This window comes from Actinacidiphila sp. bgisy160, assembly GCF_965342435.1.
Taxonomy (GTDB): Bacteria; Actinomycetota; Actinomycetes; order Streptomycetales; family Streptomycetaceae; genus Actinacidiphila.
The window spans coordinates 1-84,257 of sequence record NZ_CBDRCM010000034.1 but is presented as its reverse complement, the minus strand read 5'-3'; the positions used below and the strand labels follow the sequence as shown (position 1 = coordinate 84,257).

57 protein-coding genes and 5 pseudogenes are annotated in these 84,257 nt (G+C 70.1%); 33 read left to right on the top strand and 29 right to left on the bottom strand.

The window, feature by feature from the left end:
- Positions 1–15: 15 nt before the first annotated feature.
- The 3 genes from ACRWNP_RS24605 to ACRWNP_RS24595 form a co-directional block, all read right to left on the bottom strand.
- Entirely contained in the window at positions 16–384 is a 369-nt protein-coding gene (locus ACRWNP_RS24605) for an SH3 domain-containing protein (RefSeq protein ID WP_431964850.1), read from the bottom strand.
- Between the two features lie 61 nt (positions 385–445).
- Positions 446–925, bottom strand: coding sequence for a hypothetical protein (locus tag ACRWNP_RS24600; protein ID WP_431964848.1), 480 nt, complete (start codon positions 923–925; stop codon positions 446–448).
- 218 nt (positions 926–1,143) lie between these two features.
- The gene (locus ACRWNP_RS24595; RefSeq protein ID WP_431964846.1) at positions 1,144–2,394 is read right to left on the bottom strand and encodes an MFS transporter; all 1,251 of its coding nucleotides are present in this window, start codon (positions 2,392–2,394) and stop codon (positions 1,144–1,146) included.
- Positions 2,395–2,528: 134 nt separating this feature from the next.
- On the opposite strand from ACRWNP_RS24595, the gene ACRWNP_RS24590 reads away from it, so the two are divergent.
- Positions 2,529–3,491 carry a LysR family transcriptional regulator gene (locus ACRWNP_RS24590; protein WP_431964844.1) on the top strand — a complete coding sequence of 321 codons (963 nt, stop codon included), beginning with the start codon at positions 2,529–2,531 and terminating at the stop codon, positions 3,489–3,491.
- A gap of 162 nt (positions 3,492–3,653) precedes the next feature.
- Here ACRWNP_RS24590 and ACRWNP_RS24585 read toward each other — a convergent pair whose 3' ends face one another.
- The gene (locus tag ACRWNP_RS24585) at positions 3,654–4,091 is read right to left on the bottom strand and encodes a GNAT family N-acetyltransferase (RefSeq protein ID WP_431964842.1); all 438 of its coding nucleotides are present in this window, start codon (positions 4,089–4,091) and stop codon (positions 3,654–3,656) included.
- 301 nt (positions 4,092–4,392) lie between these two features.
- On the opposite strand from ACRWNP_RS24585, the gene ACRWNP_RS24580 reads away from it, so the two are divergent.
- Positions 4,393–5,850 carry a glycoside hydrolase family 47 protein gene (locus tag ACRWNP_RS24580; RefSeq protein WP_431964840.1) on the top strand — a complete coding sequence of 486 codons (1,458 nt, stop codon included), beginning with the start codon at positions 4,393–4,395 and terminating at the stop codon, positions 5,848–5,850.
- 107 nt (positions 5,851–5,957) lie between these two features.
- Here ACRWNP_RS24580 and ACRWNP_RS24575 read toward each other — a convergent pair whose 3' ends face one another.
- Entirely contained in the window at positions 5,958–6,560 is a 603-nt protein-coding gene (locus tag ACRWNP_RS24575; protein WP_431964838.1) for a hypothetical protein, read from the bottom strand.
- Positions 6,561–7,188: 628 nt separating this feature from the next.
- A complete protein-coding gene (locus tag ACRWNP_RS24570) occupies positions 7,189–8,082 on the bottom strand; it encodes an aminoglycoside phosphotransferase family protein (RefSeq protein WP_431964836.1) in 894 nt (297 codons plus the stop codon).
- Between the two features lie 106 nt (positions 8,083–8,188).
- Between ACRWNP_RS24570 and ACRWNP_RS24565 the strand changes: the two genes are divergently transcribed.
- From ACRWNP_RS24565 to ACRWNP_RS24555, 3 genes are all read left to right on the top strand, one after another.
- Complete coding sequence (locus ACRWNP_RS24565) at positions 8,189–9,181, top strand: phosphotransferase (protein ID WP_431964834.1); 993 nt, start codon at positions 8,189–8,191, stop codon at positions 9,179–9,181.
- Positions 9,182–9,772: 591 nt separating this feature from the next.
- Positions 9,773–13,837, top strand: coding sequence for a carboxypeptidase regulatory-like domain-containing protein (locus tag ACRWNP_RS24560; protein WP_431964856.1), 4,065 nt, complete (start codon positions 9,773–9,775; stop codon positions 13,835–13,837).
- Positions 13,838–14,626: 789 nt separating this feature from the next.
- Positions 14,627–16,273, top strand: a complete 1,647-nt coding sequence (locus ACRWNP_RS24555; RefSeq protein WP_431964832.1) for an alkaline phosphatase D family protein — start codon at positions 14,627–14,629, stop codon at positions 16,271–16,273.
- A gap of 311 nt (positions 16,274–16,584) precedes the next feature.
- On the opposite strand, the gene ACRWNP_RS24550 is transcribed toward ACRWNP_RS24555, so the two are convergent.
- The gene (locus ACRWNP_RS24550) at positions 16,585–20,799 is read right to left on the bottom strand and encodes a carboxypeptidase regulatory-like domain-containing protein (RefSeq protein WP_431964830.1); all 4,215 of its coding nucleotides are present in this window, start codon (positions 20,797–20,799) and stop codon (positions 16,585–16,587) included.
- A gap of 757 nt (positions 20,800–21,556) precedes the next feature.
- On the opposite strand from ACRWNP_RS24550, the gene ACRWNP_RS24545 reads away from it, so the two are divergent.
- The 6 genes from ACRWNP_RS24545 (at position 21,557) to ACRWNP_RS24520 (ending at position 34,731) form a co-directional block, all read left to right on the top strand.
- Positions 21,557–28,522, top strand: coding sequence for a glycoside hydrolase domain-containing protein (locus tag ACRWNP_RS24545; RefSeq protein ID WP_431964828.1), 6,966 nt, complete (start codon positions 21,557–21,559; stop codon positions 28,520–28,522).
- A 419-nt stretch (positions 28,523–28,941) separates the two neighbouring features.
- Entirely contained in the window at positions 28,942–29,793 is an 852-nt protein-coding gene (locus tag ACRWNP_RS24540; protein ID WP_431964854.1) for a D-alanyl-D-alanine carboxypeptidase family protein, read from the top strand.
- Between the two features lie 119 nt (positions 29,794–29,912).
- Complete coding sequence (locus tag ACRWNP_RS24535; protein ID WP_431964826.1) at positions 29,913–30,125, top strand: hypothetical protein; 213 nt, start codon at positions 29,913–29,915, stop codon at positions 30,123–30,125.
- 559 nt (positions 30,126–30,684) lie between these two features.
- The gene (locus tag ACRWNP_RS24530) at positions 30,685–32,730 is read left to right on the top strand and encodes an ATP-binding SpoIIE family protein phosphatase (protein WP_431964824.1); all 2,046 of its coding nucleotides are present in this window, start codon (positions 30,685–30,687) and stop codon (positions 32,728–32,730) included.
- A gap of 386 nt (positions 32,731–33,116) precedes the next feature.
- Positions 33,117–33,776, top strand: a complete 660-nt coding sequence (locus ACRWNP_RS24525) for a uridine monophosphate kinase (RefSeq protein ID WP_431964822.1) — start codon at positions 33,117–33,119, stop codon at positions 33,774–33,776.
- A gap of 154 nt (positions 33,777–33,930) precedes the next feature.
- On the top strand, positions 33,931–34,731 hold the full coding sequence (locus ACRWNP_RS24520) for a sigma 54 modulation/S30EA ribosomal C-terminal domain-containing protein (RefSeq protein WP_431964820.1): 801 nt from the start codon (positions 33,931–33,933) through the stop codon (positions 34,729–34,731).
- Between the two features lie 105 nt (positions 34,732–34,836).
- Here the strand turns inward: ACRWNP_RS24520 and ACRWNP_RS24515 are convergent, their stop codons facing one another.
- Together ACRWNP_RS24515 and ACRWNP_RS24510 are read right to left on the bottom strand one after the other, a co-directional pair.
- Positions 34,837–36,171, bottom strand: coding sequence for a phosphoribosyltransferase family protein (locus tag ACRWNP_RS24515; RefSeq protein WP_431964818.1), 1,335 nt, complete (start codon positions 36,169–36,171; stop codon positions 34,837–34,839).
- 494 nt (positions 36,172–36,665) lie between these two features.
- Positions 36,666–36,893, bottom strand: a complete 228-nt coding sequence (locus ACRWNP_RS24510) for a DUF1918 domain-containing protein (protein ID WP_431964816.1) — start codon at positions 36,891–36,893, stop codon at positions 36,666–36,668.
- Positions 36,894–37,179: 286 nt separating this feature from the next.
- On the opposite strand from ACRWNP_RS24510, the gene ACRWNP_RS24505 reads away from it, so the two are divergent.
- The gene (locus ACRWNP_RS24505) at positions 37,180–38,283 is read left to right on the top strand and encodes a hypothetical protein (RefSeq protein WP_431964814.1); all 1,104 of its coding nucleotides are present in this window, start codon (positions 37,180–37,182) and stop codon (positions 38,281–38,283) included.
- 398 nt (positions 38,284–38,681) lie between these two features.
- Here the strand turns inward: ACRWNP_RS24505 and ACRWNP_RS24500 are convergent, their stop codons facing one another.
- A complete protein-coding gene (locus ACRWNP_RS24500) occupies positions 38,682–39,458 on the bottom strand; it encodes a slipin family protein (RefSeq protein ID WP_431964812.1) in 777 nt (258 codons plus the stop codon).
- Between the two features lie 143 nt (positions 39,459–39,601).
- Here ACRWNP_RS24500 and ACRWNP_RS24495 point away from each other — a divergent pair, with 143 nt between their 5' ends.
- Positions 39,602–40,537, top strand: coding sequence for a ribose-phosphate diphosphokinase (locus tag ACRWNP_RS24495; protein WP_431964810.1), 936 nt, complete (start codon positions 39,602–39,604; stop codon positions 40,535–40,537).
- Between the two features lie 38 nt (positions 40,538–40,575).
- On the opposite strand, the gene ACRWNP_RS24490 is transcribed toward ACRWNP_RS24495, so the two are convergent.
- From ACRWNP_RS24490 to ACRWNP_RS24480, 3 genes are all read right to left on the bottom strand, one after another.
- Entirely contained in the window at positions 40,576–42,003 is a 1,428-nt protein-coding gene (locus ACRWNP_RS24490; RefSeq protein ID WP_431964808.1) for an RtcB family protein, read from the bottom strand.
- A gap of 53 nt (positions 42,004–42,056) precedes the next feature.
- The gene (locus tag ACRWNP_RS24485; protein WP_431964806.1) at positions 42,057–42,494 is read right to left on the bottom strand and encodes an archease; all 438 of its coding nucleotides are present in this window, start codon (positions 42,492–42,494) and stop codon (positions 42,057–42,059) included.
- Positions 42,495–42,639: 145 nt separating this feature from the next.
- Positions 42,640–43,107 carry an Hsp20/alpha crystallin family protein gene (locus ACRWNP_RS24480; protein WP_431964804.1) on the bottom strand — a complete coding sequence of 156 codons (468 nt, stop codon included), beginning with the start codon at positions 43,105–43,107 and terminating at the stop codon, positions 42,640–42,642.
- An 843-nt stretch (positions 43,108–43,950) separates the two neighbouring features.
- On the opposite strand from ACRWNP_RS24480, the pseudogene ACRWNP_RS24475 reads away from it, so the two are divergent.
- Positions 43,951–45,188 (top strand): annotated as a pseudogene (locus tag ACRWNP_RS24475) (IS256 family transposase).
- A 133-nt stretch (positions 45,189–45,321) separates the two neighbouring features.
- Here ACRWNP_RS24475 and ACRWNP_RS24470 read toward each other — a convergent pair.
- Positions 45,322–45,612, bottom strand: coding sequence for a hypothetical protein (locus tag ACRWNP_RS24470; protein ID WP_431964802.1), 291 nt, complete (start codon positions 45,610–45,612; stop codon positions 45,322–45,324).
- A gap of 498 nt (positions 45,613–46,110) precedes the next feature.
- Between ACRWNP_RS24470 and ACRWNP_RS24465 the strand changes: the two genes are divergently transcribed.
- Entirely contained in the window at positions 46,111–46,650 is a 540-nt protein-coding gene (locus ACRWNP_RS24465) for a GAF domain-containing protein (RefSeq protein ID WP_431964800.1), read from the top strand.
- A 23-nt stretch (positions 46,651–46,673) separates the two neighbouring features.
- Here ACRWNP_RS24465 and ACRWNP_RS24460 read toward each other — a convergent pair whose 3' ends face one another.
- The 4 genes from ACRWNP_RS24460 to ACRWNP_RS24445 all read right to left on the bottom strand — a co-directional run bounded on the left by ACRWNP_RS24460 (position 46,674) and on the right by ACRWNP_RS24445 (position 51,617).
- The gene (locus ACRWNP_RS24460; protein WP_431964798.1) at positions 46,674–47,225 is read right to left on the bottom strand and encodes a TetR/AcrR family transcriptional regulator; all 552 of its coding nucleotides are present in this window, start codon (positions 47,223–47,225) and stop codon (positions 46,674–46,676) included.
- Positions 47,226–47,654: 429 nt separating this feature from the next.
- Entirely contained in the window at positions 47,655–50,201 is a 2,547-nt protein-coding gene (locus ACRWNP_RS24455) for an NACHT domain-containing protein (RefSeq protein WP_431964796.1), read from the bottom strand.
- Between the two features lie 181 nt (positions 50,202–50,382).
- Positions 50,383–50,802 carry a hypothetical protein gene (locus tag ACRWNP_RS24450; RefSeq protein ID WP_431964794.1) on the bottom strand — a complete coding sequence of 140 codons (420 nt, stop codon included), beginning with the start codon at positions 50,800–50,802 and terminating at the stop codon, positions 50,383–50,385.
- Between the two features lie 134 nt (positions 50,803–50,936).
- Positions 50,937–51,617, bottom strand: coding sequence for a TetR/AcrR family transcriptional regulator (locus tag ACRWNP_RS24445; RefSeq protein WP_431964792.1), 681 nt, complete (start codon positions 51,615–51,617; stop codon positions 50,937–50,939).
- Between the two features lie 73 nt (positions 51,618–51,690).
- Here ACRWNP_RS24445 and ACRWNP_RS24440 point away from each other — a divergent pair, with 73 nt between their 5' ends.
- Positions 51,691–52,800 carry an FAD-dependent oxidoreductase gene (locus tag ACRWNP_RS24440; RefSeq protein WP_431964852.1) on the top strand — a complete coding sequence of 370 codons (1,110 nt, stop codon included), beginning with the start codon at positions 51,691–51,693 and terminating at the stop codon, positions 52,798–52,800.
- A gap of 274 nt (positions 52,801–53,074) precedes the next feature.
- Positions 53,075–53,182: pseudogene (locus ACRWNP_RS24435) on the top strand (SAM-dependent methyltransferase); the annotation flags it as partial.
- 194 nt (positions 53,183–53,376) lie between these two features.
- Here the strand turns inward: ACRWNP_RS24435 and ACRWNP_RS24430 are convergent.
- The 3 genes from ACRWNP_RS24430 to ACRWNP_RS24420 all read right to left on the bottom strand — a co-directional run bounded on the left by ACRWNP_RS24430 (position 53,377) and on the right by ACRWNP_RS24420 (position 57,127).
- A complete protein-coding gene (locus ACRWNP_RS24430; protein WP_431964790.1) occupies positions 53,377–54,168 on the bottom strand; it encodes a hypothetical protein in 792 nt (263 codons plus the stop codon).
- Between the two features lie 7 nt (positions 54,169–54,175).
- Positions 54,176–54,568 carry a hypothetical protein gene (locus ACRWNP_RS24425; protein WP_431964788.1) on the bottom strand — a complete coding sequence of 131 codons (393 nt, stop codon included), beginning with the start codon at positions 54,566–54,568 and terminating at the stop codon, positions 54,176–54,178.
- Between the two features lie 477 nt (positions 54,569–55,045).
- Complete coding sequence (locus ACRWNP_RS24420) at positions 55,046–57,127, bottom strand: NPCBM/NEW2 domain-containing protein (protein WP_431964786.1); 2,082 nt, start codon at positions 57,125–57,127, stop codon at positions 55,046–55,048.
- A gap of 499 nt (positions 57,128–57,626) precedes the next feature.
- On the opposite strand from ACRWNP_RS24420, the gene ACRWNP_RS24415 reads away from it, so the two are divergent.
- Entirely contained in the window at positions 57,627–58,271 is a 645-nt protein-coding gene (locus ACRWNP_RS24415; RefSeq protein ID WP_431964784.1) for a dihydrofolate reductase family protein, read from the top strand.
- A 180-nt stretch (positions 58,272–58,451) separates the two neighbouring features.
- Here ACRWNP_RS24415 and ACRWNP_RS24410 read toward each other — a convergent pair.
- A pseudogene (locus ACRWNP_RS24410) lies at positions 58,452–58,778 on the bottom strand (helix-turn-helix transcriptional regulator); the annotation flags it as partial.
- 83 nt (positions 58,779–58,861) lie between these two features.
- Here ACRWNP_RS24410 and ACRWNP_RS24405 point away from each other — a divergent pair.
- Positions 58,862–59,725 (top strand): LLM class flavin-dependent oxidoreductase, encoded by an 864-nt coding sequence (locus ACRWNP_RS24405; RefSeq protein ID WP_431964782.1) that lies wholly within the window; start codon positions 58,862–58,864, stop codon positions 59,723–59,725.
- Between the two features lie 333 nt (positions 59,726–60,058).
- The gene (locus ACRWNP_RS24400) at positions 60,059–61,081 is read left to right on the top strand and encodes a serine protein kinase RIO (protein ID WP_431964780.1); all 1,023 of its coding nucleotides are present in this window, start codon (positions 60,059–60,061) and stop codon (positions 61,079–61,081) included.
- Positions 61,082–61,345: 264 nt separating this feature from the next.
- Here ACRWNP_RS24400 and ACRWNP_RS24395 read toward each other — a convergent pair whose 3' ends face one another.
- Complete coding sequence (locus tag ACRWNP_RS24395) at positions 61,346–62,026, bottom strand: hypothetical protein (RefSeq protein WP_431964778.1); 681 nt, start codon at positions 62,024–62,026, stop codon at positions 61,346–61,348.
- A 489-nt stretch (positions 62,027–62,515) separates the two neighbouring features.
- Here ACRWNP_RS24395 and ACRWNP_RS24390 point away from each other — a divergent pair, with 489 nt between their 5' ends.
- Positions 62,516–62,953, top strand: a complete 438-nt coding sequence (locus tag ACRWNP_RS24390) for a restriction endonuclease (protein ID WP_431964776.1) — start codon at positions 62,516–62,518, stop codon at positions 62,951–62,953.
- 139 nt (positions 62,954–63,092) lie between these two features.
- Here ACRWNP_RS24390 and ACRWNP_RS24385 read toward each other — a convergent pair whose 3' ends face one another.
- From ACRWNP_RS24385 to ACRWNP_RS24370, 4 genes are all read right to left on the bottom strand, one after another.
- Entirely contained in the window at positions 63,093–63,641 is a 549-nt protein-coding gene (locus tag ACRWNP_RS24385) for a hypothetical protein (RefSeq protein ID WP_431964775.1), read from the bottom strand.
- Positions 63,642–64,048: 407 nt separating this feature from the next.
- Positions 64,049–64,876: a universal stress protein gene (locus ACRWNP_RS24380; protein WP_431964773.1), complete on the bottom strand. Its 828-nt coding sequence runs from the start codon at positions 64,874–64,876 to the stop codon at positions 64,049–64,051.
- Positions 64,877–65,354: 478 nt separating this feature from the next.
- A complete protein-coding gene (locus ACRWNP_RS24375; protein WP_431964771.1) occupies positions 65,355–66,038 on the bottom strand; it encodes a hypothetical protein in 684 nt (227 codons plus the stop codon).
- A gap of 49 nt (positions 66,039–66,087) precedes the next feature.
- The gene (locus ACRWNP_RS24370; RefSeq protein ID WP_431964769.1) at positions 66,088–66,897 is read right to left on the bottom strand and encodes a universal stress protein; all 810 of its coding nucleotides are present in this window, start codon (positions 66,895–66,897) and stop codon (positions 66,088–66,090) included.
- Positions 66,898–67,258: 361 nt separating this feature from the next.
- Here ACRWNP_RS24370 and ACRWNP_RS24365 point away from each other — a divergent pair, with 361 nt between their 5' ends.
- Entirely contained in the window at positions 67,259–67,456 is a 198-nt protein-coding gene (locus ACRWNP_RS24365) for a hypothetical protein (RefSeq protein ID WP_431964767.1), read from the top strand.
- A gap of 145 nt (positions 67,457–67,601) precedes the next feature.
- Here ACRWNP_RS24365 and ACRWNP_RS24360 read toward each other — a convergent pair whose 3' ends face one another.
- The gene (locus ACRWNP_RS24360; protein ID WP_431964765.1) at positions 67,602–68,333 is read right to left on the bottom strand and encodes a phosphotransferase family protein; all 732 of its coding nucleotides are present in this window, start codon (positions 68,331–68,333) and stop codon (positions 67,602–67,604) included.
- Positions 68,334–68,980: 647 nt separating this feature from the next.
- On the opposite strand from ACRWNP_RS24360, the gene ACRWNP_RS24355 reads away from it, so the two are divergent.
- From ACRWNP_RS24355 to ACRWNP_RS24340, 4 genes and pseudogenes are all read left to right on the top strand, one after another.
- Positions 68,981–73,624 (top strand): family 78 glycoside hydrolase catalytic domain, encoded by a 4,644-nt coding sequence (locus tag ACRWNP_RS24355; protein WP_431964763.1) that lies wholly within the window; start codon positions 68,981–68,983, stop codon positions 73,622–73,624.
- Positions 73,625–74,298: 674 nt separating this feature from the next.
- Positions 74,299–75,096: a thymidylate synthase gene (locus ACRWNP_RS24350; protein WP_431964761.1), complete on the top strand. Its 798-nt coding sequence runs from the start codon at positions 74,299–74,301 to the stop codon at positions 75,094–75,096.
- Positions 75,093–75,230, top strand: a pseudogene (locus tag ACRWNP_RS24345) (dihydrofolate reductase); the annotation flags it as partial. The gene ACRWNP_RS24350 and the pseudogene ACRWNP_RS24345, both read left to right, overlap by 4 nt.
- Positions 75,231–75,987: 757 nt before the next feature.
- Positions 75,988–76,293 (top strand): GNAT family N-acetyltransferase, encoded by a 306-nt coding sequence (locus tag ACRWNP_RS24340; protein ID WP_431964759.1) that lies wholly within the window; start codon positions 75,988–75,990, stop codon positions 76,291–76,293.
- 9 nt (positions 76,294–76,302) lie between these two features.
- Here the strand turns inward: ACRWNP_RS24340 and ACRWNP_RS24335 are convergent, their stop codons facing one another.
- Positions 76,303–76,932, bottom strand: a complete 630-nt coding sequence (locus ACRWNP_RS24335) for a TetR/AcrR family transcriptional regulator (RefSeq protein ID WP_431964757.1) — start codon at positions 76,930–76,932, stop codon at positions 76,303–76,305.
- A 653-nt stretch (positions 76,933–77,585) separates the two neighbouring features.
- Between ACRWNP_RS24335 and ACRWNP_RS24330 the strand changes: the two genes are divergently transcribed.
- The 7 genes and pseudogenes from ACRWNP_RS24330 to ACRWNP_RS24300 all read left to right on the top strand — a co-directional run.
- Positions 77,586–78,629, top strand: coding sequence for a zinc-binding dehydrogenase (locus ACRWNP_RS24330; protein WP_431964755.1), 1,044 nt, complete (start codon positions 77,586–77,588; stop codon positions 78,627–78,629).
- A gap of 430 nt (positions 78,630–79,059) precedes the next feature.
- On the top strand, positions 79,060–79,977 hold the full coding sequence (locus ACRWNP_RS24325; protein ID WP_431964753.1) for an NADP-dependent oxidoreductase: 918 nt from the start codon (positions 79,060–79,062) through the stop codon (positions 79,975–79,977).
- Between the two features lie 97 nt (positions 79,978–80,074).
- Complete coding sequence (locus ACRWNP_RS24320; RefSeq protein WP_431964751.1) at positions 80,075–80,416, top strand: GNAT family N-acetyltransferase; 342 nt, start codon at positions 80,075–80,077, stop codon at positions 80,414–80,416.
- 94 nt (positions 80,417–80,510) lie between these two features.
- A complete protein-coding gene (locus ACRWNP_RS24315) occupies positions 80,511–81,107 on the top strand; it encodes a TetR/AcrR family transcriptional regulator (protein ID WP_431964749.1) in 597 nt (198 codons plus the stop codon).
- Between the two features lie 74 nt (positions 81,108–81,181).
- A complete protein-coding gene (locus ACRWNP_RS24310; RefSeq protein WP_431964747.1) occupies positions 81,182–82,624 on the top strand; it encodes an MFS transporter in 1,443 nt (480 codons plus the stop codon).
- Between the two features lie 268 nt (positions 82,625–82,892).
- Positions 82,893–83,837, top strand: a complete 945-nt coding sequence (locus ACRWNP_RS24305; RefSeq protein WP_431964745.1) for an NADP-dependent oxidoreductase — start codon at positions 82,893–82,895, stop codon at positions 83,835–83,837.
- Between the two features lie 165 nt (positions 83,838–84,002).
- A pseudogene (locus ACRWNP_RS24300) lies at positions 84,003–84,128 on the top strand (IS630 family transposase); the annotation flags it as partial.
- Positions 84,129–84,257: the final 129 nt, after the last annotated feature.

Sequence of the window (84,257 nt, the reverse complement as noted above, 5' to 3'; positions counted from 1 at the left end):
CCGGGTGCCGCGCTGTCAGAAGCCGCAGTACTGGTTGGACCCGTTGTAGGGCAGCAGCGAGTCCTTCACCCATCCGGTGCGGTCGTCGTGCTGGTTGTAGAGGTACGTCCAGGTGCCGTTCTGGCCGCTCGTCCAGCAGTAGTAGATCAGGACGTCCTGGTTGTCGGCCCAGCCGACTACCCCGCAGACCGTGCTCGAGCCGCTGCGCATGTTGGCGCTGACGCCCGGTGTCATCCGCACGTCCCTGCCGTCCGTGCCCCAGGCCCCCTGACCGCAGGACGCGTTCGCCGTCGCCGGTCCCGCGGTGCCCACGACCAGGGCCGCGGGCACGGCGAGCAATCCCGCTGCCAGTGCCGCCCACTTCGCCTTGCGTGCCGATCGCATGCCGATCCCCTCCCGTTGGTGCCGGCGCGGGTCGCGGTGGCGAACCCACGGGTCGCGGTTGTCAGAAACCGGACGGCGGTGCGACGTTCGTGCTGATCTTTCCGTAGGTCGAGTTGGAGCCGTAGGCGATCCTGATGAAGATGTTGGTGGCCCGGCCGCTGAAGGTCGCCGACTTCGCGGTGTAGACGCCGTTGCACTCGCTCGCCTGCGAGCTGGCCCCGGAGGGCGACACGATCACGTTCGACTTGGCGCAGACTCCGTCGGTGCGGGCGTCGTACAGTTCGAACTTCACCGTCTGCCAGTAGACGCCGTCGATGATGTTCTTGCCCCAGGTGACGGAGCAGTTCCGGAGCCTGGCGTGCGTCGTGCCGCCCGAGTCGTTGACGTACAGGGACGCGCAGGCCACGGTCGACGTGCGGTCGCCGTCGTCGGCGGCGGCGGTGGCCGGCGCGACGGCGGCGCCCGCGAGCGTCGAGCCCAGGGCCAGGGCGAAAGCGCCGGCTGCGCTGGTCAGCGACCGGCGTGACGGACGTACGGACATGGTTCCCCCTTGGTGGTCGGCACGTACGGCGAACAGCCACCGGCGTGGCCGTTCGGGCGCTCGGGCGCGATCGCGCCATCGCGAGCCGCTCGTGCGTACGAATCGACGTCAGTCTGTTCCAAGCAGCATGTCCACAACAAGCACTCGTGTACGACACACTGACGTTACGTCAGAAATGGATCACTGCGCACGGAATGCCGGGGAGACCGCGCCATCCGTCAGGTGCGGCTCGCTGCCGGCTCCGCCTCCGGCTCCCGGACCGGCGCCGCCGCGCGGCGTGGGAGCAGCAGCGGGGTCGCGAGAAGGAGCACGCCGGCCAGGCCGATGGCCGTTCGCGGGCCGAGCAGGCCGCCCAGCACGCCCCAGAGGGCGGTCAGGAGCGCGGTCGAGGCCTTGGCCGTCACTGCCCAGGCGGACAGCGTGCGGGCGACACGGTCGTTCGCGGTGCGTTCGAGGCGGTAGGTGGTGTACACGGGGTTGAAGATCCCGCAGCAGAAGATCAGCCCGAGTTCGACGCCGATCACCAGCAGCAGGCCTCCGGTGCCGGGCTCCACAAAGGCCAGGCCGACGGGCCACAGCGCGCGCAGCGCCCCGGTCGCGATGAGGACCTGGTGCTGTCCGAACCGGGTGACGAGCGGTCGGGCCAGCCGCGAACCGAGCAGCCCGCCGATCGAGGGCGCGGCGAAGGCGAGGCCGTACTGCCACGGCGCGAAGCCGAGGCGGCCGAGCATCAGGACGGCCAGCAGCGGCTGGACGGCCATCACCAGGGCGTTGAACAGGGCGGTGTTGAAGAACAGCGGTCGCAGCGCCCGGTCGGCGAGGATGTACCGCCAACCGCCGAGCAGGTCCCGGGCCCGCATGCGTGCGGGCCGTGCACGCCCGGGCGGCGGCTCGTGCCCGCCCGTCGCGCGGATGCCCAGAGCCGAGAGCAGGTAGCTGACCGCGTCGGCCACCACCGTCGCCACCGGACCGAGGAGCCCGATCGCCGCGCCACCCAGCGGTGGACCGATGATCGTGGTCGTCCATGCCGTGGACTCGAATCGGGCGTTGGCCACGAGGAGGTCCTCGGCCGGCAGGAGCGTCTTGAGGTACGCGCCGGAGGCGGCCCGGAAGGTGATGTCGGCCGCCGCGACGACGACCGAGACCAGCAGGAGCTGCACGAAGGTGAGGACGCCGAGCGCGAACGCGGCGGGGATCGTCAGCAGAGCCGCGAACCGTACCAGGTCCATCGCGATCAGCACGGGCCGCTTGTGCCGGAACTCCACCCACGGTCCCAGCGGCACCGCCACGGCGGCGCCCACCGCGGCCCCCACGGACGACAGCGCCGCGACCTCGGCCGGTCCGGAGCGCAGCACCTGGATGGCGATCAGCGGGAACGCGCCGAAGGCGAGCCACGTGCCGAGCGCGCTGGCCCCGTACGCCCCCCAAAGCCACCCGAACCGCCGCCCCAGCCGGTGCCCGCTCCTCATGCCCGACGCCCCTCGTCACTCACCCTGCACAACCCGTCCGCGACCGGAGGCATCAAAGCGGGCGGCTCAGCCCGGGATCAAACAACCGCAGGGTCATAAGCCACAACCAATGGTTGTACGGCTATGGTGGCGGCATGGATCTCGAGACCGTCCGGACCTTCGTCGCCGTCACCGACGCGGGGCAGTTCCAGGAGGCCGCCGCCGAGCTGGCCGTGACCCAGCAGGCCGTCTCCAAGCGCATCGCCGCCCTGGAGCGCAACCTCGGCGTGCGGCTGTTCACCCGCACCACGCGCGGCGCCGGGCTCACCATCGACGGGCAGGCGTTCCTGCCCCACGCGCGGGAGCTGCTGCGCGTCGCCGAACGCGCGGTCGCGTCCGTGCGCACCGGCAGCCGTCCGCTACGTGTCGACGTGATCGCGTCGCGCGGCGCGGCGTCGGGCCTGATGCGCGGCTTCCACCGCGCGCACCCGGAGACCGAGCTCGACGTGGTCTGGCTGTTCGACATCGAGACGGCCGTCGCCGCCATCCGGTCCGGTGAGATCGACGCCTCCTTCCGCGCCGTCGCCGTGCCCGGCCGGCCTCTTCCCGAGGACATCGAGTTCATGCGGGTGCTCGACGAGCCGCTCCAGCTCCTCACGGGCCCGGGCCACGCACTGGCCGGAGCCCGCTCCGTGACCGTCGCCCAGCTCGCCGGGCACCGGATCTGGATGCCCGGCATCGTCCCCGGCACCGAGTGGGCCGCGTACTACGACGACCTCGTCGCCGAGTTCGGCCTCACCATCGAGGCGACCGGCCCCAACTTCGGCTCCGACGCGCTCCTGGACACCATCGCCGACACCCCGGCCCTGGCCACCTTCATGGGCGAGCACACCCTCCCCCAGCTACCGCTGGGAGGTGCCCCCGACGTGTGGCCCGCCGACCACGGCCTGCGCCGCATCCCGGTGACCGACCCGACGCCCGTCTACCCGCACTCGCTGCTCTGGCACCGCGACAACCCCCACCCGGCGCTGGCCGAACTCCGCGCCCACCTCGCCGCCACCGCGGCCGGCCATGGCGCCGCCGGCACCTGGGCCCCGGGCTGGGTGCTTCCGGGCTGAACGCCGCCGCGTCCATGGGGGACGGATCCCGGGGACGCCTGCCTGAGGCGGACGTCCTCGGGACGGCCCCGCATCGAGCGGTGCCGGGTCGCCCGCAGGTGGCGAAGGCAGCGCGCGTCCGCTCCGCACGTATCCGCACCACGTTCGAGCGGCCCGCCGTCGCTATTGCTGCAGGGTGTAGCGGAAGACACGGGAGTCCCGTACCAGGAAGCCGAGACGCTCGTACAGCCGGTTCGCCGCCTGCCGCGAGGGGCGCGAGGTGAGATCCACCGTGCGGGCTCCCGCCGCGTCGGCCAGGCGCACCGCCTCCTCGGTGAGGGCGGCACCGACGCCGTAACCGCGGGCGGCCTCATCGACCACCACGTCCTCGATCCAGGCCCGCAGCCCGGTGGGCAGGGGAAACAGCACCAGCGTGAGCGTCCCGACGACGCGACCGTCGACCCGCGCCACCAGCACCGTGTTCGCCTCGGCGGCCAGGAGGCGTCGCAGCGACTCGTGGGTCAGCGGGGCGGCGCTGCGGGACAGTTGGGGCAGCAGGCGGGTGAACGCCTCGACCATCTCGTCATCCGCTTCGCGAACGACCGCAACCTCAAGACTCATGATGCGGTTCCTTGTCCAGGGTGTCATGGCACCGGGCGGCCTCGGTGGTGCCCGGGGGCGCGGCCGCGCGTGGCCGCCGCCACCAGTCTTCCCACGAACCCGCCGGCAAGCCATTCGTGCTCATCCACACGTGGGCGGGCGGTCGGCGCGAGCCCTCAGCGGCGCCCCCATCGCCCTCGGTTCCCCACCTCACCGCCTGCGGCTTCGTCCTCGCGTCGGCCACCGGGAGGACGTCCCGTCAATAAGGTGATGTCCCGCCTCGCCCGGAAGGTGGGCCCGGCATTCAGGGCATGTCTCGGGCATGAGAAAAAGCGCGCGTCCCGGCGGACTCTCACGACGCAGACTGATCGGTGCCCTCACCGCCCTCGCACCCGTCGCCGCCGTCCCGGCGGTGTCCCTGCCCGGTACGGCCGTCGCGGCGCCCGAGTCGTACGCCGGCCTCGGGAAGGAGGCCGTCACCGCGTTCCGCAGCGCCTGGGACGCCTACCGGCGGCTGGCCTGGGGACGCGACGAACTGCGGCCGCTGAGCGGCTCCGGCTCGGACTTCTTCGCCCCGGGGCACACGTTCGGACTGACGATCGTCGAGGCGCTCGACACGCTCTACCTGATGGAACTGGACGAGGAACTGGTGACGGCCGTCCAATGGGTGAAGCACGAACTCGCCCTAGACCAGGACGTCTCCGTCCAGGTCTTCGAGTCGGTCATCCGGCTGGTCGGCGGGTTGCTGTCGGGACACCTCGCGACCAAGGACCCCGCGCTGCTCGACCTCGCCCGCGACCTCGCGGACCGGCTGATGCCCGCTTTCACCGAATCACCCACGGGCGCCCCCTACCGCTACGTCAACCTCTCCACGGGCGCGGTCAGCGGACGCCACAACTACGTGGCCGAGATCGGCAGCTGCGTCACCGAGTTCGGCGAGCTTTCCCGGCTCACCGGCGACCGCTCCTACTACGGCGCGGCCAAGAAGGCGCTGCGCGCCGTCTGCGAACGCCGCTCACAGCTGGACCTGGTGGGTACCGCCCTCGACATCGAGACCGGCACGTGGACCGGAACCACCGCCACCCTCGGCCCGCCGGTCGACTCCTTCTTCGAGAACCTGTGGTACGGCTGGGAGCTGTACGGCGACGAGGAACTGCACGCCTGGTACACCACGCTCACCGTCGGCGTCTTCAAGTACCTCGCCGACCGGCGCACCGGACGGCTGTGGTTCCGGCAGGCGGAGATGAGCACGGGCCGCGCCACCGGCCACGCCCAGTCCGAGCTGACCGCCTTCTATCCCGGGCTGTTGGCCCAGAGCGGCCGCGTCACCGCCGGCCGGCGCTACCACGACAGCTGGACGGCCCTGCTCGACGCCTTCCGCCTGCCGCCGGACCTCATCGACTACCGGACCATGCGTGCGAGGGACCCGTCCTATCCGCTGCGCCCGGAGTACGTCGACTCCTGCCTGTTCCTGTGGCTGGCGACCGGGAACCAGCTCTACTGCGAACGCGCCCGCGAGATGTTCGGGCGTCAGAAGCGCTACTGCCAGGTCCCCAACGGCTACACGGTCGTCCGCGATGTGACGGCGTCGCCCATGAAGCTGGGGGACCTCACTCCGGCGTACTGGTTCAGCGAGAACGCCAAATACTACTTCCTGCTGTTCGCCGACGCGCGCCGCTTCGACTACCGCTCCAGTCATCTGACCACGGAGGGCAATGTCCTGCGCGGGCTGCTGCACCCCGATGCCGCGTCAGGTGGCATGGGGCCGGCCGGAAAGTGACGCGAAGCGAAACCGGGACACGTGCCTGGCGTGTCGTACGCGACGGGGCCCCCTCCGGCACGGAGGGGGCGTTGTGCCGACGGCATGCCAAGGGGGCTGCCGCGGGCTCAGATCGTCGGTGTGTCGTCGACGTGCTCCTGGTGCAGTTCGAGGACGAACTTCCAGCCGGCGCTGGCCTCCATGAACCGGACGCGAGTGGGGTAGATGTCCAAGGCGCGGCGGTCGCGGTTCTGGCTGCCGCCCGCACCCTTCCGCCCGCGGCTCGGCTCCTCGAACAGGTCGACCTTGACGTCCGGCACCGCGACGACTTCCTCGTTCCAACGCTGAACGATTCCCGCCCCGAACGCCTCCCTTGCGGCGGCGTAGAGCGAGTTCAGAGCCTCCGTGTTCCCGTCCGGGACGAAGAGAGCGAGGTTCAGCAGGACGCCCGCGGTCTGGAGAACCTCGATTTCCTCCCCGGCCTCGTCGGCAACCCATATGCCGGACTCTTCCGCATTGTCCGGGAGGACGTGCATCTCGTTGCCGAAGATCGTCCTCGCGGTGAAGGATCCGCCCTCGAAGTTCTTGCCCGACTTCGTGAGGGACGCCGGTGCGTAGCAGTCGAGTGGAAGATCATCCATTTCCGCCGAGACGAAGATTTCGTCCTGGAGGCCCAGCTCCGAGACCTCCTCAGCCGTAAGACGGCGGGCCGTGATCTTCTTGGTGTTCACGCTGTTTCCCTTCTCCATGGAGCCACGGACAGTTCGGCGACCCGCTGGCCGCGGCTTGGCCACGGCCCAGCGGGCGCTTGGTGGTGACTTCCGGTCAGACAACACAAGTGGTAGCGCGCGTCGTCCTGCGACGTCGCCGCCCCCGGACAAGGTCCCGGGGCTGTCCGGCTCCGCCTGCCGGGGCGTGCGGCCTGTTCAGGAAGTGCGTCGCCTTCCGCGGCGGCACGGTATGCAGGAGGAGCCATGTGCGGTGAGTTTAGTGCGGGTGTCTGACAGCGCAGCGCCACGCCGTGGGCGTGCGGCCGAGTGAGCCAAGACGGCCCACACCCCGTCAGTTGCCCGACCCGCAGCCGCTGTCGGGTGGCAGGTCAGTCCTGCCGAGGTCGTTCCTGGCCGGATGCCGCCGCCTCGTTCCGCACCCTGAGCCGGTCAATGGACCACGCGCCCAGTCCCGCCAGGAGGGCCGCTCCGACCGCGTAGACCGGCAGCCACAGGGTGGTGGTGGCGGACAGGCGGTCGGCAACGGCGTCATGGCTCTGGACCGCCTGTGCGTGGGCCAGGGCGGCACCAGCGCGGTCGGCCAGGCGTCTCCGCCGTGGCGAGGCCGTGCTGGGCCGGTTGCCACCGATCAGTGAGGGGCAGGGAGGAGGGCCTCGGAGACGGCCAGACACATCTGGGGATCCTCGGTCAGACCGAACCCCAAGGCCCACAGCCAGTAGTCCACCGTGCGCACCAGGGTCCAGGCACGTGCCCGGTCGGCATCGAGGCCGGCGGCCGCGACGAGGGCGGCCAGGCGGCTTCGGATGCCGGCGGCCCCGTCCATGTCCTCCAACCGCCTCCAGACCAGTGGCGCCACCGCGTACTCGGGATCGCCGGTGAGCGGCTTGGGGTCGATGGCCAGCCACGGCTCGCGGACACCCGCCAGCACGTTCTCGTAGTGCAGGTCGCCGTTGACCAGCTGCCCACCTGCCGAGGGACCGTATTCGGCGGCGAGGCCCGCTGCCGCGTCGATCAGTCGCCGGGGGAGGGGGCGACCGAGCTGTTCCCACTGGGCGTTCAAGCGCTCGGGGAGCCCGGCGGCGAGATCCGCCAGGCGGGTGAAGCCCTCAGGGGCCGGGACCGAAAGGCGCCGGAGCAGGCGCCCGGCGACGGTGACCGCCTCGTCAACGTCGACGGCGGTGAGGGTGCGGCCGGCGTCGAGTCGCTCCAACAGCATGGCTCCCGCGGCCGGCTCGTGGTCGAGCAACAGCACGGCCCCCCGGCCCTCCCAGGCGGCGAGCGCCGGCGCCTCCTGCGACGTCGTGGCGTCCTGCCATGAGACCTTGAGCGCGCAGGGCTCGTCGCCGCGCCGCACGGGGATGACCAGGCCCAGGTGGCCGTGGAGCGGCGCGCCGTCCACCGCCAAGACCCACCGTGCGCACAGGCTCTGCACCAGCCCGGGCAAGGAGTCGGCCCAGTCCTTGCCGCTCTGGCCCGCACGGTTGACAGCGGCGGCTGCGAAATCTGCGGGAACGTCGATCACGACACCGATCCTGCCAGGAGGTGGCTGATCCGTCGCCCTGCGATGCGACACCGGCCAGGTGCTCGCGGGGGACGTCGGTGCGCCCGGCTCCGGGTAGGTTCTGCGGATGCGCGGATTTGTCGAAGCCGAGGAACTGTCGGGCGCGGTGCGCCACGCCGTGGGGGCGGACTGCCGAGTCGTCGGGGTGGATCGCCTGCGTGGGGGGAGCAAGAAGGGTGTGTACCGGGTCCGGCTCAAGGGTGGTGGGACCGCGAGCGTGATCGTCTACAGATGGGCGGACGAGGAGAACTTCTGGCCCGGCGACGGCGCTGACGGTGACGACGCGACGGACCCGTTGGCGCCTGCCTCCGGGCTGGTGCCGTTCCTGGCCGCACATCGCGGACTGCGGGAGATCGGGGCACGCGTGCCGCGGCTGCTCTGGGCGGTTGACGCCGCAGATCGGCACGCGACCGGCATCGCCGTGGTCGAGGACATCGCCGGTGGCACGCTGGAGGCACTCTTCACCACCGACCCCGGCCGCGCGGAGGCGGTCTTGAAGGACTTGGCCCGGACTCTCGATCTGATGCAGCGTCACATTGCCCCTCGCTTCGGCAGGGTGGACGTGCTGGAGCGGGGCGGCGTGGCTCTCGGGAAGTCCTGCGAAGAACTCGTGCTCGACCGGGCCCTGCGCGACCTCGCGGAGGCGGCGGGACGCGACAGCAGGATCATGGCGGCGCGCAGCCGGCTCGACGACCGGCTCAAGGCGTTGCGGGCGCTGGTCACCCCGCGCACCGAGTACGGGCTGATTCATGGGGAACTCGGACCCGACCATGTCCTGGTCGGTGCCGAAGCGGGTGCCGTCCTCATCGACATCGAGGGCCTGATGTACTTCGACGTCGAGTGGGAGCACGTCTTCCTGCGTCTGCGTTTCGGGAACCACTACGCGGCCCTCGTCCGGCCCGGCCTCGACCCGCGGCGCCTCGACCTCTACATGCTCGCCATGCGCCTGTCCCTGGTGGCCGGCCCGCTGCGACTCCTCGACGGCGACTTCCCGGACCGGGGATTCATGCGGGGGATCGCCGAGCACAATCTGCGGGAAGCGCTGGCCCTGCTCCCGTGAGGCCGGCGCTGCGACCCTCGCGGCTCGCGGGAAGCCCCCGGGCGGCCCGCCGCCGCCGGCGCGAGGGGCATCCCAGGCAGGCGCCAGGCCGGCGGGTGGGATTTTCGCGAGCGGGCCTACGGCGCCGCCAAGTTGTCGCCGACAGGCAAGTCGACCAGCACAAAAGGCCGGCCGGACGGTCTCGTTGACACCCCGGGGCCCTGGCGTCTTTCCGTCGCGTGTCGTATTCACGCCCTCGATACGTGCAGTGAGCAGTCATGAGCAACGGAGGTCCAGCCTTCACTCAACGAACACGCAGAAACGGGCATTCCTGTCAGAACACCTGAAAAACACAGCAGGTTGCGCACGTGCAGCATTCACGTGATGACCTTGTGTAATCGGAGACCTTGATTCGTCCTTGTTGACATGAACAGAGCGGGACTCGCCTAATGGGCTCCGGTGAACGCGCGGACGTTCACCGTCGCCAGGAGCCGTACAACGGCTCGATCCCTGCAAGCACGCATGGGAGTCACGTTGCACAGACCAGCGATATCCCCCCACCCCTTCCGCCGGACGGTGACCAGAGGCCTGGCAGTCCTCGGGGCCGCCGCGATGGCCGTGCTCGGAATACAGGCACCGGCGTTGGCCTCAGGTGCCACCGGCGCGAGATCCGCTGCCGCTGCCACCGGCGTCCGCCGCTCCTTCGAACCCACCTGTGACACGGCCGGGCCCGGCCAGTTCAGCTGCTTCGCCCTGCGCCGCACCGACGTGAAGCCGGTCAAGGGCCTGCTGCCGGCGGCGGTCACGCCGGCCGGTTACGGTGCGGCCGATCTGCGCAGCGCCTATGACCTGCCGGCCGACGGCGGTGCCGGACAGACCGTCGCGATCGTGGACGCCTTCGACGACCCGACCGCCGAGGCCGACCTCGCCGTGTACCGGGCGCAGTTCGGGCTGCCGGCCTGCACCACGGACAACGGCTGCTTCCGCAAGGTCGACCAGCGCGGCGGCACCGACTACCCCGCGCCGGACCCCGGCTGGGCCGGTGAGATCTCGCTCGACGTCGACATGGTCTCGGCGATCGCGCCGAACGCGCACATCCTGCTGGTCGAGGCCGACGACAACAGCTTCGAGAGCCTGTCCGCCGCCGTGGACCAGGCGGTTGCGATGGGCGCGAAGTACGTGTCGAACTCCTACGGCACCGACTACCGCGGCGGCAACGGCGAGGACCCGTCCGAGACCACGGAGCTGGACGCCCACTACAACCACCCCGGGGTCGCGATCACCGCGTCCACGGGTGACTACGGTTACGGCGTGAGCTACCCGGCGGCCTCGCAGTACGTGACCGCGGTCGGCGGCACCACGCTGACCCGCGATTCGTCCACGCCGCGCGGATGGACCGAGGCCGCCTGGAGCCTTGCCGGTTCCGGCTGCTCGCTGTACGAGCCCAAGCCCGCCTTCCAGCACGACACCGGCTGTGACAACCGGGCACTGGCCGACGTGTCGGCCGTCGCGGAGGACGTGGCGGTCTACCAGACCTACGGCCACAACGGCTGGGCGGTCTACGGCGGAACCAGCGTCTCGGCGCCCATCATCGCCTCGGTGTACGCCGCCGCCGGCACCCCCGTCGCCGGCTCGTACCCGAACGCGTACCCGTACGAGGCCGGTACCGGCCTCAACGACATCACCACGGGCAGCAACGGCAGTTGCTCCCCGTCGTACCTGTGCAACGGGGCCGAGGGCTTCGACGGACCGACCGGCCTGGGCACCCCCGCCGGCCTGACCGCGTTCCGCACCGGCGCGCACGGCGTGATCTCCGGAACCGTGACCGACAGCGCCACCGGAAAGCCGGTCAGCGGCGCCACGGTCACAGCGGGCACCGGCATCGCCCACACCGACGCCTCCGGCACGTACTCCCTGACCATGCCCACCGGCACGTATGACGTCTCCGTCGAGGCGTTCGGCTACGCCAAGGGCTCGGCCGACGGGGTCGTGGTCGACGAGGACGCGACGGTCACCAGGAACTTCACCCTCACGGCGGTGCCGAGCCAGACGGTCGCCGGCAAGGTCACCGACGGCTCCGGCCACGGCTGGCCGCTCTACGCCAAGATCACCGCGGACGGCGTACCCGGCGTGGTGTGGACGGACCCCGCGACCGGTGCGTACAGCCTGGACCTGCCCGAGGGGCACTCCTACACCCTGCACGTCGCGGCGGCCACACCCGGCTACAAGACCGTCAGCAAGACGATCACCGTCGGCGACTCCGCGCAGACGGTGGGCATCGCGGTCCCGGCGGACTCCTGGACGGCGGACACGCCCGGATACCGGGTCGACGTGACCGGCACCACCGAGCCGTTCGACGCCACCGACGCCCCGCCCGCCGAATGGAAGGTGGACAACGCCGAGGACACCACCGGCGGCTGGGAGTTCGACGACCCCGGCGACCGCGGCAACCACACCGGCGGTGACGGCGCGTTCGCCATCGTCGACAGCGACCACTTCGGCGGTGGCGCCACCCAGGACACCTCGCTCGTCAGCCCGGTCTACGACTTCACCGGGAAGAACGACCCCGAGGTGGCCTTCAACACCGAGTACAAGCAGTACGGCGGCCAGTCCGCGGCCCTGGAGGCGACCGCGGACGGCGGCAGGAACTGGACCCGGATCTGGTCCCCCGGCTCGGACGTCACCGGCGACCGCATCGAGGCGTCGCTGTCCGACTTCGCCGGCAAGCCCGAGGTGCAGCTGCGCTTCCACTTCACCGGCAGCTTCGGCTGGTGGTGGGCCGTCGACAACGTTTTCGTCGGCGACCGTCAGCTCACCGCCATCCCCGCCGGCCTGGTCGTGGGCACCGTGACCGACGCCAACACCGGTACCGGCCTCGTGGGTGCCACCGTCACCAGCCAGGACAAGCCGGCGGAGAAGACCACCACGGCGGCCACCCCCGAGGACCCGAACCTGCCCGACGGCTACTACTCGTTCGTCTCGACCGCCTTCGGCAGCCACCCCTTCATCGCGGCCAAGGCGAAGTACACCTCGCTGACCAAGAACGCCAAGGTCGGGGCCGACAGCGCCGTCCAGGCGAACTTCAAGCTCAAGGCCGGGAAGATCACGATCACTCCGGCCTCGGTCGCCGCCTCCGTCGCCTGGGGCGGGTCCAAGACGCAGAACCTGACCGTCAAGAACACCGGCGGCGCCGCCGCCACGGTCAAACTCGGCGAACAGTCCGGCGGCTTCACCCAACAGGGCAAGGGCGCCGCCCTGCAGACCGTCAAGGGTGACTTCAACCCGCTGTCCAGCAAGGCCCACACGGCCGCCAAGGCCGGGCCGTCCGCGGCGGCCCCGGCCGACGACACGTGGCAGACGGCCCCGGACCTGCCGGGCGCCCTCATGGACAACGCTGTCGACACGCTGGACGGCAAGGTCTACTCGGCCTTCGGCTACAACGGATCGAGCGATGTCAAGGACCTGTACGTCCTCGACCCGGTAGCCGGCAGCTGGACGAAGCTGGCGAGCGCGTCCGACACCCGTGAGGACCCCGCGCACGGGTTCATCGACGGCAAGCTCTACGCCGTCGGCGGCTGGGGCCCCTCGGGCTCCCCGGACGCGAAGCTGGAGATCTACGACCCGCAGTCGGACAGCTGGACCACCGGCGCGTCCGCGCCCAAGCCGTACGCCGGCTCCGGCACGGCCGTCCTGGACGGCAAGCTGTACATGATCGGCGGCTGCGGCGCCGACTTCTGCGGCACGACCGATGCCGGCGTCTATGACGCGGGCACCGACAGCTGGTCCCAGATCGCCGCCTACCCCGAGCCCATCTCGTGGGAGGCGTGCGGCGCCATCGACGGCCAGATCTACTGCGCCGGCGGTCTCGGCGCGAGCGAGAACGACGTCGTCCACTCCTACGTCTACGACCCGGATGCCGACAGCTGGTCACAGCTCGCCGACGTCCCGGCCCCGCAGTGGGGTACCTCCTACGCCGCGGCCAACGGCCGTCTGCTGATGGTCGGCGGCGTCGGGAACAACGCCCTCACCAACCGCGGCCAGGCCTTCGACCCGCAGTCCGGCACCTGGGGCACCCTGCCCAACGCCAACGTCGCCACCTACCGCGGCGGCGGCGCGCCCGGCTTCTACAAGGTCGGCGGCGGCAACGCCCCCGGCAGGCCGATCAGCAAGGTCGAGGTGCTGCCCGGCTACGACCAGGGCGGGGCGAGCGACGTCGACTGGATGAGCGAGAGCGTCCAGGAGCTCACCCTGCAGCCCGGGGCCAGTGCGACCGTCGCGCTCTCGCTGGACGCCTCGGCCGCCTCGGTGACCCAGCCCGGTGACCTGACCGCCGGCCTGAACGTGGGTACCGACACGCCGTACTCGGTACCGCGCATCCCGGTCAGCCTGCATGTCAACCCGCCCAAGACCTGGGGCAAGATCACCGGCCTCGTCCTGGGCAACAAGGCCACCGGCGGCACCGCACCGCTGGCCGGAGCCACCGTGCAGATCGACAGCTGGGCCGCGAGCTACACGCTCACCACGTCGGCCGACGGCACGTACGGTCTGTGGCTCGACGTCCGCAACAACCCGCTCACCGTCATCGTCGCCAAGGACGGTTACCAGCCGACCGTCACGACGGTGAAGCTGAAGAAGGGAGCCACGGTCACCGCGAACTTCACCCTGAAGCGCAAGTAACCGGGGCACGCGCCGGGAACGGCGCCGACGGTCCGGGAACGGACCGTCGGCGCACCCCCGGACGCGAACTCGCGCACGCCAACGGCCGTTCCCCTCGGGGGCCGGCCCTCCCTGGCCTTCGGTGATCCTCACCAGCGCCCGCAGCGCCCGCCGCTCGCGCAGGCGCGGTACGAGGGCGTCGATGGCCTCGTCCACCCGTCCGGCCCCCACCAGCACCTCGGCGTAGTCGGGCCACGCGTCGTGCGGTTCGGTGCCCCGGCCCTGGGGGTGCGCCAGTTCCAGCGCCTGGTCGACCCGGCCCCATCGCAGCAGGACGTCGGCGCCGGCGCCGACGGCGGGCTGCCATCCGGTGGCCGTGAACGGTTCGATGACCGCCCAGGCCCGCGCGAACTCCTCTGCCGCGCACAGCCGGCGCACCGCACCCTCCGCGCAGAACCAGTCGCCGCGCTCCTGCGCCGCCTCCATCACCGCTTCCAGGCCGCCGCGTTCGAGTACCGCCTCCACGAGCCGCGGCGGAACGCCGCCGAGCCGGTCCCGCTGCCACTCGAGATCATCGATGTGCACGTGGGGCACCCCAGGCCCCGTCACCGACACCGCGGGCGGCCGCTCCGAACAGCCCCCACGGGCTGCGGGCCGTGGAACGAACTGCCTACGGGAGGTGGCGGGTTCGTGCCGGATTCGTGAAGGACGGGTTTCGCGTCGGCGGCATGCCAACGGTCACCGTCCATCCATGTTCGCGCCAACCTTTCGGCGCCTGTACGCCGCTCTGGGCCACTGCAATGCACAATCATGCAGCCTTCCGCATCGCCTTCTCCGTCCGGACACTCCACCGAACTGCGCGACGCCGCACGCCACATGGACAGGCGTCGTTTCCTCACCGTCACCGGGGCGGCGGCGACGCTGGCCCTCGCCGTGAACATCCCGCTCGGCGGCACCGCCGCGGCGGCCGAGGCGAGCGCCGCGCAGATCACCGAGAACCCCTTCACGCTGGGCGTGGCCTCGGGCGACCCGATGCCCGGCTCGGTGCTGTTGTGGACCCGGTTGGCCCCCCGTCCCTACGAGAGCGGCGGCGGCCTGCCCTCAAAGCGCTTCAAGGTGCGCTGGGAACTCGCCCACGACGAGCGCTTCACCCGCGTCACCAGGCGTGGCACCGTCGACGCGCACCCGGAGTACAACCACGCCGTGCACGTGGAGGTGGGCGGCCTCGACTCCGACCGCGTCCTGTACTACCGGTTCCGCGCGGGCCAGTGGATCAGCCCCGTGGGCCGTACCCGCACCGCCCCGTCGAAGGGCGCCCGCCTGACCGAGCTGCGCCTCGCGGCGGTGTCCTGCCAGGCCTACCACGACGGCTACTTCACCGCCTACCGCCACCTGGCCGACGAGGACCTCGACGCGGTCTTCCACCTCGGCGACTACCTCTACGAGTACGCGGTGACCGCGACCGGGGGCGCCCGCGCCTACACGGACCGTTTCCTGCCCTCGCACTTCAACCGCGAGACCCTCACGCTGGAGGACTACCGGCTCCGGTACGCCCTCTACAAGTCGGACCCCGACCTGATGGCGGCCCACGCGGCGCACCCCTTCGTGGTCACCTGGGACGACCACGAGACGGAGAACAACTACGCGGACGGCACCCCCGAGAGCGACGTGCCCCCGGAGGAGTTCCTGCTGCGGCGGGCCTCCGCCTACCGCGCGTACTGGGAGAACCAGCCACTGCGGCGCCGGCAGCTCCCGCAGGGTCCCGACGCGCAGCTCTACCGCCGTCTGCAGTTCGGGCGGCTCGCCCAGTTCGACATCCTCGACACCCGCCAGTACCGCTCGGACCAGGCGTACGGCGACGGCTGGCAGGTCCCGGGACCGCAGTCGCAGGACCCGGCCCGCACCATGACGGGCGCGACCCAGGAGCGCTGGCTCGTCGACGGCTGGCGTACCTCGAAGGCGACCTGGAACGTCGTTCCTCAGCAGGTCACCTTTGCCCAGCGCAAGGACCGCACGACGCCGGACTTCAAGGTCTCCATGGACTCCTGGGACGGCTACCCCGCCTCCCGGCAGCGCCTGCTCGACGGCTGGGAGTCCGCCGGCCGGGACAACCTCGTCGTTCTCACCGGCGACGTCCACGTCCACTACGGCTTCGACATCAAGAAGGACTTCGACGACCCGGCCTCGAAGACCCTCGGCACCGAGATCGTCACCAGCTCGATCAGCAGCGGCAAGGACGGTTCCGACAAGCCGTCCAACTGGGCGACCTACATGCAGGCCAACCCGCACCTGAAGTTCTACAACGGCCGCCGCGGCTATGCCGTGCTGACCCTTGGCAGGGACTCGGCGCGCGCCGACTTCAGGACGGTGTCCGCGGTGACCACGCCCGGCGCACCCGTCACCACGGCCGCCTCCTTCGTCACCGAGGCCGGCAATCCGGGGCTCACGCCCGCCTGACCTCCGGCAGGGCGCGGCATGCGAGCGGGACCCCGGGGTGGCCCACCCCGGGGTCCCGCTCGCGTACCGTCCGGCCGGTGCTTCGCGGGTCCCGGGCCTACGCCGGGATGCCGTCCCTCATCGTGCGGGGAAAGTGCCCCTGGTCAGTTCCTCGGACAGCAGCGTCGCCGCCACCGGTCGGCGCCGGCCTCCAGCGCGGACCCCACTGAGCAGCCGGCGGCGTTCGCGGCCGCCTACGTGCGCTTCGCCGCCGAGGAGCGCGCCCTGGGGCCGGCCCGGCGGCCCGGCCCCAGGCTGTCATGCGCTGCCGCCTAACGTTTGGTCAGGACCACGTCGGCGGTGACGGCGTCGCAACCGCGCGGTCGCACGGTGCGCTCGGCCGTCAGGTAACCCTCGGCGCTGACCGTCAGGGAGACGGCGCGTCCGGCCCGCGGGAGCCACAGCTGGTACGTGCCGTCGACCGCGGTGCTCAGCGTGTGCGCGCCCGTCCCGGTCCCGACCCGGACCGTGGCTCCGGGCAGCGGCGTGGTGCCGCCGTGCCGCCCGGCACCGCTGACGGTGCCGCTGAGGTGCGTCCAACCGGACGGCGCCACCACGGTCATGGTGACGGGCACGGTGACGGACGCGTACGGCCCGTCGCTGTCGATGACCAGCCGCGCCTGGTGCACTCCCGCGTCGGCAGGCCCCATGGAGCCGGCGTCGACGGTGACGGTCAGCTCGGCCGTCCTGCCCGCGGCGACGGAGGACGCGCTCGCCTTCCCCGCCAGCCATGCCACGTCCCCGTGGGGCGCGTCGTAGCCGGGCAGTTCGAGGGCCGACGTCTGCATCACCCTGTCGGCGCTGAGGCCGCCCAGGACGGACCAGCCGGGTGCCCCGGCCGCCCCGTACAGCGGCTGCGGCAGGTTCGGCAGCGCGCTCCACGTGTCCGTACCGGGGTCGTAGGCGTAGGCCTCGTTGGTCACCGCGCCGGCCCCGGCCAGCACGCCGCCGGCGGCCATCAGCCGGCCGGACGCGGCGGCCGTCGCGGCGCCCCAGAAGTCGACCGGCGGATCGGCGATGGCGGTCCAGCGGCCGGCGGCGCGGTCCAGGGCGTAGCCGACGGCCGTGGCGTGCGGAGGCTGACCGTCGCCCTGGTGGACACCGCCCGCGCAGTACAGCGTCCCGTCGACGGTCCCGCAGCTCTGCCAGGAGGACGGTACGGGGTAGGCCGGGCCCAAGGACCACGTGTCGGCCGCCGGGTCGTATACCTGGACGTCACGGGTGCCGCAGGAGAAGCTGGTGCAGCCGCCGATCACGTAGAGCCGGTCGCCGACCGCCGCCGCGGCGGAACTGCCGTACGCCTTGGGCGCGTCGGCGATCCGCGACCACGTGTCGCTCGCCGGGTCGTAGACCTCGCCGCCGGCGATCGGCGCGCCCGCGCGGTTCTTGCCGCCGACGACGTACAGCTTGCCCCGGACGAAGGCGTAGGCCGCGCCGCTGCGCTTGGTGACGGCCGGGGCGAGGTCCTTCCAGCTCGCCGTGGCCGGGTCGTAGGAGCGCAGTGCGGTGGTCCACTGCCCGTCGGGTGTCTGGCCGAGACCGGTGTACAGGACACCGTCGTACGCGGCCGCGATACCCCCGGTCATGGGCTGCGGAAGGTCCGCGAGGGGCTGCCACGCCTGCCCGGCGGTCGCCGCGGTGGCCCGGCCGGAGGCCGTGGTGGCGGCCGTCGCGCTGTCGAGCGGGTCGGGCCTGGCCGCCGTCCGCTGCCTGACGGCGCCGGGCAGGCGCGCCGAGGTGTCCGCGACGGCCTGCTCGCCGACGGCAAGAGAGGCCGGGGCGCCACCGGTGTTGCGCACCTTCACGGTGACGGTCTTCTTCTCACCCCAGGGGACGGTGACGCCCACCGCTTCGGGGGTGGCCTTCAGCCGGGACGGCCGGAGGGCGAAGTCCGCGGTGGTGACCGCCTCGTCCTTGACCTTCACGGTGGACGTACCGGCCGGATAGCCGAAGCCGGGCAGCCCGGCGGTGAATTCCCGGCGGCCGGTCCGGGAGGAGAAGGCCCAGTACAGCCCGTCGCCGACGGCCGGGTCGTCCGGCGTGGCGATGCTGCGGCCGCTGTCCTGCGGTGCCTTCGCGGCGGAGACGGTCGCCCCGACGACGCCGGCGCCGGTGTTGGCGTCCGTCACCCGGCCCGTGAGCAGCCCGCCGGGCACGGTGACCAGCGAGCGGGTGCCGACGGCGACGTTGTCCAGCTGCCAGATGCCGGTCAGGGAACCGGCGAAGTGGAAGCGCAGCCGCACCGAGGGCTTCCCGGCGTAGGCGGCGAGCGGAACCGTCTGGTGGGAGGGTCCCTCCACGACGTCCGTGTGGTGCCAGAGGTTCTCCCAGTGGTCACCGCCGTCGGTGCTCACGTCGATGTCGGCCGTGGGGTCGTTGAAGCGCCACAGACTCGGCAGCGCGGTGTCGAACTCCAGCGTCGGCCGGGTCTGCGCCGAAAGGTCGTAGTCGGGGCTGATCAGCTCAGTGTCGACCTCGCCCCAGCCGAGGGCGTAGTCGTCCACCTGGGCGAAGCCGCCGTCACCACCGGTCTGGTTGCCGCGGGTCAGCGGGTCGTCGAATCCCCATCCACCGGAGTCGGTGTGGTTGACGATGCTCCACCCGGCCGGCTTCGAGGCGGTGTCGAAGGACTGGAAGCCGCCGCCGGCGTAGTCGAAGGCGTAGCCGGGCGGGAGGGTGCCCGTGCTGACCAGGGGCAGCGTGAGGTCGGCGGTCTTGGCGGACGAGCCGAGCACGACCTTCGTCTCGGCCGGCCGGTAGCCGGGGTAGAGGCCGGTGGCGCGCAGGGCGTAGGTCTTTCCGCGCTCGAGGCGGACGGAGTAGCGGCCGGTCCTGGGGTCGGTGTGGACGGCGCCGGGTACGCCGTCGACCGTGAGCCGGGCGTACAGGCCCCAGCCGTGTCCGCCGCCGTCCCGGACCGTCCCGGAGACCGTGGCGGTCGGCACCGCCGCGAGCGCGGCGTCGCGGACCAGCTCCGCGCCGTCGGCGAGGGTGACCTCGCCCAGGTTCCTCTGCGCGTAGCCGAAGGCGTCGACCGTCAGCGGGTACGTGCCGGTGGGCGCCGCCAGCGACCACCTGCCGTCGGCGGCGGTGACCGCCGTGTGCGTGCCCAGCCGCACCGTCGCGCCGGACACCGCCTTGCCCGTGGCCTTGTCGGTGACCTTGCCGGTCACGGTGCCGTGCGGGCCGGGCCGGAAGGCGCCGACGCCCTTCGGGGTTCCCAGACCCGTCGGTCCGTCGTAGCCGGGTCCCGCGGTGCAGCTGTTGGCGGGCTCGCACGCGGGCGGGTCGTCCGGGCCGCAGGGCGCGCCGTTGGAGCAGTGGCCGTTGCTGCCGGCGGTCACGTCGTTGAGCGCACCGGGGGTGCGGTAGGGGTACGCGGCCGGGTAGGTGCCCTCGACGGGCGTCCCGGCCAGCGCGTACAGGCCGGCGATGATCGGCGCGGAGGCGCTGGTGCCGCCGTAGACCCCCCAGCCACCGCCGGAGTAGGTGTTGTAGACCGCCACGCCGGTGTCGGGGTCGGCGACCGCGCTGACGTCCGCCACCGACCGCCGGTCACAGCCGGTGCCGGTCTGGAAGGCCGGCTTGGGCTGGTACGCGGAGCAGCCGGAGCCGCTGCCGCTCCACACCGTCTCCGTCCAGCCGCGCGCACCGCTGTCGCTCCTGCTGAGCGAGGTGCCGCCGACCGACGTCACGTACGGGGAGGAAGCCGGGTAGCTCAGCCCGTGGCCGTAGTCGCCGGAGGCGAACACCAGGGCCGTCCCGGGGTGGTCGAAGTACGCCCCGTCCAGGGCGGCGAGGTCGGGGCCGTCGTAGTAGGAGCCGTAGGAGTTGGACACGTAGCGGGCGCCCATCGCCACCGCGGTGTTGACGGCGGTGCCCAGGTCGTCCGTGGAGTTGCTGTCGGCCTCGACGAGCAGGATGTGCGCCTTCGGCGCGACGGCCGAGACCATGTCCAGGTCCAGGGAGATCTCGCCGGCCCAGCCGTCGTTGGGCTGCGGGTAGTCCGTGCCCCCACGCTGGTCGACCTTGCGGAAGCAGCCGTCGTCCGACGTGCAGGGCGGCAGCCCGTACTGGGCACGGTAGGCGGCGAGGTCCTGTTCGGCATAGGGATTGTCGAACGCGGCCACGACCGCGATGGTGGCCCCGGCGCCGCCTTCTTCGGGCAGGTCGTACGCCGAACGCAGGTCGGCCGGGCCGAAGCCGTCAGGCGCGGCGGAGCGTGCGCCGCGGGTGCCGGCGGAGTCCGCCTGCCGCACCGCGAAGCAGCCGAAGTGCCCGGGCTGGGGCGTGCCGCACAGCGACTGCGTCGCGGGCGCGGAGTCGTCGGCGACGGCGGACCCCTGCTGCGACAGTTGGACGGCGAGTGCGGTCAGCAGCAGGGCCGCGGCCGTGCCGGTGACACGCTGCCACCGCGACCCCGTTGGCCGGGCAGGGGCACCCCTCGATGACCTGAAGAGGGCGCGTGAAGGACGGGGAACGGGCACAAGGCGACTCCGATGTCCGGCGGAGTGGGCAGGGCGGTACTCCGATAACGTTGTCGGACGACGGGGCGGTCGCCCGAAGAAAGATCGCGCGCCCTCGACTGCCGGGTCAATGGCTGGAGTTGGCGTCTTGGCGCCGCGTGTCGTGTTCCCGACGCCGCCCCGGCCGGTGCTATGCGGCGGCCCCCCGCGAACCCCGACGTTCCTCCCGGCGCCGCTACGCCCGGGCCCGTGGGCTGGCCCCTTCGGTGGCCGCCGTCTGGCACGGGTGGCCGGGGTCCACATAGGCGCCTCGCGCGGCGGCGTCACTGCGTCGTCAGGTGCGGTGAGCAGTTGTCAGGGCCGACCGCCATGCGCTGCTCACGGCCATCGGACGTCGACCGGCACCTTCCTGCCGTCAGGTCCAAGCGGTGGAGGCGCCGTGGAGGCGCACGGCTCGAACGGGGCCGGCCCCTGTGCCCTGCGACGAAGTCCCGGGCAGGCCCGCCGGATACGCGCCGGAAGCCACGGGAGACATGGCCCTTGCCCGGACTTGGCATCCGGCACGCCCCTGCTGTGCTGATTCCGTTCGCGTTCCGTACGACTTCTGCGTGTTTCATGGCTGACGGCCGTGAACACGGCGGGTACGATCCCGCGTGTCCACTGCCGTATCGCTCTGGGTGCACGCCCGGTATCCGGACTGACAACGTTGTCATCCAGAAACGGCGCGTGCGTATCGCGACGCTGGAGAGGTTACGTGTCCATCAGATCCCATCCCCCCTTGCCTCGTGTCACTCCGCCGAGGGCCGCCGGTCGGCGCCGCAGGCCACTGCGCGCGACGGTCGCGGCGCTGCTGACCGGGGCGCTCGGCCTCGGCGCGCTGGCGGGTGGCGGCGCGGCCGCGGCAGTGCCCGTCGCATCCGCGGGGACGTTTGGGGGCACGGACTACACGAAACTGGTCGACCCGTTCGTGTCGACCGCCGGCGACGACGGCAACGACCTGCCGGGCGCCCAGGCGCCCCACGGCCTGGCCAAGGTCAACCCGATGACCACGCCGAACCGCAACCACACCGGGTACGACTACAACGAGGACCAGATCGCCGGCTTCACCGCGACGAACCTCGACGGTGTCGGCGGCTCGGGCGGCGGCGGCGACCTGCTGGTCGTCCCGACCTCCGTGCAGTACGACAAGCGCCCGGCCCCCAGCACCTACGCGCACGCGTACAGCCACACCGACGAGACCGCGACACCCGGCTCCTACCAGGTGGGGCTCGGAGCCATATCCGGAACCGGGTCGTCGGTGAAGCGGGACTCCGGCACCATCAAGGCCGAGATGACCGCGACGACGCGCACGGCGCTGGAACGGTACAGCTTCCCGGCCGGGTCGGAGCCCGGGCTCGTCATCGACCTCGCGAACAACTTCACCAGCCGCACCCGCTCGACCATGAAGGCGACGACGCTCCCGGACGGGACCACGTCGATCAGCGGGCTCGTCGCGGGATCGTTCAACGGCGCCTCGTACAAGCTGTACTACAACGCCACCACGAACGCCCCCGTCACCTCCCTGAAGAGCTGGGGCAGCGACGGCAAGCTGAGCGAGGCGACCACGCAGGACGGCGCCGACACCGGCGCCGTGCTCGGGTTCGACAAGTCCCACGGGGACGACATCGAACTGCGCATCACGCTGTCGCCCATCAGCGCCGAACAGGCCGCGACCGACCAGCGCAGCGAGCTGGGCGACCTCACCTTCGACCAGGCGCGGGCGCGGACGAAGGCGGAGTGGAACACCGCGCTCGGCGCCGTCGACGTACGCGCCTCGGCGAAGTCCGACCCCGGGTCGGTGCTCACCAAGGAGTTCTACACGCACCTGTACCGCATGTACGCGCTGCCGGTGAACGCCACCAGCACCAGCGGCACGTACCGCGGCGCCGACGGCGCGGTGCACAAGGCCAATGGTTTCACCTACTACGACGGCTGGTCCACCTGGGACGACTTCCGCAAGTACTCCGTCGAGGCCTACATCGACCCGGCCACCTACCGGGACATGATCCAGTCGCTGATCGAGCTCTTCGCCGACCAGCGCACCTCCGGCAAGAGCCTCGGCAGCCTCACCCATTCGGTCCCGACCGTGCGCTGGGAGCGCTCGGCCGTGCTGGTCGCCGACGCGCTGTCGAAGGGCTTCAAGAACTTCGACCGGCTCGACGAGGCGTATCCGGCGCTGCTGTCGTACTCCGGCTACTACACGGGGACCCAGTTGCGGCAGGGCTACGTCACCGGTGACCCCGGCACGACCGTCCAGCGCGGCTACGACCAGTGGGCACTGTCCGTCATCGCCGACGCGCTCGGCCAGAAGGACGACGCGAAGAAGCTGCGCGCCCAGTCGACCATGGCGATCGACAACCTCGTGAAGTCCGGCGCCTGGACCGCGGCCGACGGCACCAAGGTCGGTCTGCTCACCCCGCGCGCCGCGAACGGCGACTGGCAGAGCGCCGACTACGAGAAGTTCGAGGCGGCCGGCCTCTACCAGGGAACGCTCTGGCAGTACCACTGGTACGACGCGTACGACATGGGCGGCCTCATCGAGGCCATGGGCGGCGAGAAGGCCGGCAAGGCGGCGGTCAAGCACATGTTCGGCGAGGACTCCGACGTCGACGACGGCTCGACCATGCTGCACTCCAACGCGAACGAGATCGACCTGCAGGCCCCGTACCTCTTCAACTACGTGGGCGAGCCGAGCCTGACGCAGAAGTGGGTGCGGGCCATCTACACCGGCACGACCTGGAACCGCTACATCGCGACCGGATCCACGAACGAAGCCCCCAGTTCCGGAGGGCAGTTCACCCCGCCGGTCAAGACCCAGGTCTACAAGCTGTCCCCGAACGGCTTCCTGCCGACCATGGACAACGACGCCGGCACCATGTCGACCATGTTCGTCGGCGCCGCCCTGGGCCTTTTCCCGGTGACCGCCGGCTCCAGCCAGTTCCAGATCGGCAGCCCGTTCTTCGACTCCACGACGATCACCTACGCCAACGGCTCGAAGTTCACGGTGAAGGCCGACGGCGTGTCGCCGGGCAACTACTACGTGCAGAGCGCGACTCTGGGCGGAAAGCGGTTCGACAACACGTGGCTGGACTACTCGCAGATCATCTCCGGCGGAACGCTGGAGTTCACCATGGGCTCCAAGCCCTCACCGTGGGGGGCCGAGACCAAGCCCGCGTACTCGCTGAACACCGACGGGGGCGCCACCGGTGACGGCGGCACGGGCACGGGCACGGGCGACACCGTCGTCTCCGCCCGTCCCGGCACCGTCGCCACCGCCGAGGACGGCACCGTCGACGGCAGCGTGAAGCTCACCCTGTCCGGCCCGGTGACCTTCGCCGCCCACAAGGGCACCAGTCTCACCACGACCGGCGCGGCGAGCATGACCGGCCTGCCGAAGGGTGTCACCGGGGACCTCCGCGTCAGCGACAGGCGGACGGCGACGCTGTCCCTCACCGGCACCACGGACGTCGACGCCCGCTTCGGCATCACCTTCCACGACGCGGCCTTCGCCCACGGCGTACCGGCCTCCACGGTGAACGGCACCGGGATATCCCCGGCCGACCCGCTGCTCATCTCCGCTGCCGCGGTGCACCGCAAGGCCCTTGGCGCACTCGTCGACCAAGCCTCGCTGGTGCGCAGCGGCAGCTACTCCGACGGCTCCTGGAACCTGTTCCGGTCGGCACTCGAACGCGCGCGGACCGTCCTCGCGGACGCCGCCTCCGCGACGGGCACGATCATGGCCGCGGACGACGCGCTGCACTCGGCCATCGACGCGCTCACCATTGACGAGGGCGGCTACGCCGTCCTGCAGGCCGAGGACCCCGACGAGAAGCAGGGCCCCAGCCTGGTCAGCGAGCGGAACAACTCCGACGGCAACCTCGGTGGCGTCACCGAGGGATCGTGGGAGCGGTTCACCAAGCTGGACTTCGGCGGGGTCGCGCCGCGCAGCGTCTCGGTCCGCTACGCCAACTCGCAGCCGACGACCGCCAAGCCGAGCAGCGTCGACATCCACGCCGGCACCGCCGACGGCCCCGTCGTCGCCACCGTCTCGCTCCCCGGGACCGGAGGCTGGCAGTACTGGAGCACCGTACAGGCGGCCGTCACCGACCCGGACGCACTGCTGGGCGCGAGGAGCGCGACGTTCGTGTTCCACGCTCCGGCCGGCCGGCAGTGGGTGTCGAACTTCGACTGGTACCGGTTCTCGCCGTACGAGGTCCAGGCGTCCCCCACGACCACGCTCGCCACGCTGACCGCGGTGAACAGCACCACGACCGGTAACGGCTCGCTCCCGCTCAACCTCGGCAACGGCATCTTCGAGAACGTGACGAACGGCGCGTGGGCGCAGTGGAAGGACACCGACCTGGCGAGCGGCGCCGACACCGTGACCGTCCGCTATGACAAGCCCCAGTCGCGGGCGGCGTCGGACTCGCACATCGAGCTGCACCTCGGCGCGAAGGACGGTGCGAAGAGCGTCGCCATCCCCCTCGACTACAGCGGTTCGGGCTGGGGAACCATCGCCACCACGAGCGTGGACCTGGACCCGGGCGTCTTCACGGGCGTCCAGGACGTGTACGCGGCGTTCGTCTCCAGCACGCAGACCTCCGCCCAGCCCTATGTGGCCAACATCCACTCGCTGGCCCTGACGCGGACCGCCGGCGCCCCCGTGGGCTTCGACGCCACCGCGTTCGGCTCCCACAGCGGCGGCGGCCTCAAGAGCGAACCCGTCGGCTGGACCGGCTCGGGTTCCACCACCGACCTCGGCGGCACCTACAACGGAGCCTGGCTGAACTACGGGGACATCGACTTCGGCGGCTCCCCGAAGAACACCGTCACGATCACCTACGTCAACAACTCCGCCCGCTGCGGTACCGGTTCCGCCGTCCAGCTCCACCTGGACTCCTTCGACGCGGCCAACCCCGGTACGCCGTACGCGACCGTGCCGCTGCCGGTCACGGGAACCGCGTGGTCGTCCGGCGGGACGACGAGCCTGACACTGCCCAAGGCGATCACCGGCACGCACAGCGTCCACCTGCGACTGGCGACCACCCCCGACGCCTCGCACCCGTACGTGGCGAACCTGGGCCGGATCACCTTCGACCACGTCGAGACTCCCGCCGCCACGGACAAGTCCGCGCTGCGGAAGGCGATCGATCAGTACGAGGGGCTGTCCGACGACGCCGAGCGCTACAACATGATCGACTTCGGTGTGTACCGGCGCGAACTCGCGGCCGCACGCGCCCTCCTCGACGCCGACGACGCGACGCAGCTCGAAGTCGACACGCGGACGCGCAGCCTCACCCTGGCCGCGGGCCAGCTGGTCCCGCTTCCGCGGCTGAGGCTGGAGGACCTGGTCACCACCGCGTCGGCCCTCGACAACGACCGCTACACGGACGCGTCATGGAAGGCGTTCACCGCGGCACTGACCGCGGCGCAGACCGCGGTCGCCGACGAATCGGCGACGGACGCGACGCTCACCGCCCGGTACGACACCCTCCGTCATGCCCGGTTCGCGCTCACCACGAAGCCGAAGACGGTACCGGCCGCGCCCGACGCGGTGTCGGCGACCTCGTCCGGCACGAGCGTGACCGTCGCCTGGTCCGCGCCCGAGGACACCGGCGGCTCACCGGTCACCGGCTACCGGATCACCCTCAGCGACGGCCACCAGATCGAGATCAACGATCCGGACGGCCGGAGCGCGGCCTTCACCTGGTTGCGGTCCGGCAGGTCGTACACGGCACGCGTCCAGGCGGTGAACGCCGTCGGCACCTCGCAGCCGAGCGCCGCCACGGCACGGGTGGTCACCGGCGGCGGCAAGCCGCAGAAACCGGCCGTGACGGGTGTGGTCACCCACGGCAAGCAGGTCCGTGTGACCTGGCAGGCGGCCGGCGACGGCGGGTTCCCGATCACCGGCTACACCGTGGCCCTCGACGACGGAACCACCACGCACCTGCCCGCCACGACGGACACGGCGCTGCTCACGACCACGGGCAAGGCCAAGGCGCACTCCGCCACCGTCACCGCGGTCACCCTGGCCGGAACCTCGGACGGGTCCGCCGCGACCGTGCCGGTGACCACTCCGGCGACCGCTGAGACCAACGCCGCCGACCCGGCGTACGAGCCGTCGCCGTTCCCGGACGACACGCTCAACGCCACCTACGCGTCGGACAAGTGGCCGGGCACCGGCGACGGGACCGGCTACTTCCTCGGCCTGCTCAACGGATTCGACGACCTCGGCTCCGGCATCCTGGCCGCCAACACCAAGGTGCCGGGCGGCACCCCCCTCACCGCTGAGAACGACCGGATCGCCGTGCGCATCAACAACGCGGCGACGCAGAAGGAGGTGAACCGGGCCGAGGTCGACGCGACCAACAGCTCCACGGTCACGATGGCCGACGGCCTCGGCTCCCGGCTCGGCCAGATCTACCTCGACGCCCTGAACGGGGGCCGGCTGCCGAAGACCAGCGCGCTGTTCTCGCGCGTCACCAAGGGCCTCGACAAGGGCGGAGCGGCGAAGGACCACTTCGGCTACCAGCGCCCTTACGTCCGGCTCGGGTTCGTCGGCGACGGCGGCGCCGTCTACGAGTCGCAGGACGGCTCCTACAGCAGCCTCACCACCAGCGGTTCGTACCCCAGCGGCCACGCCTACGGCGGCTACGAGGCGGGGACGATCCTGGCCACGCTCCTGCCGGAACTGGCACCGTCGATCCTGGCCCGCACCTCGGAGTACGGGGACAACCGCATCGTCCTCGGGTTCCACTACCCGCTCGACGTCATGGGCGGGCGGATCTCCGGACAGGCCACCGTCGCGCACCGCTGGGCGGACCCCGGCTTCGCCAAGCTGCTGCTGCAGGCCCACACCGAGATGGAGAACGTACTGCTCGCGCTGTGCGCGAAGGAGGGCTACGGCGACACGCTCGCGGCCTGCGCGGGCGATTCCTACGGCGGCCTGACCGCGGCGCAGCAGGTCGACCTGTACACGCGGCGCCTGGACTACGGGTTCTCCCAGGTGGGGAAGTCCGGGCAGGCCCTCAAGGCGCCGTCCGACGCGGCGGCCCTGCTGATCACGGCCTTTCCGGACCTGTCGGCCGAGCAGCGCACCCAGATCCTGGAGCAGACCGCGACGGACTCCGGTTTCCCGCTGGACCTCACCGCGGACGGCGGAGCGAGCTGGGAGCGGATCAACCTGTCGGCCGCGATGGCGGCGAAGGTCGTCGTCAACGCCGACGGGTCGGTCAAGGTCACGAACCACACCGACGCCACCAAGGCCAGTGTCGCCGACGCCAAGGCGATCACCGTCGCAGGCGTCGCGATCGACGGCGTCGACCCGGCCGTGTCGACGTACGTCGTCGACTGGCCGAACAACAGGAAGATCCCGGCCCTCTCCGCCGTACCGGCCGAGTCCGGCGCTCAGGTGAAGGTCACCGACGGCAGCTCGGTCCTGTCCTCGACCGGGCACCGGTTCACCACCCGCACCATCCAGGTGACCTCGGCCAACGGTTCGGTCACCCGGACCTACACGGTCGGGTTCCAGCTCACGGACCGCGACGACCGACCGGTCGCGGCCGGCGGCAACGGTGGTGACCGCATCACCGGGGCATCCGACCCGCTGAGCCGCGGAGGCAACGGAACCGGCTCCGCGGGCGGCGCCGGATTCTGGGCCCCGGCGACGGAGTGGGCGAATCCCCTGTGGATCCCCCAGGCGTAAGGCACGACCCGGCCACGGGACCCGCCGTGCCCCGTGAGGGCGCGGCGGGATCCCGCTGACCCGCGGGAAGGGCCACGCCGCCGACGACCCCGGGGCTGTTCACCGCGGGCCCCATGGGACATCGCTTCTCCCGGCGGGTGGCTGATCGAGTATCACGCTGGCGGACGGTGGTCTGTGGTGGCGAGGGTGCGACCGACAGCGCTGCCCGATAAGCCGAAATGTCCCATACGAGAAAGATTCGACACTTCTGTCCGTGCGAGTCGCGGAAGAACTCGAAAAAATTCCGGTCCGGATGTGCATCCCCTTGCCCCTCCCGGAAGTCCTACGGTCTGGCGGCCATGTCATGCCGTCAACCCATAGGAACATTTGGGGTACTCACTTTGAGAAACGGTATAAAAATCACATCCCGCGTGTCCGCGGTGAGCGTCACCCTGGGAGCGGTGTTGTCCGCCGGGGCGCTCACCGCGCCGGCCCACGCCGCGACGCTCGCGGTGCCCACGATCACCGCCAAGGGCGGTTTCGTGATGAACAACGGGACCGGCAAGGCCCTCTACTCCAAGGCCGCCGACACCCGTCGCTCCACCGGCTCCACCACCAAGATCATGACGGCTCGCGTCGTGCTCGCCCAGCCGAATCTGAACCTTGACGCCAAGGTGACGATCCAGAAGGCGTACAGCGACTACATCGTCTCCAAGGGCGCCTCCTCGGCGCGCCTGATCGTCGGCGACAAGGTGACCGTCCGTCAGCTGCTGTACGGATTGATGCTTCCGTCCGGCTGCGACGCGGCCTACGCCCTCGCCGACAAGTTCGGCACCGGCTCCACGCGGGCCGCACGGGTCAAGTCGTTCATCGGCAAGATGAACTCGACGGCCAAGACCCTGGGTCTGAAGAACACCCACTTCGACTCGTTCGACGGCATCGGGAACGGGGCGAACTACTCGACCCCCCGCGACCTGACCAAGCTCGCCAGCAGCGCGATGAAGTACTCCACCTTCCGTACGGTCGTGAAGACGAAGTCGACCAAGCAGAAGGTGACCACGAAGAGCGGTGGCTACCGCTACATGTCGTGGACCAACACCAACACGCTGCTCAAGAGCTACTCCGGGACCATCGGGGTCAAGACCGGCTCCGGCTCGGTCTCCAAGTACTGCCTGGTCTTCGCCGCGACGCGGAACGGCAAGACGGTCATCGGCACCGTCCTCGCATCCTCTTCGGCGACCAGCCGTGCGACGGACGCGACGAAGCTGATGAACTACGGGTTCAAGAAGTAGGCCAGCGCACGCACCATGTGAAGGGTGTGCTCACGACCGCGCGGTCGTGAGCACACCCTTCGTCGTGTGGCCGTGACTCGGGACCCCGTCGGGGCCACCCTCGAGGCGCGCCCGTCACCGTGACGCTGGGCGAACGGGCCGGCGGCCTCCAGTCCGAGGCTCTCCGCGGCGGCGTACCCCTCCAGACCGGCTCGGCCCCGGCCGGGGCGAAGCGCACCGCCGCGCCGTCCGGGGACGCCTGGCAGGCCGCCCCCGACCTCCCGGAGACCGTGCGGCCGCGGAGCCGGCACGGGTCCGGGGTGTGCCGGCCGGTGGCGCGCACGGACGTCTGACCCGGTCCCCGGGGAACCGCCGGCACGCGCAGGCGAACGACGCCTGATCACCGAGGCGGCCGCGATCCTGGCCGCGGTCGACCTCCGGGTCCGGGAGCGGAAGCGCGATCCGCGGACTCGACCGTAAGCCGTCACTCGATCGGTGGCTCCGGAGGCGGCTCACCCGTTCGCCCCTGCCCCTCGGCGCCCCGCAAAGCCTGCGGGACGGGAATCGGCGGCGCCACAAGGCCGGCCGTCGTTCCCACGGCCAGGGCCAAGGACGACGGGTCGGCGCGCCCTCGACGAGGCGGCCCCCGCGCGGCCCGGGGTGTCCCGTGCGAACCATGGTGAGGCGAATGCCGGCCGGCATTCGCTTTCCACCTTCCCTCAGTCGGTTCGTACCGAGGGCGAAAGGGTGTACGGCCGCGTCGCTGCGGCATCGCGTCATCTGTGGCGGGCGGTTTCGTTACCACTGGTCAGGCTGGCAATGGGACAATTCGTCTTGGGGTGAGTCGCCTGCCAGGGGAACCGATGACGAGGGTTGCCGCAAGTGCCGCTCCCGGTTTTGGAGGTGTGCTGCGTGCATCCAGGCCGACCGGGCAAGAGTTTCGTTTTCCTGCTCCTCAGCGTTGTGCTGGTCTCGGGGGTGCGGTTGGCGCTGGCCGCTGCGGACGTTCACGTCATGGGCATGGCGGAGTACGCCGTCCTGATCCCGGTCGTGGCCAGTGCCCTGCTGTCGGTACGGCAGACCATGATCGTCGGATTGTTCAACCTGGTTGCTGCCGTCGCGCTCTACGGAGTCCTCCTCCACGGCATGGGGCGCACCAACCAGATCACGATCATCTCGGCATTGGCGTTGGCTTTGGGTATCAGCCTGGCCGTCTGCCGAATCCGTATCGCGGGCGAGAGGCGGTTCAGCCGGCTCATGATCGCCCGCGAGCGGCTTTCGCTCCTCAGCGAGGCCAGCAGCCGCGTCGGAAGTACTCTCGACGCGGCTCGAACCGCCGAGGAGCTGGCCGAGGTCGCCGTGCACCGCTTCGCGGACCACGCCACTGTTGATCTCTTCGAGAGCGTCCTGCGGGGTGACGAACCCTCCTTGCGCCCCGGTACCGGCGATCTCAGGCTGCGCCGCACCGCCGAGGCGGGCTCGTCGGCACCCCGGGAGGGCATGGGGCCGGGTGAGACCGTCGTCTACCGGGAAGGGGCGCAACCGACTCTTGGGCTCTTCACCGGCAGGCCGATCATGCTGAACATCAGGGGCGCCGCCCCCTCGCCCGCCGATGCCGGCGACGCCGGTACGAGCGGCGTGCACTCGGCGCTGGCCATTCCCCTTCGCGCCAGGGGGGTGACCCTGGGTGCGGCACTGTTCACGCGTTCCCCGGCCAGGGACCCCTTCGACGCCGACGATTTGCTCCTGGCGCAGGAGATCGGAGCGCGCGCCGCGGTGTGCGTGGACAACGCCCGCCGCTACACCCGTGAGCGCAACACCTCCCTGGCGTTGCAGCGGAGCCTCCTGCCTCCGACGACGCCGAGGCAACCGGCGGTGGAGGCGGCCACGCGCTACCTGCCCGCGGGCCTTTTCGCAGGAGTGGGCGGTGACTGGTACGACGTGATCCCGCTCTCGGGCGCACGCGTCGCCCTGGTGGTCGGTGACGTGGTCGGCCACGGGGTGCACGCCTCGGCGACGATGGGGCGGCTGCGTGCCGCCGTACGGACACTCGCCGACATCGACCTGCCCCCCGACGAACTGCTCACCCACCTCGATGACGTCATCACCCGGCACCCGGACGCCGGCGATGCCACGAGGGCGAGCCATGATGCCGGACCGGTCGCCGACGAGATCGTGGCGACCTGTCTGTACATGATCTACGACCCGGTCTCACGCTGCTGCACGGCCGCCCGGGCCGGCCACCCGCCGCCCGCCGTCATGCGTCCCGGATCGGGCGTCGAATACCTCGACATCCCCGCCGGTCCTCCCTTGGGAGTGGGTGGACTTCCCTTCGAGACGGCGGAAGTGGAACTGCCGGCCGGCACGCGGCTCGCGTTGTACACCGACGGCCTCATCGAGTCCCCCGGCCACAGCCTCGACGAAGGACTCGAGAATCTCCAGAAGGCGCTCGCCGAACCGCTTTCCTCCCTGGAGGACATGTGCGACCACGTCCTGCGCACGGTGGCCGGCGAAGCGTCCCGGGACGACGTCGCCCTCGTCGTCGCCCGCACCCGGGAGCTCGACCGCACGCACGCCGCGGCGTGGAACCTCTCCGAGGACCTCACCGAGGTCGCCCACGCCCGGGACCTCGCCTCGTCCCTACTGGAGGGCTGGGACCTGGAGGAACTGGCGTTCACCACGGAACTGGTCATCAGTGAGCTGGTCACCAATGCCATCCGTCACGGCTCGGGTCCGGTACAACTGCGGCTCATCCGTGAGGACACCCTGATCTGCGAGGTGTCCGACGCCAGCAACACCGCTCCCCACCTGCGTCGCGCCCGCATGCTCGACGAGGGCGGGCGGGGGCTGTTCATCGTGGCGCAGATCGCCGAGCGCTGGGGCACGAGGCAGCGGTATGACGGCAAGACCATCTGGGCCGAGATCGCCCTTCCCGCATTGACGCCGCAACGAGCCTGAGGCCGCTACGCGCACGAGACCCCCAGCGGTGTGGTCCAGGGGAGGTCTAGGGGCGTCTAGGGCGGGCCGAGCCGGTTGGCAGCCGCACGACCACACACCACCGCGAGGCCGTGCGTCGAGGCCACAGGGGTCTTCGTCGCGACGCGTGAGGTGCGTCGACGCGGTAGCCATCCGACCCTGGGCTTGTACCTGTCTCCAGGGACGGGGCGATTCCACACGGCCCACGCGGGGTCCGGGTCGCACGTGCTGAGGTCTCGGGAGGCGGAAGGGAGCGAGGGCCGTGGGCCGGTATGCAAGGGTCGCGGCCTCGGCGGGGTCCTAAGCTCAGCGGCGCGGCGTTCGCCGGGCCGGCCGCAGCAGGCACCGATCCGGTCTGACTGGGGCAGATGGCGGACGAGGTCGCCTCGGTGCACGACCTGGGTGTGCAGATCGCCGTGGTCGTCGGCGGGGGCAACTACTTCCGGGGAACGCTGGCCGGAAGCTGGGGACTCGGGAGGGGCGAGGCGGACGAGATCGGCATGCTCGGCACAGTGATGAACGCTCTGATGCTGCGGGGCGCCCTGACCGCGCGGGGTGAGCCCGACGTAGGAGTGATGACCGCCGTAGCCATGCAGAGCATCGCCGAACCGTTCATCCGGCTGCGGGCGGACCGGCAGCTGCGCCGCGGCCGGATCGTGCTGCTGGCCGGTGGCACCGGGCAGCCCTTTGTGACCGCCGACTACGCCGCGGTGCAGCGGGCCCTGGAACTGTCCGCCGATGCGCTGCTGGGGGCCAAGCGCGGCGTCGACGGCGTCTATGACAGCGATCCGAAGACGCATCCGGACGCGAAACGGTACGCGCACCTCACCTACCGGGAGGCGATCGAGCGGAAGGGTGAAGGGGATGGACACCGCCGCTTTCGTGCTGGCCGAGGAACAGAACCTGGTCATGCACGTCTTCGACGTCGCGGCAGCGGGCGCCATGCCGGCGATCTGCGAAGGGCGCGACATTCGGCCCCCGGATCGCCGCTGCCTGACGTCCGGCGGGGCCCGGCCGGTTTCTCTTGAAAACGGGCTCGCGAGCCCGCCGCTGCCGGGCCGTTCCGCAATGTCCGCTCAGGGGCAAGGAGGCTGACCGACCGGGGACGGCCACGCCGGCCGTGCGGACAGGCCCGATGAGCGCAAGTGTGGAGAGGGGCACATATCGCGCAAGGAGGCTGCCATGAAGCGATCGGCACCACAGCAGGCTCCCGAGATCCAAGTGGAGACCCAGGGGCAGATGCCGCCGGGAGCCGTCGAGTACGCGCAGGAGAAGGTACGGGCACTCACCGGCCGGACACGGGAACCGGTTCTGTACGCCCGCGTGAAACTGACCCACATGGCCAACCCCGCCATGGAGCAGCCGGCGATCGCCCAGGCCAACCTGGACGTCAACGGTCGTCCGGTCCGCGCGCACGTCGCGGCCACGGCGGTGAACGAGGCCGTCGACCGGTTGCAGGACCGGTTGGCCGTGCGGCTGGAGCGGCTGGAGGAGCACTGGGAGGCCCGGCGAGGCAAGACGCCGGTACCGGGCCCGCACGAGTGGCGGCACGGCAGTGAGCCGACCCACCGTCCCGACTACTTCCCGCGCCCGGCCGAGGAGCGGCAGGTCGTACGGCACAAGTCCTACTCGCTGGCCTGGGAGTCGCCCGACGAGGCGGCCTTTGAACTGGAATCGATGGACTACGATTTCCACCTTTTCGCCGACATGGGTACCGGAGAGGACAGCGTCCTGTACCGGGCGGGCCCGACGGGCTACCGTCTCGCCCAGGTGCACCCACATCCACAGCCGGCCGGTCCCGCGGCCGCGCCGCTGACCGTGAGCGAGCTTCCCGCTCCCCGGATGAGCGTGGCCGAGGCGAAACAGCGGCTGGATCTCGCTGGCTTCCCGTTCGTGTTCTTCGCCGACGCCACCACCGGGCGGGGAAACGTCCTGTATCACCGCTACGACGGCCATTACGGGTTGATCTCTCCCGTCGAATAGTGGTCCGTCGCATGGAACCGCCGTGCCCATGCGGAAGCTCGGCCGAGCAGAGACAGAGGTGTGGTCCTCGAACACTCGGAAGCGGTTCGTGGCCGCCTCCCGCGCTCAGAATCGGGCGACTGTGTGGGCGGCCGGGGCCATGTGGTCGGTGAACCAGTCGCGAGCGAGGCGGGTGACCTGCTCCAGGGTGCCGGGTTCCTCGAAGAGGTGGGTGGCGCCGGGGACGACCGCGAGCTTGTTCTCGCAGCGCAGCCGGGCCTGAGCGTCGCGGTTCAGACCGAGCACCAACTCGTCGTGGCCTCCGACGATCAGCAGCGTGGGCGCCGTCACCTCCGGCAGCCGCGGTCCCGCGAGATCGGGCCTGCCACCGCGGGAGACGACTGCGGCGATCCGGGCGCCGGGCTCGGCGGCTGCCCATAGCGCGGCGGCCGCGCCGGTGCTCGCGCCGAAGTATCCGATGGCCAGTTCCCGGGCCTCGGGCTGCTCGCGCAGCCAGCCGGTGGCGTCCGTGAGCCGACGGGCGAGCAGGTCCGTGTCGAACACGTTGGCTCGATCCATCTCCTCCGCCTCGGTGAGGAGGTCGAACAGCAGGGTGCCCAGCCCGGCCCGGTTCAGGCCGGCCGCGACGAACCGGTTGCGCGGGCTGTGGCGGCTGCTGCCGCTGCCGTGCGCGAACACCACGATCCCGAGCGCGCCCTCGGGGACCGTGAGCTGTCCCCGCAGTACCAGCGGCCCCGCGCGCACATCTGCTTCCCGGTCCTCGGGCAGGGCATGCCCCGGCGGAGCCCGGTGGGTGCTCATCGGGCGGGCGAAAGCCTCCTCCAGGCAGGCGACGACCTCGTCGTCGTCGGTCTGGGAGAAGTCGGCGTAGAACTGCCCGATGGCGTAGAAGTCCCAGGGAGTGTGCAGGCACACCAGGTCGTCGGCGTCCGCGCCCAGCCGCGCGGTCCAGTCATGCGGTGCCACGGGAACCGCGAGCACGACCCGGGCGGCCCCGCGGCCGCGGGCGATCCGGCAGGCCGCGCGCGCCGTCGACCCCGTGGCCACCCCGTCATCCACCACCAGCACCGTGCGGCCTTCGAGCCCGAGCGGCTCCCGGCCGCCTCGGTAGCGTCGGGCACGGCTCTCCAGCACCTCCCGCTCACGCGCTTCGACCTCGGCCAGCTCATCGGAGGTCACACGGGTGGTGCGGACCACCTCGTCGTTGATCACCCGGACGCCGCCTTCGCCGATGGCGCCCATGCCCAGCTCCGGCTGGAACGGCACGCCGAGTTTGCGTACCAGGCAGACGTCCAGCGGCGCCCCCAGGGCCTGGGCGACCTCAGCAGCGACCGGAACCCCTCCCCGGGGCAGCCCCAGCACCACGACGCCGGAACCTTTGAGGTGCCTCAGCCGGGCGGCCAGCTGCCGGCCGGCATCCCGACGATCCAGGAAATACATGATCCGGCCTCCTTGCCCCGGCGGAACACGGCGGAGTATGGCGAGCAGCGCGATGTGCCCTGCACCTCCATCCTCACCCCGGCGAGGAACGGTCGCGCGCCGCTGCGGGGCACGCTCCTCGGTCAGTTGATCCGTTAACAACTTTCGTTGTCGCACCGTGCCGGCGTGCTCAGGCATGCGGTGCTGCACACTGACGCACCAGGCACTTCACACCTGCGGGGTCAAGGCCGCCACTCAGAAGGGCCAGTCCACCACAGAACGCCTGGCCTGCCGGGGCAGCGGGCCGGACCGCCCGTGTCAAACAAACGGACAGCGTACACGTATCGTGTCGACGCGTTTCCAGCCCGGCTTGGGCTCCAGCGACGACCCGTACCCGTTCTCGCAGTCGCGGGTGCTCGATCGTGTCGTGGCTCCGCCTCGCGCCGCCCGACGCAGCGGCAGCTCGGCGCCGCACATGGGCCGCACGGGCTCGGTCCCGCCTTCGGCGAGTCCGGTCACCGCCTGTCCCGGTGTAGTTGTCCGAACGAAGCGTCGTGTGCCGGACGGGTTTCGATCACGCATCCTGGGCCGGGAAAGATCTCTGTCTCGTGACCGTCTTCGTAGCGCACCCGATAGGGCGGTTCGCCGTTCTGGCCGAGCACTTTCAAGACGGTGGCGTGGTGTTCGGGGGATCCCACGGCCCTGCTGGTGAACCGCAGCACGTCACCTTCGTGCGCCTTCATGGTGGCTCACCTCGCTCCCTGCCATCGTTCCCTGTCTTCGTTCAGGATGCCTCGGGGAGGTGCTTGGCGCAGAAGGGGCAGCTCGGGCACCTCCGGCTGGCCATCGGGCCCGTGGCCAGGCCGGTGCCCGACGCCCCACGGCTCATGCGGCGAGCGGCACGGTTCGTGAGGCAGGCGCATCCTGGAGTTGGAAATGCCGCGGCACGCCACCCCGAACGTGTCTTGATACGGCGGCATCCCGGGTGAGTGGTGGCACGTGGCGCCGACAGCCCACTCGGGAGTGGCCATGAAACTTTCCTTCCTGGAACCGCTCTACAAGCAGTCCGGTCCTTTCGCGTCTGTCTACCTGGACACGTCCCGCGACTCCGCCATCGAGGATCCCGACGCCGCCATACAACTGCGCTGGCGGCACCTGCGGGACGCGCTGATGTCCGAGGGAGCGGACCGGGACTCCGTCACCGCGGTGGCGGGCACCGTGGGCAGCGACGCGGACGTTCCCGGCACCCACGGTCAGGCCGTGTTCACCGCCCACGGACACGTGGCCCTGCTGGACGAGTTGCCCGCACCGCCCGCACGGGACACCGCGCACTTCGGAACGCTGCCGGACACCATGCCGCTGATCGTCCAGCACGCGCCCGGGATCCCGTACCTGGCGGTGCACGTGCATTACGGCGGCCGTCACTCGACGGACGCCACCGGCACTGTACGGATCGAGGCCGAGGCGGGCATCTGGCCGCTGACCAAGGTCACGCCGGGTCACCGGCTGGACGAGGAGATCCCGGTGGCCGACTGGCCCCGCGCTGCCGGCGAGGTGGGCCGGGAGCTGGAAGGTCACGCACGGCGCCTCGACGTCGAGACGGTGGTCGTCGCCGGAGACGTCTGGGCCCGCGGCATCCTCGTCAACCGGCTTCCCGCCTCCCTGCGCGGGCAGGTCACCACCGTGGAGGGCGCCGACGAGCCCGAGCCGGGGCGGGCATTGCTGGAGCAGCGGCTGGAAAGCCTCTTTACGGGGCGTATGGCCGCGCACGACCGAGCACTGCTGGACGCCTTTCTCACCGAGCGGGCCCGCGAGGGAGCGTTCGCGGAAGGCCTGGCGTCCGCCGTGTCGGCGCTGCAACGCGGCAGGGTGAAGGCCCTCTTCCTCAACGACCACCCCGAGTCGCCGTTCCGCCTGTGGGTCGGCCCGGAGCCCGGCCAGCTCGCCCTAGCCGAACAGGAACTGCGCTCCTACGGGGTACGGGAGATCAGCGAGGAACGGGCCGACACGGCCCTGGCCCGTGCCCTAGTCGGCACGGGGGCCGAACTGGTCGTGGTGCCCGAGCAGGAGCTGCGGTTGAGCGAGGGCGTGGGTGTACTGCTGCGCTACGCCGACCCCGCATCCCGCGAGTGAGCAGGCATGCCGGAATGCGGTTCTACGTCGGTTCCGGCCGGTGCTCAAGGGCGTACTCACAGCTGGTCGTGCCGTGGAACGGGGGTGCCGCCGCCGGCCCGAACCGCTTCCACCACAGCTTGGTGCAGGTTTCAGCTGTCCTGCTGAGAGGGACAGAACACCGGGCTTCCGGTCAGCGTGAACCACTGGGAGGTGCCGCTGTACTGGACCTTGACAACGGCCTGCCTGCCATCCCAAGTCGTGTGCACGGTTAGGTCCCCGGTCACGATTCCAGCCTCGTCGGTATGAACACGCCTGTCGTCGTCCATGATGTCATGGCGCCTTCAGCCTTCTTTCGTAAATGTGGGGTCTCTGTCTTCAGGCAGCTCCGCTTCCTGGTGCTTTGGGGCCCGCCCGGCTCAGACCGGGACGGAGCTGCCCGTTCCCATCGGTTCCCTGCGTGTCCGCAGTCCCGGTGGAGACGCCGCGGCGCTCCGGCCGGCTTCCTCTTCGACGAACCGGGTCAGGGCCCGGGCGCTTTCGAGGAACTGGGCGGGGAAGACGATGGTGGAGTTCTTCTCCGCGGCGATCTCGGCGAGGATCTGCAGATTGCGCAGTTGCAGGGCGATCGGGTGGTCGCTGATCACGTCGGCGGCCTCGGCGAGGCGGTCGGCGCTCAGGGCCTCTCCCTCCGCCGCGATGATCTTGGCGCGCTTCTCGCGCTCGGCCTCGGCCTGGCGCGCCATGGCCCGCTGCATGCCGGCCGGCAGCTCGATGTCCTTCAGTTCCACCAGCAGGACGTAGATGCCCCATTGTTGGGTGAGGCCGTCGAGGATGTCCTTGATCTGCGTGTTGAGGGTCTCGGTGTCGGTGAGGACCTGGTCGAGCAGGGAGCGTCCGACGACGTTGCGGACGGTGGTCTGGGCGATCTGGCTGACCGCGGACGACACGTCCTCGATCTCGACGATCGACTTCACCGGGTCGACGCGGCGGAAGTAGGCGACCGCGGCCACGCCGATGGAGACGTTGTCCCGGGTGATGACCTGCTGGGACGGGATCGGCATGGTGACCGTCCGCAGGGTCACCTTCCACATCCGGTCCACCAGGGGGATCATGAACCGGATGCCCGGGTCCCGGACGTTGTGCAGTTTGCCGAATCGGAATACGAACGTGTACGACGCACGCGATACGGCCATGACCTGTGGCGAGGCTCCTGAAGGTCTTGGAGCATGGAAGCTGGGAGATTCGCGACGGGGCGGTCTGGTCGGCCAACATCCGCGTCGGCTGATCTCGGTCGGCCAGGTCGGGCAGGTCGGCCGGTCGGTTCGGGAGGATCACGATGGGCGTTCGTGTTGTGGCGGGTACGGCTCACAGGGCACTGGCCGACGCCATCGCGACAGCCCTGGGCACCGTGCCGGTGGAGTGTGAGTCGGCGCGCTTCCCCGACGGAGAGGTACGGCCCGTCGTCGGGCATGTGCGCGGCGGCGACGTGTACGTGGTCCAGCCGACCGGGCCTCACGTGAGCGAGCACTTGATCGAGCTGTTCCTGCTCCTCGACGCGTGCCGCAGGGGCGGTGCGGACCGGATCACCGCAGTGGTGCCCTACTTCGGCTACGCCCGGCAGGACCGCCGTACCCGGGAGGGGCAGCCCGTGGGGGCACGGGTGGTCGCCGAGGCCTTGGCGACGGCCGGTGCGCACCGGCTGCTTGTCGTCGACCCGCACACGACCGCGCTAGAGGCGATGTGCGGGATCCCGGTGGACATGCTGACGGCGGTGCCGGTGATCGCCGAGGCACTCGCACGGGAGATCCCCGATACCGCTGTGGTGGTGTCACCGGATCTGGGAGCGGTCAAGCTGGCCGAGCACTATGCCGGACGCTTGCGGCGACCGGTCGTCGTGGTGCGCAAGACCCGCGTGTCAGGCACGAGTGTGCAAGCCGAGGAACTGGTCGGTGACGTCGTCGGACGACCCGCGGTTGTCGTGGACGACATGATCAGCACGGGCGGAACGGTCGAGGCGGCCGTGCAGGTCCTGCTCGACCGCGGGGCCGCTCCCGACATCACCGTGGCTGCAACCCACGGCCTCCTGGTGGGACCCGTGCAGGACAGACTGGGGCACCCTGCCATCCGGCGCCTGCTCATCACCGACACCCTCGCTGCCGAACAACTGCGAGGACTTTCGCTCCAGATACGGTCGGTGGCCCCATTGCTCGCCGACGCCATCAACCGCCTGCACAACAGCGAGCCCCTGGACACCCTGCTGACGCGCGCCTGAGTGTGCGCGGGGCCGGTTCGGGTCGGTTCCAGCCCGTTCTAGCCTTTGAGGACGCCCAGCGGCACCAGACGGGCGACAAGGCGGCCCAGGTCGTTGTGTTCGCTTGCCCGGACCACGGCGTCGACGTCCTTGTACGCCTCGGGCGCCTCCTCGGTCACGCTGCGCCAGGAGGCGGGGCGCACCGCGACCCCCGCACCGGCCAGTTCCTGGCGCAGCTGTCGGGAGGACATTTCGCGGTGCGCTCGGTGTCGGCTCCAGACACGGCCCGCGCCGTGGCAGCAGGAGTCGAACGCGCGGTTGCCGGTGCTGCCGGTCATGACGTAGGAGGCGGTGCCCATCGTGCCAGGCACGAACACTGGCTGGCCGAAGGGGCGGAGCGGATCTGGCAGGTCGGGGTGGCCCGGCGGCAGGGCACGGGTGGCGCCCTTGCGGTGGACGCACAGCAGCGGCCGGGCGGCTCGGTCGTCGATATGGCGTTCCAGTTTGGCGAGGTTGTGCGAGACGTCGTAGAGCAGGTCCAGGCCCGTGCCGGTGGCCTCGCGGAAGACACTGCGGGCGGCATCAGCGAGCAGCTGGCGGTTGGCGCGTGCGAAGTTCGCGGCGGCGGCCATCGCGCCCAGGTAGGCGCGGCCCTCGGGCGAGTAGACGGGTGCACAGGCGAGTTGCGGGTCGGGTACGTCGATGCCGTAACGCCGCATCACGCTGTCCATGGCCCGCACGTGGTCGGAGCAGATCTGGTGGCCCAGCCCCCGCGATCCACAGTGGATCATGACGCACACCAGGTCGGGGTGCAGGCCGAACGCCTGCGCGCAGGTCTCGTCGTAGATTGCGTCGACCGCCTGGACCTCCAGGAAGTGGTTGGCCGACCCCAGGCTGCCGACCTGCCCGGCGCCGCGCTCCAGCGCGCGTTCGCCGACCTGGGTGACGTCGGCGTTGCCGACGGCTCCGCAGTCCTCGCACCGGTCCAGGTCGCGCGGCACCCCGTGGCCCTGCTCGACCGCGTAGCGGGCGCCGCCGCGCAGGATCTCGTGCAGTTGCGTCCGGTCCGCCAGGTACCACAGACCGCCGCGACCGAGCCCGCGCGGTATCAGTGTGTCCAGCCGGTCCATCAGTACGGGCAGCTTCGGCAGCAGGGCGGCGCGGTCCACGTGCGCGGTGAGCAGCCGCACCCCGCAGGAGATGTCGAAGCCCACCCCTCCGGGCGAGATGACCCCGCCGTGGGCGATGTCGGTCGCGGCCACGCCGCCGATCGGGAAGCCGTATCCCCAGTGGATGTCGGGCATGGCGTACGAGGCACGGACGATGCCCGGGAGCGTGGCCACGTTGGCCACCTGCTGAAGAGCCTGGTCACCCGGCTCGTCCGGCAGCAACTCCCATGGGGCCAGGACGATTCCGGGTACGCGCATGGCGCCGGTCGGTTCGATACGAAACCGCCAGGGTCCTTCGGCCACCAGCCGGATGTCCATGTCGGTTCGGCCTCCTCGGCCAGCCGTGCCGGCGCCGGACGCCGGGGCAGGCATCACACGTCCAGCGTCACCCGGCAGGCCCACCCGTGCGCGTCCCGGGCCAGCCGCAGCCCGTGCAGTGCGACGGCCTTGGGCACGGCCCCGGTCTGCGTCGCCGTCGAGCTGTCGGTCATCCTGAAGCTCACGCGTACCCCTCCCGGCTCCGGTGTCACTGCGACGTCCACAGGCAGCTCGTCCGCAGCGTCCATGCGGTAGATGATTTCCTCGAGTACAGCGGCCAGGAGCCGGCCGTCGTCGTCGGCCGGCACCGCGCACTCCCGGGCAACCCAGGAGACATCCGGAGGCACGTCGGCGAAGCTGCCGAGCATGCCCCGCGCCGCTTCGGCGATGCACTCCTCGCGCGTTGGTGCCCACGCCTCGATACACAGATCACCGGTGTGCGGAACACTGCGATGACCGCGCGGCGACTGTCCGGACCCGACCTCGGTCACGACGCCTGGACACCTTGTCCCAAGCGCGGCAGAGGTCGCATCATCTCGTGCCACCTTCCTCTGGTGACTTCACGTGGTCACTCGGGTGCGGAGCGAGGGGGCAGTCGTCCGCACCCGTCGATCGTGCCCCTGTGGGAATGGTGGTTCAGCCCTCGATCTCGATGTGGTGGGGCTTGGCTGCCTGAGTCTTGGGGACGGTGATGGTGAGGACGCCGTCGGCGAGAGTGGCGTGAACGTCCTCGGCCTTCACCTCGGTGGGCAGCAGCGCCCGGTACTCGAATCGTCCGGTGCGGCGAGTGGCGCGGCGCAGGACACCTTCGCGCTCGCGTTCCTTCAGCTCCCCGGTGACGTGGAGCTCTCGTCCACTTACCTCGACGTCGATGTCCTCGCTCTTGATGCCCGGCAGTTCGCACTCGACCTTGTACGCCTCGTCGGTCTCGCTCAGGTCGGCCAGCGGTGCCCAGGCCATGGGCTCGGCCCAGGACGGTGCGGCGGACTCCAGGAACCGGTGCATCCGTTCGAAGAATTGATCGAACTCGGCGGCGATCGGCTCATTCCAGGGGTAGGCCCGCTCCGGCAGGCTGCCAGGCCTGTGTCGTACGGGCAGAGTCATGTGGCTCACCTCCGCGGATGCAAAGTCCAAAAGCCATGCGGCTCCCTCCTCTCCATCATGGGCGCTGGCTGCCCGGTCTGCGACTCGCACCGCCAGGGTGGGGAAGTGAGAGGAGAACGCGCGTCTCGGCAGCCGAAGACGAGTGCGGAGTGCCGTGCTTTCAGGACGAGATGGCAGAGGCCATGGGCTCGCACCGTCCTCGTACTTCTGAAGTCGGCTACCACTGGCCCAGGAAAACCTCCAGGGCGACGGCCGGCAGGAGCGGCGAGAGTAACAGCCGGGCACGGCGCACACCATCACGGCCTTTACCAGTTCGGGCGGCGTGGGCCCGAACCGGCTTCGTGAGAAGCTGAGATCAGCCGTCTCATGGACTGGGGCAGACACCGGGTGCACTCATCATGCTGGGCCGGTCTGACAGACTGTCCGTCTGCCGTCCGAGCCGTTCCGGTCCATGGTGCGAGGGGCCGCGTCGTTGCCGTGACCACCGGGACGCGTGTATGCCGGTGCCAACCGTGGCCAGGTGCGATGCGTGGCCGACGCCTTCTGCGTAGTCCAAGCGCCCAACTCTGACTGGGAGTTAGCCGACATCACCTCGCTGTCCACAGGCCTCAGATCCGGTCCAGGGATGGCGCTGCGATGCACGTAACGGCCGGTGAACCCCCTCCCGGACGCAACGCATGTCACGCCCGGGAGGGCCCTATCCCTCAAGGTTGCGTTTTTGGAAGTGGTGTAACGGGTTGGACCTGATGCGGGGGTTTGCTCCGGTGTCTGGGTTGGTGCCCGCATAGACAGACGGCTGCCCGCTGATCTTCGAAGTGTCGAACCTCGAAGGAGATCAGCACGATGACCGCACCTGACAGTCTGCCCCTGCACGCCCTCGCCGAGGAGAACCTTGCTGCGGCGAGTCCCGATCTGCTGTGCGCGATGGTGAAAACGTTCGCTGACGCGCTGATGTCCGCGGAGGCAGATGCCCTCTGCAACGCGGAATACGGGCAGGTCAGCGGCGAACGGGTCAACCATCGCAACGGCTATCGCCCACGCGAGTGGGACACGATGGCCGGCACCGTCGAGCTGGCCATCCCCAAGCTCCGCAGCGGCAGCTACTTCCCGCACTGGCTGCTGGAACGCCGCCGCAGGGCCGAACAGGCCCTGATCTCGGTCGTGGCCACCGCCTACCTGCTGGGCGTGTCCACCTGCCGGGTCGAGAAGCTCGCCGAGTCCCTCGGCGTCACCCAACTGAGCAAGTCCCGGGTCAGCGCAATGTCCAAGCGCCTGGACGAACAGGCCACCGCATTCCGCAACCGGCCACTGGACGCCGGCCCATACGCCCTCGTCTGGGTCGACGCCCTGACCCAGAAGGTCCGCGAGGACGGCCGGACCATCAACGTCCACGCCCTGGTCGCGGTCGGGGTCAACGCCGACGGACACCGCGAGATCCTCGGCCTGGACGTCGCCACCGCCGAGGACGGCGCCGGCTGGCTGGCCTTCCTGCGCTCGCTCATCGCCCGCGGCCTGAGCGGGGTCCAGCTCGTCGTCTCCGACGCCCACGCAGGCCTCGTCGACGCCGTCGGAGCCGTGCTACCCGGCGCCTCGTGGCAGCGTGCCGCACGCACTATGCCCGCAACCTGCTCTCGCAAGTCCTGAAGTCGGCCCAGCCGTGGGTTGCCACGCTGCTGCGGACGGTCTTCGAACAGCCCGATGCCGACGCCGTCCACGCCCAAATGAAGCAGGTCCTGGACGCCCTGGAGAAGAAGTTCCCCAAGGCCGCCGAGCATCTGGATGCCGCCCAGCATGACCTACTGGCCTTCACCGCCTTCCCGCGCCAGATCTGGCGGCAGATCTGGTCGAACAACCCCCAAGAACGACCGAACAAGGAAATCCGGCGCCGCACCGACGTCGTCGGGATCTTCCCCGACCGCACGGCCGTGATCCGCCTGGTCGGCGCGGTCCTGGCCGAGCAGAACGACAAGTGGACCGAGGCCCGCCGCTACATGGGCCGCGACCTCCTCGCCAAGACCCGCCTCCACCCGATCGAGTCAGGAAACGACGACACCGTCCTGCCCACCGAACTCACCGCATAGCCTCAAAGCAGAGATCACCGAGTGGCCGTCGATACACCACTCCAACGGACGTGACCTCCCTCAACTGTGGCTTGTGAATCGAGCCTGATCTGAAACGACCGTTCAGAACTCGGGCAGGAGCCGTCTCGATCGGTCAGTCCGGGGCGTCCAGGCACTGGGCTGCCAACTCCTTCAACCGAACACCCTTGGCTCGCAGGAGCCGGCCCTCGGAACGCCAACAGCGGTGAGCTTGGAGGTGCCAGCGCGTTGGTTCACTACGCTGCCAGTCTTCGCGCGCGATCTGGGCGCAGGTGTCTTCGATCACGAGCATCATCACGCTCGGCAGCTTCAATGCAGCCTCCACGCCGACGGTGCGCTCTGCGCACGGCAGGTCCAGTACGGATATCGGGCGCTTGCGTGATTGGCGCCAGCGAGCCGTGCTCACGGCGACCACCTCCCAGATCTCCTCCTCGCGGCCCGCTGTGGAGCGCCGTGCCTTGGCACTGCTGGGTCGTATGGTCATGATGCGCGTGCGGCGTGCGCGACGACAGGGGCCGAACGGTCCTTCGTAGGACTGGCCGGTCCGACCGGTGACGGTGGGGTACCGCTTCCTGCGGTCTACGTACTCCTGGAATCTTTTGCGGCCGGTGAGCCGGGACCGCCCTGACCAGTGGCGGGCTGCTCGTCTGGTTCGGTGCGCTGCTCAGTCCTACCGTGGAAACAAGAGCTGGACCGTCAAGCAAAGACGAGGCGGAGGGCGTGGGCACGGGCTGCACGCACGGGAATGAGCCGTGGAGACTCCATCTGGATCAGGTGCTGGACGAGGTGCAGCTGCGAGTCAACGCGATCCGTGGGGCCCAGGATCGGGTACGCACTCTGCTGGAGGCGATGTTGACCATGGGCCCGGAGCTGGATTTGCCCCACCCAGGTCCGGCGGCAGGTCGTGGAGGCGACGCTCGCGCTGGTGGATGCCCGGTGCGGGGCACCCGGTGTGATCGGCGAAGACCGTAGGCTGGCGGAGTTCGTGCCCGTCGGAGTCCCTGACGAGGTCCGGGAGCGTATCGGCGCGCTGCCGCAGGGCCACGGGATCCTCGGCCTGCTGATCCGGCACCCGGCGCCGGTACGGATCGCGGAGATCTCCGAGCACCCGGATTTCTGCGGCTTCCCCGAGCACCATCCGCCCATGCACTCGTTCCTGGGGGTTCCCGTGCGGGTGCGGGGCGAGATCTTCGGCAACCTGTACCTTACCGACAACCGGTCGGCGAAGGAGTTCGACGCGGAGGACGAGTCTGCCGTCAGCGTGCTCGCCGTCGTGGCCGGGGTGGCCATAGACAACGCCCGGCTGCTCGCCGAGGGGCGACTCGGGAGGCCTGGCCAGCCGCTGCCAGAGAGGTCACGAACAGTCTGCTGTCGGGCCGGCCACAGAAGGAGGTGCTACGGCTCGTCGTCGAGCACGCCCGGCGGAACCTCTCCGCCGACCTAGGCCCAATACTGGCGGTATTGCGTCTAGGGGCGGAAGCCGTCGATCGCCAGTTCCAGCAGGCGGTCGGCTTGGGCTGCGCCTTCGGGGTTGTCGGGCGTGCGCCACAGGCAGCTCATGAGCATGATCACGTCGACGGGATCGATGCCGGGACGTACGTCGCCCGCGTGTTCGCACGCTTCGAGGAGCCGGCCCACGGCGGCGGGGACCGCGGGCCATGAAGCACTGACGACTTCTTGTACGGCGGCCGCATGCAGGGCTTCTCCGAGTCCGTGCTTGATGCGCACGTAGCCGGCGAGGACGGTGAACCAGTGCCGCAGTGCGTCCAGTGGGGCGTGGGTGGCGAGAATGCCCGGCACGCAGTCCACCATGCGGTCGACATCGCGGCGATGGACCTCCAGGATCAGCGCCTCACGGCTGGGGAAGTGCCGGTAGAGCGTGCCGGGGCCGACACCCGCGCGCTTGGCGATCGAGTTGAGCGAGGCGTCCGGGGAGTCGGCCAGCGCGTCATGGGCGACCTGGAGGATCGTTTCCCGGTTCTTCAGCGCGTCGGAGCGCTGCCGTGTGGCGTCGGGCATGGGTCCTCCTGGCGTGCGGACGGCCGGCCATTGCAAATCGGAGAGCTCTCCGCTTGTTGTCGTCCTCCATTGTAGGAGTCCTCTCGTGCGCTGCATCAAGCTCGGCTCGGGTCGTACCGGCCTGGGCCTCTCCCCGGTGGCGGTCCGATCGGCGGCATGACCGAGGGCGAATCCGAGCCCGGCCACCCCGTCCGGGCAACGCCACGCGGCACGAGAGTCCGCTGATCGAGCTGGACGTGGCCGAACTCGGTCACCTGCCGGCCGGTGTCGAGCGTGACCTGGCCGGCTTCCCCACGCCGTCCACCGTGTGGTCCCCGGGGTACCTGCGTGGCCACCGCGATCCCGTCACAGCCGCCCTGGCCCGCGTTCTCGGCCATCCCGCGCCGGCCCCACCTGGATCGGCGCGGGACCTGGGCACCGGGTAGGCGATCAGTTACGCGGAGGCCGCCATCGTTCGCCCGCGAAGCGTGCGAGCGCGTCCTGCAATTCGGGTGGGATCGTCGCCTCGTCCGGGTCCCCGGTGAGGCTGTCGAGCGGCCACAGGGCCACCCACCCCGCGCTGTTGACACGGATCCGCGGCCCCGGCGTGGCCTCGGGCGTGAGCCGCAGGTGGAGCATGACGGTGCCGTCGTCGTTCTTGCCGATCGGCGGTTCGAACAGGCGCGGTGCGATCTCCGCGACGTCCCGCCACTCGAAGCGGAGTGTCCGCTTGCCCAACGCGAACCCGACCCCGTCCTCGTCCAGGCGCAACTCGGCCCGCCGCCAGGTGAGGGGCGGGATCAGCAGGTCGATGACCAGGGGAAGCGCCACGAAGAAGCCCACGGTCTTCCCCGCGCCGGGGTCGCGCCAGCCGTTCTCGAAGGTGATGATGCCGGTCCACAGCAGCGCGAGTGTCCACATCGCCACGTAGAGGGCGGGCTGCCCTCTGCGGCGCCGCAGCCCGACGTAGCCGGGGACGCGCGCGGACTGCGGGGTGCTGCCGGCCGCAGGAAGCGGGCGGACCGGCCAGGGCGCGCGGGTGGCGCCGGGCCGTCGGCGGCGCGCCGGGGCGCCGCCTCGCCGATTCGCTGCGAGGCGTGCTTGGAGTTGGGCGTGGCGGAACTGGTATACCCCGCCGACCTGTCGCAGCAGGCCCACCCGGCGCGCGTCCTCGAGGAACGCCATGATCGACCACGGCAGCGTCCCCAGGCCCGCGAGCGTCAGCTTCGCGAGCAGCCACTGCGTCCAGGGACTGAGCGCCACGATCACCGCGGCCACACCCACGGTCCCCGAGAGCCAACTGCCGAGCAGCACGGCGTGGTCGGGGACCTGGACGACCCCCAGGCTGCCGATCGCCCCGACGACGGGTGCGACCCCCAGCACCATCAGTACGGTGCTGGCCCGCTCGCCGCTGAGCAGTGCCCGCGGTCCGGCGGCCTGCGCGGTGTCGGCAGGCGCGCCGACGACCATCATGAGCAGAGGCGGAACGGTGAAGCCCAGCGCCAGAAAAGGTTCGTCCCGGGTCAGGAGGAGGGTGATGGGAGCCAGGAACAGCAGAAGCCAGAACAGGCCCGGGATGCGGGAGCGGTGTCTGCCGAACCCGGCGGGCCGGCGGGGGAGAGGCCCCTTCCACACGTGCGAGACCAGCAGGAGCATGCCTCCGATGACGCCGCACAGCATGGAGACCGTGGCTCCGGCAGCCACCTGGAACGCCAGAAACGGATCGCCTCCGGTGACCCAGCCCTGGAACCAGGAGGAGACTGACATCACCAGGACGTAGCCGGCCACCAGTGCCGGCGCCTTGAGCACTGTCGGCGGCTTCGCCCGATGCAGTTCCCACCAGGCGAACTCCTTTGTCTTCGCGGCCGTGAGATGGGCCGCGAGGAAGCCGAGGGCCCGCTGTGCCCGCGCGTGACCCCACTGGCGTATCGGATGGGGCTGGTGCGGCGAGGCCGGCCCGGAGGGGAACGCCGCGGGAACAATGGCGTCCAGCAGATGCCGCTCGATGGCCAGGACGTCGGGAAAGACGGACTCGTCGGCGAGTTCGCCCGGATCGGCGCCCGGGCGGGCGTACACCGTGCGGGCCAGCCACAGCATGAGCGGGGACGAGAGGGCTCTGGCCGACGCGGCTTCGGGGTGGGATGCGAGGCGGTCGAGGAGTACCTGCCACTGCCGGGTGTGCAGCGGGTGAGAAGAGCCGCGCAGGTACTCCGCAGCCGCGGCCCCGTCCACGGGCTGTGCCGCGATCACGGCAGCGGCCTGCAACACGCCGTCTTCTTCGACGAGTTCGCTGTACTCCGCCGTGCGGGCAGTGAGGATGAGCGGCGCGTTGCCGGCTCCCGCCTTGTTGAGCCCGGCCAGCGCCGCGGACCGGAGCAGCGGCGGTAGTTCGTCCAGGCCGTCGAGAACCGGAAGTACGCGCCGGTCGCGTACCAGTTCGCGAATCCGGGCCCGGTCGAGGTCCTTGGTCAGGCCGACGTATTCCTCGTGGATGCGGCGCGCGAGCCAGACGTCGAAGTGTTCCTTGTTCGCGTTCCAGGACGAGATCAGCAGCGGTACCGGGACGGGCTTCGTCGCATCGTGCAAGGACAGCAGCTGCAGGGTGAGCAGGATCGCCAGAGACGTCTTGCCCGTGCCGGGGCCGCCGATGATCACCAGGCGCCGGGCGGGCAGAGCCTCGAAGCCGGCGGCGAGTTCGGCAAGGCCGGCGGTACTGCCGGTCACGTCCGCGCCGATGTGCTCGCGGTGGTCGGCGACCGTCCAGTCGGCCCGCCAGCCGACCGCGAGCCTGGCGCTTCCTGCCAGACCCAGGGCCCCTGCCTCGTCCCGCCACTGGGCGAGCACCACGCGCGCCAACTCGACGGCGGCGCGCTCCCGCGATGACGGGGGCAACGGCAGATGCAGGTGCACGTCACCGAAGTCCCGGCCCTGGATCACGTACGTCGCACTGCCACCGGAGAACACGTTGTGCACATCGCCCTGTGCCCGCTCCGACATGCCGTTCAGCCGGCCCTTCTGCGCGGCCTGCGCGAAAACTCCACCTCGTCCACCCCCGTCATCCCCGCGCTGCGGCCTCTCCTACCCCGAAACCGGTGGCCCGCCCGGGACGGGCGAGCACATGGAGGCGGGCCGGTGCTGTCGTCTCAGGATGTCACAGCACGGATCAACGGGCGCTGCGTCATGGCCGGTTGAAAGTGATGGGACCGTGAAAGTCCCGCCCCATGATGACGGTGCCCTGGCGGCCGCCCGTGACACTGTTGTCGGTGTTTCCCGAGCCGGTTCGCGCCGCCGCGGCGTCCTCCGCGGCACCGCGCCAGGCCGCGAAACGCTCGCGGAAGGTGTCGTCGTACGTGGCCCGCAGCGCCAGCGCGCGGGCGAGTGCTCGCGCACGCTCCACACTCCCGGCGTCCTCGTCGAGGGCCGTGAACTCTTCCTCCCCTGACGGGACTTCCTGGACTTCCCCGGGTGCTTCGCGCCCCGCGTCCGCCGTGGTGCGGCGCCGCACGAGGTCGCGCAGTGACGTCCACGCCTGCTGTCCCGCCGCGCCCGCCGTGCCGCTGGCCAGCGCCATGAGAAGATCGGCCGCGATCGCTTCCACAGCGTCCTCCGTCCCTCGTTCCGCCTTCCGGATGGCCCCGCTTGCGCCGGAGTTGAGCCTGGTGCAGGGGACGCTGCTCAAACGGTACCGGCCCGGCTACGCCACTTCACGGCCCCACGACCGCGACGGTCGCGTCACCTGGCGATGCGGGCTTCGATGCCGTCGAGCAGGAAGTCCAGGCCGATCCGGAAGGTGTGATCGGCGTCCGAGTGAGCGGCGTCGCGCACCACCGTGGCCAGCGCGGGGAATCGCCCGGTGGCGAAGGTGCGCTCCAGATAGGGCCCGAGTGAGGCCTGCCAACGCCTCTCGTCCATCCCGGTGGCCCGCTCGGCACGCCGCTCGGCGACCTCCCGGCGCACCGCGCCGATCGTGTACGCGTTGACTGCGGCGACCACCGGCATGACGGCGTCCACGTCGATGCCGTCCAGTGCGGCCACCACGGTCTCCCCACTGGCCAGCGCGTGCGGGCCGAGCTGGGGCCGGCCACCCAGGAGGTCGGCGAGCCATTCGTGCTCGTGGGCGGCGTGCCGGGTGGCTTCGGCAAGAGACCGGAGCACCTGCCGCCAGCCGTCTCCGGCCGGCCGGATCTCGGCGTGGACGGCGTCGACCATGAGGTCGAGCAACTCCTCCTTACTGGCGATGTAGCCGTACAGCCGCATCGGACGGACCTCCAGCGCGGTGGCGACCCTGCGCAGCGACACCGCCTCCAGCCCGTCCTCGTCGGCCAGCCGGATCGCCGCTCGCACGATCCGCTCCCGGCTCAACGGGGCCGGCACGGGTCGATTCGGCGGCTCCGGCCTCTCCCACACCAACATGGCGGCAACAATACATCGCATCGGACCGATACAGTGTATTGATCGGTACGCTGTATCAAGGGGAGAGGCGATCATGACTATTGCCATCGTCGGAGCCGGCCTCGGCGGCCTGGCTCTCGCCCGTGTGCTGCACGTGAACGGCATGGATTCCGTGGTGTACGAACGGGAATCGTCACGTGCCGCGCGCGGTCAGGGCGGCATGCTCGACATCCACTCCGGCCAGCGGGCGCTGCACGAGGCCGGTCTGAGCGATCAGTTCAACGCGATCGCCCGTGGAGAGGGCCAGGACATGCGTCTTCTCGAGCCGGATGGCACCCTGCTGCTCCAGGAGGACACGCCCGACGACGCCCCGCTCGAGCGACCCGAGGTCGACCGCGCCGATCTGCGCAACCTGCTGCTGGATTCCCTCCCCGAAGACGCGGTGCGCTGGGGGCATGCGTTCACCTCCGCGGGCAACGGCCTGCTGCACTTCGCCGACGGCAGCAGTGCGACGTACGACCTGCTGGTCGGCGCGGACGGCGCGCAGTCCCGGGTCCGCGCGCTGCTCACCGACGCCCGCCCGGTGCACATCGGCCAGAACATTGTCGAGGTCGGCATTCCCGACATCGATCGCACGCACCCCGACCTCGCGGCGATGGTCGGGCGCGGCAACTACTGGGTGCTCGGGAACGGACTGTCCATGGCGGCGCAGCGCAACGGCGACGGCCGCGTGCGCATCGGCCTCAGTTTCTACAACACAGCCGAGGACTGGTTCACCACCAGCGGGATCCCGTTCGACGACCCGGCCGCCGCCCGGGCACGGTTGATCGAGTTGCTCCCCGGCTGGGACTCACGGTTCACCGCACTGATCGCGGCCTGCGACGACACGATCGTGCCGCGGTCCATCACGACCCTCCCGGTCGGTCTGACCTGGCCGTCGAGGCCAGGGGTCACGCTGCTCGGCGATGCCGCGCACCTGATGCCGCCGGTGGGAGAGGGCGCCAACATGGCGCTGCTCGACGGCGCCCTGCTCGGTCTCGCGCTGGCCGCGCGCCCGGACGACTTTCCCGCCGCCGTCGAAGAATACGAACGCGAGATGTTCGAGCGCACCGGCGCGGCCGCCCGGATGTCCGCGGACATCCACGAACTGCTGACGTCGCCGGACGCCGCCAAGAAGATGCTCGCGTTCTTCCAACCCGGATGAATGCAGCCGAGTACGACCGGGCGCCCGGCCGCCAGGCCCACCCCGGGTGGGTGGTGTGCCGGTGGCGGTCTTTCGACGGCGAATCATGGCCGGGGAACACGTCACACGGCTCTCCGGAGCGGTCGGGTGGCGCAGGAGGGCATCGCGAGGACCACCCCGGCGTCTGGGCCCGCGCCGAGGCCGACCACGGCGGGTCGGACTGTCCCACGGCCTCGTCCCACGGTTGGTCGCCGTCCGTGGCGACCCCGAGGATCCCCCTCGTCGCCGTTGCCGGGAGCTGCGCAAGCAGCCGGACCACGTGGCCACCGGCATCGAGGACACGTTCCTGACCGCCTACCGCAACGGCAGCTTCCCGTACCTGCTCATCGCGGCCGACCGGGTCCGACCCCTCGTACGTCGATCGCCTGTGGCCCGTGGACGCCGCCCACGGGCAACCGCCCCTGTCCGGCGCGGGGACGTGCGGGACGAAGCGTTCCACCCGAGCGCTGGGACTGCGAGCGCTCGGTGTGGTCGCCGTTCGGTCATGTCGGCGCTCGGCGGCCACACCCTCACGGCCGGCCGCCGGCGTGCATCACCTCAGTTGCCGGCCGGATTCCAGACCACGGCTCCACTTTGCGTGCCTTTATAGGACGAGCCCCAGATCGCCGGCTGTGAACGGGAGCCGTCCTCGGCGGTGACCGCGGCTCCCCATTGCCCTGCCTTTGGAGGGGTGATGTTGCGAAGGGAGCATCCTTGTGTCTGGCCGATACTTTTGAAAGTCACCGGGCAGGCGCGCATGTATTCGCGGATAGGCGCGCCAGTGCCGTCGATGAGCCAGATGAACACGGTGACCTGACCTGTCTTCTGAGCGGTGAAGTCACTGTAGATGTAGATCGTGTTGTTGCTCTCGATCCTGATGCAGGGGTTGGCGGTGGCAATCTCTCCGATCTTTGTTGGAGTGTGGTTTCGGCATTGCGTGATGGAGCGGTCCGCTGCCGGAGTGGGAGCGGCGCCTGCCGCGCCACCGGACGGAGGGGCCTGCGCAGGCTCCGACGATTGCCGTGGCACGGGCGCGGCAAGGGACGCCGGTGGCGTGCTGGGGGAGGGAGAAGGAGTCAGAGAGGCGGGAGGGGACGATGCGCTGATGGAGGCGGTCGCGGACGTCGTCGCGCCTGCCGCAGTCGTTGAGGAATCGTCGGACGGCCCGGAACGGGCCATGGTGAAGCCAAGGAAGGTCAGCCCTGCGACGCCGGCGAAAGCGATGAGGGTGATCCCCGTCGAACGCGAACCGAACCGCATGATCTTGGCCTGGTAGGCGTTGCCGCTGACCTGCGAACCATCATTGATGGCGTTGCTGGTGCGATCGGATGAGGAGGAGTCGATGCTCACTTGCTTGCTACTCCCCCCGGCCGCGGAGGCCACGAAAACCGAACCGGCCTTTGATGTCCCGGCCCTGGATCACGTGACCGTGGACAGTACCCGAAACCGTGTTCTGCGTGCTGTGCCGCAGCATGGCAGTGGGTACAGAACCCTGATCGGCTCTGGCGTCCCTGAGCCAGTCACGTAGATCCTCGGCGAAGTCTGGGTCACGCTCGATGTGCCGCGTCAGCGCCGCGATCAAGGGCTCCGCGTCCGCCGTGGCCGTGTCGAGCGCGGACAGCGCGTCGCCATCGCGGCGAAACCTTTGCCGGATCATGTCAAGCAGGCCGTCCAGGGCACGGGAACTCGCAGCCCCCAGCGCGCCCTCTGCCACTCTGGTCGCCACCGCTTGGGCAAGTGTTAAGTCCATGCGTTCCTCCGTGATGACACCATCAGGACCGGCGACGGCCCGAGTATCACCGCCGCCTGAGCCGACGTGGGGTCAGATCATGGCAGAGACTGCTTCGTCACGCGAAACGGAAGGCTCCATCCTCAGCGGAGAACGGCACAGACCGGAGCGAGAGGACGGGGGCCTATCGTGGCTGGCGGGCCGGTGACCGTTCCAGCGCCCAGAGCCGGCGGGCCAGGCTTCCCAGGGGAGCCCGCTGTGCCTCGTCGCGCTGCGACTGGTTGATCACCCCCGCGTCGGCTTCGCCGTCGGCGTGGGCGGTGGCGGACGAGAAGGATCCCGAAGTGTGGGCCTTCCGCGGGTGCTCTCCAGGCTTGGTCGTTCGTCGGTGCGAGGACGCGCACAGTAGCCGCACGTCGCCAGCCGTGCGGCCGTGGACGGCGCCTTGGCGAATCGGCCGCACCCAGGTAGGCGTCACCTGGGTGCGGCCGACCCGGATCAGCAGGTGGCGTTCAGGCCGGACCAGTTGGCGCGGTCGTTGTAACCGCCGTCGCCGGCGTCGCCGACCACGAGGTCGAGCACTCGGACGCCGGTCAGGTCGACGTCGGCCGGACGGATGTCGTCGCGGGTCAGCACACCGCTGTCGAACAGCACCTTGCCGTCACCGATCACCTGGAAGGTCGACGTGCCGCCCTCGGGGCCGACGTTGCGCACCGCGTCGTCGATGCCGACCGTCGCGGTGAGCCGACTGCACTGGTCGCCGAGGTAGTAGCGGATCGTGGAGGGCGAGGCGACCCCGATACCGGTCGGGTAGACCTGGCCGAGCATGCTGATCGGCGACCAGCCGCCGACGCTCAGGTCGACCGTCGGGCTCATCCACCCGCTGGTGGCGCTGATCCACTGGTGATGTGACAGCGCGACGTCGCCGTGCGGCGCCGCCGGTGCGACGACCACCGCCGTGGCCGTCTCCTGCTGCAGCCGCTTCTTGCCGGTCACCTCGTACGACGTGGTGGCGGTCAGCGTGGTGCTGCCCGGCGCGGCGGTGTCCGGCAAGGTCACCGTGAAGGCGAAGGTCACGGAGCGGTTGGAGCCGAGCAGCTTCGGCGCCTTGCCCAGTGGACGGGCCGTCCAGCCGGCGGGCACCTTCACCTCGACGCGCGGAGTGAAGACCGGCTGCGCACCGTCGTTGCGGACGTCGACCTCGACCCGGGCCTGGTCGCCGCCGGCGACCAGGGGGGCGGTCCCGGCCGGCACCGCGTCGTCACCGACCTGGGTTATCTGCGGCAGGCCGGCGACGACGTGGGGAACACCGGGCTTGCCGGTGGCCCGGCCCACCCGGATCAGGGCAGCGCCGTGGGCGGGGACGGCGGCACTGATGGTGCCGGCGCTCTCGGTGACCTGGTCGGTCCAGGCGTTCTTCAAGGTGAACCGGTCCCCCGACAGCCCGGCCGACGATGCCTTCGTGGTCAGGGTCGCGGGGCTGTCGCCCCGGTTCAGCAGCACCACGGCGCGGTCACCGCCTGCGAGCCGCTTCACCCAGGTCTCCGTCGTGCCCGCGGGGCCGACGCGGACGGCCTGGACGCCGGCGGGGTCCTGGTTGATCGCGATGACATCGGGGTCCGAGAGAATCCCGAGCGAGGTCTTGCTGAGCTTACGGATGTCGCTGCCGATCATCAGCGGCGCGGCCGCCGCCGACCAGAGCGTCATCTGGGTACGGAACTCCTCGTCGGTCATCCCCAGCTCGGGTCCGAGGTAGTCCGGGTCGTTGAAGTGCCCGGGACCCGCGGCCTCGGGGTGACGCGCGTTCGCGTCGTAGTTCCGCAGCACGTCCTTGTACTTGATCTCGCCGACGAACCCCACATCCGTGTACGTCCGCCAGGACTGCGCGATCGCCGGCGCGTAGGACCAGGAGTACGTCGACTGCTGCTCCTCCGGGTAGTTGCCCCAGTCCGGGGAGGTCACCGGGTTGCAGAGGTTGAAGATCATGGGGCGCTGGGCGGCGTTGTTCCGCAATGCCTGCGCGAACTCGGTGTACACGGTCTTCGGGTCGAGGTCCGCGGCGATCCCGCAGAGGTAGTCCGCCTTGACCGCGTCGAACTCCCAGGCGGCGAACTGGTCCGCGTCGCGCTGGTAGTAGCCGTGGCTGCCGAGCCCGCACTTGCCCGGGATGTACGGGCCGGCGTCGGTGTAGATGCCGGCCTTGAGGCCCTTGGCGTGGATGTAGTCGACCAGCGGCTTCAGCCCGTTCGGGAACTGGTCGGGGTTGGGCACCAGGTCGCCGGCCGAGCTGCGCGGTGTCGGCGCCGCCCAGTTGCCGTCGATCCAGACGTACTTGTAGCCGGCGTCGCGCAGGCCGCTGCTGACCAGGAAGTCGGCTGTCGACCTGATCTCGGCATCGGTCGGATCGCCACCGAGGGCGTAGTAGGTGTTCCAGCCCATGTACGGCGTCGGGCTCAGCACCTGCCCGGATGCCGGCGTCGTGACGGCGGCGGGGGCGGCCGCCGGGTCCGCGTGGGCGGTCGCCGGAACGGCCACCAAGCCGGTCAGGAGGGCGAGGAGGGCGGTGAGATGTCGTTTCACATCGGATCCTTCGCTGTCCGATCGAGCAGCCGTGCCGGCCCGTCCCGGTGGTGAGTCCGGGCTGCCGCTCCCTCGTGGAGGGTGCGGGCGGCCGGTCCTCCGACCAGTCCGTGCGAACGCGCCTGCGATCTTGTTTCCAGGATCGTGCAGCGGTTACCGGCTCGCGTCAATAATAATTCCTAAATTAGGAGTTGCTGTTGGGGCTTTGCCGGGTACCCAGCCGTTCTGCCCCCTGGTGGGACGTGTCCGCGGCAGAGACGTCCGGCCCTGGCCGCCGACGTCTTCATCCCTGACGAACCCCCTCCCGCCGACGCCGCCCGCCACGGACCACAGGGCACCTGAGCGTCACGACCAGCACCGCCCCCTACGCGGGGCGGCGTCGCGACGTGTCACTGAAAAAAAGTCGCGAGCCGCTGTCGATCCGGCCGCGTCCTGTTCGACGTCATGGTGTGCGGCGCTCCGTCGCGCGACCATGCCACAGGACCTGTCGAGGAGAATCGTGGATCAACTGCTGAGAGTCATGAACTTCAACATCTCGACTGACGGGATCGGTGCCGGTGAGCACCAGAGTCTGGACAGGCCGTTCGGCTGTGACCGTCCCGAGAGGCTGTTCGGCTGGGCCGGCGCCACGGCCGGCTGGCCCATGCGCACGGACTCCGGAGGCACCCGGGGCCTGGACGACTACTTCACCCGGGACTTCGCGCGCAACATCGGTGCCGAGATCATGGGCCGCAACAAGTTCGGGCCCCAGCGCGGGCCCTGGACCGACCATGAGTGGCGCGGCTGGTGGGGAGACGAGCCTCCGTTCCGCACGCCGGTGTTCGTCATGACCCACCATTGGCGCCCTTCGTTCACGCTCTCCGACACCACGTTCCACTTCGTCGACGGCGACCCGGCCACGGTTCTGGAACAGGCGCGTGAAGCGGCGCAGGGCATGGACGTCCGGCTCGGCGGCGGGGTCACCACCATCCGGCAGTTCCTTGACGCCGACCTGGTCGACACCATGCATGTGGCGGTCGCACCGGTGAAGCTGGGGTCGGGACTGCGGCTGTGGGAGTCGCCCGATGAGCTGCTCGACCGGTTCCATCTGGAGGTCGTGCCCAGTCCGAGTGGTGTGACGCACCACCTGTTCTGGCGAAGGTGACGCGAGGGCGGCCGGGAAGCCTGCGGTAGTCCGCCGGCCCGCCGGTCGTGGTGGGGAAGGCGCCCGGCCGCCCGGGGCGATCAGACGGCTGCGGTGGCGGCGTCCGCCGGGGCCGGGCCGCCTTCGGCACGAGCGGTGGCCCTTAACCGGCCCGGTGCTGCGAGCGGGCCGGCTGAAGGCGTAGCCGGAGGAGTAGCCGACCGGGGCGGCGGTCGTGTCGAGGCTGTCGTCGGTGTCCCGCAGGCGCCGGGCGGCGAGGTCCATGCGCCGGCGGGTGAGGTACGTGCCTGCCGACTCGCCGGTGGCGGCGGCGAAGCGCCGGTCGAGTGCGGCACGCGAGACACCGACCTCACGGGCGAGGGCGGCGGGCGTCCATGGTCTGGCGGGCTCCTCGTGGAGCCTGGTCACGGTGGCTCCCGTCACCGGGTCCCCCGGGGCACCGAGCCGGGAGGGCACGGACGCTCCACCGGAGGCGAGCCAGGCCCGGAGACCTGGACGAGTCGTCATCGGAGATGCGGGCGCGTACCGGCCCGGGCCGCCCGTGCCCGAATTCGGTTGCCGCAGCGTGGTCGGCTGTGGATCCTGCTGGAATGCGCTTCTCGATCAACCTCCCGAACTTCGGTGACTTCGCCGACCCCCGCAACGTCGCGGCCGTTGCGGCCGCCGCCGAAGACGCCGGCTGGGACGGGCTCTTCGTCTGGGACCACGTATTGCACCGGAGGCATCAGGGGCGCCCCTTCGGGGACCCCTGGATGCTGCTGACCGCGGCCGCGCTGGCGACGTCCCGGATCCGGCTGGGCACCCTTCTGACGCCGGTCCCTCGGTATCGTCCGCAGCAACTGGCGCGCCAAGTGGCCACCTTGGACAACCTCAGCGGTGGCCGGGTGACCTTCGCCGCCGGCCTGGGCGGCCCGGTCGAGGACGAGTACCGCAGCTTCGGTGACGCCGCCGAGCCACGCCTCCTGGCCGAGCGACTGGACGAAGGACTGGAGCTGCTGGGCCGCTTCTGGTCCGGCGGCGCGGTGAACCACCACGGCCGGCACTACGAGGTCCGGGATGTGACGCTGCTGCCTGCCACCGTGCAACGGCCAGGCCCGCCGGTGTGGATCGGCGGGTTCTGGCCGCGTCGTGCGCCCATGCGGCGGGCAGCGCGCTGGGACGGCGCGGTGCCGCTCTTCGAGACGGCGCGGCACGGGCAGGTGCCCGATGTCGCGGAGGTACGCGAACTGGTCGCCTACGTAAGCAAGCACCGTGCGGCAGAGGCCGAGCGCCCCTTCGAGCTCGTGCTGGGCGGCGCGACGCCCCCTGACCCGGCCAAGGCCAGGGACGTGATCGGCCCGCTGCACGACGCCGGCGCCACCTGGTGGGACGAGCGACAGGTGCAGACCGGCCCCGACCTGGACCGTCTCGCTGCGGTGCTGCGTCGCATCGAGGCGGGTCCGCCGGCGGTGTGATCCTCCCGCGAGGATGTCAAGGATGCGGGTGATTGGGCCGGCCTAGTCGGCAGCGCGTGGCGGGCCAAGACCGGGTAGCCGCTGCTTGCGCGGGCCCGGCGAAAATCGGTTGCGTGGTGTGTGGGGCTCGCTAGGATCATGCCGATCTGGAGTGCCGGGCGTGATCGAGAGCCCGGCGTAGTGGGAGAGGAGGTGCGTAGTAATGGACGCCGCCATGATGCGGCGCGCTCGTGCGTGCGCGCCAGACGCCTCTTCTCGCTACCTTCCCACCGGCTGACGGCACGCGTCCGCTGACGCTCCCTCCGGTGGGTTCTTCCACTGGAGATCATCACCATGCGTGAGCGCTTTACCGACGGCGAGTCCTTCGCCCGTATCCGCCCCAAGGGCAGCCGACGACGCGGCCACCGAGACGGTGAGCAGGCCTTCGAGGAGGCCTTCACCGAGTATGCGGTGCGACGGCCGTTGGCGGCCCGGGATGCCACCGATTCCTCGGTTCTCGAGACCTCCGCCGAGGACGACCAGGACACTCGCTGGGAAGACCTGACAGCGGTCGGTCACACCGCCGACGGGCCTGCCGAGGGTGATCGCTGGTCGACCTGGGATCGGTCGACCCCGACCGAGAAGGGCCCCGAGCCGCGCCCCGCATGGGTGGTGACGGACCTGGCGGCTGTCGACTTCGAACTCGGCATCGTCAAGACCGGCAAAGAGGCCGACGTCTTCCTGATCGAACGGGCGGTGCCCGGAACCGACCGCCGTACCCTCATGGCCGCCAAACGCTACCGCGACGGGCAGCACCGCATGTTCCACCGCGACTCCGGATACCTGGAGGGGCGTACCCACAAGGAGTCCCGCGTCAGCCGGGCCATGGCTAAGCGCACGGCCTTCGGCAAGGAAGCCATCGCCGGCCAGTGGGCCGGTGCCGAGTTCGCGGCGCTGTCGCGGCTGTGGTCGTCGGGGGTCGCTGTGCCCTACCCCGTGCAGATCCTCGGAACCGAGATCCTGATGGAGTTCATCGGGGACCGGTTGGGGACTGCCGCGCCACGCCTGGCGCAGCTCCGTCCGGAAGAAGCGGATCTGGACGACCTGTGGGAGCAGCTGGGCCGCAGCCTGTCGCTGCTCGCGCGCGACGGCTATGCGCACGGCGACCTGTCGGCCTACAACATCCTTGTCCACGAAGGCCGCCTCGTCGTCATCGACGTGCCTCAGATCGTGGACGTCGTCGCCAACCCGCGGGGCCGCTCCTTCCTCGAGCGCGATGTCCGCAACGTGGGCGCCTGGTTCGTCTCCCGGGGCCTCGCGCAACGACGTGTCGAGGAGCTGGCCCGGGCGCTGGCCTTCGACGCACGGCTCGGCTGAGGAGCCGTCCTTCGAATGGGCGCGTCGTCCGCTGCCGTGCACGCCGACACTGAACGCGGGCCCGGGCGCTCCTCCCGGGCCAGCGTGGGCGGCGGTTGTGCGCCCCGTCCTGGGTGAACTCCACCGGTGGGACCTTACGGGACCACCTCGGCGGTGTCTTCGAGGGCCGCGCTTGTGTCACCGTGCCGGTTCAGGCGTGGGTGGGGCAGGTTGAAGCTCGCTTGTGGCAGGAGACGCGCCGACTCCTGCCACAGGCGCTCGATGTCAGGACGTTGCCGGGACGGGCTCTCCCGTCTCGGACGTCTTCGCCTCCACCGTGTTGCCGGCGTCGGGGGCCGGCACTGAGGCGGGGGTGTAGAAGACGCTGCCCTGCTGGCGGGAGCGCTCGGCGAGACCCTTGGCCACCAGCGCCTCCAACGTGTTGCGCACCACGGGAGCGCTCGGCGTGGCGCGACTGGGGTGCTGCTTGGCCAGGGTGTCGACGAACTCGCTGACCATGCGCGGTTCGCTGCTCGCGGCCAGGATGTCCGCGACCAGGCTGCGCAGCGTGGGTTCGCTGGATCGTGAGGTAGCGCGCTTGGGCTTCCTGACGTCCTCGGGGGCCGCCGTCCTCTTCCGGGCCTTGTGGGCCGTCGGCTCGCCTGCCGGCTTCTTCCGCCCACGCGGACGGGGCACGGGCTGGGCCGCAGGTGTCACCTCCGGCTGGCCGGTCTCGTCGCCGGCGGTCGCTTCACCTGCAGGTTGCGCCGGCATCGCGACGCTCGGCGCACCGGCCACGGTTCCCTGCAGGTGGGTCAACCACTCCCGCTCCTGCTCGAGCTGTGCCAGCCGGTTTTGGAGTTCCGCCAACTGCACGCGGACCTTTTCCCGCTCGTTGGCGTTGTTGTCCAGGTCCTCTGCGAGACGCGTCGCATACCGGTCCTGAATGGTGTTGTTGTTGGACACGACAGCCGCTCCTCGTGTATCGGGTGTTGCTCCCGGATAGTACCCACCCGAGAGCCAATGCGAGTTGTCGCCGTGTGCGAACCACCCCTATCGAGTCGCGCATGGCAGTCGTGTTGAGCCCGGGTAGAGCCGGTAGAGAAGCCGTCGTCCAGAGAGGGCAGATTCCTCGCCGAGGCGTGATGGCACGAAGACAGCGGGGAATGACGGTAGTTGACGTGAGGCATCACAGGAAGTGGAACGTCCCGGTGAAGACCTGAGCTGATTTCCGGTACTCGCATCCGAACGGGGATCGCTCCCGATGAAAGCGGGCACCGAAGAGGTGCGAGGTCGGCCGGCCGTGCTGGGGAGGGGGACGGGGCGTGGTTGTCGTCTGGGGCGTGGCGTTGGCCGTTGTGGCTGCGGCCGCGGTGGTGGCAGGGCTGGTGCGGGCGGGCCGCCGGGGGGCTGCCGCCGAAAGGGTCCGGCTGGTGAAGCTCGCCCGTGTAGACGTTGTTCGATCGCTGGACGAGGTCGAGTGAGCGGGAATTCGAGGAGTATGTGGCAGCCTCGTGCCGCAGAGACGGCTGCGCCAAAGTCCGCCGCGTAGGTGGAGCCGGCGACCTTGGTGCCGATGTCATCTGCTGTCTGCCCGATGGCCGGAAACTCGTGATCCAGTCCAAGCGCTACGCGCGGCACCGGTCGGTGGGCAGTCGCGACATTCAGACGTTCAACGGAACCGCTCGAGCAGAACACGGGGCAGATGTGCCGCTCGTCGTCGCTTCCTGCAAGTACACCCAGCAGGCTCGAACGTTCGCAGCCAAGCAGCAGTTGACGCTGATCGACATCGACCTCCTGGGCTTCTGGAACAGCGGTACCCCCTTGATGTCGTTCCTCGGTCCGGACATCAATCGCTCCGGTACCAACCGAAAGCTTCATCCGGAGATGTGACCGTGCCGGCGCGCCGACGCGGGCGGACAAATCCTTTCCCGGGCGCTCGCCGAGCAGCGCCAAGTGCTGCCGCCAGGCGCTCCGCACGCGAAAGGCCCGGCACGCCGTTGCGACGTCCGCCGGGCCTTCGGTACGTGGGTCAGTTGGCGGGGGTGGACTCCACCGGAGCCGGAGCCGGAGCCGGAGCCGGAGCCGGAGCCGGAGCGACGGCGGCGGGGACCTCCTCGACTGCAGCGGCAGGAGCGGGGGCCTGCGCCGGAACCGCGGGGGCCGCGACGGGCGCCGCGACGGGCGCCGCGGGGGCCGCCACAGGCGCGGTGGGAGTCACGGCGGCAGCGGCGGCGGCAGCGGCGGCCACGGCCTCCTCGGCGGCCTTGGCCTCTGCGGCCTCCGTCGCCTCGATCTCCGCGGTGTGCTTGGCCACGAACGCCTCGCCCAGGACCTCGCGGGCCTCCTTGAGGTGGTCGAGCTCCACCTCGCCGTTCTCGGCGACGTGGCCCTCCAGGGCCTCGAACATCCGCTCCACCGGCTCGTGCGAGCCGCCAAGACGCTGCTCGGCGTAGACCGCCACACCCAGCTTCAGGAAGAGCTCGGCCGTGCGGCGGTTGACCGTGAAGTCGTGGATGGCGTCACCCCCCGCGTCAAAGCCCTTCTCGATGACTTCGAATGCCTTCTTGATGAGACTCACGCTGTGCTCCCCTGCACGTGCCCGTCGGACGACTGCCTGACTGTGACCTGATCTGACCTGAACTGCCCTGTGCCGCAACTGACCCAGCGAGCCGATCAAGGTCGAACCCTATGACAGTTTCCCGGCCGATGCGCACCCACCCCGCTGCCGATCCGTACACATTGGGCGGCTTGACCGGGCCCCGGGCATCGCACCCGTCGACGGCGCTGCCGCATACCGCTTCCGTGTGATCACGGGGCCCGTACGGACGCCGGTGCCGGCGGAACGGTTTCACCGGGCACCGCGGGCTGCGTGACCCCGGATGAGCCGAGGCCATCCGCAGCCGTGGGCGAACGTCGGGTCCTCCGCTGCCTCCTCGAACCGCCGGGGGGCAGGCGCGGGCCGTCCCCGCCGTGCGCGTCAGCGGTTCACCCCTTTCCGCGGACCACGGCGACGGGGGAGTGCGCGTGATGGAGCAGAGCCTGACTCACCGAACCCAGGAGCAGCCCGGTGAATCCGCCGCGTCCCCGTGCGCCGACCACCGTGAGCTGGGCGGTCTTGCTTGCCTCGATCAGTGCCTCACGGGGGCCGTCGTCCACCACTGCCTGGCTCACCGCGACGTCGGGATGCCTTTCCTGGTGACCTGCGAGTACCTTCGTCAGATCCACGCTCTCGTCTGTCGCACCGGGCCGATTCCTGTGCGCGTGGAGGGCGATGATCTCAGCTCTGCGCAACGCCGCTTCGGCGAAGGCGAATTCGAGCGCTTTGGCCCCGGCGGTGGAACCGTCGACGCCCAGCAGGACAGGGCCGGACGTGTCCGGCTGTTCCCGCACCACCATGACGGGGCACTGTCCGTGAGCGGTCAAGAACACCGCGGTCGACCCCAGCAGCATCCCGATGAAACCGCCCATGCCCCGGGATCCGACGACCACCAGGTCCGCGGTTCGCGACTGCAGCTCAAGGGCCGTCAACGCGTCCCCGTTCAGCACGGCTTGGCTGACCCGCACTGGCGGCGCCACGCGCCTCGCGCGCTCTGCTGCTTCCCGGACCAGGCGTTCGGCCACCTTCCGCAGGCTGTCCTCGGGTGGGCCCAGTGGTGAGGGATCCATCGGAACATGCATCGGCATGACAGGCAGAGCGAGCCCATGGACGATCCGCAGCTCCGCATCGCGCCACAGGGCTTCCCGGGCGGCTTCCTCCACCGCCGCCAGACTGGACGCCGAGCCGTCCACGCCCGCTACGACCACATTGCTCACCGGGACTCCTTGCCTGCGCGATTTCAAGCGATCACGTGGACGACTCCGGCTGCCGGTGCCGGAGGGTGTATCGCACGCCGCACCCTCTACTCGGACACACTGCCTTCGCTCTTGTCCGGGCGCATCCCGGGTGTGCGGGATGCGGAGCCGTCGGGTGCCGGCCTCCGTCCCGCCGAGGGCCCTCCGGGGAGCGCTTCGAAACTTGACGGCCCGATCGGCGCCCTCCCCGTCCCGGCGCCAACGTGCGCCGGGGTAGCAGGGTGTCCCGGTGCCGCCGCTTGAGTGCGGGACCTGCGACCACCGCACCGGGGCCGGTGGTCGGTGTCGTCGAGCGGCGTGACGGCCGACATCGCGGCCGTGCCAGTCGGGAGCGGAAGTCGTCGCCGTCCGCGAAGGGCGTCCAGCCGCTGCGCCAACAGGAGTGCCACCGCGGACGGGCCGGTCGACGCTCGTGACCACGACGCACGCGGATCCACGCTCAGTGCGGCCCATCGGATTCGTCGACCGGAAGCGCTTCGGGATGCAGCAGGCCGCTGCGCCGCCGTTGCGCGGCCTCGTGCGGCCGCGGAGGCGGTCCGTCGGAACCAGCCGGATACTCCTCCATCGGAACGAGATTGTTCTCCCACGCGCTCAGGACGGGGGTCAGTACCCGCCATGCCTCTTCGGCCTCGTCGCCAGGGATGGACAGGGCCGGATCACCCTTCATGACGTCCAGCAGGAGCCGGCCGTAGGCAGCCAGGCCGGGCGGCTCCATCCGTGCGGTCAGCGAGAGCTGGGAGAGCGTCTGGGCGTGTGCGCCGATGCCCGTCATGTCGAGGGTCAGCCCGTCCGGCTCCAGCCCGAAGCGGAGCACGTTTGGCAGGGCCTCTCCCTCATGGCCGAAGGGCAGGTGGGGTACGGAGCGGAAGCGCACCGCGACCTCTTTGCGGTCCTGGCCGAGCAATTTGCCGCTGCGCAGCCGGAAGGTCGTCCCGGACCAGCGCCAGCTGTCCAGTTCCAGTTCGACCTCGGCGAAGGTCTCCGTGCACCGCCCGGGATCCACGCCCTGCTCGTCGACGTACGCGGGAATGGGGTGGTCGCAGATCCGCCCGGACAGGTAACGCGCGCGACGCGTGCGGTGCACGACGTCGTGGTCGGTGAGGAGCCTGACGGACCGCAGCACGTCGGTCTCCAGTGGTGGGGTCGATCCGTTCCGGCCGCGGCCCGAGCGGTCACGCCCTCCCGCGGACGACCGCGACCGGGCAGTGCGCGTGGTGCAGCAGCGCCTGGCTCACCGAACCCAGCAGCATCCCGGAAAAGCCACCGCGCCCCCTGGCTCCGGCAACCATCAACTGGGCGTTCCTGCTGGCCTCGATGAGGACCTCGCGGGTTTCACCGCTCAGCACCTCCTGCCGGACCGTGACGTCCGGATACCGCTCCCCGCGACCGGCGACCGCCTGGGCCAGCAGACGTTCCGCACTCTCCGCGCCCGTACCGGGGGGCGCGTGATCCGGCAGCCAGGCGTGCACGGCTCTGATCTCGCTTCTCCGCGACGATGCTTCTTCGAAGGCGAATTCGACCGCTCTCTCGCCCTGAGGGGAGCCGTCGACGGCCAGCACGATCGGCCCGGTGTCGTTCGGTTCCTCGCGAACCACCATCACCGGGCACTCGCCGTGGGCGGCCAGGGACACCGCCGTCGAACCCAGCAGCATGCCGACGAAGCCTCCGGTGCCGCGGCCGCCCACGACCACCAGGTCCGCGGCACGCGACTCAGCCGTCAGCACCGATACCGCATCGCCGAGCATCACGGCAGCGGCGACCTCCACATCGGGCGCCGCTCTCCGGGCACGCTGTGCGGCGTCGTGCGCCAAGCGGTTGAAAGGCGAGGGGTCCAGCGGCGCGTACATGGGCCTGACCGGCCAACTGAGGGCGTACACCACACGGAGCCTCGCCCGGCGTCGCTGCGCTTCCCGAGCGGCCTGTACCACCGCGGCGTCACCTGACGACGAGCCATCCACTCCTACGACGATCAGGCCGCCCACTGTGCCTCCACCAATCGGCTTCCAGTCTCCCCATCAGCTGCTGCAGCTCCCAGCTTCACTCCGGCCGGTTGACGTCGCCAGCCGGCCGGCGGGTCGGTGGCCGCTGGACCAAGAGGTGGGCTGCTTCCCGGGGTGGTCGCGGCTTGCGCGCACCCGGATCCTCGGTGGCGCCCTGACCGGTGGTAACGCTGTGCGGTGTGGCCTGCTGTGACGGCGTTCCGGGCCCAGCGCGGTTACCGGCCCCGGGGTATGGCCGCCCTTGAACGCCGAGTCGCGCATGTGATCGCAATCCGGTCATACTTACACGTAAATCCCGATCCGGGTCATGATTGCCCGGCGTCACCGAGGCACGGTCATTCGTATGAACGCCAAGACCAAGTACACGCTTGCCGCCGCCGCCGTCGGCTGGACGTTCCTCGCGTCCCAGTGGTCCGGCAGGGGCTGCGACTTCGTCCCGCAGGCCTACGCCCTCGTGCTCTCCCACGGCATGCCCGCCAGCAGTGAGGGATGCAAGGCCGAGCAGGACGGGCCGCAGTACACCGACAAGTACCAGCGGTGACGCACATGTGAGCTTCGGCGTGGATGTCACTGCGATGTGCGGCTTGGGTGCCACTCGTACTCGGCGGGCCGCACATGGCCGCCGCCCTTGTCCCGGCGGCCCGGTTACGGGTCCCCTTCGCTTCGGGCCCCTGGCCGGGCTGACGTCAGGCGGTGTTGTGTTCGAGCCAGGGCACGATGTGGTCGACGTAGCTGTCCACGTTGGACAACGGTTTGCCGGGCAGGACCGCGATCAGGTGTCCGATACCGAAGGTCTGGTCCCACACCCGTGCGCGTCGGTAGGTGTCGTGGTCGACGGCGCGGCGGACGGTGTCCCAGCCGTGCCAGGCCATGCAGGCCGCATCGATGGCGGGATCGAAGGGCAGCGCGAGGTCCCAGTCCAGGACGCCGATCAGCTTCCCGTCGGAGCTCCAGTGCACGTTGGAACCGGCGAGATCACCGTGGACGAGTGCGTCAGGCACCGGGTCCAGGGCCATGGCGTTGTCCAGGCGACGCCGGCCTTCGTCGCGCCATCGTACGGGCAGGCGGGGGATGACGTCCTCGGCCAGGATGCCGGCCCAGCCCCGTGGGGACGGTTCCCGGGTCGTGGCCAGGGCCTGGCGGAGCCCGGCAGCAAGGGGGACTTCCCGCAGGTCCCGTAGAAGTTTCCCGATGTGCTCGGGGTCGCCTTCGCCTTCGGGCAGTGCGGCGCCGTCGATCCAGGACACGGCGACCGCGGCACGGCCGTCGAAGACCGCGACCGGCGTGAGCGGCTCCGGTACGGCGAACGGCAGACCGGCGGCCCCGACGGCCCGCAGCAACTCCATCCTTCGCGGCAGCGCCTCCGCTGCCGACGGACGCTTGCTGATGCGCACGGCCGCGACCTGCGGCAGCAGCACGACGTGATGGATGTTGCCGTCCTCTGCCAGGCGCGCCCGATCCAGTGGGGCGCCCGGCAGAAGCGCATCGACAATGTCCAGCAAGTCCGCAGGTACATCGTGGCCCACGGTTCCGTCCTTCCGGTTTCCTGCTCCGTCTGCAGGATCGAACTCGGGCACGCCGCGGCGGTGACCGAGGATTCGGCGCTCTCATGGTGCCGCAGAGTCCGAAACCGAAGAGATCCGCACCCCGCAGCCTGGGTGGCCGGACGCGGTACGAGGTCCCGGGCCATGCCGGCCCCGGGTCCGTGCCGTGTGGCCCGCAGTCGTCTGCTCAACGACGAACGCCGCTTGCTGTGGCCTCCCTTCGAGTCCCGTCCGCGTGAGGGACTGAGGAACAAGGCGGCGCTCGCGTGCGGGCCCGGTCCGGACCGGGTTGCCTCCCGGGCAGCAGGACTTCGCAGACCCGCCTCAGCGCGGGCGATGGGGCTCGTGGCCGGGCCGCCGGGTCAACCCGCCACCACGTGGATTCGATGACCCGCACAGTTAAACCGTTTCACTGATCTCTCGAATCTGTTTCATCAAGTCTGCGCAACCCGTTGCCATGGTGGTGTGATGGCCTTCAGAGTGTGATTGAAGCGATTCAACACGCCTCGTGAGGAGCACCCGTGCGTCAGCAGATCGCCGCCGTGGTCGCTGCATCAGTCTTCGTCGTGGTGGCAACCGCGACGGCGACGGCAGCGAGTCCACCCGCCGCCCCCGCCCCCGCCGCTGCAACGAGCGTCGGCCATTTGACGGTCAACGCCCTTGACGCCCCGCTCGGTATCCCGCCCGCGGCGCCCGCCCTCGGCTGGCGGCTCGCCTCCGAGCGCCGCGGCGTCACACAGCGGGCCTACGAGATACACGTCGCCTCTTCGGCCGACCGCCTCGGCGACCCCGACGTCTGGGACAGCGGCAAGGTCTCCTCCCGTCAGTCGACCGACGTCCGCTACGGCGGCCCCGCGCTGCAGCCGCATACGGATTACGTCTGGTCCGTCCGGGTCTGGGACGACCGGGGTGTCGCCTCGCGATGGAGCGACCCCGCCACGTTCGGCACCGCTCTGGGCGGCCAGTCGTGGACGGCCTCGTGGATCGGTGCGGACACACCGGCGCTCGGTGCCAAGTGGACCGACTACACCGTCAAGTTCACGGCTTCCGGCATCAACGGGGCGCTCGGCGTCTACTTCCGCGGTCAGGACACCGAGAACGCCTACATGTGGCAGATCAGCGACACCGACGACGCGCTGCGCCCGCACGTCAAACGCGACAGCGGCTACTCCGTCCTCAAAGCGACACCGTTCCCGGCCGGCTTCGACTTCGCCGCCGAGCACGACTACGCGATCGCCGTCGACGGCGACACGATCACCACCACCGTCGACGGCGAGCGGCTGGACCGGCGCACCGACGCGACGTTCGGCGGCCCCGGCACGATGGGCTTCCGTACCAGCGGCGCGGAGCGCGGCCTGGTCCGCGACGTCACGGTCACCAGCGCCGACGGCACCGTCCTGGTCGACACCGCCTTCCCGGCGGGCGACCGTACCTTCGCCTCCGGCACCGTCACCGCCGGCGGCCTGCGCGTCGACAGCGCGGGCGGCGAGGCCTGGCTGCGCCGCGACGAGCCGGTCCCGCTGCTGCGCAAGGAGTTCGATCTCGGCGGCAAGAAGGTCGCCCGGGCACGCGTCTACGCATCGGCACGAGGGGTGTACGAACTGCGGCTCAACGGGGAGCGGGTCGGCAGCGCGGAACTCGCGCCCGGCTTGACGGCGTACGACAAACGCATCGACTACCAGACCTACGACGTGGCCCGGCAGGTCCGCGGTGGCGCCAACGTACTGGGCGCCGAGGTGGCACCGGGCTGGTACAGCGGCAAGGTCGCCATGTTCGGCACCGACGTCTACGGCAAGGACACCTCGGTGATCGCCGAGATGCTGGTCGAGTTCACCGACGGCACCAGTACCACCGTCCGTACCGACGGCACCTGGACCACCACCGGCGGTCCGACCCGCGAGGCCGACCTGCTCGACGGCGAGTCCTACGACGCACGGGTGGCGAAGCAGGTCGCCGGCTGGGACAGGCCCGGCTTCGACGACGCGAACTGGGCCGCGGCGGACGTCCGCGACGAGCCGGTGAACGTGCTCGAACCACAGACCGCGGTCGACGTACGGGTCACCCAGGAACTCAGGACCGCGAAGCGCATCGACTCGCCGACCGCCGGCACCTACCTCTACGACCTCGGGCAGAACATGGTCGGCCACGTACGCCTGACCCTCGAGGGCGAGCCGGGCCGGACGGTGAGGGTCCGGCACGGCGAGGTGCTCAACCCCGACGGAACGCTCTACACCGCGAACCTGCGCAGCGCGAAAGCGACCGACCACTACACCTTCGCCACCGACCAGCCGGAGACCTTCGAGCCGTCGTTCACCTTCCACGGCTTCCGGTACGTCGAGATATCCGGCGTCGACGAGGCCCCGGCGGCCAAGGACCTGGTCGGTGTCGTCGTCGGCACCGACGGGGACCTCACCAGCAGCCTGGACACCAACTCCGACCTGGTCGACCAGCTGCACAGCAACATCGTCTGGGGCATGCGCGGCAACTTCCTGTCGATCCCCACGGACACCCCCGCGCGCGACGAACGGATGGGCTGGACGGGCGACATCAACGTCTTCGCCCGCACCGCCGTCTACAACATGGACGCACGGTCCTTCCTGAGCAAGTGGCTGCAGGACCTGCGCGACACCCAGCGGACCAACGGCTCGCTGCCCGGCGTCGCCCCCGTGGTCCCCGGCCGCTTCGACGGCGGCTACGAGTCGGCCGGCTGGATGGACGCCGGCGTACACGTGCCGTGGACGCTGTGGCAGGCGTACGGCGACACCGACGTCATCCGCGACAACTACGACATGATGAAGCGGTACGTCGACTTCCTCGACTCCGACTCCACCGGCCACATCCGCTCCGCCGGCGGCTATCTCGACTGGCTCAACCTCGACGACGCGACCCCGGCCGACGTACTCGACACCGCGTTCGTCGCCAAGAGCACACGAGAGTTCGCGCAAATGGCGGCCGCCATCGGCCGGGACGGCGACGCGGCGGCCTACCAACAGCGCTATGAGGCGGTCAGGTCGGCGTACCAGGCGGCGTTCATCGGCGCCGACGGCACCGTGAAGGGCGACAGCCAGACCTCGTACGTACTGACACTGACGGGCGACCTCGCCCCCGCCGACCGGCGCGACGCGATCGTCGCCAAGTTCGTCAAGACCCTCGAGCGCCGCGACTACCACCTGTCGACCGGCTTCCTCGGCGTCGACGGACTGCTGCCGGCACTCACCGAGGCGGGCCGCTCCGACATCGCCTACCGGTTGCTGCAGCACAAGGACTACCCGTCGTGGGGCTACGAGATCGGGAAGGGCGCGACCACGGTCTGGGAACGGTGGAACTCCATCAACCCCGACGGCACCTTCAACGACATGGGGATGAACTCGTTCAACCACTACGCGTACGGCGCGGTCGGCGAGTGGATGTACCGCACCATGGCGGGCGTCTCGGCGGCGGAACCGGGCTACCGCAAGGTGCTCATCGCCCCCGAGCCCGGTGAGGGCATCGACCACGTCGACTTCAGCCACGAGACCCCGTACGGCACGGTCCGCAGCGCATGGGACACGACCAGCGGGGCGATGATGCTCGACGTCACCGTGCCGGCGAACACCACCGCCCAGGTGCGCATCCCGGCGCCGAACCGCTGGGCGGTCACCGAGGGCGGCAGGCCGATCGGCGAAGTCGCCGACGTGACGTACGTCGAGCGGGCGGACGGGGCGGTGGTGCTGGAAGTCGGCTCGGGGCGCTATGCGTTCGCGGTCGACCCGGTGCTCGGGGACCTGGGGGCGGCCCAAGCACAAGCGGCGTCGTTCGCCGACGACGTCGACGCGCTGCCGGCACGTGGTCCCGGCAAGATCGCCAAGGGTCACCTGCAGACGCGCACCGCTGCGATGCGCAAGGAGCTCGACGCCGCGTGGCACCTGCAGGACCAGGGCGCGGACGCGCGGCTGACCGCCGCCGCGGTGCACCGTGCGCTCGCCGCCGTGGCGGACCTCGACCGATGGACGCGGACGTACGCCGATCAGGGCACCATCGACAAGACGGCGGCCACGGTGCTGCGTGATGCGCTGACCGGCATCGAGCGGACCCTGTCGCGGGCATCGTCGCGGCTGGTCGGCGCGGTGGCCACGCTGGACGTGCCGGCCGACGAGATCCTCCCGGGCGACGTCGTCCGCGTGACGGTGGCGTTGGCGAGCACCGGCAAGCGGCAGCTGACCGGCCTCGATTCGTCACTGCGGGCGCCCGGCGGATGGACGGTGAGGTCCGTGGGCCGGCACGCGTCCACCGCTGGTGCGGGCGGTACGGTCGAGCACGCCTACGACGTCACGGTCGCGCCGGACGCGCAGGCGTCCGTGGCCGACCTCACCGGATCGGTGTCCTACCGGTACGGGGGAGGAACGGCGACGCTACCGGTGTCGGCGGGCCTGGTGGTCGCCCCCGGCGTCGCCATCGACAGTGTGTCCAGTACGCCTGATCCGGTGGGCCCGGGTGAGGAGGCCACCGTCGCCGCGGTGCTGACCAACCGCACCGAGGTGGTGCAGTCCGGCAAGCTCACGCTCGACCTCCCCGACGGCTGGGCGACGCCGAACCCGGTCGGCTACCACCTGGACCCGGGGGAGCGGACAAGGGTCGATGCCGTCGTGACGGTGCCGCTCACCGTCGTGGAGGGCGCGGCCACGGTCACCGCGGCGACCGGCGCGACGACGGCGGAGCAGGCGACCGGCACGATCGCGGTCTCGCTGCCCACCCCACCCGCGCGGACGAGCGACCATGTCGACCTCGGTGACGGGCCGTCGGAGTCCGCCCACCGGCTGACGGCGTCGGAGCACTCGGGGACGAACATCGAGGCCGGGCTGACACGGCGCTACAGCCACTCTTCCTACCCGGGTGGCTGGTTCGAGTTCGACGCCGCCGTACCGGCCAGTGGTCGCTTCGTGGTCCGCATCGTCGAGACCTTCGACGGTGCCCGGCGCAAGACCTATGACGTCCGGGCCGACGGCGAGGTGGTGCACAGCGTCGACCTGAGGCGAAGCGAGGGCGGCCAGGGCACCGTCACCCACCAGTTCGTGGTCGAACCCTCCGCCGGCACGTCGGACGGCACCGTCCGGCTCCGCTTCCAGGACACCGGCGGCGACTACGACCCCTCGATCGCCGACGTGTGGGTGGTGCCGGTCGGCTGATGCCGCCGGTCACGGTCGTGTGCCTGAGGACCCCCGGCGCGGGTTCTCAGGCACACGACTGGGCTCCCCTGTCTCGACTCGTCAGGATGCTGTCGCAGTAAATGCCGGATCTACTGCGGCGAGTCTCTACCGTGATCTGCGCGACCTGCGGCGGGACGTTCCGGCCGCCGAGGTGAGGTGTAAGCATTTACTGCGGCAGGGCAGGGGAGCAAGGCGGGTGTGACGATCGAACCAGCGACCGGACTCGGGAGCGGGGGTGCTCTCCGGCTGCCGCGCGCCCGGGTGGTGCCTCCGTCCTCCCCGCCCTCGTCGTGCACCGCGGCGGTCGAGCGATACCTCACCGGCGCGGGAATCGCCAAGTACTCCGCGCGGATCCACCGGATCTCGCTGACGACGTGGGGGTGGATGCTCGCCGGCGAACCGGCGCCCACCGGTCCCGCCCGTCTTCCCCATCGCCGCCATCGACGACCCTGCGCTGCCGGAGGTGCTGGCCGAGCTGGCGGCGGCGCGTGCGGAGTGGTGTGCCCGCGCCGGCGTCGACGCCGTCGCCCGGCAGGTTGTGAAGGCGACTCCGCAGCCCGCCGCCGGGGCTGAGCCTCACGCCGGTGCCTCGGTGTACGGGGAGACGTGACCGTCGAGTGCGTGCCTGTCGGCGGCCAGTAGACTCGACCGCCGTGGCGGACACCCAGTACGAAGACCTGTTGCGGCTGGTGCTCACCTCCGGGACGGCCAAAGCCGACCGGACGGGCACCGGCACCCGAAGTGTCTTCGGGCACCAACTACGCTACGACCTCTCACAGGGGTTCCCGCTTGTCACCACCAAAAAGGTGCATCTCAGGTCCATCGTGTACGAGCTGCTCTGGTTCCTGCGTGGCGACTCGAACGTCGGCTGGTTGCAGGAGCACGGCGTCACCATCTGGGACGAATGGGCCGACGCGAACGGCGAGCTCGGTCCGGTTTACGGCGCGCAGTGGCGGTCCTGGCCCGCCCCGGACGGCAGGCACATCGACCAGGTCAGCGAGGTTCTCGACACTCTGCGCCGGGACCCGGACTCCCGCCGGATGATCGTCTCCGCCTGGAACGTCGCCGAGGTCGACAAGATGGCTCTCGCGCCCTGTCACGCCTTCTTCCAGTTTTACGTCGCCGACGGCAAGCTCTCCTGCCAGCTGTACCAGCGCAGCGCGGACCTGTTCCTCGGCGTCCCGTTCAACATCGCCAGCTATGCCCTGCTCACGCACATGGTGGCTCAGCAGGCCGGCCTCAAGGTCGGCGACTTCATCTGGACCGGCGGCGACTGCCACATCTACGACAATCACGTCGAGCAGGTGACCGAGCAGCTCTCGCGCACTCCGTTTGAGTTTCCCGCGTTGCATCTGCGCCGAGCCAACTCGCTTTTCGACTATGCCTACGCCGATGTGGAGGTGCTCGACTACCAGCACCACCCAGCCATCAAGGCCCCGGTCGCGGTATGAACGTCGGGCTGATCTGGGCGCAGACCCTTGATGGGCGTGATCGGTGCGGCAATGCGATTCCGTGGCGCCTGCCTGAGGACATGGCACATATCAAGGCAACCGCCCTCGGCCATCCCGTGGTGATGGGGCGCAAGACGTGGAATTCCCGGCCCTTCGACCAGGCCGTCGGTGACCATGACCAGCGCGGCGACCTTTTCCAAAGTGAAGGTCTCCTCGGGGTAGTCGATGTCGGGCAGGACTCCCGGGACTGGCCCTCCGGGCAGTGATCACCGAAGTCGCAGCCTATGCACTGGTCCCTGGGCCTGCCCTGCGCTGCGGCCATTGCGGCGTTGAGGCCACGGATGACACCGTTCAGGTTCAAAAGAGCCGACGGTGCAGCCCTCTGGAGTAGTTCGTCCGAGGCGTCCATCTGCCGCTCCCTGACCATCATCGAGCGATATGACCCGGATGGGATCAATAATCCTATCTGCGGCAGAGCAGGGCGCGTCGACGGGAAGCGGAGCGCGAAGCTGACGGAGGGTGATCTGCGATCCCCTGGGGCGTCTGCCAAGAGGCGCATGGCCGCGGCCTGCGTACCCGCGAAAGCCGGTGCCCCGTAGGGCGGCCTCTGCGTGCGGGCAAGCGTGCGGCCCTCCCTTGTGAGTCGCAGCGTGCGCCGACGGGATGCCCCCAAAGCCAGACTGGACTGTTTCGTCCTCTTTGCTTAGGCTGGGACGCGCTGCGCCAGAGCCGGAGCAGGCGGTCCCCTCCCACCGGCTCGGCCGGAGACCGAAGGCCTTCACGGCGGCCGCCGAGCGACTTCCGGCAACTCTCCCATCACGGGCTTTCGCGATCGACTGGAGGGCCGAGATGCCTCACGTTCTGTTTTCAGCCGCGGAATCGTCCGTGGAGGTGAGGAACAACGAGAAGGACCATCGCTACGAGATCTCCGTAGCCGGTGAGACGGCCGGCCACATGGGTTATCGCGAAATCGGCAATCGACGCGTTCTGATGCATACGGTCATCAACGAACCATTCCGCGGGCGAGGTCTCTCCAATGTGCTCATCAAGTGCACCCTGGACTTCTTGCGCATCCACGGAAACACAATTTCAAATTACTGTCCGGTTGTCGACAGGTTCATACGCAAGAATCCCGAATACACCAGCCTGGTCGACACGAGACATTCAGGCACCTGGGTCTCGCCTTCGTCGAGCTGAGGATCCGGTTCAGTCCACGACGTAGGAGCGTACGTGGTTCAACGCCATATGCATGGCGACGCGCATCGGCTCGACGTCCTGGGCGGTCTGAGCCAGCAGATAGCCACCCTGCAAGGCGGCCATGACAGCGGTGGCGAGCTGCTCCGGGTCCGCCCCTTCACGCAGCGAGCCGTTCTCCTGCATGCGCTTCAAGCCTGCCGAGATGAGCCGTTGCCACTCGGCGAAGGTCTCGGCGAGCTTGCTCCTCGACGTCGGGTCCTGTGCCGCCCGGGCGCTGACGAGCGAGCCCAGCGCGCACCCGTAGGCGCCGTGCTGCAGAGAGTTGAGATGGATGAGCTTGTCGCTCCATCGCTCGAGCGCGCGAATGGAATTCATCCGCTCCAGCATTTGGCGATCACGGTTCAGGACCTGATCGGTCCGCAGCTCGATGACACTGTGGACAAGCTGGTCTTTGTCCGCGAAGTGGCGATAAAGCTGCGATTTGCTCGTCCCGCTTGTCGCTCGTACGTCGTCGAGTGAGACCGCGTTGACGCCCCGCACATAGAAAAGGTCGGCAGCGGCCTGAACAATGCGGTCGCGTGTGACAGCCCCACGCGAGGTCAGGCGCCGCTCTTGCCGAGGAGCATCATCTACGGACATGTGCCCGATATTACTACGCGCGATCACCGGTCTACGGAAGAGTCCGGGAGTCCTGCCGACGCGCACTGGGGGGTGACCAGTCGGCTGCTCCGTGCCCACCGGGGCGTCGGGTGCGTGAGTTGCGGCCTTCGCAGGTGCGCGCGACCTGCTGTCAGATGGACCACCTCTGCCTCGTACCGGATGCGAATCGTGGGAACGCGCGAATACGGATCCGACCCGACTGCCCCGCGCTGACCAGGCAGCAGCCCGCGTCGACACGCATCAGGTCCCTGCGAGCACGGTGGGGACTCCGAGAACGGCGACATCCCGGGGCGTCCACTCCACGGACTACATGGTCCTCTCGTTTGCGTTATAACGGAAGAGGACGGCGGGCTCCCAATCTTATGGAGCTGATAACCGACGACTATCGCCGGCGGGACGAGTGCACGACCAGACGGCCCGGCCACGGCGCCTACCGGGAGGGTAAACGACTCCGTTCCGCAATCAACGCCAGCGCTGTGGTCACCGGAAAAGGTGCGACGGCGGAGCAGGGCGAACTCGGTTCGACATGGGACAACGGCCGCCGCCAGCCCAGCAGCGACATTCTCCGCTCAGCGGCCGGCCGGAAACGCACCACCACTCCCGCCGGCACCACGTGGAAAAGGAGCATAACGATGCGCGCAGCACTTATGTACGGCGCTGGTGACGTCCGCGTCGAGAACGTGCCCGACTCCGTCATCAAGCGCCCGACCGACGCCCTGGTGCGGATCACCGCATCCTGCGTCTGCGGCACGGACCTGTGGCCGTACGCCTCGATGAAGCCCGAGGACGGTCCGGCCCGGATGGGCCACGAGTTCATAGGCATCGTCGAGGACACCGGCTCGGAGGTGTCCACCCTCAAGCGCGGCGACCTGGTCGTCTCACCCTGGAGTATCTCCGACAACACATGTGAGTTCTGCCGTGAGGGTCTGACCAGCTCCTGTATCCACCCACAGGCGAACTTCTGGGACGGCGAGGCGGAAGAGGGCGCCCAGGCCGAAGCCATCCGCGTCCCCCTGGCCGACGGCACCCTCGTCGCACTCCCCGTCGCAGCGGATTCGGCCCTCATTCCCTCCCTGCTGACGCTCTCCGACGTCTTCTGCACCGGCTACCACGCTGCCGTGTCAGGCGGAGTCGACGAACGCACCCGCGTCACGGTGATCGGCGACGGTGCCGTCGGGCTGATGGCGGTGCTGTCCGCCAGGCGCCTGGGTGCCGAGCAGATCGTCCTCATGGGCCGCCATCCGTCGCGCACCGACCTGGGCCGCGAGTTCGGCGCGACCGATGTCGTCTCCGCCCGCGGCGAAGAAGGGGTCCAAACCGTCCGCGAGCTCACTGGCGGGTACGGCGCGCACGTGGTCCTGGAGGCCGTCGGCACCAGGCCCGCCTATGATCAGGCCCTTGGCGACGTCCGGCCAGGCGGGGTCATCAGCCGGGTCGGCGCCCCTCAGTACGAGGAGGCGCCCATTGGCGTCGGCAGCCTCTTCCGCCACAACATCCGCCTGGCCGGCGGCCCCTCACCGGCCCGCGCCTACATCGAGGACTTGTTGCCCGACGTCCTGAGCGGCACGGTCGAGCCCGGAAAGGTCTTCGACGCCACCACCGACCTGGACGGCGTTCCAGCCGGCTACCAGGACATGGCCGGCCGCAAGAGCCTGAAGGTGTTCATCAAGCCCTGACCCCGGACACGGTCGGGGTGCGGCGCAGTCCCCACCCCACCGGCTGCGGTCGGGCCCCGCGAGGTCGCCTGCTCGTCGCCGCCACGGCGCCGTGACGGCCAACCGCGGCGGGCCGGCCGCCGAGAGCGGTGGCGTGCAGGCGCGATCAGCCGGCCGCCTGAGGCACCTTCGGCATGGGCGGCAGGTCGGTCCCCAGGTCTGTCCGTCGTCACCATCGCCTGGAGATCCGACCCCAGGCACCGGCGCGTCCGGCCGGGTCCTGCGATGAGGCACTGAGCCTCAAATGGGACTATCTCGACCAGTCAGCGACTTGAGTATGCTGCTAGAGTCCAAGTTCAGGCGAGTTTGTGGACTCTTTAGTTCACTTTTGAGGCGCTTGCAGCTGCCGCGCGTGGCGCAGGGGAGACGACGGGACAGAGGGAGACACCCGATGAGGGCGATTGTTGTGACCGATCAGGACGCGGGAACGGCCGGAATGAGGCTGGCGGAGCGTCCCAAGCCCGAGCCGGCGGGGAACGATGTGCTTGTTGAGGTGCATGCGTCCGGATTCACCCCGGGGGAGCTGACGTGGCCCTCGAACTGGACGGACCGCCTCGGCCGCGACCGGACGCCATCGATCCCTGGCCATGAGCTCGCTGGAGTGGTCAGTGCCCTCGGCTATGGCACGACGGGGTTGTCTGTGGGACAGCGGGTCTTCGGCCTCACGGACTGGACTCGCGACGGCACGCTGGCGGAGTACGCGGCCGTCGAAGCGCGTAACCTCGCGCCGCTGCCCGGGGATGTCGCCTTCACGGTAGGCGCGAGTCTGCCGATCTCGGGCCTGACGGCGTGGCAGGGGCTGTTCGAGCACGGCCGGCTTCAGCCGGGGCAGAGCGTCCTCGTGCACGGCGCGGCCGGCGGAGTCGGATCGATGGTGACGCAGCTCGCGCGCGAGGCGGGTGCTTACGTCATCGGCACCGGACGTGCCGCCGATCGTCAGGCGGTGCTTGACTTCGGCGCGGCCGAGTTCGTCGACCTGGACAACGACACGCTGGAGGACGCCGGCGGAGTTGATCTGGTGTTCGACGTCATCGGTGGCGACACTGGGAAACGGTCCGCGCGCCTGATTCGCGCCGGAGGAACGCTGGTGACCATCGCCGGCCCGCCAGGGGCGCGACCTGTGGACGGTCTGGCCATCGACTTCGTTGTGGAGCCCGATCGGGTTCAGCTGGGTGAGGTGGTCCAGCGGGTGCGGGACGGACGGCTGCGTACGGTCATCGGCACCGTCGCGACGCTCGATGATGCCGTCGCGGCTTTCAATCCGTCCGAGCGGGTCAGGGGAAAGACCATCATCCGCGTTCGTTCATAACGGCCCACAAACCCTACAATGGACGATTCAGTCCACTTGTTGACCGATAGGACTGCCCCGTCAGCCAGGCGGAGCCGGCACAGACACAGGAACGGCGATGGCAAAGGTGCTGTGGACCGACGCGAGCGGCTCGGTCAGAGTCGCCAAGGACGAAGACAACAGATTTTACGAGGTTCAAGAGGACGGCAACTACGCGGGGCTGCTCGCCTACGAGCGCAAGGGCACTCACTACAGCCTGACGCACACGTACGTCCAGGAGGGTTACCGTGGCCGCGGCCTGGGGACCGCGTTGATCCGCGAGGCGCTGTCCGACCTGCTGCGGGAGCACGCGGCAGTCACCAACCGGTGCCCCGTCGTGGATCGCTTCATCGAGAAGCACCCCCAGTTCCACGAGATTCTCGATCTCGGGTCGCAGGCCGCCGACGACGCCCACGACTGAGGCGCCCGCCGCCGCCTGCGGCGGAACGAGGCGCCGCGGGGTTCTCGTGGCTGCGCGTCGCCATCGATTTCACATCTCTCAGAAGGGGCAGAGAATGGCGAGCACCAGCGGAGCCACGGCACGTGTTCGCATGATCCAGGCCGCTGCAGAGCTCTTTTACGTCAAAGGTGTCAACGCGGTGACCTTGGATGACGTGCGCGCGGCGAGCAGGACCAGCGCGTCGCAGTTCCATCGCCATTTTGCGGACAAAGACGAACTTGTACTCACGGTGATCGAGTTGCGCGCTCAGCAGATTCTCGATCGCGACCGACAGCACTTGGAACGGATGAGCTCCTTCCGAGCCCTGGAGCGCTGGACCGAATCGATCATCCGCCTCAACTCTCTCCAGGACGGGGCTTACGGGTGCGCTCTGGGTGCACTCGTCGGATCCCGCGCGGCTCAGGATCCCACGGCCCGAGACCTGCTCGCTGAGAAGTTCGGCGAATGGCAGGAGCTGATCACCGCCGGCCTGATCCGGATGCGGGAGAACGGCTCGCTCAAGGAGGAGGCCGATCCCGCCAAGCTCGCTGTGTCCGTGATGGCCGCACTGCAGGGAAGCTACTTGCTCGCCCAGATGACACGCGACGTCGAACCGATGCGCATCGCCATGAATATGGCGCTGGCCCACGTGAAGACGTACACCGTGGACTGATACGCGGTGCACGAGGCGGCACGAGAGGTCCATGGCGAACGCGAGGCATTTCCCCATGTGCGGTGGTCTCCCTGATGGCCTCGTTCGCCGCGCCGCCCAGCACCGGATCGACGGACCACAACCATGGGCGCCGGCACCGCGTACACGACACCGATCACTCACCCGAGTCGGCGCAGCTTACGGGCATGACGCGCCGCGCCGCGCCGCGCTCGCGCAGGCCGAAGCGTCCAGACCGATCTCAGGACATGACTTACCGACTCTTGGAAAGGCACCGCTCGATGCAGGACGTGGCACCAGTGATCGACCTGACTCGCCGGGGAAGAACGCTCCAACTCGCATTCTCCTCCGGGGTGGTCTCCCTGGTGGCCGCGTTCGCCGCGTCGGCCGCACCCATCCCCTTGTTCAACACCTACCGGGCCGAGGACGGGTTCACCAACGCCGGGGTCTCACTGGCCGTCGTCAGCAACTCCGTCGGCACCATCGCCGGACTGTTGGTGCTGGGACGACTGTCCAATCACCTGGGCCGACGGCCCACTGCGATCGTCAGTCTCGGTCTGCTCCTGCTGGGCTGTCTACTGCTGCTGACCGTGCACGACATCGGGACCCTGCTGTCCGGTCGGCTACTGATGGGTGTCGGTACGGGGGTGGCCAGTAGCGGCCTGGCCTCCTACATCGTCGACGCCGCACCCACCAGGCCGGAGTGGTTGGCATCCGTCTCCTCCAGCCAGGGACCCATGCTCGGCCTCACGCTCGGCGCCATCGCCTCCGGCGGCCTGGTCCAGTTCGGCCCCTGGCCACGCCATCTCGTCTACCTGGTTTGCGCCGGTTTCCTCGTACTGTCCGCCGCACTCATCGTCATCAGCCCGGAAACCGCGCAGCCGACGCCGGGCGCTTGGCGATCACTGCTGCCCCGGGTCCGCATACCGGCCCGGGCCAGGCATCTGCTCCCTGCCGCGGCCGCGGTGTTCCTGGCCACCTGGGCGACCGGCGCTTTCTACCAGGCCTTCATGCCCGCACTGGTCGCGGATCAATTCCACACCCACAGTTCGCTCACCCTCGGACTTTTGTTCGCCCTTTACCTGGCCCCCAGCGTTCTCGGCGCGCCCATCGGCGGCCGGTTCACATCCGCGGCGGGCCAACGCATCGGCATGATCATCTTCCTGACCGGATGGATCGGCCTCATGGCAGCGATCACCGTAGGCACACTGGCGTTGCTCATCGCCGCAACCATCATCGCCGGCACCGGCCAAGGCATCGCCATCAGCTCCGCCACCCGCGGCCTACTGCACGGCAGCACCCTCGCCGACCGGGCACCGGTCTTCAGCGCCATCTACCTCCTCTGCTACAGCGGAGCCGCCTTCCCCAGCCTCATCTCCGGCCAACTCTCGAACACTTTCTCGCTGCCTCAGATCGCCCTCGGATACGCCGCACTCGCCATCGTCGCCACCCTCTTCAGTGTTCTCGCCGCACGCGACCCGCACACCGAAAGGGCAGGTAACGCTCGGCGCGGTGAGTGATCAGGACGAACCTCGCCGTCATCGCGAGGCCCCTGACACGCCGGTCCAGCCTGCATACGCGGTTCGCGTCGGCCGGCAAGTCCGGGAGCGCCGGCCGCGGACAGACAACGGCGCCGTGGCTCAGCCGGCGAAATCGTCACCGCCTTCGACCCGTCCGAAGTGGCGAGGCAAGGCGGTCAAGCGGTTTCGCTAATGTCGTGAATACGGCGAAGCCCCCTCATGGCGTCACAACGGGGTAATCGAGAACTGCCACAGGAGAGATGTCCAGATGAAAGCGATTGTGGTGACGGACCGGGCCGCGGGAACGGCGGGGATGGAGCTGGTGGAGCGGCCCGACCCGGATGCGGTGAGGCTCGCCAGTCTCGAGGGGGCGAACTACGGCGATGTCGTCGTTGAAGTCCATGCCTCAGGGTTCACCGGGAATGAGCTTGAGTGGCCCTCTACCTGGATCGATCGGCTCGGCCGAGACCGGACGCCGTCAATCCCGGGCCACGAGGTGGCTGGGGTGGTCACCTCTCTCAGCTATGGAACGGCGGGTTTGTCGGTCGGTCAGCGGGTTTTCGGCCTCACGGACTGGACCCGCGACGGCACGCTGGCGCAGTACGTCGTCGTCGAGGCGCGCAACCTCGCGCCGCTGCCGGGCGACGTCGGCTTCACGGTGGGCGCGGGCGTCGCGATGGCGGGCCTGACCGCCTGGCAGGGACTGTTCGAGTACGGCCACTTCCTCCCGGGGCAGAGCATCCTCGCGCACGGCGCAGCCGGCGCGGTCGGCTCGATGGTGACGCAGCTCGCACGCGAGGCCGGCGCATACGTCATCGGTACCGGACGCGCCGCCCATCGTCAGACCGCGCTCGACTTCGGCGCGCAGGAGTTCGTCGATCTCGAGAACGACGCGCTGGAAGACGTCGGCAAGGTCGATCTGGTGTTTGATGTCTTCGGCGGCGACATCGGAAGGCGGTCCACGGGTCTGGTTCGAGCCGGAGGAACGCTGGTGACGGTCGCCGGTGTGCCTGAGGTACGGCCGGCCGACGGTCGGGCGGTCGACTTCGTTGTCGTGTCCGATCGCGCGCAACTCGGCCAGATCGCTCGACAGGTGAGGGACGGGCGGTTGCGGACGCACATCGGCCGGGTCGCAACCCTCGATGATGCCGTGGCTGCCTTCAACTCGACCGAGCGGATCAGCGGGAAGACGATCATCCGCGTTCGCTCGTGAGAGATGAGGGACACGAACCGGCCGAGCCACGAAAGCCACTTCTTCCTCGCTCTGACCTCGGGTGCTCGACGAAGCCGCCCACCTGAAGTCCGGTTACCGAGTCTTGACGGAGGTGGTGGGCTGCCGCCCGAACGGCAGGCGATTCGCGAGCGGATCCTTGCCGGCCCCGATCACCTCATCCGCGCGCTCCGCCTCGGCGACCGAAAGATCCAGAACCGCAGCGACCCCATCGACGGTTGCCTCACCGAAACCGGACTCACCCCAACGACACCACGCCTACAGCCTCGGTAACCCGGATGGAGGAGCCGGCCGCCGCCGAGCTGCCCCGGCCCGCCGGTGAGCTCCGCCGCGAGGACACGGGGCAGCTGCGGGAGGACTGATCACCAGTCAGGGCCGTCGGCCGGCGGGGCTGGTGTCCTG

Bases quoted from the DNA above. Each gene is read 5' to 3' on its own strand.
- ACRWNP_RS24605 (WP_431964850.1), bottom strand. From the start codon at position 384: ATGCGATCGGCACGCAAGGCGAAGTGGGCGGCACTGGCAGCGGGATTG.
- ACRWNP_RS24600 (WP_431964848.1), bottom strand. From the start codon at position 925: ATGTCCGTACGTCCGTCACGCCGGTCGCTGACCAGCGCAGCCGGCGCT.
- ACRWNP_RS24595 (WP_431964846.1), bottom strand. From the start codon at position 2,394: ATGAGGAGCGGGCACCGGCTGGGGCGGCGGTTCGGGTGGCTTTGGGGG.
- ACRWNP_RS24590 (WP_431964844.1), top strand. From the start codon at position 2,529: ATGGATCTCGAGACCGTCCGGACCTTCGTCGCCGTCACCGACGCGGGG.
- ACRWNP_RS24585 (WP_431964842.1), bottom strand. From the start codon at position 4,091: ATGAGTCTTGAGGTTGCGGTCGTTCGCGAAGCGGATGACGAGATGGTC.
- ACRWNP_RS24580 (WP_431964840.1), top strand. From the start codon at position 4,393: ATGAGAAAAAGCGCGCGTCCCGGCGGACTCTCACGACGCAGACTGATC.
- ACRWNP_RS24565 (WP_431964834.1), top strand. From the start codon at position 8,189: ATGCGCGGATTTGTCGAAGCCGAGGAACTGTCGGGCGCGGTGCGCCAC.
- ACRWNP_RS24560 (WP_431964856.1), top strand. From the start codon at position 9,773: ATGGCCGTGCTCGGAATACAGGCACCGGCGTTGGCCTCAGGTGCCACC.
- ACRWNP_RS24555 (WP_431964832.1), top strand. From the start codon at position 14,627: ATGCAGCCTTCCGCATCGCCTTCTCCGTCCGGACACTCCACCGAACTG.
- ACRWNP_RS24525 (WP_431964822.1), top strand. From the start codon at position 33,117: ATGGCGGACGAGGTCGCCTCGGTGCACGACCTGGGTGTGCAGATCGCC.
- ACRWNP_RS24520 (WP_431964820.1), top strand. From the start codon at position 33,931: ATGAAGCGATCGGCACCACAGCAGGCTCCCGAGATCCAAGTGGAGACC.
- ACRWNP_RS24515 (WP_431964818.1), bottom strand. From the start codon at position 36,171: ATGTATTTCCTGGATCGTCGGGATGCCGGCCGGCAGCTGGCCGCCCGG.
- ACRWNP_RS24510 (WP_431964816.1), bottom strand. From the start codon at position 36,893: ATGAAGGCGCACGAAGGTGACGTGCTGCGGTTCACCAGCAGGGCCGTG.
- ACRWNP_RS24505 (WP_431964814.1), top strand. From the start codon at position 37,180: ATGAAACTTTCCTTCCTGGAACCGCTCTACAAGCAGTCCGGTCCTTTC.
- ACRWNP_RS24500 (WP_431964812.1), bottom strand. From the start codon at position 39,458: ATGGCCGTATCGCGTGCGTCGTACACGTTCGTATTCCGATTCGGCAAA.
- ACRWNP_RS24495 (WP_431964810.1), top strand. From the start codon at position 39,602: ATGGGCGTTCGTGTTGTGGCGGGTACGGCTCACAGGGCACTGGCCGAC.
- ACRWNP_RS24490 (WP_431964808.1), bottom strand. From the start codon at position 42,003: ATGGACATCCGGCTGGTGGCCGAAGGACCCTGGCGGTTTCGTATCGAA.
- ACRWNP_RS24480 (WP_431964804.1), bottom strand. From the start codon at position 43,107: ATGACTCTGCCCGTACGACACAGGCCTGGCAGCCTGCCGGAGCGGGCC.
- ACRWNP_RS24460 (WP_431964798.1), bottom strand. From the start codon at position 47,225: ATGCCCGACGCCACACGGCAGCGCTCCGACGCGCTGAAGAACCGGGAA.
- ACRWNP_RS24455 (WP_431964796.1), bottom strand. From the start codon at position 50,201: ATGTCGGAGCGGGCACAGGGCGATGTGCACAACGTGTTCTCCGGTGGC.
- ACRWNP_RS24445 (WP_431964792.1), bottom strand. From the start codon at position 51,617: ATGTTGGTGTGGGAGAGGCCGGAGCCGCCGAATCGACCCGTGCCGGCC.
- ACRWNP_RS24440 (WP_431964852.1), top strand. From the start codon at position 51,691: ATGACTATTGCCATCGTCGGAGCCGGCCTCGGCGGCCTGGCTCTCGCC.
- ACRWNP_RS24425 (WP_431964788.1), bottom strand. From the start codon at position 54,568: ATGGACTTAACACTTGCCCAAGCGGTGGCGACCAGAGTGGCAGAGGGC.
- ACRWNP_RS24405 (WP_431964782.1), top strand. From the start codon at position 58,862: ATGCGCTTCTCGATCAACCTCCCGAACTTCGGTGACTTCGCCGACCCC.
- ACRWNP_RS24400 (WP_431964780.1), top strand. From the start codon at position 60,059: ATGCGTGAGCGCTTTACCGACGGCGAGTCCTTCGCCCGTATCCGCCCC.
- ACRWNP_RS24365 (WP_431964767.1), top strand. From the start codon at position 67,259: ATGAACGCCAAGACCAAGTACACGCTTGCCGCCGCCGCCGTCGGCTGG.
- ACRWNP_RS24335 (WP_431964757.1), bottom strand. From the start codon at position 76,932: ATGTCCGTAGATGATGCTCCTCGGCAAGAGCGGCGCCTGACCTCGCGT.
- ACRWNP_RS24330 (WP_431964755.1), top strand. From the start codon at position 77,586: ATGCGCGCAGCACTTATGTACGGCGCTGGTGACGTCCGCGTCGAGAAC.
- ACRWNP_RS24325 (WP_431964753.1), top strand. From the start codon at position 79,060: ATGAGGGCGATTGTTGTGACCGATCAGGACGCGGGAACGGCCGGAATG.
- ACRWNP_RS24320 (WP_431964751.1), top strand. From the start codon at position 80,075: ATGGCAAAGGTGCTGTGGACCGACGCGAGCGGCTCGGTCAGAGTCGCC.
- ACRWNP_RS24315 (WP_431964749.1), top strand. From the start codon at position 80,511: ATGGCGAGCACCAGCGGAGCCACGGCACGTGTTCGCATGATCCAGGCC.
- ACRWNP_RS24310 (WP_431964747.1), top strand. From the start codon at position 81,182: ATGGCCTCGTTCGCCGCGCCGCCCAGCACCGGATCGACGGACCACAAC.
- ACRWNP_RS24305 (WP_431964745.1), top strand. From the start codon at position 82,893: ATGAAAGCGATTGTGGTGACGGACCGGGCCGCGGGAACGGCGGGGATG.